We start from the raw sequence: 84,564 nt of genomic DNA on the forward strand, positions 1-84,564 counted from the left end.
TTCACGTTCTTCATTCGTATGAGCTCTATATTTATCAATTAATTTCAAAGTTGTTTCTGTCGCTTCCGTACCAGAGTTTGTAAAAAAGACCTTTCCGTTTTTTAATGAGCAATCCACTAATTTCTTTGCATATTCAATCGCAACTGGATTTAAAAAATGAAACGGCAGATGCAACGATTTTGTAACTTGCTCCATTGTCGTTTGTACAATTTTAGGATGATTGTATCCTAATACATTTACTCCTACGCCAGAAAATAAATCTAAATACTCTTTACCATCTACATCATATAGTTTACATCCTTCTCCTCTTTCCATTGCAACCTTCGTACGACAATACGTAGACATCATATATTCTTTATCTAATTGAAACCAATCCGACATGTTAAATTCCTCCTATTTATTTTCCCTGTTTATTTCTGTTCATTCTCTATAAACTCATGTATAAATTCATTTTTCAGATTAAAATTTTAATAGTAATTTTCTTCACGATATTCATTTTTCCATAATTTCTTCTATTTCAACAGGTCCACTACATACACGTTTTTTTCATCTAGCGGTCTGTTACTACTTTGCATATCATACATAATCAAGATTATAAAATCATATTTAGTAACAATAGACGAAATAAATTTGGAGGCTATATCGATGAATGAAAACTATGATAAACAGGGGCAATCTTTACTAGGGAATCACTTTAATGAAAAAGGCGAACGTAATGAACAAGCTACCCTTCACTCACAAACAGTTGGTTCACGTGGACCTGTTCTAGAGCAAGATAGTGTACTTCACGAGACGTTACAAGAATTTATTCATGAAAAAATTTTAGAAAGACCTGTTCATGTAAAAGGATTTGGTGCGTTCGGTTATTTTCAAACGATATATTCGATGTCTGAACATACTAAATTAAGTTTTTTACAAAATTCTAATGAGAAAGTTCCTGTTATGGTGCGATTTTCGTTAGCTGTTAGTACGAAAGGAACACCGGATACTGCTAGAAATGTACGCGGTTTTTCTACAAAATTTTATACAAAAGAAGGCATTTTTGACCTTTTATGTAATCACATTCCTGTTTTTTCTGTCCGTGATCCGATGCGTTTCCCTGAAACGATTCAAGCATTATTGCCTTCACCTAAAAATAACTTAATAGACCCTAATAGATTTTGGAGTTTTGTCGCTAAAGCACCTGAATCTATTCATTTTGTTGTCCGTTTATACTCTAATAATGGTACGGCCAAAAGTCTTCGCCACATTCCAGGACATAGTGTTAATACATATGTATGGAGAAATGCGGAAGGTAATCGAAAGTATGTAAAGTATCATTGGTACCCGTTTGAAGGTGTACAGTACATTACTAGTAAAGAAGCAATTAAACTAGCTGCCGAAAATCCTGATTATAGCGGGAAAGATTTATATGATGCTATTGAAAATGGTAAACCAGTGGAGTATGGTTTATACGTCCAGCTCATGGATCCGAAAGATGAAGCGCACCTTTCTTATGATCCTTTAGATGACACAAAAGTATGGGATGAACAAACGTATCCTCTCATACCAGTCGGGAAAATGGTATTAAATAAAAATCCTGAAAATTTTATGGAACAAGTAGAAAAAGTCGCATTCTCCCCTTCTAATTTACTGGATGGTGCAGAACTATCAGATGATAAAATGCTGCAAGGGCGCGCTAACATTTACAGTGATTCACAAAGAAGAAGAATTGGTCCCGAATTTCGCAAATTAACGATTAACCAGCAGCAAGATTGGACACCTGCTAATCAAATTACAACCGGTGAAGGAAGGTACGTTGAAGGTAAACTTGAAAGAACTTCTATAACGAAACAGGATAACTTTACGCAGGCTAGTGAATTTTATACGAAGTTACAGCCAATAGAAAAAGAACATCTCGCTGAAAACTTAGCTAGTGATTTGAAAGTTATATCCGATGATATTAGGAAGATCGTTTTGGGGTATTTCAATCGAGTATCCACTGATTTGAAAACAAACATTGAGACAAAAATGAAAGAGCATTAAGAAGATTAAAACATGCTTTACGAATGAGAATTCAAATCTATATTAATTATTTTCTTATCAAAATCCAATGAGATTATTTAATTTAAAAATGTAAAGCCAATATATCCCTGTTCTATAATTAGAACAGGGATATATTGAATTAGTTTAATGTTTAACATTAAATACTTTATTTCGCTAAAAAATGCAATAAGTAGCCTTTCAAAACAAACTATAGTAAACTATTTTACTTGTACCGTATAATTCCCTGTTCCACCACCATACTTATATACACTTAAGTAATATTTCCCTGGCTTTGCATTATAATTTCCAAGCAATTTGTTTCCATCACGTTTTGTTGCATAAGCTACATAATTATTTAAATCTGATTCAGAATATAATACCCAGTTCAATCCAAGATTTTGTTCGTTCGTAACAGAAATTTGTAAATCTTTTTGATCCTTTACATCAATAACAAATTTATCCCCCTGATCTTGATCGCTCAAGGTTCCTCTTAACAAAATATTCAAAGATAGTGGGTTTGCTGTTTCAAATGAATTATTTGGTTCTTTTTCTACAGCCGTACCTTCTTCCGTGTTCACTCCGCTAAACACAACATCATATTCAAATTGCCCAGCATTATTTACACGGTAATTTACAAAATAAGCAGTCAATGTTTTATATCCAGTCCACTCTTTTCCTGAAAGGCGTTTCAACATATCATTTGTTGCTTCATTCATCACTTTCCAGTCCTCAACTTCTCCTTTAGCCGCACTTCCTGTATATGTCCCCTGTAGTGTAAATGTATTAAAGAATTGTGATTTATTCTTTGTTACTTTCACATCTTTTAGTTTCGCTTCATTCGTAATATCTGAAGTAACGTCCGAAAGCGATTTTGGATCATGCTGAGTTAAATACTCATCTGATACTTGTGGAATTGTATACTTATCACGATTATCAATAAGCATTTGCATATAAGATTGATATTCTTCATTTAACTTATTATCTTTGCTTAATGTAGCACGGTATTCATCGTAACTTGAAACATCATTTGCGCGAATTAAATCATGTACTTTATCGAACATTTCTGGGCGCTTATTATACATATATGATTGTAGTGCAAACGAATAATTATAAAAATCCCACGTTCCATATTTCGCATTTAATGTTTGTGATGCTGTATAACGTTTTGTAGGATCATTAGATAACCCACCAATTATACTTTTTCGTGGTACTACACTATCTAATCGCGTTGCACCTGCAAAGAACTCTGCATTCCCTTCTTCAAACCATGTTAAACGTTCATTTTGATACATTTCCCCTTGGCCCCATAATCCCTGAACTTCGTACCTTCCCTGTAAGTAGTGCGTAAATTCATGGCGGAACAATTCTTCCAGACTATATATACTTTGCTCTGGTGTACGTTCATATGTAAAGAAAGTCCCTGTCCCTTCAATATAAATCCCACCATTATTCGTTTCATATCCGTACAGTTGACGATTAAATTGATACTCATCTGGGCTATTATAAATAACCATCGTTAACACATCATCAGCATGTCCACTTTCAAGTGGTTTATCGCTACCAACTGTACGATAAAATTGAGAACGCACCTCTTTTGCCGCCCAGTATAGACGTTTAATTTTCTCTTCGCTAACTTTATCCCCAGCTTTAAAGACAATTGCACCATCATCAAACGTATACGTTTTCGGTAAATATTTCTTTTTACCCTCTTCTCGAATTTGATCTAAATTTACAGTTTTTCCATTCGCATCTATTCCTCCATAATTTGTAGTAATTTGTTCTGCCGCAACAAAGTATTGCTCTCCTAAATATGGATAAATTCGCATTGTATCTGTAACAACTTGTTGTCCTTTTGTCGGCGTGCTATGAAGCTTGCCCAATCGGCCAGCATAGTAAATTCCATTATTAATTAACCATCCGTTTTTATTTGTTACTGTACCAAGTAGTGCAAAACGATTTATTTCATTAATAAAGTTATCGATATTTCGATACCACATCGTATCTTTTGGCTCTTTGCCAGTCGTGTACATATCCGTCTGAATATCAAAGTCAATTCCCTTCATCAACTCATATATAGCATCTCCTTTTGTTCGGTCTTCAATGAAAGTTGCAAGATTATCGTTATATTGTTTAAAAATTTCACCTGCATATAAAACCGTTTCAACATCTGCTGATGCATTTCCAATTAATTTTCCATATGATGCAATTACTTTATTTTGTTCTGATGTACCAAGTTTGAAATTTGGATTTTTTGCAATTGTTTTTAAAGCTGGTAAACATTTATCATGGTAGCTACGCTCATTTAGTTTGCTTAATTCATCATGGTAAAAACCTAAATAAAATGCTGCACGTAGAGCTTCTACTAATGTTTCAATCCCTTTTGAATCATCTTTCGTATAAGCTTGTCCTTGTTCTGCTAGTTTATTAATAATTGCTTGCATTCGGCTATCATCTTGATAGAATTTAAGACTATCACTATTAAACTGAAATAATTCCGGAATTTGATACCATTTAATTGTCACAAGAAGATCAGTTAATTGTTTATTATTTAATTGATTTAACTCAGCCATTGAATACTTTTTTTCTTCAGCTAACGGCTTAATATTATCGGTTGGTGCTAGTGGACGCTGCGATAAATCCGCTAATTTTAACCGTTTTGTAAAAGATGCATTTTCTTGTACTTTTGAAGGGTGCGCCAATTCATTAACAGATTTCTGTATTCCTACCGGCTCCATTTGTAATACGTTCTTCACGTTTTTCTCTTTTGTCTCTGCTTGAATTTGCAAACCATTACATGTTATTGTCACTAATCCAACACCAAGAATCCACTTAGAAATTTTCGAATATTTAACCATACCATTGCCCCCTAATAATTTAAAAGAAAATTCAGAATTCCAAAACCAAAAACCCACTTATTTGTATGTATTTACAGTTCCGCTATAAATACAACTATGATTAATAATGCAATAGTAGCTTGTTTTATACTATTACGAGTACAGATTCCTTACATACAATCTCCCTTCCTTACATGTAATACAAGCAAAAACCGTGCCAATCATATTTCTTATGAATAGCCAACATTCTTTTATAAATACTGTAGAATAAAATATACATAGGTGTTTCGGCAATGTATAAATCATTTGACACAAAATCTAATGTTTATGAAGAACAAATTCATTGAATGTTATAAATTCATTAGGCAGTAAATAATCCCCAATTATTAAATCTCTCAAAAAAAGGTAAATAAACATATTCCATAAAGCTAATATGTTTGTTTACCTTTTTCTATTTCAAATCAACAGCAAAATATCGTTGAATAAAAACAGCATGAATAAGTATTTTGTTATTCATTTCTCTTTTTCATATAATCTTTTTCACATTGCAACGGCTTAAATTTCACTTTTTTCCCTTTCTTCTTTTTCGTTTTTATAACGAGCCATTCCCCTTTTTCAACGTCTAGTTTTAGGCGTTTCATTACATTGATATTATCTTTTTCTTTATAAAGTAAAAATGCTTCTTGCGCCCTCACAAATAGGCTGGGCTGTTCGCTAAATCCACCACTGTCATAAATTTTAGTTAGCGAAGTATAATAAGAATCATTTTCCTTTCCACCATACATCAAATGAGCAGCCTCCAGATCTCTCTTACTTACTTCCCAAAAACTATGTTCATCAATATTTAAATTAAATGTGGATTTAATGTCCTGTATTATATTCTTCACATACTTTTCATCTCTAACTTTTCTTTCTTCGAGACAATCCGAAGATAACTCTGGTGCATCTGATTGGGAATGTACAACGTGTTGTATCGATACACACAGAATAAATACGCTTAAAATGTAAAATATTTTTTTCATATTTACATATCACCTCAAATGATTTAGATACTATATCATTTGAGGCTTACAATATTCTTATGCTAATAATAAGAAAGATCCTATAAAATAAAATTTTTATAGGATCTTTCCTTTTAATATTGCTTTATCAAATTCACGGGCGGGGCAACTACCTTACTACTTTTCACATCATATAATCCTATAGGTGTTACTCGTATAAAAGGCAAGTGCGTCGCAGAAAAGAATAAAATTGTAAATGCTGGATCATCATACGCGTAGCCACGCTCTTGTAGTAATTTCACCATCTGTTTCTCTTCCTGTATTAATTCTCTCATTTTTAAATTAGACATAATCCCGAGCAATGGTAATGCTATTTCGTGTAACACTTCATTGTTTTCTACTATGACCATTCCACCACCGAGCTCTTTTACTCTACGAAAAGCTGTAAGCATATCTTCTTTTCTTTTTCCGATAAGAATGATGTCACCTGTACCAGAATAAGAGCTAGCGAGCCCACCTAGTTCTTTTGCAAAACCTTTGACAGCTATATTCACTTGCCAACTGCCATCACGAGCAATCATCATAAGGAAACATTCATCATGATCTGTGGACAATTCATCACAGTCTATATTGATTTCACTAGTGTATGGTTTTGTAATAACGTTATTTAATAAGTGTATCCCCGTTTTATTAGAGAAAATCATATCCTCTTTTTCTATTGACCAATCTAATGATAATGGAGTTACTTTATGTTTACTCCAGTCTATATGTAATGCCTCATGTGTATTTACACCGTCACGCTTCACCCATTTCCCCTTTGCAAGGACACTAATTGGTACTGGATTTTCTTTACTTTCTAAAATATTGATATTAGCAATTCTACCTGTCGCAATCGAACCATGTACATGTTCCATATTATAATAACGAGCAATATTATAACTTGCCATATCGTATGCATCTATTACTGGCACTCCTTGTTTTATCGCGGTAGAAATCATAACGTTTGTCATTCCATTCTCATAAAACGAAGGATGTGAGCCGTCTGTTGTAAAAAAGAATCTATCAAACTGCTTTACACCTAGTTCCAACAATTCTTTCAGTAAAACTTCTAAATCTGGGCGGATTGAAGAATTTCTTAGGGAAACAGTGTAACCTTGCATAAGACGAGTGAAAGCTTCCTGCCCTGTCATCGCTTCATGATCACAATCTGTACCTAACAGTTTTAACTTCGCTAAAGTCGTTTCAGATGCACCTGGAAAATGTCCTTCTACTTTCTTCTGCAATCGCTTCGTTTCCTGCATCCAAGTTAACATTTCATCATCGCCATGTAATAGTTTTGGCCACGCTGTTAGTTCGCCGCCTTGAAGAACTGCTTTATGCTTAAGCCATTCTATTATTTCTTCACGATTAAATAAAGTTTCCCCGTTTTGCAATTCAGTTTGTCCATCAAAACGACACCACCAATACATACTTGCTGGAATCTTTTCAAATTCATCTAATAAACGAAATGCTTCTTCACGTTGTAATGTGAAAAATAAAGTTAAATTATCATTAATAAAAGTTGTTGTCCCAAACTGCATCGCATGATTCGCTAAAGTTTCAGGATTATATAATTGATATGGATGTGCATGAGGTTCTATGTAACTTGGAACTACATACTTTCCATCACAATCAATGACTTCACATTCATGCAGTTGCACTGGCAGCTTTTCCCCTACATAAACAATCCGGTCATCATAGATCCAAATATTTGCTTGCATCCACTCGCGCATATAGGAATTTAAATAAGTTGCGTTCTTACATAAAATGTGCGGACTTCTTTTACCATCTATTACTTCAACATGCTCTCGTAATTGTTTATTACTCCATTTATAATGATTTTCTCCCATTGTATTCAACTCCAAATCAACTCATAATCATTTTGATTAAAACGAGAAATAATTAACTAACTAAAGTATTTTCCATTCATAACTCCCCTATTGGCGCCCCTATATCCTTTATTATATTTAATAATTTAAAAAATAACAATTTTCAGAACTATATACCTTTTTTATCCAAAATAAAAAGAATGTCATGTAACTGACATCCTTTTTATTTTTATCGTAAGCATTAAGATTGATTTTCACTTTGAAATACACTTGATGCCATATCATAAATGCAACTACTGTCCATAGTTGCGAACTTAAAAAAGCACCTCTTTTAAATATAACTATAACAAAATTCCATTCACTTTCTTTTCATCTATTTATTAAATTCAATTTGCATCATTTTATTAAACTGCGGAACAATATCGACCCCACCTATAGAGTTGAGACTGATAGCCAATGTATGTTTGCCTCCAATTACTCCCCCAGCAAAAGTTGTAAATCCAGGAATTCCTCCTCCATGCCCCCAAACTGAAACACCGTTTGGAAGTTTAGTCTCATAGATTCCAAGACCGTATGCGTCACCAACCCCTTTTCCTTCTATAGGAACTGTAGTAAGCATTTCTTTTAGCTCGCGTTCCTTCAGTAACTTACCACCGAGTAAAGATGAAAAGAACTTATTTAAATCATCGGCATTAGAAATCATATCTCCAGCTGCATTAGCTAAACTTGGATTATAATACGTAATATCTTTCAACTCGCCTGTTCCTTCCATTTTCACATATCCACGAGCATGATTCTTTCCTGGGATGACGGGTGAATTTCCTGGTAAAAACGTATTTGATAGGTCCAAAGGTTCAATAATTCGCTTTTCGATTTCTTCCGCATAACTATTTCCAGTTATTTTTTCAATAAGCATTCCTAGTATTACGTATCCTGTGTTTGAATACAACCAGTCTTTTCCCGGCGAAAAATCTGGAGGCAGCGAAAGACCTATTTTCACTATTTCTTCTGCTGTATACGTTTTTTTCGAATTCATTATGTCCGCGTCTTTTGACTTTAAGTATTCAGCGATACCACTCGTATGATTCAAAAGTTGTCGTATCGTAATTTGATTACCATCATACCCATTTCCTTGCACGAGACCCGGTAGCCACTTTTCAATTGGATCGTCAAGTTGTAAGCGATTTTCTCCTACTAATTGAAGAATAGTCGTGGCGGTAAACGACTTCGTCACACTACCAATCCGAAAGCGATAATCCGAATTCACCGGTTTCTTTGTACTTAAGTCCGCCACGCCAGCAGTAAAACTACTAGTTTTTCCGTTATTAGACGTCTTAGCTAATATTCCTACAGCACCAAGCTGTACTGTTTCCTGCATTACTTGTTTCCAGCCATTACGATTCTTTTGATCATGTACTTGTGACGAACTAGAAATATTTTGAGTTGACTCTGCAGTCACAGTAAAACCAGGTGTAAATAGAGCAGTACCCGCTAATAAAACTGCAAAACTTGCTAACTTAATTGAATTACATTTTTTCATAAGGCTTTCTCTCCTCCATTAATATCGGATTGATTCAAGCTATACTTTCATCCTATATGATAAATCTCTCTTTTTTCTTATCCATTCCTTACGAAATACTTACGTTTAAATTTAAATACGGTAAACTGAGGAAGAGTTATGCATGCAAATAAAAAGAGAACATGTTTTCATTTTTTATGTAAACATGTTCTCTTAAACATTTAAAATTCTATATCAACTTTTCATCCTATTCTTTACACAACTAATTTATATTCCTTTTTACCAGCCCGCACTAGCATTCATACCATTTCCAATAATAGAAAGTAATAGCGGCCATAATACTGGTCCTAGTGTAAGAAATACATTTAGAAGTATGAGCATTCTATATCCAACGGTGAAATTGTGATTTTTACGATTAACAAATACTAAACTGATTAATGATATTATAGTTGTTAAAAATAATACTAACATTAGCAACCAATACCACACCATTAAACTAAGACTCCATGGTGTTAATAGCTCATGTATGATACAAAATGAGATTCCTAATACAGAAAAACTAAAACTAGTCACCGCTGTTTTTATAAGCCATTTATTTATTTTTTTATCGTATGTATTTTTACAATATAAATCTATTAAAGTATATAAAGATAAATATGCCATTAATACACCTATCCAAGACAATAACCAGTCTCCGTCCCCTTTGAATAATACGTACAGTAACCAACACATACCTACTGCTGAAAAAACAAAGGAAATAAGTATGCTTTTTAATACCGATTTCATTACATTTTCACACCCTTAAAAAATCAAAAATTAATTATGATTTATAAAAATTAAGTATAGGTTAACATGTACTGAAGTATAAGTAAATAAAGTTAATTTTATTTACCTATTTGAATACGGTTTCATATAAGAAAATAATTCATGTTAATCAAATTTCCATATAAAAAAGAAAAGGTGAATATTTATGTATCCACCTTCCCATCTCCCTCTACCCACTTCATTATTTCTTCCACATCTAAATCCGTATACGTCTTTTCACCATAACGAACAGACTCATATAACGAGATAATATCCCTTGTTCTACAAATTCTTTTTAACCATTGTTGCATCGTTTCATAGGACCTTCTCTGTTCATGAAATGGTAATGTTCTTCCCCATTCAACTAACGTTTTTCTTATCTTATCTGTCGGTAACGGCTGTTCTAACTGATGAATGACTTTTTCATTCTTTATGCTTCTTACCGCAGTTTGCTTTGTAATCAATTCTTTCTCCTGTACTATTTCTGTTTTCGTCAATTTTTTCCTAATATACTTGTAGATGGCATATATAATTGATATTGCAATTATCACATAAAAAGCTATAGTAATCCATATATTTGAAAGAACAGCAAGCACGTCACTCCATAGACTTTCTCTTTCGAAAGGTTGAAATTTTTTACCCGTTTTCGTTCTTATACCTGTATCTTCTACTTCTTCATATTCATCTTCATCTATTTTGGAATCATCAAAATTTTCACCTATACTAGTAAAGTCATAATTTCTTTCCGATATTGTCTTAGTCTTACTGAAAAAACGCTCTTTTACTATGTCCTGTACATACACAACACCTTGTGATAACGTTATCGCACTAATCGCAAAGAAAATTATGATTAAAGTTCTTACACTCCATAACTTCACTTTCATATGCCGCTTTTTATTCACCATGACATAAGCCCCTTCTTATTCTTTCATTACAATCCATTTATTCGTTCTACTGTATTTCTTTGGTGAAGTACCAATAATTAAAGGAACCGCATCCAGTTCCTTTCGACGAAAGCCTGCTGTGTAAAAGTAAGAAGAAGATATAGGCGTATCTTGGTCTGATATCGAGGCAAGTACCTTTAATACATTTTGCAAATGTTTCCGATTATCCCCATTTTTTATATGTAGCAAACCGTTATCTTTTACACTATTGATCCATACTTCAAACGAACAGTTTTGCATAAGAAGTTGTTTGCATATACCTGCTATTAATTCAATTAGTTCCTCTATATCATTTCGCAAAGAAACACCACTTTTATTTTGCAAGTTGAGATAAATCGCGTATTTATCACATTGTGTTCGCTCATACTTTTTCGCAGTTATCGTCCCTGTTTTCGCTGTTGCACTCCAGTGGATGGAACGAAAATCTTCATTTTCATAAGACTTTACTCCCATTACTTTCGTTTCATCATATAAGGGTGAAGACATCGCTTTTCGAAATCCTCGTGACCATTCTTGTAATTCAGGAACTTGTATTTTCGGAACAGCTGGTAAGACTAAATAAGAGGGCGTATCAACTTGTTTATATGTTATATGGTTCGTTATAAATCCAAAGAGATCAGTAATAACAATTTCAACTTCTTCCCATTTCGCGATGCCTCTTTTTAACGCTACAGCTTGCAAATCAAATGAAACTGACTCCCTTCCTTTTAAATTAAAATTCATATAATAATTTGAACCTGTACTATGATTTTTGTTTATTTCATCATGATTCCAAGTTAGCTTATTTTCACATTTAAATCGAAATACGATATTAAGAATAGGAAATATCGACTTGTTTGAAATTTTCATTTTGCACATATTCGTTTCACCTATAAAAACATTCGAATTCCCTTGACTGTATTCCCATTCAACACGAGATACTTTACGTATATATACATGCATAGCACCTATTAAAATTACATATAAAAATACGAGAGATAAAAACAGTAGATTACTTGAAAATACACTTAAAATAACGGCTACAACTGACATAACCCCCATTACGAAAGGCTCCGCTAAAGGTGTATACACAAGCTGTTGATTCATCGTACATTCTCCACTGGCACACTAATCGTATGAAGAATTTCTTTCATAATTTGTTCTTTCGTCGTTTTCATCTCTCCCTCAATCGTTAACGTTAAACGATGAGCACAAACTGATGCAGCGAGCGTCTTAATATCATCTGGTGTACAGTAATCTCTTTCATTTAATATTGCCCGTGCTTGAATTGCTCTCATAAATGCCAACGTTCCCCGAGGGCTTACACCAATTTCAATTAACTCATGGTTACGAGTTGCTTCAATAATTTCAAGGAGATAATCTTGCACATCATTCCCTACTAACACTTCTCTTGCACGCTTTTGCATCGTAATAATTTCTTCACTTGAAATAATAGAATGTAACGTTTCTAATGGATCATTCATTTGAAACCGATTCATCATTTCCTTTTCAGCTTCTCTCGTAGGATAACCTTGGCGTATTGTGAGTAAAAACCGGTCTAACTGAGCATCTGGTAACAGAAATGTGCCCGCTGATTCGAGTGGATTTTGCGTTGCTATAACTAAAAAAGGTTCTGGTAATGAATGTGTCTGTTTCGCAATTGTAACAGTACGCTCTTCCATAACCTCAAGTAACGAAGATTGTGTTCTCGGTACAGCTCGATTAATTTCATCCACTAATACGATATTTGCAAAAATGGGTCCTAACCTTGTTTTAAAATCCGATTCCTTTACATGAAAATATTCAAGACCAATAACATCTCCAGGCAAAGTATCCGCTGTAAATTGTATTCTTTGAAATTTAGCGTCCACACTTTTAGCCAAACTTTTCGCTAATGTTGTTTTTCCTGTCCCAGGTACATCTTCTAATAAAATGTGCCCTTTTGCTATAAGAGCTATAGCTGCCAGTTCAATCGATTCATCTTTTCCTATAATAACTTTCGAAATATTGTTAGTAATTTTCTTTAATGTACTCATATAGTAATCTACCACCTTTTAATTATCTAAAAATTAAGAATATATTTTTTCCAAATTATAACATGTATTTCAAAGATGAAATAGAGTGAAAATGAATCTTTTATTTTTTCTTCATTGCACGCAAAAAAGCACCTATTGTCGTATATTGACAATGAGGTGCTTAACTCACGTAATTTTCATATTGGGTATTTAACACCTTATATACATTCACTATCTTTCTATTTCACTCCAAATATCAATATCACTTTCATTTAAAATCGATTTAATTTCGTCTTTCTCAAAAACTACTAAATAATTATAAGGTAAAGCTAGTACTTGAATAATTGCAGGTTTCATTTTTAATAATTCGTAGGCGTATATGGTCTCTAATTCTCCTGATACTTCTTCATTGATAGGACCTATATACCAACCCGAATCATCTTCATCACAACCACTAGATCTTTGTAAATAAAACTCTTCTTGTTGCAACACGTCTTTCGCTATCACAATCTTATCATTAAATTTTATTAATTCCCCCTCCATATTTAATCGGCGTAAGCAATGTGATTGCTCAAGTTGTACCCATAATGCAATCGTTAAGTCTTCCGTCTTATCTTTAAAAGGATTTTTAGTATAATCCCGGGTAATAATTTGATAATACTCTTCATACTTATATAAACTATAAACAGACCATCCAATTTGTATTGAAAATCCATCTATTAATTTATCTTCTACTTTAGATAATAAATTAAATAGTGTTTCTACATGAAAAATTAAAGGTTCTTCTACTTTAGCTTTTATATTTTTATTACCTATATTTTTGATTATTGTTTTCAAATAAATGTTCTCCACTTCTATTGAATTTGCTCACTCAATCTACATTCCTCAACTTGCCTTATATAGACTTTCGCTATAAACACCAATAATATTTCTAATATTAAAACTCTTCTCCCCACACTACTGTATTTCCTATTTCTAACTCGACATAATATTCTCGACCTTCAATTGGATTTTCTCCATTCCAACTACCTTTTCTATGTCGTGCCAACTACTACGTTAAAACTTACGAGTTTGTACGAGTTCATTAGTTTAATATATATTCCATGTGTTTATATTCAGCACCCAGTAAAATGTCATCTCGCCAAAGCTCGTACCTCGTTTTCTTATTCTATCATTGCACATAGTACTCCATGATGGTACAACCATCATAGAGTACATACTTTCAAAAACTCTTTCACTTTCTTATCCCACTTAAAGGCTCTCTTTTTCACTCTTGATCATCATAAGCATCTCCAAGTGATTCAAATTCACTCTTTAGCCAATACCAATATTGTCCATTATTCTTAATAAGTTTTTCAAGTAAGTCAGTGAATGAAGTTGCGATAATTTGCGACTCCCCAACTATTCCATGTCGATCAAAGAAACTATCATAACATCTACCTAGTCTTTCTTCACTAAGATCTATTGTTAAATATTCATCCTTACCATCATTGCATATAATATACCAATTTGATGAAATATCTTCTTCACATAACTCTCCTACAATTACGGGATTAGCCAAAATAAACTCCTCTGGGGTAACAATATGAATAGGATATTCCTCATTTTCAAATAAAGTTAGACCACCACAAAGACTATAAAATTCTTTTAAATCACCTGGTAGCATATGCTTATTCTTATCAATTATCGGTAATTCTGTAGGCTCCTGAACTCGACAATTAGGTAATGATTTTACTTTTTTAATCAACTGATTAATATTTTCCATCTAAATTACTCCCTAAAATTATATTGATTAAAGGCCCTATAATACTCTTGTCTAGCTAAACGTGGTACATTCGCAGCATCAAACATTTTTTCCGTCAATTCTTGTATTTCTTTTGGTGAAACAGATTTCCAATCTACTTTACCTCCAACCTTTTTCCCTGTTTTTTCAAAGAGCCATTGTCTATAAACAGCTTTAGTAGCATTGTGTTGCTCTTTAGTTAAAGCTATAGTTGGAGTATTCGCCCCTCTACTAACATAATCAGGGACATTATGTTTAGCCCATACATCCATAACTCCATGATGATTTTCTAATGGTGAATTGCTTGGCCTATACGGTACTATATCGTATGGTTCTGAAGTCTTACCATCTTTAGACTTCGCAAACTTATAATAAGCTTCTATCAATTCACCTTGAGGTATTTTGGTTATGATAGTTCCACCAATACTAGAGAATGCATAGGAAGCCTCTCTCTTAAATGATTGTAACATTTCAAGCGTAGGCTTCAATTCTTTTGCTAGTTTTTCTGCATTAGCAATTGTACTTATTCCACTTGATGTCTTTGCGATATGACCGATTTTATTTAGCGCCTTTAACTTATTTACTTCTCCTACATAATATATATACTCTGAAATACTCTACTTAATTTACAGAACCATTCGTAAACACAAAAATAGTGGCAGTTGGATTCTCCAAACTACCACTATTTTTAACCTCTTAATTCATTAAATTCCTTATAAATTAGTTTTTCAACGTTACTCATGATACACAATGTTTTAATTTGCTTATTATAGAACTTCCTCTACATCGACACTCTCTATCTTCACTTCATACATATTTGTGATATTTACTTCTTTTGGTACCCATGCATAATAATTTTGATCATTCTCTAAAATAAATTGAATTAACTTTGTTTCTGATCCATTCCAGAAATTTTTAAGATTATCAATGTAGTCTTCTAAATCTTCTTTATAGTCCAGTTGTAATATATAATCTCTTACCGTCAGGGCAAACACAATTAAACTTCCTAATAGATTTTTTTGCTCATTTTCTTCTTCATACTCTTGTGATAAGAACCACACTTGACCTATTCCTATCGTTTTTTTGTATTTTTCATAAAAACTACTATCATCCATATTCTCATAGTCATGAATCAATTCATTGACCAATGAATGCCATTTTGGCGGAATAATATTTTCCAATGCAGGATTATGTTCAATTCCTTCTACTATATCCTCGATTTCTTCTGTCTCATCTTCATAGTGATATTCACTTAGGTCTATATGCTTAAATTTCATTTCATTTTTATAATGTGCCAAATCATATGGATAATGATTATTATCTTTTAAACTTGTATCATCAAGTTCGAGTATCTTTACTATTGCAGCTGTCTCAAAGCTCCAATATCCTACATATCCAGGTTCTTTATGCGCATTTTTCCATTCATAATCATAATGGCCTTTAAACCATTCTTTCTCCATGTACGTTTGTAATCTTTTAGATGCTTCTTTTTTATCTATTTGTGCAAGTTCTATAATCTCTCTCGTTTTTGCATATGGATTTTCTTTATAATATCTATTCGTCACTTTTGTGTATCCGATATCACTAGCGCATAAGAGGAAATCAATTACTGCATCGTTCATATTTTCTTTCTCAACTAGCTTAGCTAAACTTACAAGATTCTTTTTCTCCGTCTCTAATAAAATTCCTAGAGATATCATCCAAATTAGATTTAAATATCCAACTTCTCTTTCCCCTATATGCCCCAAATCAATAAGAGCGTTGTCAAAATCTCCTTCTATTGTATGGATAGCTTCTCCTAGGGAATATTTTGCAATAATATCCTCTAACTCATAATTAAAGCTTGATAAGTAGGTTCCTTCTATAATACTATTATTATCCTTAGAATATCTTTGAATTCCCTTTTTCTCATCTTCTTCTAAACTTTTAATATCCTCTTTATTTTCTTGAATAAACTCTTTATTATATTCAATTCCTTCTCTACATTTTTCTTCTATAATTAAATAATCTCTCATTCTATTTGATTCCTCCTAGCTTCTAAATTATGGCCATTCTCCAATAATATTTCCCTTTGCATCTAATCTATATGTTTTTACTTTTCCGGTACTATCGACTTGTGATAGTACTCTTTCTACTTGATTTCTTTCCAGCGCTCTTTTAATCTTATCTGCCAATTTCTTATCTCCATCAACAGCTTTAAATATTCTACTTTTTTTGGTCTTCGCACCATTCAACCAATCATTAGACATTTGTCGTCCATCTTTAGTTTTTCCTAATTGTGAACTGCCAAATTTAGCTTCATCAATAACATATTTGATCTTTGATTCTGCATTTGCATTTTCGTATAATCCATCAATCCCTTTTACTATTTTATCATTTATGCCTGATGGTGTACTTTTTCCGACTGGCTTTAAATCAAATCCAGCTTCTTTTAAACTTTGATTATTCAATAAATTGTCACTAGATTTTATTTCACCATAATTCCCTTTTTGCTTATTGGTAGCTGTTTTTGCATCAAAATTATCTACAGTTGTGTTTTTGTTACTGCTAGGTTTACCCTTACCACCATCTTTAGACTTCGCAAACTTATAATAAGCTTCTATCAATTCACCTTGTGGTATTTTGGTTATGATAGTTCCACCAATACTAGAGAATGCATAGGAAGCCTCTCTCTTAAATGATTGTAACATTTCAAGCGTAGGCTGCAATTCTTTTGCTAGTTTTACTGCGTTAGCAAATGTACTTACTCCACTTGATGCTTTTGCTCCTTTTGTGATATGGCCTACTTTATTTAGTGCCCTATCGCCTAATATTGTGGTAGCTATTTGTGTTAATCCATAGGTAGTCAATTCTGTACGACTCTCTGCATCTCCCTCTATCATATCTCGTTTTATTTTATTTGAAAATGCATGCCACATATTTTTTGCAGTTTCATCCAAATGGAAAAGTGCATAGGTTACATTAATAAAAGTTCCTATGTCCATATTACTTAAAGCTATTGCGGACTCGATTTCATCACCAATAGCTTTCCCCGATCCTCTTTGAATAGCTTCCCACATCTTTTTCGCTGTTTCAAACGTGCCAACTATACTGTCTGTCGCATCGTCCCAAGCATTTCTAACCGGAGATTTCTTCTCAATTATGTTATTTGTTTCTATATCTTTAATTGACTGATCATTTTTTCGAGCTGTTTCTTCTATAATCCCCTGAATCGAACTCACCCAATCCATATTCAACCCTTGTGTACTAAACGTACCACTCACAGGACTAAATCCTTTCCCACTTTGCACTTCAGCGAGTCCGGCTGTGATGCTAGCTGCTAATTGGAGAGCGGTGCTGTAGTTGTTGCTGGATGAATGATTGAATTCATATAAATGCTCTAGTTTTTCTTCCAGTTTTTTTCTCATTGCACCTAATACCGTTACAATTGCACCTACTCCGGGCATTGGTGTAAGTACTTCTATTGCTTCTATACTTGTAATCGATTGATTAATTCCCCTTATTTGTTCTCTTATTTCTTGTTCAATCACATCTGTCGAAGCAACTTTCGCTTGGAACTCATTTGGAAATGCTTCATTTTGGCGAATTAATTCTTCACATAAGCATATGATTCCTTGCGCTAATGGCCGAAATGTTTGGACAAGGTAGGCTTTTGCACTACTGTATGTTTGTCCTTGTAATACTGTGTCTATCGCAAATGCATCAATAGATTGAATGGCTTGTTCCATACTTTGAATCGTAGCATTACATATAGCGTTCATACTTTGAGTTTGACTTTGTACTTCTCCCAAATACATGTTTAAACTCATGTATTGGCCTCCCTTTGTAGTTGCTGCTGTTCATAGGAAAGGTTGTTTTCTTTCTCGCTGAGATGCCGTTTTTCTTTAAGCAACGTCTCTTTTTCGTTTTCTAATTCGAATGTAAGTTTTCTTTCGTACTGCCCGATTTCTTGCCGCATATTCGTAAAAAGGTGAAATGCTTCTTTGTCACCATACCAAGTTTCTAGTATTCGGTTAAATAAACGATTGCTTCTATTTTTCCATTCATGAAAACTAGCCTCAGCTCGTTCTTGATTTTGCAGCGCGATTCGGTTTTCATTTTGTTCTTCAAATATAATTCGTAATTTTTGATTACATTGACTGATTCTCGTTTCAATTTCTTGACTCATCTTTTCTCCCTACCTTTTCCCCTTTACGTAGGTTGTTACATTATTGAAAAGTTTTTTGAAGTCCAGTATCCATTTTCTCAAATTCATTTGCTACGGAATGGATATTATCAATCGTTTGTTGAAAAGTAGCGCAAAATTGTTTCGTGATTTGTAAATTTTGTTGATTTGCTTCTTGTGCTTTGAAGTTCACAGATAGTGTCGTACGCGTTGCCTTATTTATAGAGCGACTAGTAGCACTTTGCATCCTATCTGAAGCATTTCTCATTTTCGTTGCAAGTTGCGTTGCCGTATGCAAATTACTTTGAAATTCTCCCATTACTTACTCCCCTCTACCTTTTATTTACAAGAAAATTATACCACGGAAAAATATCCCAATAAACCGAATGTTCGAATTTAACATACAATTCAGCACTGTTACTGAGGATGCGAGCAACGCTTATCTATCAACATAACTGAGTCCAAAATGGATTCTACTTATACAAAAAAAGATGACTTCAGCCATATGCTAAAGTCATCTTTTTCTACCTTATTATTTTACTAATTCTCCATTATAAGCTTTTATATTAAGCGGAGCAGTTAAAAATTGTGCTGCTTTACTAACGAAAGATGTGAAGTGTTCACTCGTATTATGGCTCGCAACTGCTGCTTCATCTTTCCATACTTCTACCATCGTATAAACACTTTCTTTTTCTGTATCTTTATATAAGTCATAAGATACATTTCCACTTTCTTCTCTTGAACCATGAATGAGTGGCTGAATTTCTTCTAAAAATGATTGTTGTTTTGCTGGGTCTACTTGAAATATTGCGTGAATAATAATCATGGTGTTTCCCCTTTCATATTCCATATATTTCTATGACCTAATTAGATTACTTCCACTCAGCAACTTTGTCAATTGGAAGACGTACTGATTGGTAACCACTGTCAGCAGCTTTCCCGATTGAAATTAGCATTACTGGTACGTAGCGTTCTTTATCTAGTCCAAACGCTTCTGCAATTTGGTCTTTTTCAAATCCACCAATTGGACAAGTGTCATAACCGTGCGCACGAGCTGCTAGCATAAATTGCATCGCTACAAGACCACCGTCAATTAATACTGTATCTTTCATTACTTCTGGTGTAACCATAGAGAAGTAAGCTGAAAGTTTTTTCATTTGATCTTCTTTTACTTCTGCTGGCATAAGTCCACGCTCTACTGCTGTACCATAAATTTCTTCTGCGTTATCAAAGTTGTTTAAGTCACCAAATAAAGCGATCATTGCTGAAGATGTTTCTACTTGAGATTGATTGAATTTTGCAAGTGGCGCAAGTGTTGCTTTCGCTTCGTCACTTGCAATCACTACGAATCTCCATGGTTGCATGTTTACTGAAGATGGTGCAAGTGTTGCTTCTGTAAGAATTTCTGTCATTTCTTCTTTGCTAATTTTCACTGAAGGGTCGTACTTACGAATTGAACGACGTCCTGTTAAAATTTCGTTAAAATCATTTGTTTTTACTGAGTTAGTCATAGTTGTATTCTCCCTTTTTTATAATTCTTTTATATTTTCTTGAATGTGATTTAACATATTTAAAAGATTATCGCGTTCTTCCTCACTTAATCCTTTAAATGCAGATGCTGCAAAACGTTCTTTTTCCTCTTGAAATGCTTGAATTTTATTTCGTCCCTCTTCAGTAAGAGAAACTAACGTAATTCTGTTATCATCTGGATTTTTACGTCTTACAATCATTTTATTGGCCTCAAGCTGCTTTAAATGCCTTGTTATCGCAGCATTATCAATATTCACTTCTTGTTGAAGTGCTTTTTGACTAATTTCACCTACTTCATATAACTGAAGTATAAGCTCTAATCGAGACTGGCTCATACCCGTACACCCTTCAAATTTCGAACTTACTTCTTTATTTAGAAAGTGTAATTTATATAAAATAATCGCTTCTTTTGAGCATGAACTTGTCAAATTAACCCTCCTTTACAATCAAAATAAAAACATTTGATGTATCAATAGTTGATATGTCAATTAATATAATCTATATCGATTTAGAATGCAAGCATTTTGTTTTCATTTTATTTTTTCCAAATTAAGGCGCTTTGTAGCGTTACAAATAATGTTAATTGCACTATAATAATACTAATTTAAAGAACTGGAGAGTGATTGATAATGCGGCAATATACAAATAGAAATGAGGAATTGAAAATGGAAAATGAAATGAGGATATTCACAAATGACAACAATAAATATAGGGATTGTCGCGCACGTAGACGCTGGCAAGACGAGTTTGACTGAGCGTATTCTTTATGAAACGAATGTGATTAAAGAAATTGGCCGAGTAGATAGTGGTAATACACAAACTGACTCAATGGAATTAGAAAGACAACGCGGAATTACGATTAAAGCATCTGTCGTTTCTTTCTTTATTGATGCTGTAAAAGTAAATGTCATTGATACACCTGGACACGCTGATTTTATCGCTGAAGTGGAGCGATCATTCCGCGTTCTAGACGGTGCGATTTTAGTTATCTCTGCCGTTGAAGGTGTGCAAGCACAAACAAAAATTTTAATGCGAACATTACAGAAACTAAACATACCGACTATTTTATTCGTTAATAAAATTGATCGTAGTGGCGCAAACAATGAAAAAGTTATGAAACAAATAAAAGAGGTTCTTTCAAATGAAGCATTCCCCTTCTATTCTGTTCTAAACGAAGGAACGAAAGAAGCCCGGATCATTGAATACAAATCATATGACGATTGTATGGAACTGTTAGCACCATTTAATGAATCATTACTTGAATCATATGTAAATAACGAAATAATACCGGACGCACTATTAAGAGAAAAACTAGAACAGCAAATACAGCAAGCGAATGTGTATCCAATCTTTTTCGGTTCAGCAATGACTGGTATGGGCGTAACAGAACTTCTTGAAAAACTTCCGGCTCTCATTCCAGCTCTTACATCGGCACAAGAGGAACCATTATCCGGTGTTGTTTTTAAAATTGAACGTGAACCTTCTGGAGAAAAGGTTGCTTATATAAGAGTTTTTTCAGGTAGCTTACATGTTAGAAAATATGTTAATATACAGCGCAGTAAGTCTCTATTCCATAAAGAAAAGATAAAAAAAATGTGCCTATTTCATAATGGAGATACCGTTCAAACTTCTACCGTTCCTAGCGGTGAGTTTTGTAAAGTGTGGGGGCTGAATGATATTAAAATTGGTGATATTATCGGTGAACGTACGGATTATATAAAAGATATTCACTTTGCCGAACCACAAATGGAAGCTGCCATTGATGCGGTACCTAAAGAGCAAATTCATAATTTATACGCTGTTCTTATGGAACTATGTGAAGAAGATCCGCTCATTAAAGTTTGGAAAGACGATGTTCATAATGAACTATATATTCGCCTTTTCGGTGAGGTACAAAAAGAAGTAATTGAAACAACACTTTATGAGAAATATAATTTGCAGGTTAATTTTTCAAATACGCGAGTTGTATGTATCGAGAAACCAATTGGCGTAGGCAATTCTGTTGAAGTAATGGGTGAAAAAGAGAATCCATTTTACGCAACAATCGGATTCAAAGTTGAACGTGGTGAACTTAATTGCGGTATAACATATAAATTAGGTGTTGAGCTCGGCTCACTACCTTTAGCATTTCATAAAGCGATTGAAGATACGGTATTTCAAACGTTAAAACAAGGATTATATGGGTGGGAAGTTACAGATATTATCGTCACGTTAACACATACTGGTTATGCTAGTCCTGTTACAACAGCGAGTGACTTTAGAAACTTAACACCGCTCGTTTTAATGGATGCTTTAAAACAAGCTGCAACATATGTATATGAACCAGTTAATGCGTTTGAATTAACTGTACCGGAGCAAGCAATTAGTACCGCAATGTATAAGCTCGCTGCCGTTCCAGCAACTTTTGCAGAGCCTATATTCAATAACAATTCTTATCAGTTAACAGGATCATTACCTGTTGCGAAAACAGAGAGTTTCAAACGAATACTACATTCATTTACAGAAGGAGAAGGCATATTTACAACGAAGCCAGCTGGTTTCACAAAACTTATGGCTCCCTTCCCTACTCGAAAACGTGTTGATTATAATCCGCTGAATCGTAAGGATTATTTACTTCATGTTTTGAAGGCTTATTAAAGTAAAAGAGGTGCAATTCGCACCTCTTTTGCATGTATTAATAGGTTAGTTTGTCCTAACAACTTCTTTAAGTTTTCCTATTATTTTCGCTATAGCCTCAATTGAATTTTCCGTTTCATATCCCCCAACATTTACAGAATGATTTGCATTTTTGACAACTTCAATCTGTAAATTCGTTTTATATAACTGATCAATTTGATCTGCATTGTATTGGTGATCTTTATCCCCAATAACTAAAAACCCTTCGTGTCGACTATGTAAGATAGAATCAAAAATTGTATCAAACGTCAGTAAAGGTGTAAGTAGTATCATTTTTGACTGCGCGAATTCTTCTCTCTTCATTAAATCATTTGCAATCGGAATTGTTCCGAGTGACTTCCCTAAAAACATAGTCTCGTTGTATTGCTCATCTTTTAATACTTCATTTATTACAGGATTAATATCATCCATCATTACTTTCGTTACTTCTTCCATTGGTTTATTCATTAATTGTCCATCATAAGAATAATGAATATGTACAACATCTATTTTATGTTCAAGCATTAACATCGTTGCGTAATAAAATAACGGCTTATCATAATTGTATCCTGAACCTGAAAACATAAAACAAACCGTACTAGAACCTTTTTCGATATGTGTGTAACGAATTACTTTGTCATTTATATGTACCTCTTTTTTAGTCCCCTTCACCGTTTTCTCCTCCGAATACGTTTACTTTTGTAATACGTTTACTTTTGTAATACGATATGTTCTGTGTGAACTGATACATCCTTTACTTTCTCTTTTATAAATGCAGGCTGTAAGTTATATGTATGCAGTTCTTCTACTGGCACCCATCTAAACAAATACGTTCTACCCTCTTCTTCCAAAATATATTGATCCGCTCCACTCGCAGGTAACTCATGTAGCTCTACTTCATAATAAAAACTAATTTCATGAAACTTTCGCTCAGAAAGTGTAAAGAAATTTTCTACTGACCATATTAATCTCTTCCCTTTAATAGGAACACCTAGTTCTTCTGCAAGTTCTCGTTGTAACGCATCCTCACTATTTTCTAGCATTTTCACTCTTCCGCCTGGTACATACCAATAATGTTCCCCTTTGTTTTGAAGAATAAGTATTTTATTATCCAGTTTACAAATTGCTCCGACGCGGTAATTAAAACATGTTTCCTCTACTTTAAACGTAAGATCCAATCTTAACGCCCCCCTTATACAAATATTGAATTATTACAAAACAATTATGTAATTGCTGTACAAATAAGGTTACTAAATTTATTCACTTCATTCAATCATTTCCTAATTTTCTGAACCATTACTTTTCATCATTACAAGTGTATATACATATGTTACAATCATATTGCACACTAGAAAACATTATGGGGGTACGGATGGAAACGTTATTAATCCAGCAAACTGAGAAATCAAATAAGTTTTGGAAAATCGTTGTGAAAGAAAAAGACTATGTTGTGTTTTACGGAAAAATCGGCACAGCTGGCAGTGTGAAAGCGAAAGAGTTTGAAACAGAAGAAGAATGTATGAAAGAAGCTAACAAACTAATTGCTTCCAAACGTAAAAAGGGATATACAGACCCGTTGCCTGGGGAAGATTTCATAAAAGAAAAAACGATAACAGAAGAAGAATTTTGGGAACTACTTAATCGTGCAAAAACGAAAGGTGAAGACCAAGAAGAACAAATAGAATGGCTTACTTCCCACCTTGCTAAACGTACAGTACATGAAATTGTAGCTTTTGATACGCATATGCATCGTCTTTTGAAAGATTCCTATACCTCCCGTTTATGGGCAGCAGCCTATATTATTATGGGTGGTTGTTCAGATGATACTTTCGATTACTTCCGCGGATGGTTATTATATCAAGGAAAAGAGACATACGAAGCTTGTATTGAAGATCCAGAACGATTAATTCCTGTATTAGAAAATTTGAGTGAGTATGACGTCCCAGAAATAGAAGAACTTTCTTTATATTTCGGTTTCACTGTATATGCAGAAAAAACTGGTGACGAAGATGATACTTACTTTACACTTTACCATGTCTTATCTAATGAAGAATTCGACGATGTAGATTTTGAATTTGACTGGAATGAAGACGATGAAGAAGGTTTAAAAAAGATGTTTCCTAAGCTATGGGAGATGTACGGAGAAGAACCGATTGAGTGGTAGATTCATATTAGGACTCTGTTTAAGCAATAAACAAAGTCCTTTTTTCACAAGATTCTTATTTAAACTCTCTTTATTTCATACCACTTATCCAATAACATCTTTTCTCTTTCCCTTGAAATACCTGCTTTTAATTCCCATTCGTCCACACTCTTCATCCACTCATACACATCTGTAACTGTATGTTCTAACCTTCTAAAAGTAAGTCCTTCTTTAACAACACTTTCAATACTAATTGAAAATCCACCTTTCCACGGCTTCGTTTCACCTTCTAATGAAAAAGTTTCTGGAAGCCATAAAGGCATCTCTGTCCAAGGCTGCACTTTATGTTCATTCATAAACGATTCCTCTATCCAAACGAATTCAGCATCACTATTCGTAACTTTTTTACACGTATTTAATAGCTCTTCCATCGTCAAATCATAATTCGGACCTGTTACATTGAATGTACCTGCATTTTTGTTTTCTGCCATGTTTAGTCCCCAGTTTGCGACGTCTTTTATATCAACTATCTGTACTGAACGGTCTTTTCTTCCTGGAACTAACACTTTACCTCCTTTTGCTACACGCCCGATCCAGTATGGAAGTCGATCTGTATAATCGAACATTCCTGAAAGAAGTCCTGCTCTTACGTGTAAAACACGCCCCGACCAATACTTCTCTGCTTCTTTTTCGCATAATACTTTCAGCGCACCATAATGCTCATAAGGAGATATTTCACCATTCTCTACAGCCTTTATTTGCTCTTCCGTCGGTTCAGGTTGTAATATATAGTCTTCTTTTATGTCATGCGGAATCCAATCTTTATATACGGAAAGGCTTGAGATGAATATATAGTGTTCAATATTATCTTTAAGTACTTCTCCAACATTTCTAATGTGATGCGGAGAAAACCCACATGTATCCACAACAACATCCCATTTTCGATTTTCTAAACTTGATACATCACCATTTCTGTCACCGATCAGCTGCTCCACTTCAGGAAAAACTTCTTTGTTTGTTCCGCGGTTAAATAACGTAATTTCATGCCCTCTCTGTAAAGCCTCATCTACAAATGCTCTTCCTAAAAATCGTGTACCGCCTAGAATTAGAATTTTCATGGTTCTCCCCCATTCGTGATTAATAACCCTTCCTAATGTTTAACGATTTTTTATTGCGGAAAGTTACGGGGAGCGTTTAAATTTTTCTACAAGTTCACCATTACTCTTTTAAAAGTATATACTCTTTGATTAATCTCCATCTATCCTTTGTTTCTGGCACAACTTCAGAAGCCATCACCACCACCAATTCCTTCTCTGGAATACAACAAATCATATTCCCACCATCACCCATTGCACAATACGAATAGACACCCTCTTCTTCTCGTAACCACCATAAGTAACCATATTGATTTGAATTCATCGCTATTGATTCTTTTATCCATGATTTTGATAGAACTTGTTTTCCATTATGAATACCTTCATTCAAATACATCTGTCCAAACTTAGCCATATCCCTAACCGTTAACGTTAGTCCCCAGCCGCCCGTCGAAATACCGTTTGGATCGTGAACCCATCCTTTCACATCTTTTCCGAATAAGTCATCGAATCCAAATGCTTTCATATTGTAGTTTGGAATTTCGCTCATGCCGAGTGGTTGAAATAAGTACTCATTCGCAAATTCACGTGCACTTTTCCCTGTTGCATTCGTAATCATTGCTGATAGTACATGCGCTCCTGCAGATGAATATTTAAAAGCTCCAATCTCTCCACCGTTCCCCATTCTATGAAGTGTATACTGTACCCAGTCTGGTTGTGTACATAATTCTTCTAACGGTTCCTGCCAGTCTACAAAAGGGTATGGAGCTGTCATTGTAAGTAGGTGTCGCACTGTTACTTCAGATGACTTTACTTTATATTCAGGGAAAAACTCTATTACTTTTTGATCAACACTTTTTATATAGCCCTTATCTATACATATTCCAATTAGCGCAGAGATTATCGTTTTTGTAACTGACGCTACATGAAATGTATCATTTTGTCCGTAATCGTTATAATATTTTTCAAAAATAACATTACCTTTCCGCACTACTAACATACCATTCATATTTTCATATTCTTCTTTTATAATCTGATCTAACTTTTCAGCAGTTTTCATTATTCTTTCCCCTTTAACCTATGATTAAAAAGGTTCGATAGGTACATATATATCAACTATATGTTTATGCTTTGGATGCTGCTTTGGATTATTTCTATATACTTCAAAAGGATACGAGTCTCTCGGTTTATATCCGCTATTTGGCAGCCATTCACCGTATAAGAAATCCCATGCTCCTTTATATTCATCTTGGAATATTTCAAAATGTCCTACTGCATATTTTCCAGAAGGTATTACCATTATTCCAACGTCGTTCGTTTCTACTGTGGATTCATCTGAAATTGTTACACATAGACTTGTTCTTAAATGATAGTCCTCAGTAAATTCATGATGATCGTGGTAAATGGTTAATACTTTCGTATCCTCAAATACATGATAGTTTTTCTTCGCCGCGTAACGAAATAATTTTTCTATCATTTCTGGAAAAGCTATAGCTAACTCTTCATATGTACCTGTATGTCTTATGTATGCGACGTTTATATCGTCCGCTGTTACAATTTCAACATTTCCTCGAACCTTCTTACATTCATTGTATTGAGGAATTCCCCTTACGTCTTTGCAATTCTTGCTATTATCGTTTCGATATTGAGACGGACTTACACCGTAATGACTTTTAAATGTTCGGGAAAAAACTGCTGAATCTGTGAATCCGAAGTGATACGCAATATCTGTAATCGTCATGTCTGCGCGATATGTAAGTAGATGTGTTGCCCTTTCTAGTTTCAAGCGATTCACATACCGCGATAATGGCTCATCAACTATTCCTTTAAAAATCCGATGAAAATGATACTTCGAAAATCCTGCTATATCAGCTAGCTCTTCAATGGATAATGAACTGTCTATGTTTGATTCTATATAATCTTGAACCTTATGTATGCGTCTTACATACTCATTTCTACTCTGTTTATTCTCCATACTCTTTATCTCCTCACAACAAAAAGAACCATCCTAGAATACTTTTAGGACGGCTTTCTATTCGTAATAGATTCTTCCATATTCTCTTGTTAAATCGATATAATTTCACTATATTTTTTAAATTGATGGTAATGTGGCAGTATCCCGATTTAATTGAAAGAAACAACTATTTTTTTATAGCCCTACGCAAATTAATAATATTATTGGGATTTAGCTCCCATTGTCTCATAAGTTCTTTTTGTCTTGTTTTTAAGTCTTCAAATGGTTCTTCCACTATGTCGATTTTATTAAATTTCCCTTCGAAAACTAAAGCATTTTTTATCTTTTTATATCCACCAAAACCTAAGTCATCATTTAGTAACCAGACTACTCTCTGTATTTTTGCGAATAAAATACCACCTGTACACATTGGACACGGTTCCAACGTGCTATAAATAGTAAACTTCTCATTTTTTATTTTTGCATCAAACATTGCTTCCCCTGCATTGCGAATAGCGTCTATCTCTGCGTGAGCTGTTATGTCTTTTTGTGGATGCACTCTATTTCTTCCTCTTGCAATGACATTATTATTTCCATCAACAATAACTGCTCCTACTGGATATGTGTTTTCTTTTAATGCCTTTTCTGCTTCTTCCAATGCCATCTCCAAAAAATATCTATCTCTTTCAAAATGCATATAAATCCCCTTCTTTTGATGAAATTATTTTACAGAAATTGCTTTTGACATCCCACTCACTTCTATCAAATTAACAAAATAAAAAAAGATATCATTATGTCTGCAACAACAGGGCAAGAATGGTGTTTTGATATAAACTTAATTTAATAGAATTTGTGATACAATCCAATCGCCATTAAGCTAAGAAAAACAAATACCCTAAAACGAGAAATTTTAAGGGATCATAAAATTTTCAAATTTTTAATTCTTGTTTTGACGTTTCTTTTGTATGCTCCCTATAACCCCAAATACAATCGCTACTGCTAAACATACGATTGAGAAAGTTTGTAATACGTTTGTCGAAAAATAGCCTACCCCTAACACTACTGCTAAAACGATTCCTGCTACTAACATTCTCCGTTGCTGCATATCCATGCAATCATTCCCCTTTTATCTACACATTTTTCAAAAATAAAACTCTACTTCCGCCATTCCCATCATAATTTGTATGTACCGATACACCCTCTACCTCATCATCCCCAGCCTCAATTCGAAAACCGATTTCTTGATGAAACTGTATCGACTTTTTATTAGTTGGTGACGTAATTGCTTTTACAACTTTACGATTATTTGCACGAGCGACATCAAAGAAATAAGAATACAATGTCGATGCGATTCCTCTTCTTCTATACTTCGGATTTACACCGATAAAATGAACGTATGCTTCATCTTTATATGTTTGTGAAAAAAATCCGCATAAGAAACCTAACGTTTCGCCCTCTTCTTCAATGATAAAACTCGTTTCTTGAAAGTGAACAAAAAACAGTTTTGGCAACATGGCAACCATGTCTCTCCCGCCCCACCATTCATTTAAAACTGAATGAATCTTTACATAATCTTCCCCTTGGATATTTCTTACTCGCATATGTTTCTCCCTCTCACTCACTTCATTTTTTCATAAATTTTAATGACTGTTTCTACTAATAGGATGAATACCCATATCCCGCAAAATACAAGAACAGACTGGAATATGGATCCAATTATCATAACACCAACTGTACCTGTTATTGAAAAAGATATTCCACCAAGCCCTGGATCTTGTATAAATGCTCCAGCAGAAAAAGCAGTTATAATTGATACTATTAAATAAATAACACTCGTTATTTTTAATATCTTTATAGAAAGATACGAGGTTTTTTCTTGTTCCACTTGTGATAATTCGATTTCTCCGCTCTCAATTCCTTTTTGCAAACAGTCTTCACATAGAAATTCTTCCTTAATTTTTTTACCACCGTGCATCGTACCTGTTATTTCTTTACATCTTGAACATTTTCGATTTATCATGTTGTTATCACTCCAATCTGTTAAGATTATACTTATACAATTCTACGTTTACCTTAATATTCCTTTTATGTATTTTATAGAGAAAGGTCGTGTTTTATGATTTCAAAACTCACATTTGGCTCTAAAAAAATTAACGTTCATTATACATTAAGGCCTAGTTGTTATGCGATTATTTTTCAATCATCTTCTTCAAAGATTGCTGTTATCCAAAAAGGAGACCGTTACTTTTTACCTGGTGGCGGTATGGAAGGTAATGAAACAAAAGAAGAATGTTTGCACCGTGAACTACTAGAGGAATTAGGATGGGCAATTAAAATTGATCAGTATATCGGTAATGCGGCTCGATATTTTTATGCAGAAAAGGAAGATATATATTATTTAAACGATGGATTTTTTTATATTGCGAATATGGTGCAGAAACAAACTGAAAACTGTGAGGAGGATCATGTTCTAAGGTGGATGTCTCCATTGTATGCTATAGAGCTTCTCATACACGATCATCAAAAATGGGCCGTTGAACAAGCGCTTTTATTACAAAAACAAAAAGGATCTCCTTCTATATGAAAGAGATCCTTTTTACTGTTAACTTACTTTTTTCAAATTGAGAGCTGGCTTTTTGATTCCACCTTTTTTTACAACATATAAACCGATGAAGATAATAAGCCCGCCAACTAGTTGCATCATATTAATTTGCTCCCCTATTGTTACTGCCGCAAAGATCACTGCAAACAATGGCACAAGATACATATAAACCATTACTTTCGTTGAGCCTATTTTACTAATACCGACATACCACATTGCAAGTCCGAATATGGTCGCAAAGACGATTGAATATGCTAGTGATCCCCAGCTTGGCATATCTACTGGCCACGTTAGTGTGTTTACATTGAGTAAACAGTATATAACGAGAGGTACAATTCCAATTAAAGTAGACCATGATGTAACTCTCATTGCGGAGTATTTTGTAATGAGTGGTTGCGCTAAAATTGGATACCATCCCCACGCAATTGCTGCGACTAATCCAATTATATTTCCGAGCCACGCATACTCGTAAGTAGCTCCTCCTGTATGTCCTGTTAATAAAACGAATGCTGCACCAATAAAGGCTACGATTGAACCAATTTGTACTTTCATCGAAAAACGTTCTTGTTTGTGCAATACTGCTAATATCCCTGTAAAAATAGGTGACATTGCAATTAATAATGAAGCGTTCGTTGCTGAAGTATATTTCACAGATAGCATAAACATCGTTTGATACATTGTCGTTCCAACGATGCCGACTGCTACTAATCGTAACCAATCTTTTCTTTCAATACGTAATGAGCGTTCCATCATAAAAGTAATAAGTAATAATACCGGTGATGCTACTAAAAATCGTAAACTATTAAATTGAATGGATGACATATATGCCACGCCATACTTTCCTATTGTATAATTTGCTCCCCATACTAATGCAACAGATACTAGGAGCCATTCCATTTGCCATCGTTTCATCCGAATCTCCCCTTCCATATTTAGCATAGTAAAATTGGCTGGATATAACACCGTCCAATTGGCTGTTTTTTTACCCAGCCAATTTGTTATACTGAATGTATATAAGAGATGCGGAGGCGTTTGTATGGAATGGAAGCTAGATAACGACAGTAAAATCCCTATTTATCAGCAAGTTGTTGACTTTATTGAAAAACGTATTACATACGGAGAACTTCCTCCAGGAAGCTTCCTACCTTCCGAACGAAAATTAGCTACACAGTTAAATGTAAACCGAAGTACAGTAACGACTGCTTATAACGAACTACGTGCTATGGGAATTGTAGAAAGTACGACTGGTAAAGGTACACGTGTAAGTACACATATGTGGGGCGTTTCTCCAACATTAACGCCTAACTGGAGAAATTTCGTAGAAGGCGGTACGTTCTTACCAAACTTACCGTTACTTCGCCATATTCGGGCAGAAGTACAACAAAATGAAAATATTATTGATTTCGCAAACGGAGAACTCGGTTGTAATCTCTACCCACACGATCAACTACAAACAATTTTACGAGAACAACCGTTAACGCATTCATTAAGTTATGATCATCCGCAAGGCTATCTCCCGCTAAGACAAGCGGTCGTAAAATATATGAAAGAATATTTAAAAGTTGAGGCGACTGAACAATCCATTATGATTACATCCGGCGCCCAGCAAGCACTTCACCTTATCGTGCAATGTTTATTAAATCCAGGTGATGCCGTCGCTTTCGAAAGTCCATCGCACTGTTATTCCTTACCGCTATTCCAATCAGCAGGTATTCGTATTTTCCCGTTACCTGTTGATGAACATGGTATTAATCCAGACGATGTGCAAGAATTATATAGAAAGCATCGTATTAAAATGATCTTTTTAAATCCAAACTTCCAAAATCCTACGGGAACGATGCTTCATCCAAACCGTAGAAAAAAACTATTATCACTTTGCGCAGATTTACGAATTGCAATTGTTGAGGATGATCCATCCAGCTTGCTGACGCTAGAAAAGAAACAACCTTGCCCTACTTTAAAATCGATTGATGAAAATGGAACAGTTATTTATGTACATTCTTTATCAAAAATGATTGCGCCAGGATTACGAGTCGGCTGGCTCGTCGCTCCGCAATCTGTAGTAGAAAGGTTATCCGACGCAAGGCATCAAATGGAATTAGGAATGAGTATTTTCCCGCAGTGGCTTATGCAGCAGTTTTTCGAAACTGTACCATTTCAGTCGCATATCGTACCGTTACGAAAACAACTAGCAGAAAAAAGAGACGTTATTGTTCGAGCTCTAAACGAGCAACTTCATGATAAAATCTCTTTTTCAAATCCGACCGGTGGAATATACATATGGGGAAAATTAAAAGAACCGATAAACGAAAAACAACTTATTATGCAAAGCTTAAAACAAGAAATTGCTTTTATGCCAGGTAGTATTTTCGGCGCGAAAGATGGTTATATTCGTTTATCTTATGGAAAAGTGGATATTGATCAAATTGAGGAAGGTATTTCTCGTTTGCGGGAGGCTATTTTGGTTTGTGGGAAATAAAATAACTTTTTAATACATTTAAAACTTCTTTATTCATTAACTCCAGATAATAAGTAAGCAAAAAATAATGAAAAGAAGCTTAATTCCAAAATTAAATTATAAGAAAGCTCCTGATGATTGATACAGGGGCTTTCTTTTCGAAATTTTTCATTTTTCTTTATCTTTCTTCCCCACTTCTAAGAATGATTCTTATAAATTGTAACTCATTATGATTAATTCACCTTTCCGCCCCATCCTTCTAACCCCATTATCACAAAAACCACATTTTTTATATAAAGATTGTGCAGCTACATTTTTAACGTTTACTGCTAAAATAATTTCATTTATACCTAAGAAGTTATTTCGGACAAAGTCAGGTAATATCTTTAAAGCTTGTTTTGCATATCCTTTCCCTTGATGGTGAAAATCTGTTGAAAATGCTCTTATTAAAATAGAGTTTTCATTATTTGTATATGGTTTAACCCCGTCATTTTTATGTAAAACAAAAAACGTTACAAGCTCATTATCTTTCATAGCTAAAATTGAATGCCGATTTGAATCCTCACTCGATAGTTTTACAAGCTTTTTAGGTAAACCTGTATAACAAAGCTGCTCTTCTGAAAATGTATATTGATTTATTATATTTCTGAAGTTTTCATTATAAAAATATAACTGCATATAAATATCGCTCTCCTCAATAAATGGTCATTTCTATTTCGTTATCTACAAGTTAAATAATAAAACTCATCCCCTATTTTCTGTAAAATATTCCTCTTTAATATTCTTAACTACATATTTATTATAAATAGAGAAAAGCAACTCTCCATTCTCACAATCTAGCTGTATACTTAATAAATATTATGGGATTTGAAGTTTTTATCTCCACATTCTCACCCTCAAATATATACATTTGTTTATTTTCGATATCAATAAACGCCATAAGTCCATTCTCATTATATGCTTCTGAATATTCACCATCTATTTTTATTCTTTCAAAAGAAGAAAAAGGAGAATGTACTACTTGATATTCGGAAAGCTTCATTATTCGCTTTTCTTCCGGTACGTGCACAATTTTCGGATCATCATCAGATAAATATTCTAGCCCAATTTTATTCGGCGCAACAAAAATTAATAGATGCAATGGTTCTGTTTCATTATTTTTATAGCCATGTATATGGTTCTTCCACCCAAACACTATCTCTCCTTTTGATGCACGAATCATTATTTTATTTGAAATATAATAATCCAAATGACCTGACAACACAACCGCACAATCTTCTCCAAATGGATGGCTATGAGGTGGTATGCCTTCATGCGATTGAAAAATCACTTCATACACCCAATACTTATCATCATTCGTTTTATGAATAAGATCATTTTTTGATATATTAATAGTTGTTTGTGATAAATCGAAACTCCTCATTCGGCCCTCCTGATTAATTTCAGACTTACTTATCTTTTGAAACCATTGCATAGAGCAGTAACATGAAATGATCCTCTAATTTAAAATACATTTTATTTATATATATTCTATTGCTATTTTATCCAAATAAACACTATTAAAAATCAATCCGCAGAATGAAATTCAAATAAAATTTCCTAATACTTTCGTATTAAGAAATTTTCAAATCACTACATATAACCACTTATTAAAATCTATAGTATATTCGTTATTTAGTTCGAAATATTCGTTCATTTTATACAAATACATATGTATTAAATTGCGGAAGATATTACTTGTTTGACAAAACCTAAATCTACCATTATCATCAACACGAACCTAGTTATAGGAGTGATAAAAATGAAAATTTACGTTGATGCAGATGCTTGCCCTGTAAAAGATGTAATTATTTTTGAGGCTACGAATGCAGAAATCCCTGTAACCCTCGTTACTAGCTTTTCTCATTATTCTAATGCTCAGCAACCTAAAGGTGTGGAAACAATATATGTTGATTCCGGAGCAGATGCTGCAGATTACCGAATTATGCAGTTAGCAAAAAAAGAAGATTTAATCGTAACACAAGATTACGGTCTTGCTTCGCTCGCTTTAGCAAAAGGCTGTATCGTTCTACACCATAAAGGCTATAAGTATACGAATGATAACATTGAACAATTGTTACAAACACGATATTTAAGTGCAATGGTTCGAAAAAGTGGTAAACGTACAAAGGGACCGAAACCATTTACAGCAGAAGATAAAGAGAAATTTAGAGAGCTCTTTAAAAGTATGATCGCACTTTAAAAATGAATCGTCTATTTGCAAGGAAAACTTCGCAAAACAAAGAAGAGAATATCGTAATGAACATTCTCTTCTTGAGGTTTACCCTTTAAAATGAAGGTAAATTATCTAAGTTATTTTCTTTTATTCCATCAGGTTCACTACGTATAATATCTCTACCATACTTATGAAATACGTCCACATGAGCTAACTTCCCTGATTTTGCTTCACTAAGAGCAGTCATATAATCTAACTCTCTCCCGCTACTTGTTTTAAAAGCAATCAAATCACCTTCATCATTTTTACGAACAGCAACAATTTGTTCTGCTCCTGAAGTAACTTCCTGAGCTATTTCAAATTGAGCTTGCTCTTCCCCTTGATGTAAATAATCATTATATACTTTTTCAAAGTCTTTTTTGTCCATTAAACTCACCTCCAAAACATTTTATTAGTATGGTTGGGAGGTGTTGGTTTTATGTACTTTTCTGTTAGAAAAACGAATTTTTAATACCTACGCAAACCCTTCAAAGTCTCCAATATATCATCTGTAAAGGCTGTACTACCCTCTGTCTCTAAAGCTCTGAAATAAAAACTTCTTAGGAAAGTTCTAATATTTTGTACTAAAATAGCATGCTGCGGATGTCGGATGTCTTCAACAGTTGCTATACTATGTAACCAGTTGCTCCACTCTTCTTCAGTTAAAAGATTTTGGTTACGTAAAGACATAATTGGCTTTACTAATCTCTCATCTTCAAAGTGTACATATACGTAATCACTTAATCGAACCTTTTGACGAACAGCTGCAAGAATCGCATACGAAAATTCACGATTTTGTATTGTACGTGCTAACGCATCAAGCGCATCTGCTGCATGTGCAGTAGAGTGTGCCCAGCCTTTTCCTTCTACGTAACCTCTTACATCTTCTTCTAAATATACATATTCCAGCACTTGTTCTGCTACACTGTACAGTTGTTCTTCGGATAACAACGGTTCTCTTTCATGAACAGATAAAATAAGTGGTGGAATTAATACGGAGAATGCACGTTTAAATACAGAGTCTGTTCCCTTTTCACCAATTTTATAAAATAAATAATCAGGACTAATTGCTTGTAACATTAATCCTCTTAACTCTTTTTGTCTAAATACATCATTTGTAATCCATGTGTGAAGCGTACTATAAATTAAATCATCACGTAATTCAGCATCAGGTGATCCGATATAATCTAGCATCCACTGCGCATATGGATATGCATCTACGTCTTCTGGTACAGCATAATTATTATTTTTAATTTGTAGTAGTTCTTCTTTTAGTTCTAGTACTTCATTCATTCTATTCCCTGTCCCCTTTTTACGTTTTTTTATTGCCTTATCCCCCGTTTTTTACTTTCTAAAGTTAATTTAATTATACGAGAATTATAACTATAAATAAAAGGCTATACATATAATTTTGATTATGTATTACTTTCGCTCTTGAAATATAACTTCTGGATTTGCTAAATCACTATTCCGAAATACAACATCCGCATAACTTTTTGGGTTATGCTCATTTATATACATCTTACAAGCCGCGTGATACCTGTTTAAAAACATCTTCTCTGCTTCTTCATAACTGCCAAAAGCTTCAGTTTCCCGCTTAGCACCACGTTTTCTCGCAATCTCAAAATTTGTATCTACAAAGATTTTGTAATCAAATAAATGCGCAACGTCTTTTTTCAATAGAAACGTTCCATCTACTATTAATATCATATTTTGCGTGGCCAATAGCGGCTCATTATGTACAGGCATATCCGTTATTAAGTTATGAGAAATCGTTTCATACTGTAAATTTCCGTTAGGTCCTAAAGGCATTAATAATCTTTCTTTGAAAGCTATATAATCGTGTGCATCTTCATAATACCCTCTTGCAGATTCTTTTCCTTTTGCATAGCGAATCACTCTTGGATTATGAAAATCATCAATGCTGGCGCGTGTTACTGGTAATCCTCGTTTTTTTATTTCTTCCGCTAGTTCGTTTGCAAATGTTGTTTTTCCTGAGGCTGTAATACCGCTTACTCCAACTCTTATTGGATGGGTTAAATTTAGCTTTACAATATGATCTGCAATTTCTTTGATTCTTTGTTTTCGGTTCATGATATCTCCCTTTATAATTAGTTGACATAATATAATTATAGATAATAATTCATGTCACTATTTGTCAGTAAATTGATATCCTTTCTCGAATCGCTGATATCTCGAAAAAATCATTGATATATTTTAAGTTATGATAGATATATTTGAAAAATCGTTGATATATTATTAGCTTACTTTGCCTTAAACCCTCGATATAAAGCAGTCCGTAATTCTTGTTTGTATTCTTCAATTTCTGGCATTTCGAGTTCTTCTGCTAGTCTGATAGCTAATTCAATATCATACGGTACTCGTACAAGTTGAATAGAAAAGCTCGCTGCTTCTTTTTCATTGTAAGTCCCTTCAAATATTAAATAGGAAGCTTGCGTTATTTCAAGTGGGTTTCCTACGCTACCGGCATTACATAACGTTTTCCCTCTGAAATTTTGAACGAACGCTTGGTGAACGTCACCGTAACAAACGACATCTGGTTTTCTTTCCCCTTCTATATTTTCCGTCAGATCACTATTTTCGAACATACTAATACGTTCTTCTCTTGAAGCGTGTGGTTGAATTCTTTCATATAAACTTCTCGGTGAAGCGTGAAACATACGAATGAATTTCCCACTCATATAAAACTCGATTGAAAATGGTAAGTTTCTTAAATAGTCATTTTGTTCTTCCGATAATTGTTTTTGATGCCATTTCAATGCTTCAAATTCAGTCGGCTTTGTAATAAAATCATCCCAGTTTCCCATTACGACTACTTCACATTCTTTACGAATGATTTCAATTGCTTCACTGGAATGAGGTCCTTTTCCTACTAAATCTCCAAGGCAAATAATGCGCTCGATTCCTCTTAATTTAATATCATTCAACACGGATTCTAATGCTTGAATATTACCGTGAATATCTGAAATTACTGCTATTTTATCCATATAAATTACTCCTTTATTTATTAAATTCACTTGATTGATACCATTTTGGAATATAAGATGAAAAATGATTATGATCTTCTAAAATTCCATTTAATCTTTCCTTCATATCATCTAATAAATATGGTGTGCTTCGGTTTGTCCATACGATATCAGCCGGGAATATCATTGCTGCATATAATGAGTACAGTTTCCAAAAATGTAGATCAGGTTCTCCTCCGCAATAACCGTGAACTTGTCCAATCGCGAATGGTTTGCTTATATTCGTTGTAAATAGTGCTACTTTATGAAAATCATGAATAGGATCACCAATATCGAATCTAGCAAAATCAATGACAGCCCGAAACTCATTTTGGTCAATCATTATATTAGCCGGATGAAAATCGTCATGTAAAAATACGATGGGACGATTTTTTAATAAATCTTTATGATTTCCTACAAAATCTATCACTGTATTTAAATGAAAAAAGTCTACTTCATATTCTTTCAACGCTTCTAAGTATCTCTCATATTTACTCCATATAGACATTTCCCATGAATTACTTTTATCTTCTTTTTCAACTAAATGAATCTTTTTTAGTACTTCTCCAGCCTTTTTTCCAGCCCTATACTGCTCTTCTGTAGACAACGTTCTTAATATATCTTCACCATCTAATCCATCAATCCATTCAAAAACTTGTACACATTTATTGAATTTAGTAAGACTAATAAAATGAATTAATTTTGGCATAGGAATATGTAAAGAATCTAGCTGCTGCATATATTCATATTCTTCCTGCTTCCGTTCAAAATATGATGAATCGCATACTTTAATAAAATACGAGGCCCCACTCTCTAATTCAATTTTATATTTCTCATCGAATGAAAAGCCTTTTGAAATAACAGTCGCTTTTAACATGCGAGGCCATTCTAGTATTCTCTCTATCTCTCTAAGCATTTCTTCCACAACGTTCACCTCTATCAATATATGTACAAACTCCCTAACACTTCATGCTCTCGTTTATTTCCACCTTTAAACTCTACTGCAAATGGATATTCACCATTCTTATTCAAATGTTCTAACACTAGCCCTTCTCCAATCGGTTCACAAAACTGCACATGAATATCTCCAAATACTACACTTTGACACTCGGCATTCCATTTTTCATTTTTCACAACTGAGCTTGTAGATAGCTCCATTACTTCTTTCCATTTCCGTACTGTTTCTCGAACATTTTTTACTGCGTAATGAATCGTTTCAATTTGTTGCACTTTGTTTTTATGTTCAGTAATCGTCCCACTGTTACGTAAATCGTTTCTTCTTTCTTCGTCCGTTTCATTCCACTGTATAAAGAAAGGTAATTTCGGTCCGTTCTCTTCTTGCTTAACGAATAACATTTTCCATTCTAAAAGTCGGCCATCTTTTCTCATACGTTTCCCTTCAAATGGCCCTATCGTATGTAAGCCGTACTTATTAAAGTTAACTGCTAGCTCCTCAATTGCATCTGTTCGGATCGCGATTTGTAGCATTCCTTCTCCATTTTGTAGTTTCACCACTGTTTCTTGTACTAATGGATTTTCTGCTTCTTTCGCTTTTTCTTCATGTTGAACTGCTAAAAATTCTATATATGATAAATCAAAATAACTTAAACTATTCCAAGTACCCCAATTCGTATGCTCTCCGCCTAATACAGTATGAAATCCAAGTTCCTGCATTTGTTTTGCCGCTTCCTCCGGTGTACCATGAACTGTGTGAACGAGATGATCAAATCGTAACATGTCTTTCTCCCCTTTCTCTCCATCCTTTTATTGTATATTTTATTTTTCTTTCATTCAATTCAAAAACTTTAAAACCTAGTTGATTTATACGATTAATATGTATTATAATGAAACAAATTTAATTATTGCTGATTGGAAAAACCAAAGGCACTTTTCTCATACGGGAAAAGTGTCTTTTTCATTTATTATTACAGGGGGATTATTTATGCAGAAATTAATTGTCTTTGCTATTATTGGATTTTTCGCTCAATTGATCGATGGAGCACTCGGAATGGCGTATGGGGTAACGTCTACTTCACTATTATTAATGTTTGGTATTGCACCGGCTGTAGCTTCCGCATCGGTTCATTTAGCTGAAGTCGTTACAACTGCAGCTTCTGGCGCATCTCATATCAAATTTGGAAACGTTGATAAATATACAGTTTCCAGGCTTACATTACCTGGGGCAATCGGCGCATTTATTGGGGCATGTTTTTTAAGTAATTTGCCTGGAGATGTAATCAAACCGTACATTTCCGTATTTTTATTTACTTTAGGGGTTTATATTTTATTACGATTCATCATTCAAAAACAAATTGTCACTTCAAATAAGCGTATGTCTGCCAAACAACTTGTGCCGCTTGGTTTATTCGCTGGATTCGTTGATTCAACTGGTGGCGGTGGTTGGGGGCCGATTACGACACCCGTTCTTCTAGCAAGAGGAAATGAAGCTAGAAAAGTTATTGGATCTGTAGATACGAGTGAATTTCCTGTTTCACTCGCTGCAACAATTGGCTTCTTCATCTCACTTGGCTGGGAACAAGTAAGCTGGGTTTGGGTATTTGCCTTAATGCTCGGCGGTATTGTCGCAGCTCCAATTGCTGCATGGTTAGTCCGCATCGTTCCGCCCCATTTACTTGGCGTATTAGTTGGTGGTCTTATTATCTTCACAAATATTCGTACACTGCTTACTACATTTAAAGTGGATCCAACTATTATTTCACTTTCTTACGTTGCAGTTGGTCTTGTCGTTATTATTTCTATTTTCATTGCTGTTCGAAATCATTCCAATCGTCCTAACGCATCAACGGCTGAGTATCCAAATGATCAGAAGCAAATGCTACCATAACTATAAAAAAATACCGCTCAATTTAGAGCGGTATTTTTTATTTTTCTATTTTCCAATTAATCATCGTTTCTGTAGCATTTACTCTCTTCATATGTAACTTTTCTAAAACACGCATCGAACTATAGTTATCTAGGAGTGTCTCTGCAATTATTGTTTCTACCTCTCCTGTTTTGAAAGCCCAATCGATTAGTTCTTTTACAGCTTCTGTTGCATAGCCCTGATTCCAATATTTCTCAATAAATCCATAGCCAATTTCTACTGTTTGATCCTCGTTTGGTTTCCCTTTAAATCCAATATCACCTAAAACGCTATCATCTTCTTTCCGAAAAACATACCACGCCCCCCATGGTAATAAAGCCTCATCTTGTTTCACATTCTCTACATGCCCTACAATATGCGGACCGCTATTATATCCTTGCTCGTTAGCGACTTGAATCCTCTCTTCTGTACACGGCACTATATAGAGCCTTTTTGTTTCTAATTTCATTTTGATTTCCCCTTTTTGCTTAAACGTTACTCTAATTATAACAAATAATATGACTTTATTATGAATGTCGAATTATATTTTTCTGAATTTTCTTTTTATTTAGAGGGTTTTTCAATATTTTTTGCGAAACATTTGTATAACAATTTTTTCTTTGCTTATTGCTACATAATAGTAGGTTCGGGTGGAGTTTTGCAAGCGTTTCCTATACAATAACCGATATTTTTTGACTTTTCCTAACAAAATATCTTGCAATATATTCAGAAAGTCATTACAATTGCCATATATTAAAAATCTTAGCAATATATAAATCCTCATCAATCCGATGAGGTAGAGGTTGCGACTTTTAATAGTAAAACGGACGAGACACAGAGAATGTCACCGACTCCGTTTGAAAGGAAAAGTTGCCGAAGTTTATATTTCTTCTCTGGAAATATGAGCTGGGGCTGTCTCCGAAAGGAACAGAACTGTCACGTTTACAAAATTACCGTGTAAACGTGGGGTGCTATCTTAACGGAAGGGTATGATGGGGTGGTTATTTGTGAAACGTTCCGCCAAATTCCTTTGGCGGTTTTTTGTATTTTTCTCCCCCGCTCCTTCCTAACCTACAAGAAAAGGAGTGTTGAACATGAATAGCGCAACAAATCAATCTACCTCTAAAACGCAAACTACACAAGGACAAGGTGAATTAAAACGCGGATTAAAATCGCGTCACCTTACGATGATTTCTCTCGGCGGTACAATTGGTACCGGACTATTTCTTGCCAGCGGTGGTGTCATCCATTCAGCTGGTCCTGGCGGCGCATTAATTGCATACGCCGCAATTGGAATTATGGTTTACTTCTTAATGACAAGCTTAGCTGAACTCGCAGCTTACATGCCTGTTACTGGATCTTTTAGTACGTATGCAACAAAATTTGTTGATCCATCACTTGGCTTTGCACTTGGATGGAACTATTGGTATAACTGGGCCATTACAATCGCTGCTGAACTTGCAGCCGTAACATTAATTATGAAATTTTGGTTCCCAGATACCCCTTCTCTTATTTGGAGTGGATTATGTTTAGCTATTATTTTCCTTTTAAACTACTTATCTGTTAAAGGGTTTGGTGAATCTGAATATTGGTTCGCACTTATTAAAGTAGTTACTATTATTATCTTTTTAATTGTCGGCTTCATGATGATTTTCGGAATTATGGGCGGCGAAACTGTTGGCTTCAAAAACTTCACTGTTGCAGATGCTCCATTTAACGGCGGCATCATGGCAATTATCGGTGTGTTTATGGCAGCTGGTTTCTCCTTCCAAGGTACTGAATTGTTAGGAGTTGCTGCTGGTGAAACATCTGATCCAGAGCGTAATATTCCGAAAGCAATTCGTTCTATCTTTTGGCGTATTCTTTTATTCTATATCCTTGCGATTCTCGTTATCGGTTTATTAATTCCTTATACGACTGAAAGCCTTGCTGCAAGTGATGTAACAGTAAGTCCATTTACACTTATTTTCGAAAAAGCGGGCGTTGCCTTTGCTGCTTCTGTTATGAACGCTGTTATTTTAACTGCTGTACTATCTGCTGGTAACTCTGGTATGTATGCATCAACTCGTATGCTTTGGGATTTAGCTCGCCAAGGAAAAGCACCAAAGTTTCTTGGTAAATTAGATAGCCGCGGGGTACCTGTTAACGCATTAATCGTAACATCGATTGTCGGTAGTATCGCTTTCATTGCTTCTTTATTCGGTGACGGTGTTGTATACATTTGGTTATTAAACGCATCTGGAATGTCTGGCTTTATCGCATGGGTTGGAATAGCAATTAGTCATTACCGTTTCCGTAAAGCATATACCGTACAAGGCAAAGATTTAAAAGACTTACCATATAGAGCAAAATGGTTCCCATTCGGTCCAATCTTCGCATTTACACTTTGTATCATCGTAATTTTAGGACAAAACTACGGCGCATTTATGGGTGAATCAATCGATTGGAACGGCGTACTCGTTTCTTACATCGGTTTACCACTCTTCTTAGTACTATGGTTAGGATATAAATTTACGAAAAAAACAAAAGTGATTCCACTTGATAAATGTGAACTAAAATAAAGTGAAACGAGCAAACAAATTTGTTTGCTCGTTTTTTATTGCAAACCTCTTTGCTTCCCTATTACTCCTGTTTTTGCCATAATAGAAGAAATATAATTAAAGGTTGGGATACAATGAACATTCGCATTACTGATGAAGCAAAAGCAGCTATACATAGATTAGAACGTAAAGACAAAAAGATCATTCGCATTAGAGGGACAATGACAAACTCTTGTAGTATTTTCGTTGATGTCGATTTAATTTGGGATACATATAACGCAGATGATGTTGTATATGAAGATGCAGATCTTATCGTACAAATGGATTCATTCACGAAAGACTACACTGGTGATACGGTGAAACTTGATTATAAGACGACAGGTTTTAGTATTACGACTCCGAGTGAGACTTTAGTTTATGGATTGTCGATTAAAAAATAAAAATTGTTTTCATTTGACCACTGAGGTGAAAAAATGGGTAAATATGTTCCGTTAAAATTTTTATTTAACGAAGAATTAGCAGAAAAAATGGCTGATTCTATTTGTAAACACGATCCTACTTTCTCTAAAAGAAACTTTGTATCTTCTGTAACATGTAAAGTTGAAAATTTAGAGTTAAAGCATCGTATTGAAGTAATTGCAGATGAATTACACAATGCTTTACAAAAAGATTTTAATGCAGCCATACATATATTACTGAAAACATTAGGACCAGAAAATACAACAGAAGTAGGCACATTTACATGTATGAAATAACGAAAAGGAATACTGCTGAATATGCCATTCGGCCTTTTCTTCAAACATACCATGAAGACACACTAGACATATTGCAACAGTGGATTTATGACGAAAACAGCCACATTAGAAGATTAGTTTCTGAAGGTACAAGACCAAGGCTTCCTTGGGCTAAAAAAATTGGAGCTCTAAAAGGTGACTTTAAGAACAATTTACAGCTTCTTGAACCTTTAATGAATGACCCTTCTAAATATGTTCAAAAATCTGTAGCCAATCATATGAACGATATTACGAAAGAAGATAAAGAACTCGTTTTTCAGTGGTTACAGCAATTACGTGATAAACAGCATCCTATTAATCCTTGGATTATAAAACATGGACTAAGAACAGTAATAAAAAGTGGTACTTTACCAAAAAATTTTTCTTTTTAAGTATTTTAAACAAAACCGCTTATGCTTCAAAAATGAAGCATAAGCGGTTTTCCTTTTGAATATAGAAATAACAAACATAAAAAGTACTTTAAATTTCTTCTTTATATCATTATTTTACTAACTCTTCTATGTTATTACTTTCCTTAATTTTTTCGGATGATAGCCAGAGTGAATAACTTGTTCCATCCTTGTTCCTTAAATATATGTTAAATTCCTTATTATATAGTTCTTCTTTAAGAATAGTGACTACCTTTCTCAAATCATCTATTACATATGGATCATTTCTATATTTTATCTCACTGTCATTGAAAACTAATGTCAATTCATACTCTAGACAATTGCCGTCTTTCGGGTGTGGACAAGTAATATCCTCAATTTCAAAACGATCATTTTGAATTTCATTTAACCTTACGCCTACTTTTGTTTCAGTTTGAACCAAATATGTCCAATAACCGCTTACTGTGTTTTTCATTGTTAAAAGCAGTTCTTCTTTCGTTATAGCTTTTTGCACATTTTGAAAAGGCAAGCCTATAGATTCACCATTATAATCCTCAATTTCAAGTGTTGTTATCTTTCTATTACTCTTCTGAATGAATTGGATTAGAGCATATAAACGATCTAATTCTTTTGATTCAAATTGACTGTAATCAATCTTGTCACTCGTTTTTAAAGTTAATAATAACTTATCCGTTGGTTTCTCCTCTATATCATCATCCACTATATATTGAAAAACATTTTTATTTTCAGGTTCCACGTAACCTAATTTTTTAATTTCTTCTAGCATTGGTTTAAATTTCTTATATTCCTCATATGTTTTTTTTCCGTATTGATATTCATCACCTTTTATTCTTGAATATAAGAAGCCATCTACCTCTACTCTAAATTGAATATTTTTGTTATTTTTTGCTTGAACAGTATGATATGTATGCCCCATATTCCCTTCGTTTATAGCACCCCAATGTGTTACAATCACATCAATTCCGTGCTTTTTTTTCACATATTTTTTCACCTGATCGTCATCTTTATAATTACACCCACTTAAACATAAGAAACATAACAATAGTAACATTACATTTTTCATTCTTTTCATATAGCACCTTGCCCTCTTTTCGCATAAACAAAATATTCCATATATATAGAATACTAAATCGCTGAATGTTTTCAAAGAATTAAAATATTTTTACACTCGGTATATATATCTATTTCTTTTATTAATGGCTCTAATAAGTTTTAATATTGATAATCGAATATAATAAAAAGAAACCTAAATTTAAGGTTTCCCATTTTTACCAACAATTTAAATTTTAATAGATATTTTTTAGCCAAGTAATAATTCGTAGTACCTGAAACGACTCAAACCAAGTAATGAAAAACAGGACAACAAAGAAAGAGATAAGTGATATGAATTTTAATCTTCCATCTTCACGTCTAGCAATCGCTATAATACTCAGAACCAATCCAATTAAAAAAGAAATATACCCTAATAGGATAATAGGCTCAGAATAGCTATCTATTATCCTATTTAATCCAAATAATAACATTCCAAAAGTCATCAAGGTTATTGAAAATACACTAAATTTTTTCATAATTCAACCTCCAATATAATTTTACTATTTTATGGAGAGAATAATTTTTTTATGCGTATGAATGAACAATTACACTATAAAAGTAGATAACTCAATTTATTTTTTCATTAAACAACTGCCTTCTTTTATACCCTCAAAGGATTTTCACTCAATTAACCCGAATATATAAATAACAATTCTCACAAGGAGTAACTTTATATGAATCTATTCGAGCACGAAACGTAAAACCGTTCCCCTTTCATAAGAGGTCCTCCTTTTTTCTTTTCTCACCATATCATTTACTTACAAAATAGGAGGATACAATTATGAAACGTGATCCATTATTTGTAACTTTATTAGAAAGTGCAAATACACATTTTAGCGGCTGGGATTTTTCTTTCATTTCAGAAACAGGTCGAATGAAGAGCGAGCCTTTATCGTGGTCATACGGCAGTACTGCTTTTCAGCTTATGCAACGTGCAGAATCAATGCTCGATATGGGTACTGGCGGCGGAGAGTTTTTATCTATGTTACAACCGTTCCCGTCAACTATATTCGCTACTGAGGGCTACGCTCCAAATGTGCCAATTGCTCGAAAGAAATTAGAGCCTTTAGGGGTTACCGTTGTAGAAGTGACCGATGATACCGCTTTGCCATTTCAAGATGGTCAATTTAATTTAATTTAATTATAAATCAACATGAATCGTATGCTGCTTCTGAGGTAAACAGAATTCTTTCTCCAAGTGGCGTTTTTCTTACACAACAAGTTGGCGGTCTTGATTGCGCGGAACTTAATGAGCAGTTTGGCTCACCACTAAATAGCGAATTTGCAAGTTGGTCTCTCGAAACCGCATGCAGTGAGTTAAAGCAAAATGGATTTACTATCTTAGATGCAAAAGAGGAATTCCCTTTCCAACGCTTTTATGACATTGGCGCTATCGTCTATTATTTAAAAGCGATTCCGTGGCAAATTCCTGATTTTACTGTTGAAAGGTATTGTGAGGAATTATATCGTATACATGAAATCATCTTACAAAAAGGTTATTTTGATGTGAAGCAACATCGTTTTATGATTAAGGCGATTTGTAGCTAACAAAAAGAGGTGGCAAAGCCACCTCTTTTTTGCTCCGTTTACATATGTTCTCTACTCTTTCATAATAAGAAAAGTTATATCATGCATATTACAATTATGACCAATGAATTGTATTTCTGAAACATATAATCACCTCGCATATATGATGAGAGCAAAAACGTGATTTTTCACTTTCCTCTTCTATTGAGAAATGAGTTGTTTTTCATATCGCTTGTTCGCATCATCTTCTGTCAAACATGCAGTTGTGTAATGAATAATATTCCGGTTATCATACGTAAACATATGTTCTAACTTATTTTCTTCTGTTAATACTGTCGGTAAGTATTTTGGTAAATTGCTAACTACTCCTCTATTATCACCATCTAATATCCAATCAATTTCTTTCCATTCTAATAGACCTTCAGCCGTACGTAATGGTGTATTCATTTGCATTCCATCTGGCAAATCAGCAACGAACACATACATTCCTTCACTAGCCTGGGGCTCATCTTTACCTTTAAAACCAACAGTCCCTTTATACGTTACACTTGAAAGTTCTATGCCCGTTTCCTCAAATGTTTCTCTAATTATTCCTTCGTATGGCGTTTCATTATCTTCTATTTTTCCTCCAACACCATTCCACATCCCCATATTCGGCTTTTTATTTCTATTTAATAGCAGTATTTTATCGCTTTTTCTAATAAAGCAAATTGTGTATTTGTACATACGATCATTTCCTTTCATTTTCCACATGAGTTATTTGGCTTATTTTCAAGTATCGACGAGTCTAAACATAAATTTTTCATATCATTTAATCCAAAAGGTTTTTTAAAGAAAATAAAGTGAAACTTTAATAAGTGGGGTTTTGCTCCTCTCCCACTTATTCTATCATTTTCATTTTTGAAAAAGGATAATATACAAATTCCACCTTGCCAATTATGTTATCTTCTTCAATATATCCTAAGCCATTTCGACTATCTCTACTTACTTCGCGGTTATCTCCCATTACAAATAACTTATTTGGCGGAATTTTTGTCTTTTGAAAGTTATAAAACACTTGTGTGTTGTTAAATAAATCTTTGTTTGTATATGGTTCTTCTTGCTTTTTATCGTTCACATATACCTTTCCGTTCGTTATGTTAATTACATCACCAGGAAGCCCTATTACACGTTTCACATAATATTTCGATTCATCCGCTTCCTTTATAATGACAATTTCTCCGTGTTGTAAATTAGAAAGACGTACTACTGCTTTATTTACAAATACGTAGTCTTCTTCATATAAAGTCGGCTGCATCGATTCCCCTTCCACCTTACATAAAGTAAAAGAATGGTAGCCTATGACTATCACCAATATAAATAGTATGTACTTTCCCCAGCCTCTCTTAATCTCCTTTTTCATATCCATTCCCACCTTATAAAGCGCTTTTTAACTCAAAAAATATATCACTGCACAATATATTTCCATGCAGTGATACTATTTTTACTGTGCCTTGTTCGGTTGTTCTACTGGAATTGAATTTGCATTTGATCTATTTGTTTTTAACTCAAAATACGCATCCAAAATTTCTTTACCAATCGCAGAATTAATTCCTGATTTATCATCATTCACCCATGGTACAACAACTGAAAAAGCTACTTCCGGATCAGCATCATATGGTGCATAACCGACAAGAGTTAAATTATAACATTTTTTTCGGTTGTTGTTCTCATCTCTTCCAATATCACTTTCTCCACCATATACTGTCTCAGCTGTTCCTGTTTTTCCCGCTGGTTTATATGGTAGACCTTTAAACGTTCCGGTACCTGTTCCGTCAGCTTCTTGAAAAACTCTTCTAAATCCTTCTTTTACATGATTAATGTACGAAGTGTCCATATCCACTCTATTTAATACAACTGGTTCAATCGACCGAACGACTTTTCCTACATCCTCTGGTCTATTCGGTTGCTCTCTAACTTCTTGTACAATTTGTGGCTTCATTCGGTAACCGCCATTTGCAATGGTTGAAATATATTGTGCAAGCTGAAGCGGCGTATATGTATCATACTGTCCAATCGCGTAATCAAGTAAAAATCCGGGTATGTTATCAGTTCTACCTACTTGACCAATTGATTCATTTGGCAGGTCAATACCAGTCGACACACCTAGGCCAAATTGTCTAAAATAGTAGCGCATTTTATTAAATGTTTCTTGTTTAATATCTAATGGATTGTTTGGGACATAATTAATACCTGCCATTTTTAAAGCCGTATTAAACATATAAACGTTCGATGACACTTGCAAAGCTCTTAAATCATCAATATCCCCAAATTCTTTCCACGATTTCTTCGGCTTAGAACTTCCTTTAAAATACATTGGTGCATCAAAGAAATGTGTATACGGCTTAATCGCTTCTGTTTGATATCCAGTTAATAAAGTAGCACCTTTTACAGTTGACCCTAACTCATAAGAACTTGTCATCGTTCCTAATGCATAATCTTCTATTTGCATACCGCCATCTTTATTTACAATTTTCTTTCCTGCCATTGATAAAATTTGACCGTTTTTCGGATTCATCATTACTACGAACGCACGATCCATCATCGGCTCTGCAGCATGAAAGGCTCGTAAATTCTTTTCAAGGCTTCCCTCTACTCTTTTCTGTAAATCCATATCGACTGTTAACATCAAGTTATTTCCACTTTTTCCTTCAGTCACTTTTTCTGTTCGAACAATCTTCCCTGCTTTATCCATAATATTTTTAGACTGTTCTTTCGTTCCATGTAGTGCATCTTCGTATTGTTTTTCAATGTAACTTTTACCAATACGGTCGTTTCGATTATAATCACGAACTAAATAATAATCTAATTGTTCTCTTGGCAACCCTTCATTTTCATTAGAAACGCTACCTAGTATAGAGCGCAGTATTTTATCATTTGGGTATTCACGTTCCCAATCTACTGTCGTATCTACCCCCGGTAAACTTGCCAACCTTTCACTAACGACAGCATATTCATTTTTACTTACATCTTTTTTAACGATTTGCGGCGTCATTTTATATCCCGCATTCATTTTGCTTTTAATGGCTAGTACTTCTAGGTCTTCTTTTGAAAGTTCACTTAATTCTTCTTGTGTAATTCTTTCCCGGCGCAGTTCTTCTACTTTTTTATCTAACTCTTTTCCTTCTATTTCTTGCTTTCTAAATTTACTCTCATCTTCTTTCGTTACTTTCGCCGCTGCCCGCTTTTCATTTAACTGCATCCAAAAATCCTTTTTATCTGTTTCTGTTAACTTGTCTATGTCCTCTTGCGACATTTCAATTAGTTTGGCTAAATCTCTTGCTACTTGTAAAACTTCTTTCGAGTCTACTCCTCTCATTTTCGTATATGTAACGGTTCGCAATGGTTTATTATTTACAATAACGTGACCTTGCCGATCAAACATTTTCCCTCTAGGAACGGGAGTGCTTACCGTTACATCTTCCTTTTTATTTACTTCATTTCTATACGTTTCTCCATCAATGATTTGTACTTTACCTAATTGAATTATAATAGCTGAAAATAAAAGAAAGACAATAAAAAATAGTACATTTAACCGAAATGGAATATGAGTCTTTTTCTTTTTCGATAGTTTTTTCTGTTCCTTTTTCTGTCTCATTTCGCTCCCTCGCTTCATTCTATTAACATTTCTACGCAAAGTCATTATGTATCAAATTTATTTATATGATATATATAGAATTTTATATTAATTATAAAAGAAATAAAAGATTTAATTTTCAGTTTTCTATTTTTATATCCTATTTATTACCATTCCCTGAATGCAAAATAACATGAATATTATTCTAAAAGAAAAATGGGGCAAATTGATTTTTATACCATTAGTTTACATTTCTTTGTATACTAAAGAAATATATTCATAAAAGACATTACTTAAGGAGCGAACGAAAATGACAGATTCATTTACAATACATACTAATGCGTCCCATTGTTTAAACTTTATGATTTACATTCAAAATATGTATCTCAACCAAAAAGAGAAAAAAGGAAATTTACGTTTTCCTTACATAGCAAAAACATTACATTTCTCAAGTGACTTTGAAACAAATTTCAAAGAATTATGGCATTCACTTCGCAAACAAATTGCTAACAACCGATATGATTTACAAATTTTTCATGAAGAAAACCATATCTTCTATGAGAAGCTTTTTAACACCCAATTATGTAATGAAGACTCTTTTAAAGAATTAGTATGTAGTTTTCAAGTATGGTGGACTAGCATAGTAGGTCAACTTTCATTAGAACGTTCTGTAGATGAATATGGGCAACAACTTTTTAACGATTTAGTTTTATACTTAAAGCAAAACGAAATAGAACCTTTACAACAGCTACATATTAGCTTACTTTATGACGATTGTTTATTGGTTAAAGAAAACATTTCTTCCTATTCTGCTATTTTGCCGACTAAAACCTTTTTTATAAATTATAGAGATGTGGTTACTACATTATCGACCTGTTTTCATGTTGCTTAATACAGCGATTACCCAAATAAAAAACTGAGGTAGATACCTCAGTTTTTTCGTTAACTTATTTCATTGAAGATAACCCTTCAACAAACTCACCAATCTTATTTTGAAAAACAAAGTCAAAGTTATATTCTTGTCCTGTTAACTCTTCATTTACTAAAATAGTTGTTGCCCCTACTTCTCTCTTTGCGATTTCCGGGAATGAAGCGACAGGTTGTACTTTTAATGACGTTCCCATAACGAGAAGTACATCTGTTTCATATAAACGTTTCATCGCATTTTGATATTGAGGCAATGTATCTCCGTATAAAACAACGTCTGGATTTAAAATGAAATTACACTTCTCACAGCGCGGCACTTCATGATCAATCATATACTGTAAATCATATCCCGCTTTACACTTCGGACAATGTGCTGTTTGAAGTGTTCCATGTAAATCAATGACATGTTTACTGCCACCTAATTGATGTAAACCGTCAATATTTTGCGTTAAAATCGTAATATCTTTCCCTTGTTCTTCTAGCTCAGCTAAAAAACGATGTCCACGATTTGGTTTATATTGATGGAACGTATTAATTTGAAAGATTTCTTTATAATGCTTCCAAAATTCTTTCGGACTTCGGTTATAGTACCCTCTTGATAAATACATCTCCACATTCGCATCAGCATACAATCCATTTGCTGAACGGAAATCTGGGATACCACTTTCCGTACTTGCACCAGCGCCTGTTAATACTGTAATTTTCTTCGCTTTTTCTAAAATTAAACGTACTTCTTCAAATTGTTGCACAAAAATCACCTCTATGTATTTTCCTATTCTTATTATACCAGTTGTTTACAGGAGGTGTTGTACAATTCATTTTACTTAATGCGTTGCGCCCCCAATCTCTACAATATCTACTTCAACTGTCATCGTTACTTCAATTGCCAATTCTATTCCCTTACTAATAGTAGAAAGTGACATACTCGGTTGCCCTGGATAGTTACTCGCTTGTTCTGGTAAAAACGGAATATGAATGAATCCGCCTTTTATTTTCTTATCATGTTTCTCTAGTTCATGCATAAGTCCATAGAATAAGTGATTACAAACGAATGTGCCTGCCGTCTGTGAAACAGATGACGGTATGCCCTCTTCGCGAAGTTTTTTTACGATTGCTTTCATCGGAAGTGTAGACCAATACGCAATCGCTCCTTCTTCTACAACCGGTACATCTACTGGCTGATTACCTTCATTGTCAGCAATTCTTGCATCATCAATATTAATTGCGACACGTTCTATCGTAATATCTGGTCTGCCCCCAGCTTGTCCGATACATATAGTAATTTCCGGCGCTAGTTCTTCTATATACTCTTTTAATACGCTTATTGATTTATGAAATACAGTTGGTATTTGTTTGCTTATTATCTTGTATTCCCCAATTGTTTTTTCATGCAAACCTTTTGCTACTTCCCAAGCTGGATTGATATTTTCTCCGCCAAACGGATCAAACCCTGTTAATAATACTGTTTTCATAGTTTTATCCTCCTAATTAAAAACGATATACAAGGCCGTACATAATAAACATATTTATGATAAAAATTGAAAGAGCAATTGGTACTTGCGCTTTAATAACCGCATTTTTATCCTTTAGCTCTAAAAGCATCGCAGGTACGATATTAAAGTTTGCTGCCATTGGCGTAAGCAGTGTTCCGCAATATCCAGCAAACATACCGAGTGCTGCCATAATTGCTGGGTTTCCGCCGTGCATTTGAACTATTAAAGGTAAGCCAATTCCGCCAGTAATAACAGCAAACGCTGCGAATGCATTTCCCATTACGACTGTAAATAGCATCATGCCTAAACAGTACGCCATAACAGCAACGAACGGATACTCTGTCGGTAATACTTGACCGACTAAATCAGAAACGACTTGTCCAACGCCAGATTTCGCGAAAATACCGCCAAGTGCTGCTAACATTTGTGGTAAAATGACAGCCCAGCCGACAGCTTGTAATAGTCTGCTTCCTTCTTGAACAGGCGTTGTTATTTTTGATTTTGTAATACGCATCGCCGCGACGAATGCGAGTAATGCACCAAGCGCTAATGCAACTAATGTTACTTTATCTGGATCAACAAGAGAGACATTTCCCCATTTAATTTTCCCTAACGTCAACGTACCGATAATTGTAAAAATAGGAATTAATAGTGCAGGCATAAAAATTTTATTTTTTAATTTCTCAGCATGTTTTACACGTTCTTGTACTGGAACTTCTTTTTCCTCTGATTTTGTCACTTTATTTAGCGAGGCTAAAACGACCATAGCGAGCACGATACAGCCAACGTAAAACGAAGGAATTACATTTCCAAATAAAAATGTAACTGCAAACAATGCCCAAAATAAACTAGAACCGAATCTGTTTGGATGTTCACGATCGAATGCGATACGAACAGCGATAAAAGCAACAATTATCCCTAATACATAATAGATTGTATCCATTGTGATGATGTTCATATTAGATTGCCTCCTTCTCTTCTTTTCCTTCTGCCTTCATTGTTTTCTCTATATATTTATCAAACCTTCTAAATCTAATCCAGCTTACAATAAGTGCAGATATTGCTGTCGGAATGCCCCAAAGTGCCATATCCCATACACCGACATGCATACCTACTGAATCGAAGAATCCTTTCATTAATAAAATAGCACCAGTTGCGATGAAAATATCTTCTCCGAAAAACCAAGCTGTATTTTCCGCAGCAGCTGCGTTTGCTTTAATCTTTTCTCTTAATTTTTCAGGAAGTTTACCGTATTTACCTTGCGCAGCCCCTTCTGCCATCGGTGCAACGAGCGGCCTTACTGTTTGCGCATGCCCACCAATATTAAGCCCTAGTGCTGCTGATGATTCTCTTATCGTAAAATATGACATTAATACTCTTCCAGTTGTTGCTCCTTTTGATTTCGTTATAAGTGCTTCGGCTCTTTCTTTTAAACCGTAACGTTCTAAAATTCCGATTACCGGTAAAGTTAATATAATTGGCATAGACATATATCTATTTTCTATGAAAAATTTACCGAACATGCTGATCACATCATAAAAACTTAATCCTGAAACCATACCAGTAACAATACCTGCAACCATAACTACTAAAAGTGTATTTAATCTAAATAAAAAGCCCACTGCCACTAATAATATCCCGATTAATTTCACCAATTCCAACACTTCCCCTCATTTTTTATTTCGGTGCACATATAGAAATACCATTATGCCCGAATGTTCTGTATATTCTTTCTGCAAATTGCACTGCTTTTTCCCCATCACCGTGTAAACAAATCGTTTGCGCCTGAACTGCTACTTTCTCTCCATTGATCGAATTTACATGGCCTTCTTTCACCATTTGAAGTACTTGCTTTATCGCTTCGTCTTCATCTTTTATAAGCGCATTTTCTTCTGTACGGCTCGTTAATGTACCATCTTGCTTATACGTACGATCCGCAAAAGCCTCTTGTACGAGAGTTACATTGTATTTTTCTGCAGCCTGTATAAACGCCTCGCTATTTGCTAATCCGTAAAGTAATAGACTTGGATTTATATGATAAATTGCCTTTGCGATTGCATCTGCAATTTCCGGATTAGACGCCGCCATATTATATAAGGCACCGTGCGGCTTTACATGATGCATCTTCCCGCCAGCCACTTTTACAAACCCGTCTAATGCGCCGATTTGATATAAAACATAATCGTATACTTCACTTGCTGAAACATTCATGTTTCTTCTACCAAATCCAATTAAATCAGGAAATCCAGGATGCGCCCCTATTGCTACGTTATGCTCCAAAGCTTTTTCAACAGTTTGACGCATAATAGACGGATCACCCGCATGAAAACCGCAAGCAACGTTTATAGAGGAAACGAACGGAAGAATTTCATCATCATTCCCCATTTTATAAGCTCCAAAACTTTCTCCTAAATCACAGTTTAAATCGATTGTAGTCACAATGTATTCCTCCTAATTCCAGCTTCGTAAAGCGATGAATTTCTTTAATAGATTCATATTTACTTCCTGTTCTATGTACAATTGTTCCGCTTCTTCAAGCGTAATTTTCTCAAAAGAAACATAGTCCCCCGGCTTTAGCTGGGCAAGAAGAGGTAAATCTACTGAAATGATATTTCCCATTCTCGGATAGCCACCTGTCGTTTGCCTATCTGCCATTAATATAATCGGCTGTCCGCCATTAGGAACTTGAATGGTTCCAAATGTAACAGGACTCGATAAAATCTCTTTTTCTTCAATCCTATTTAAAACTTCTCCCTCAACCCTATAGCCCATACGGTCAGCATAATTAGATACCTTATACTCTTTCGTAAAAAATGCCTTTCTACTTTCTTCTGTAAATTGATCGTATTCAAAGTCAGCTATGACACGAAGCTTAGGATGTTTCTTATACTTTGGTAGTACGCTGTTGCTAATTACCCATTTCGTTTTTATTCGCTCATCTTTTTGTAAGTCTTGAATGAAACGATTCGCCATTTCTGAGTACGTACCAATTTGAAAACAATCTCCTTTTTTCATCATTCTTCCTTCTATACCACCAATCGCAGCACGTATGTACGTACTTTTGCTTCCCATTGTACCCTCAATATGTATACCACCCGCAAAAGTCACATACGCTCTACAACCACTTTTCACTTTTCCAAAACAAAGCATACTACCTTCTTCCGCTAAAATGGGACGCCATAATGGGATACGTTCTCCATTTAACAACGGTTCCATATCAACCCCACCAATTGCGAGTAAAGTCGTTTTCTTTATTAACAATTTAGGACCTAAAATCGTCATTTCTAATCCTGCTTCATTCTCTTCATTACCGACTAACATATTGATGAGCCTAAGCGCATTTTTATCCATAGCACCCCCAACAGGTACACCAAACTGTTGATAATAAGATCGCCCTAAATCTTGGACTGTTGTAAACATTCCTGCATGCAAAACTTCTACATCCATTCTTTAGCCCCCTCAAGCGATACGTACTCTTCCTTCGTTATCGGGATAAATCGTAAATACATACCACTTTGAATATATGTTGGTATTTCTTCTTTCGGATTAAATAGAGTAATAGGTGTTCGGCCGATAATATTCCATCCACCTGGTGTTTCAAGCGGATAAATACCTGTTTGATTTCCCCCAATACCTACTGAACCAGGAGAGATTTGTAATCGTGGTGTTTCTTTTCTAGGTGTTTCTAATTCTTTTGATAGTCCTCCTAAATACGGGAACCCTGGTGTAAAACCAAGCATATATACAAAATATGTAGTTTCACTATGTATTCGAATCATATCTTCTACTTGTAAACCGTGATAATGCGCGACCTCTTCTAAATCAGGTCCATATTCTCCCCCGTAGCACACTGGTATAGAAATATGTTTCACATCCTGTTTTACTTCTTCTTTATAAGAATCACACAGCTCCTTTATATACTGGCGAACGTAATCATATGACCTTTCACTTCTCTCATTTCTCTTCCATACTTCGTATACATTGTAGTAAACAGCTAATGAAGTAAACGACGGAACACACTCAATCATTCCTGCAAACGGATGTTGCTGCAGTGCTTTAAATAACCGCTGTACTTTCTCATATATACCCATCTTAATTTCTTCACCAAATGTAACAATAATTGCTTGATCCCCTAACGCAGAAAATTTCATCCTACTCCCTCTTTCTATGCCAAAAAGCCGAGTTCTTTCGAAATGCGATGCGCTGTTTCTTTCACCTTCGCAATAAAATATGAAATGTTACTTTCGCTGTACTCAATTGCTAATCCTGAAATACTAATGCCTGCTACAACCGTTCCATCGCTCGCGAAAATGGGTGCTGCTATCGCGGCTGTATGATTTTCTAACTCAGAATAACTAATTGTGTAGCCTTCCTTTTTTGCCATTTGCAACACTTCTAACAATTGTTCCTTATCCACGATTGTTCCATCTGCAAACTGTTTTAAATCCACTTCCTCTATGTATCTCCGTTTCTCTTCCTCAGAGAAATACGATAGTAAAATTCTTGGACATGCACCAGCATAAAGCGGTGCTCTTCTTCCAACCGCCGTATACACGCGTACCGGCTGAATACCCTCCATCTTTTCAACGTAAATTGCGTCATTATCATCTTGAATTATTAAATTAACTGCCTGTCCTAAACTATCTCTAAGTTCTTTCATATAAGGAATTGCTATATTTCTTACTGATAATCGTTGTGAAACAAGTTGACCGAACCGTAAAAATACGACCCCTAAACGATATTTCCCCTTTTCGTTTTTTTGTAAAAACGCCATCTCTTCTAACGAGCCAATTAAACGATAAACAGATGTTTTCGGCATATTTGTAAGCCGAACCATCTCAGTTAAACTTAGCTCTTCATGCTCATAAAACAACTCTAAAATATCCATTGTCTTAACTGCCGTTTTATTTATACTCATTCTATCTCCCTTTCGTTCCAAATTACGGAACTTAAATTCCATTTTTCGAAACAAACATATAATTTAAAATTATAAAATATTCTTTCAATTCAATCAATAGATTTTAAGCAAATAAAAAAGTATGGAAGAATATCTCTCCCATACTTCACCACACTTTATAACGCTCTTACTTGTTCCAACGGCCAGAAAACAGCTTGTCCTTTTCCGACAATTTCATCTTCTGAAATAAAGCCAAACATGCGACCATCCTTAGAAACTTCACGATTATCCCCTAAAACAAATACTTGGCCTTCTGGCACTTTCGTTTTCCCAGTGATTTGTTCTAACGTAAAGTCTGGAGTTAATACACGACCTACTGCTTTTTCTTTAAACTTTTTTAAATATGGTTCTTCCATCGCTTTTCCGTTTACATATAAAACATCATTTTTATACTCAACTGTATCGCCTGGCAAACCAATTACTCGTTTTACTAAATCGTATCCTTCTTTTCCGTGGAAGACGATAATATCAAAGCGATCTAATCCACTTATACTATAACCAATCTTATTCACGAGAACTCGTTCGTTATTTTTTAAAGTGGGCATCATTGATTCACCTTGCACTAAAGAAGGTGTAAATAAAACACCGCGAATAATAGCAATTAATACAAGGGTAAAACCTATCGTTTTAGCCCAAGAGAATAATTCTTTCTTCGTATTTTCCTTCATCGTTTCTCCTCTTTCTTAAGCACTTATTTTATTATTTCAACTAATTCTTGTACTAAATTAGGATCTATTTCAGAAAAACATGATTTTCCTTCTCTTACCGCTGTACCGACATGCGCCTGCGTGATTCCAGTTTCATCTAGCAATCGCTTTATATTTTCTTTCGTCACGCCAGCTCCAGCTACAAGCTGAATTTGACCATCGCTTACCTTTTGCATTTCTGTAAGCACCGGAATATTCTCTACTATATTTCCTTGTCCACCTGAAGTTAAAACGTGAGTCACTTTATGAAACTTCTTTAAAGTTCTCATCGCTTCTACTGGATTTTCTATATCATCTATCGCACGGTGGTACGTTACATTTATTCCATCTACAACAGATAGTAAGTCCGCTAATTTCTCTTCATCCACTTCATTTCGTTCATTTAATACGCCTAATACTACACCAGCTGCTCCTAACTTCTGTGCAACTATAATATCTTCTTTCATCATTTCAATTTCTTCTTCCGTATATGTAAAAGACTTCGCATGCGGACGAATCATAACATGAATTGGTATACTTACCGCTTCTACCGCTTTTTTTATAAAAGCATAACTCGGTGTTAAACCACCTTCTGTATAAGATGAAATTAATTCAATCCGCTTCCCGCCAGCGCTTTCAATTCGTTTTACATCTTCTAAACATGTTGCAATAACCTCTAGCATGAGATGACCTCTTTTCGTGCTTTTTTCTTATTATAACATTAGTAAAAATAAGAAGCCTAGCTTTCTCCTTTAAAACTTAAAAAAGAAGAATGAAAAGAAAGATTTTTTTATTGGCAACAATTATTGGTAACATCCTATTATTCATGTACACTCCTACCATAATGAAAAAACCCGTCATTTTGACGGACTTTTCTAATTTCAAGCTTTTCTTTCCTCAGTTTTCATATCAATGCCTAATTGATCTTCCAATAACTTTACACCTTTCTTTGTAAGATGGACAGCTCGGTTCTTATCCGTTTTTGTAATCCATTCCTGTTCAAAAAACAGTTTTGCTATTGCAGATCCTAACCAACCGGCAATATGGTAGCGTCGTTCACTCCAATCAAGGCAAGGTTTTGCAAATACCCTCCTTTTTGTATCTGCCTCATCAACATTTATTCCAAAATTCAGAAACCATTACTTACCTTGTTCCGTTACAATGTATTCTCCATCCTCTAAAATTATAAATTGCCTATCTAGTAATTTTTCAGTTATCTCTACACCGAGTTTGCCTGCAAGATGATCATAACAAGTTCGAGCATAACGAATTTGTTTTAGTTGGCTTGATTGTTTTAAAGAGCGAACTTGAACTGTTGGTGCAATTGTCCCTAACTTTTCAAGCACTTCTGCAACTTCTTGATTAGCAAGTCGATAGTAACGATGTCTACCATGTTGTTCAACTGTAAGTAAATTCCCTTCTACTAATTTAGAAAGATGCGAACTAATTGTTGGATGTGACACTTTTGCCATATAAGCCAATTCACTAGCAGGTAGTGCCTGATTATTCATTAGACAATCTAATATGATTGCTCTTGTAGGTTCAGCAATTAGTTTAGCTATATATGAGATATTCGGATATACATTCATATTTCGATGATACCCTAACTATTAAATTGATACAATTATTTTAAGTTTAATAGTAAAGGAGAATGTATTATGAATGCAATTGATCTTAGTATATTAAATTTGAAAGAAACGAGAAGGCGCTCAGAAAAATTATGGAATTCTCTTCCTAATAATTTTCTTAATTGGAAGTCTGATCCTGAGGCTATGTCTTTTGGTGAGGTGATTCGTCATGTATGGAGTTCAACTTTTTACTACCATATGATTATAAAAAACAACGGTTCAATAAACGACATACGTATCCCGTATGATGACGAGCCGATTACTTGTGTAAAAAAAGAAATTGAATTGGCACAATCATACTTTACTGACTTCATAGAATATGTTCAATCAATAAGCATAGCCGAGCTAGATTCAAGACTTATTGATAGAAGCGATGTTGGCTATCAACGATATTTAGGCGATATGCTATTACGAATTGCCTATCATGATGCGGTCCATGCAGGTCAATTTTTACAATATTTACGAACGGTAAACTTAGAAAGACCATTAATTTGGGATTAAATACGAAAAATGTTTATACAGCCTCCAAACTGGCATTACAATAAGAATTTTTCAACAAGAAACAATCACAAAACCATGATAATCATTTATATTAAAAACCTACATCTCAACTAAGTACTTCATACACATAAAAAGCACGGGTTTGATTACTAATCAAACCCGTGCTTTCAAAACAACTATAATATCCATAAACAATAAAATGTAAAATTTAAAAACTACGACCGAAACGCCGCATCCGCCAGCATAGACAATGTTGCATCATCCATCGGTGGATTATGCAGTCCTGCTCTGACGTTTAAATAGTAACGATGGAGCGGATTTTTTTCTGATAAACTTTTTGCTCCTACGATGCGCATCGATTTATCCACTATAGATATCGCCGCATTTGTTACAGCATATTTCACGGCTACTAATTCTGCTTGCAGTGATAGTTTATCTTCTGCCTCATCGTACTTTTTCGCAATTTGATATAAAAAGACGCGAGCTTGCATAAGCTCGAGTTCTAATTCTCCAACTAATCTTCTAACATTCGGCAATAAACTAATAGAATGGTTTAAACTGTTTGGCTTGTATGATTCCGCAAATTGAACTGCATAATTTCTTGCTGATTGTGCAATTCCTAAATAACATGCTGGTATATGTAGCACCCAGCCAACACCCTTTTGTTTTACTTTCCCGCCTTTTATATCTGTAAAAAAGCGACTTTCTATCTCTACATTTTGTAAGACAAGGTCGTGGCTAGCAGTCCCTCGCATTGCAACGCTATCCCACGTTTCTTCAATAGATACACCGAGTGTATTTCTTGGAATAACAAACTCACCAACTTCTTCTTGGCCTTCCATACTTGCTGAAATAATAAAATAATCAAGTACTGGTGCCATCGTTGTAAAAGTTTTCCTTCCATTTATAACCCACTTCTCGCCTTGTTGAACCGCTATTGTTTCTGGTTTGCCACCACGCGTCGGACTCCCTGTTTTCGGTTCTGTTGCTGCCCTGTTAAAGAGCGCACCATTACGTACTTCTTCGCAAAACCATTTGAACATCTCATCATTCCAAGAGCGATTTTCCGCTAGCTCTTTCACAATGCCAAGATGCCAGCCAATCGATAATGCAGTAGCTCCGCAGCCTTCCGCGATTTTCTCTTGAAATAAAACAAAGTCATATAAAGAAATCGCACTACCACCAAATTCCTTCGGTAACGTTAATTTCGTATATCCGATATCTTTCAAATCATTTATATTTTCATACGGAAATGATCCTAATTCACTTAGCTGATGCTCCCTTTCCATGAACTTCGGAATCAATTTATTTATTTGTGCAATAATGAAAGATTGTTCTTCTGTTTCAACAAATGAGAGTGCCATACTATAATCTCCTTTATGTTCGATTCATCAACCGCTCACTTTTTCATTATGATTATATGAAGCTACCTCTCTATTGTTTCACTATTCCGATAAAAATACAATGTTTTTGACTAATAAGAAAAGTTCCTATTTAAGGATAGGTTCTTTTCTTATGTTAATCTCCCTTCAATGCCTTTAATGGCAAAGAGGTTACATATCCAATATACGAGAATAATTCTTTAAAGAAGAATGGAATTTCTGTGTCTAACGTTTTATATGCTGATGTCGGCGTTGGTGAAGCATACGCTTCAATATTAATATGTTTTGCAATTCTCATTGCGCGTTTCATATGAAGTGGATCACTTACAATCGTGTATGTGCGTATTCCGTTCTCTATTCCAACTTGCTTCGCATTTTTTAAATTTTCTTCAGTGAAAAGGGATTTAGTTTCAATTAAAATATCTTCCTCTTTTACACCTTGTTTCATTGCATATACTCTTGCAGTACGTGCTTCCTCAAGTTCTGCCTCGAACTTTGTACCACCTGTAAAAATAATCTTTTTAATATTTCCGTTCTTATATAAAGAAATCGCATGATTAATTCTTTCTTTAAATACAGGAGATGGTTTTCCGTTCCACGAAGCTGCTCCTAGTACGATACCAGCATCCGTTTTCACGTCATCATTTGCTTTAAAACGATAACTCCAAATATCGTAAGCTGCATAACTTACATATAAAATAGCAGAACAAATCATTAGTAAAAATACTTGAAAGATTCGTCTTTTCTTACTCTTCTTATTTTCTTTCATTTGTAATTGCCTCCGTACATCATCCATACTTCTATAAAAAACATTTATATCAAATCGTTTTGTTTGAGTTTATTTAAAAGAAGGAACTTTACTTGTTATTTATGTATAAAAGGGTTTTCATTTAAAATTGAGGATTATCAATTCATTTTCATTTGCGGTTTTCATTACATTTTTTAAATTCATAAGTTTATTACCATACAACTACATTGTAACGAATTTTTTCTCAGAAGGGAACGATGAAACAAAAGGAATTAAAATAAAGTAGCATTTTGTAAGAAAAAAGGTATATTTTTCATGTCTCACGAACAATATACCTTTCAAAACACGAATTATAACTTTTCTTTATATAACTCTAATTTTTCTAACAATTGTTCTTTTACGCCTGGCCATTCACTCGAGATAATACTGTACACCACCGCATCTCTCACATAACCATTCGGTAATTTTCTTTCATTTCTAAGCACACCTTCTTTTACTGCGCCTAATCTTTCAATTGCTCGTTGTGCTTTTTCATTTCTTGCATCCGTCTTAATTTGCACTCTCAGCATATGCAGTTTTTCAAAAGCATACTGGAGAAGCATATACTTACACTCTGTATTTATACTCGTACGTTGTACACTCGGATGATACCACGTTTGCCCTAACTCAACTGTCTTATCTTCTACTGAAATATTATATAAACGTGTACTTCCTACAATCTTATTCGACTGTTGATCTACGGTTACGAAAGGTATTTGATTACCTCTTCCGTAGCCCTTTATCGCTTTTTGAACGTATTGTTGCATATCTTGCACACTATCCATTTTAGAGATTAAATACGCCCAAATATCCCGATTTCCTTCTACAATCGAAAACAAAGTTTCGACATCAGTATTATCCATTAACCGCAACTTTGCTCTTTCGTGAATAATTTCCATTTTTAAGCCCCCTTTGCTGTTACTATATCATAAGAATCAAAAACGTATTATAAGAATAAAAAAATATAACGAAAAGAATTCTTTTCAAATATATTCTTCTCGTATAAGGTAGGAAGACCCATCAGTAACCCTTAAAAAAATAATTTTTTGATAATTTCCAATAAATTCTATATAATGATAAACGGGAGGGGATAAAAAATGCTAGATCAAATTACTTGGGGAACGCCAGGCAGCTTATTATGCTTAGGGTTCTTTTTTGCGGGACTAGGAATCTTCTTAAGAAGCGTTACGTCGTATACGAAAAATAAATAAGAATATCCCGCTTTTAAACAAAAAAAGCCCTCTTTTTACAGACGGCTTCTTTTGTTTAACTTTATCTTATTAAAACTTCAAAGCAATAAATAAGCAATCGGCGTAATAATAAGTAACGTTAAAATCGTTCTCTGCACATATAAAATAATAAGTTCAGATACTTTTAATGGAATATCTGTTGATAATATACAAGGAATGGAAGCGGAGAAAAACAAAATAGATGATACGGAAACAACTGCAATAACAAACTTTGTCACAATTGGTGCACTTACTACTAATAATGACGGTAAAAACATTTCTGCAATGCCAACTGATGCGGCTTTAGCGGCTAAGTCTGCTTCTGGTAATTGTAATAGCCATGTAAACGGATAGAAAATATAACTGATCCAATCAAATATTGGCGTAAACTTCGCTAAGACGATACCAATTAATCCTACTGACATAATGGATGGTAAAATTCCCATCGTCATAATAAATCCGTCTTTTAAATTTAATGCAATATTTTTCATAATGCTCGGTGCAGACTTTGATACTTCTAACGCATCTTCCCAAGCACGTTCTAACATTTTTTCTTTATAAACAGGCTCTGGGAACCCTTCTTCTGTTACATATGTATCTGGTTTTCTACTGAGGGGCGGGATTCTTACGGTGATAGCAGTCACGATGAATGTTACAACAAGCGTAGTCCAAAAATAAACATTCCATAAATGCATAATATCTAATGTTTTTGCGATGATGATCATAAATGTAGCGGATACTGTAGAAAATCCTGTAGCGATAATCGCCGCTTCTTTTGTCGTATACTTTCCTTCTTTATACACGCGATTCGTAATAAGGAGAGCAAGCGAATAACTTCCAACGAAGGACGCAACTGCGTCGATTGCCGATCTCCCCGGCGTATTCCATAATGGCCTCATAATCGGACGACAAAATGTACCGATAAATTCAAGCAATCCATATCCGACTAATAACGCTAAAAACGCCGAGCCAATTGGAACGAGCAAACTTACTGATATGACTAGCTTCTCATATAAAAACGGTCCAACATCTGGCGCAAAGAACCAAGCTGGTCCTACTTTTAAACAATATAATATGCCAAATACAACGCCAACTACTTTTAAAATAGAAAAACAAATGTCTACGATAGATGCATTCCATTTCTTCGTATAAAATGGATAAATCGCACCAATTGCCATAACAAATAATGCATAATAAGGTACTATGCCAGGAACCGAAGCCCTAATCCACGATACGATATGATCAATCATAATAGACGATGCACCGTTTATCGTAACAGGAACGAAAAACATAAACACTCCAACGAGACTAGCAAGTATAAACCGAAGAATAATTCCCTTCTCTTGCCCTGTCTTAATTACATTACTCTTTAATTCAATTTCACTCAAAATTCGACACCTCCTATTATCTAAATATTCTGTATAATTATGTTATATTCCTTCTTTCCATTTCTACTATTTCATCATATAAAAAAAGCCTATTTTAAAATAGGCTTTTTCTACTACCTCTCATAATCATCCACAATCACTTGAATGATACGATACGATTCTTCTGCTACTTTTTCATTACTATCCCTATTCGCATCATATGTAATTAACGCCTTCCAAAGTGCCCATCCTCTCGCTCTATTCCACGTTTCTTCATCCATGCGTAATACTTCATTAAATACATTTCTACTATTTTCATCAAAAAACGTCCACGCCATCGCCGCATCACAAGCAGGATCTCCTACACCTAAAATACCAAAATCAATTACAGCACAAAGTTTTCCCTCTTTAACGAGTAAATTCCCCGGTGCTACATCTCCATGAATCCAAACTGGCTTACGGTCCCATGTTGAACTAAGTGCTACATTCCAAAGGTGCTTTAATAATGCCTCGTCAAAAACATCCTTATTATTTTCAATAGCAACTCTCGCCTCTTCATCATATACAGATATAAGTCCGCCTCGGTAAAAATTATGTGTTCCAGCTAAAGGTCCGTTACTCGCATTGATAGATTGCAATTCTACTAAAAAAGATCCTAAGTCCGCCGCAAATTCATTTAAATCCCGAACGTTTTGTTTCGTAACTGTTTCTCCCTCTATCCACTTATTAATAGACCAAGGCAATGGATACGCTTCAGACGGATTTCCTTTCGCAAGTGGGGTAGAAATCGGTAAAGAAAGCCCCTTACTTAATATAGGAAGCCAACTACTTTCTTTCTCTACTTGCGGTGCATATGCCGCATCACTTGGCAATCTTACACTCATCTCATACCCTAAGTGAAACGTCCTATTATCATGCCCACTAAACTTTACAGGTTTCACTTCTAAATGGGCCCATTCGGGAAACTGTTCCTGTATTAACTTTTCAACTAAACTTACGTTAATTGGATGCATTCACATTCTCCTTTTCTTTTGAAACTTACTAAGCCCATCCGTACTTCCAACATATTCAAAACCATTTTTCTTATAAAAATCATTTAACGTACGATTATGCCCCACGCAATCTAACTTCAAATACTCTTTGTCATGTTGCACATTCTCTTCTATCCACTGTAAAATCCATTCTCCAATTCCGTTCCCCTTATATTTTCGTTTCACCGCAAATCTATGAATATATAATGAATTAGAAACTTACTCTTTACCAAAAATATGTTCATCCCATTCATTTTGTTTAGGAGAAACTGTAACCGTACCAACTATTTCATCTTCTTTCAGAACAACATATGTATATTTCTCTCTTATACATTCTAGTATTTCAGCCGTAGCTTCCTCTCCTAAAAGATACTGCCACTGATCCACTTCTTTATATTGTAGCCATTGTGCTACCTCTTTTAATAAAAGGATAATACTATCACTTTCATTTTCAGTAGCAATTCGAATTGCATATTCTTTACGTATATTGCTCTCCATATTGCCTTTCCCCTTTCAAATTGCTACCATACTGACAAACGAGTCCTTCCATCATTTTCATCTGTAATATATTCTACATAAAATCCTTGATTCACTGCGTTTTCATACATCATTTCAATCTCTTCTTGGTTTTTCGCATAAATTTGTATATACTCACCATCCGCTACTAATACGACTACTTCACACTTACTCTCCTTAAATTCTTCAAATGTTGCAATTTCTCCTAGTACCTCTCCTTTTGGACATGCTTTTAGATCTAAAAATAAAAGATAATATATGTTATCTTTTATTAGCTTTTTTAATTCTGATCCTTCCATGATCTCGTTATCTTCTGAAAATAATTCTGGACCTAATTCATTCCCTATTATTATATAAGCTTCCTCCCTTCCCATGACTTGCCAATCAAATACAGTAATATCAATTGGCTTTAATACTTTCCAAAGTAAATTATCATATCCATCTAGAATATCTACTGTAATCCCTCTTTTCATATGCTTGCTCCTAACTTATTCATTTTCGTTTCATACATTATATATCAAATGTAATTACTATATTTTGTCGATACATATGTACATCATAAAAAACCGCTCCACTACTAGCGAAACGGTTTCCTTTTGCTTACATTTAAATATTTCATTCAATTGTTGCACTGCGTTTTAAAATAATTTTTAATATATGCACCACATTAGCCGTTCATTCTTAATGCTCACTTCGACTTTACAAAATAATATAAAAACCATACTGCATGATTTTGTTCATCCGCAGCTATTCTCCGTAACAACTCTTTCAAATGTGCATCTGATGTCTCATCTGAAATTTCCAAATAAAAATCTACTGTTTTTTGTTCATCTTGTATAGCGAACTCTAATCCTTGTAAATACGTATTTGGGCAGTCTTCAGTAATTTGTGGTTTCGGCTGCCTACCAGTTAAGTTCGTATAAATTTGTACAAAGTTGTGGAAATGCTTTATTTCATCATTACGAATTTCAAGAATTTGTTTTTGTTCTACTTGATTTGGAGCCATATTCGCTAATTTTGCATAGCAGCTTATGGCGCTATACTCTCCATTTATAGCTTTTTCAATATCACTAATCAACTTATCATTTTGCCTATAACAATCATAATAATTTGAATTATACATCGTATCCCCCCATACTTTCGCTTACCATTTTATGCATTTAGAAATAGTAGGAGCCTGTGTATTTAACGGGACGGCTTTAGAATGAAAGAAAAGTTTGAGAAAAGGGTCTATTTTGCAAAGGAATTGCTTATGCATAAAATAATACTATTGTATACTGTTGCTATAAACTCTCGCGGGAGTTAGGAAAATAAATTCGCGAATCAACGATTGGTTCAACATGATGCGGTGCGAAGCTATTATGAGTTAAGTGACATAATTAGGAGGTTCCACTATGCCATCTTTATTTAAAACTATGGAGTTCCAGCTAAAAACCGAACGACTTGACCTGAGTATGTGGGAGGAATCCGATTCAGTTTGGATGAGGAATTTAATTGGCGAACGTGGTGTGGACATGCCGACCCTCGACTCCGTTCGTAACCGGCTTATTGAGATGCGTAAGAAGGCAGATGAAAATGGCATTTCCCTTCTCACTATTCGAAGAAGAGACGAAGGCGATTTCATCGGATACTGCGGCTTGATTATCGGTCGTTCCACACTTGAAGAGCCGGAGATTGCATACGAGTTGTTCCGCAGCGCTCATGGTAAAGGTTATGCGACTGAGGCGGCATCTGTTGTACTGGACGCGGCGATTGCTACTGGGCGCCAAAGACTTTGGTCGACTGTAGGTGCTTGGAATATCGCTTCCCTCCGGGTACTAGAAAAGATAGGATTTAAGCGTCATCACAGTACGTGGGATGACGAACGTGGTGAGATTGTCTGGAATGTACGTGACCTTTAGAAATCCCGACTTAATTCTAAACATAACACTTTTCAACAATTAGGTGTTTACATTGAGGAAAAGCCAGAAAAATTAACAAACTTTATTATCAGCAAATATTCATTCTTCAGCTTATAGATTTCATCAAAAAAAGCCGTTTCACTAATTAGTGAAACGGCTTTTTTTTAAGCGTTCAATTCTGTTTTATACCCTTTTACTGCACTACGTTTGAATGCAGTTGCTAATATAGTAACCATACTTACTATACCAATCCAAACGAGTACAGTAACAGGTGTATTCCAGCTTAATCCTTTTCCGAAGAAGAAGATTTCTCTTAAGCCTTCAATCATAAATTTCATTGGTAACCATGAGTAAACCCAGTCTTGATAAAACGGAGACAACATCTCAGGTGCTAACGATAGTAACGGCGCCCCGAAGAATAGTAATAAAGCGAATAAACCGATTCCTTTTAGCCCAACCAATGAAAGTACCGCAGATATCATTAAGAAGAAACTAAAAGAAGTAATGGATAAGAATAGAGCTGTATCCGTGAAGTTCGAAATATTTAACCCTACCATCCCATCCGCAATCCATGTAAGACCAAATCCAATTACAAGTGTCGCAATAGCTCCTGTTACGATTTGGTTTACTTTTAACAGAAAGTTTTCTTTTCTTGAGCTTACTGGCATTTTACTAATCGCAATAAAAATAATCGCTGCACTAGCTAAACTTGCAATCCATAACGGCTGGAACAATGATATTGGTGAGTTACCGTTCGCACTATTTTTGCCGACCTCATTCATATTTTTCACGTTCTTTACAATAGGTGTTACTAATTTCGCAGCTTGATCTGTTGTTAATGTACCTCCTTTTTCCTTATATCCTTCTAATACTTGCGCGCGAACAGTATTGTTCATATTATCAACAATCGCCTGTAATATTTGTCCTGCCATAGTTGATGCAGCCGTATTCATTCCTTGATTAATATATATTTCTATCTCAGGTGAAGATGGCTGTGGTGTTCGTAACGACGCTTGTTTTGCGCTAAATTCTTTCGGGATGACTAATGCCGCGTAATACTCTTTATTGTTTAATCCCTTTTGAACGGCTTCTTTATTTTTTACTTCTACCCACTTCACTGCGGGTTCTTCCTCTGATTTCGCTGTTTTTTTCATGTATCAACGATCGTTTGCCCCATATTCATTTTCGGTTGATTTGGAATTTCTACACCTTGATCCTCATTTACAATTGCAATTGGCAAGTTTTTCGGCTTTGGTTGAACAGTTGGAAATAACGTTAATGAAAAAATAAAAACAACAAGTAGTGCAATAACTGGTGATAACAATAAAAGTTTATTTTTAAACATTTTCTTTTCTCCTCCCTTAATTTGATCTATAATAACCAACAACGTGTTGTTTATTTATATTTTGAATTATATGTTCGAGTTGAACCTTATACAATAATCAAAAATCGTGAATGTGTTGGTTATAAGACACATTTTCTAAATGTGTTGAGTAAAATTAAGGAGGGATATGCTTTGCGCGATAATAATTTAGATTTGCGTGTTGTTCGTACAAAAACTGCCATACGAAATGCATTGGTGGAGCTAATTGAAGAAAAAGGTTTTGACGCCATTACAGTGAAAGATATTACAACGAAAGCAAACATTAATCGCGGTACTTTCTATGCGCACTATCAAGATAAATTTGATTTAATGACAAAATGCCAAGAAGACATTATGTACGAGTTTTCTAACATTGCTAAACAGAAATTCCCAGAAGTTATTGCTGACCTTGGATCAAATCCTTCTCCAACAATACCATTTATACTTATCACTTCTATTCTTGCATTTCTAAATGAAAATAGTGATTTTATGAGAGCTGTACTAAGTCCGAAAGGAGATTTATCTTTCCAAACAAAACTGAAAGACTTTATGTGGAAAACATTATTTGAAGATACGAATGGTCCTCTCATTAATAAGGAGAATTTACTTGTTCCAAGCGAATACTTAACTTCTTATATGGCATCTGCGCATATAGGTGTCATCCAACAATGGTTAAATACTGGACAAAAAGAAACACCTGAGGAGATTGCTCGCTTTTTATCAACAATCGCAGTTCATGGACCTTTTTATGCGGCTGGCTTAAAGAAATAAGTCAGCTATATAATAAAAGAACATCCACTATAATAGCGGATGTTCTTTTATTTCATTACAACACTTCAATATACCCTTCTGTTCCATATACCCGAATTCGTTGTCCGTCTTTTATTAATTTCGTAGCATTCTCTACTCCAACGACTGCCGGTAATCCATATTCACGTGCGATAACTGCTCCATGCGTCATAAGTCCGCCGACTTCAGTAACTAATCCTTTTATAGATACAAATAATGGTGTCCAGCCAGGGTCAGTAAAAGCCGTAACTAATATATCTCCCTCTTCTAAATTCGCATCTTCCATATTTAAAATAACGCGAGCTCTTCCCTCAATTACTCCCGAAGAAACAGGCAAACCTACAATTGCTTCGGCCGGGAGATTTTCTCGTTTATATTTACCTGTAATGATTTCTCCATCAGACGTCATAACTCGCGGCGGCGTTAGTTTTTCATATAATTTGTACTCATTTTTTTGTTGATGAATAAGCTCGTAATCTAGTTTATTTGTGCGGACGACTTCGTGAAGTTCTTCAAAAGTTAGATAGTATATATCTTCTATTTCATCCAGAATATTATTTTTCACAAGTTTCTCTGCTTCTTTCAGTAATGCCTGCTTATATATGAAATAACGATGAATCATGCCGTATTTCGGATATTCACGATAACCGATGAAATTGCGGAGGTTACAAATCATTCTCTTCGTCTCTTCTACTTTTTGTTCCCCACCCGGCAAGTGCTGCAATCGCTCTAACAGCTCTTCTTCTTTTTTCAAAGCTTCCTGCAGCCCTTCTTCAAACTTCCGTTTACTAGCACCATATTCAAAGTCCCTTATATGATTTAAAATCATCGGTATAATTGTAGCTGGCTGTTCACTCCAGCGCGTTTTCGTAATGTCGATTTCTCCGCTGCATCTCATTCCATATTTATTTAGAAAGGCATCGATTGCATCCCGAACTGTTTCCCCGCCTTTAAACTGAATTAATTCATCTAAAAAGCTGTCATCTTCTATATGCTGTAAATACGCAATGACTTCTGGATACGGCCGAATCACATCTGCAACATCTAATAATGCTAAACCCATTTCTGAAGTAATATTATTTTGTACAGATTGTGAAAGTACATCTGCTGCATTCTTTTCCCCTAGCCATTGTTCCATCTTTTCATTAATCCATGATGAAGCATTCATACCTGCCATAATAATAGCTATACTTTGCGAGTTAAATAATACTTTCTTTAATTGCTGAATGTCTTCTAAAATAAAATGGAGTACATCCAGCCCTGATTTCGTTTGTATGTTTCGTTTTAACTCTTCGATTGATGCTTGACTATTCTGTATTAAATTTGTAACGATTGCCGGATCATTTTCAATTTCTGGTTGAGAATTTGCAGGTGGCACACTTTTACCAACACTCTTCCCTTTTTCATCATCTGGTAATAATTTAATAAAATTATCTCGCTCAACTATAGTCGTTAATGCATCTCTTACGAGTGGATCCGATTTTCCTAAAGTGTTTATTAAGTAATCTCTGCTAGCAGGTAAAGCTAATTGTTGCGTAGCATCGACAAATAACCTGCCTCCCGCTTTACGCATAGGGGCACTAGTTGTTAACAAGAAAAAAGATAACCCAAGTGGTTTCATCGCATCGGTCATCATTTGTTGGTGACCAACTGATATATACACGTGATTTTCCCCATCATTTACTTCTGGAATTGGATATAAAGTCGTAATCGGTCTGCTTTGGACTATATAAATTGTATCATCAACTAAGCACCATTCAATATCTTGCGGACAACCAAAATAAGCTTCGATTTGTCTTCCGATCTGTGCTAGTTGTAAAATTTGTTGTTCAGACAATGTTTGAAGTTTTTGCTGAACCGGATCAATCTGTTTCGTCTCTGTTCCGCCCTCTTTTACAGCATAAATAGCTATTTTTTTAGTCGCTATCATCGTTTCTGAAATTTCGCCTTCTTTTACTTTATAATTATCGGCAGAGACCAGACCCGATACTAATGCCTCACCAAGTCCAAAACTGGCATCAATTGATAACACCTTTCGGTTAGAAGTAATTGGATCAGCCGTAAATAAAATGCCCGAAGCCTCAGGGAAAACCATTTTTTGAACGACAACACATATAGAAACTTGATTATGTTCAAAACCATTTTGCATGCGGTACGTAACTGCTCGCTCTGTAAATAAAGACGCCCAGCACTTTCTTACATGCTGTAAAATCGCTTCTTCTCCGATAATATTTAAATACGTATCTTGTTGACCTGCAAATGAAGCATACGGTAAATCTTCAGCCGTCGCACTAGAACGCACGGCATACGCATGTTCATTTCCAAAACGTGAGAGATAATGAGCTACTGCTTCCACTACATCAGTAGGGATTTCTACTGCCATAATGACTTCTCTAATCTTCTTACTCATTTCACCAATTTGAGCACGCTCTTCCATTTTCAACTTTGTTAGCTGCTGCAACAAAGTTTGAAGCTCTTCATTTTGCTCGATAGCCTTTTCATATCCTACCGTTGTAACACAAAAACCTTCGGGTACTTGTAACCCTTGAACGCTTGATAACTCCCCTAAATTCAAACCTTTTCCACCGACGAGCGAAAGCTGCGTGTTTTCTATTTCCTGAAAATCGAGAACGAAAGAACTCATGTAACATCTCTCCTTACTATGCATGTGTTCTTGATTGTAGCAGGAGTCAATACGAATAAACAGTCTATTTCGAACTTGATTTACATGATATAATTAAGTTAGGAAGAGATAACTATTTTTATTTCTCCCCCTCTAATCCACTTCAATTACATCTCCAAACTTAAACATTCTTTGATTATGAAAAGCATCCGTACAAGTAATCGTCTTATTGAATGGATTTATATTAGCTACTGTTATGTAATTTTTATATAGATAGCCATTCTCTAAAATTTTTATAGTGTAATCCACTTTCAATAAAAGTCAAAAAAATATGTTCGTCAATTAAATCTTCACAAATATTTAATGCTTATAAATTAATATTCATCTCATATATAAGTTCTAAGAAATTTAGATAAAAAAGACATTATTTTTGATGATCTAAACTAATTGAAACTTTAATTAAATTATATATCTATAACAACATAGAGCAATGTCATAACGAATTGAAACCGAAAGTTTCTTAAAGTAGAAAATTCGGCTTCTTTTATATCGAAATTTGCTTAGCGTATATTTTCGTTAAAATGCGGGTAGTACCCCATCGCTATTGAGCTAAGCTCATACACCATCAATTATAGTAGAGGCTACGTGTAAAGAATTTAAAGACCCCTCAGGAATCAATGAATTCCTAAGGGGTTGCCTACGTGATATAACATATTTACAATTATGTTACGTTTAAAATACGTATCTTTTTCATTTACCTTATAACCACCCTATTTAAGTTTATAAGAACTATGCTTTTGAGATAAAAGTCATTACTTGTTTTATAAACTCATAACCAAAATAACCACTAAATCCGAATAGGACTATTGCGGCAAATATAGATACTCTTTTAATAAAGGTTGGATTTAGAAAACGTCTAGTAAAATGAACAAAGCTTAATAAGATCATATCATGCATAAAGATACCTAATAAAATACCTACAGCTATTAATATAAATGTAGATGTACTTGCATTACCTAATGAAGAAACGAGAACCGGGCCAAAGACCCCTATCCAAAATACAATATTAGCCGGTGATATAGCAATCATAAAACCAGATAAATAAGCTGATAATAAAGATTTATTAGGATCTTCTCCATCTATGTTAACTTCCGACTTTGCTTCTTTAATGCTTTCTATTCCAATAAACATTAAAAATATAAAACCTAGGAGCCACATAACTGTTTCTACCCATGGATTGGTTAATACACTAGAGAACCCTAGATAAATCAGGACTATTAAAGATAAATCTACAGTCATTCCTCCTATACCTACAAACCAACCATGTACGAAACCATTTCTCATTCCTTGTTTCGTCATTTGGACTGTCATAGCACCTGCGGGTATTGCTAAAGATAAACCTAACAAAATATATGTGAAAAGTGTTATAATCATAAAAATTCTCCTATTATAAGTATTGTAATAATCAAACCCTTTTTCTTTTTCCTCGGGTTCAGCAAATAGAACTAGAGCACGGCGACTTTTCACATTACTTCTAGCAAGCATCAAAAACTCATAAGAAGATAAATGCCTAAAATCCCATAAGATCCTTTACATGTTCAGCATTCTTTTTAGATGTTAATTTTTCAAGTAATAAAAACGCAACATCAAAAGCTGTGCCTGGATTTGATGATGTAATAATATTTCCATCTTGTACTATTAAATCATTTTGTACTATTGCACCGAAATTCTTTAACTGCTCTTTTCGTTTACTCGTTGGATGACTGTATGTGGTAGCTTTTTTACCTACAAGAATTCCACTTTTTCCAAGCGTTAATGATGCAACACAAATACTGGCAATAGGCTTCTGCTTGGCATAAAAATGTTGAATAACATGTAAGAATTCTCTACTGTATGCATCCCGATAAAAACCAGCCTCTTCAAATCCTCCTGGAATAGCTAGTGCATCAAATTCATCTAATTGAATATCATCAACCGTTTTTTCCGGTATGACAGTAAAATTCCAAGTACAAGTTAATTTATTCCGAAGACCAACTGTTACGACCTCGGTTGATCCATCTCCCTCCCATTTATTCCAGCCTAGTACATCTGTAAATACACTAGCTTCTACTGCTTCAAACCCGTCAGCTAATAATAATAAAATCTTTTTCATATCGTAAACCGCCTCCTTCTACCCTTATTTTATAGAAGTATAGAAGGCTGATAAATAAGTTCAATAAGGATATTTGATTGTTTTTCTTTATTTTATAAAGAATTTAGGTTATTCTATTTTATAAAAAAAGGTTGGATAATTTATGGATCAAATTGATAAAAAAATCGTGGGACTATTACAGTCAAATGCAAAAATTTCAATGAAGGATTTAGCGGAAGCGGTTCACTTATCTTCCCCGTCAGTAACTGAGCGAGTACGAAAGTTAGAGGAACAACAAATTATTGAAGGTTACCATGCACATGTTTCTCTAAAAAAAATAAATCGTCCAATTTCTGCACTTATACTGTTTAAATCAACAAATTGTAAATCATTATCTAACTTTTGCTACAATCATCCAGATGTACTTGAGTGTTACAGAGTAGCAGGAGAAATTAGCTATATTGTCAAAATAGCAACACATTCTGTAGAAAGTTTAGAACAATTTATTGATGATTCAATGCAATATGGTACGCCATCAACGAATATTGTGTTATCTTCTTATGAAAAAAAGATAATTACTCCTTTTATTAGTGAAGAATAAAAATACTGGCATAATCAATTAACTATTGCTTATGCAGAAGGATAATTTTTGTATGTTATATTAAAAAATAAAGACGTTATATTTTTTTAAAAGGAGTGTAATTACAATGGATTTTTCTAATAAATCAGTGATCATAACAGGGGCTGGAAATGGAATCGGGAGAGGAATTGCTTTACATTATGCAGAAAAAGGGGCCAATGTTATTTTAGCAGATATAGACGAAAAAGCAGGTGCAAAAACAGTTACTAAGATGAAAGAACAGGGTAAAGAAGCACTTTTCGTACAAACAGATGTAAGGCTGGAAACAGATATTATTCGATTAATGGAAGTAGCTAATCAAATATACGGTCAGATAGATATTTTAATTAATAATGCAGGAAAAGAGTTATTCAAGTCTCCTTACGATATTTCGCTAGAAGAATGGGACGATGTAATAAGCACAAACCTAAGAAGCGTTTTCTTGGGTTCACGTGAAGCAGCAAAGTATATGCGTCATAACAAAGAAGGTGGATCTATCGTGAATATTGCCTCTACAAGGGCGATTATGTCTGAGCCAAATTCAGAATCTTATGCTGCCACAAAAGGTGGGATCGTTGCTATTACACATGCGCTCGCAGCCTCATTTAGCGAAGATAGGATTACCGTGAATGCTATTTCCCCAGGTTGGATTGAAACAGGAGATTATTCAAAATTAAGTAAAATTGATCATGAACAGCACCTATCAAAGCGTGTAGGAACACCAGATGATATTGCACGAGCCTGTCTGTATTTAACAGCCAACGAAAATGATTTTGTTACAGGTATAAACCTTGTCGTAGACGGTGGAATGACGAGGAAAATGATGTATGAGGAATAGGCGGTAATCAATCAAGAAATACAGATTCGCTATCAATAAAGCCTACTTTATCCAAGGTGATTTACCGAATCATCATGTGAATTTGAAATACAATTGAACTGTTTATAAAAAAGATGAACCGGAATTTCCTATCTCTAATAAAGAAGGGATTTCCGTTTTTCTTTCGGATGAAACATGTGAAAATGAATAAAAACCATGAAGTACTCAATGCAAGGACACAAACTACACTAAGAGCGTTAGTTAGATAAAAAATAGAATATATCATATAGCTAGTAAGAGATATTAGTATCACTGAACGGGCTGTTAATAGCTATTGAAAAGCATAATTTAATCAATCTCAATTACATCACAAAACTTAAATATCCTTTGATTATGAAAAGCATCGGTACAAGTAATCGCCTCATTTAATGAATTTCTATTAGAAACTGTTCTGTATTCTTTATAAACCTACGTTAAAATATTCAGATGAACCTTTTATTAACTCATAACCCCTCCTCAAAAAATAGTAAAAACTACACTTGTGAAATCAATATTTTCTGTTTGCACTTTATATAAATCGATATGTCTCCACCTTAATTTTTGTTTTTTGTAATCCCCACTAATTCTTTTCTCAAATCCCCACTAATTCTTTTCTCAAATCCCCCAAAATGGATTTGAGAAATTAGGGAACTATAATGTCGTATTGAAACATATTAAGGGGGACAAAAGGTGAACAAGGAAATGAATTATGGAAGTGATTACAAGTTTATTCCAGCAACTTCAATTGAAAGTGGTCACGGCATCGAAGTATTACCTGATTTATTTTGCTACACGATTCAAATCGTCAACATATGTTTTGTTGGGAATCCGCATACCGATGATTTTGTTTTAGTTGACGCTGGAATGCCTAAATGTGCAAATGAAATTATCTCTGTTACTGAGGAGCGATTTGGTACAAATAGCCGTCCAAAAGCAATTATTTTAACTCATGGGCATTTTGATCATGTTGGAGGAATAATTGAACTCATTAAATATTGGGATGTTCCAGTCTATGCCCATCAAATGGAGATACCGTTTTTGACTGGACAACAAAGCTATCCTGAACCAGATCCAACAGTTGAAGGTGGTATGGTAGCGAAAATGTCTCCCCTGTTCCCTAATGAACCGATTGATTTAGGAAATAGCGTAAAAGCACTACCTATCGATGGAACTGTTCCCCATATGCCAGAGTTTAGATGGATTCATACACCAGGGCATACTCCTGGACATATTTCATTATTCCGAGAGAAAGACCGAACTTTAATTGCTGGGGACGCTTTTGTTACAGTGAAACAGGAGTATCTGTATAAAGTAATAACTCAAGAACAGGAAATAAGCGGTCCTCCTCGTTATTTAACAACAGACTGGAAAGCCGCTAAAGAATCAGTCATTAAATTAGAAGAATTAAAGCCTCTAGTCGCTATTACTGAACATGGGATACCAATGTCAGGTGAATTGCTATCAACGAGCCTCAAAACACTGGTTCAAGAATTTGATAAAATTGCTGTACCTGATTACGGAAAATATATAGATAAAAAGATGCATTAAATGCGGAAATACTTTGTTTATTTTTATATTAATGAATCAAAACACCAACGAATATTAAGTTTAATATGAAAAAACACTGTACTTAGGCAACATCTCTATTATAAGAATGGAACTACCCTTTATGAATAAAGCTCGATATTCCGCAAATACTATCCATAGTATAAGCCTGCTTCTTACCCAGGTTGTACTTCTTACCATTAAGGGGTGATTAAAACGGGTTACGCTATATAAAAGCATAATCCGTTTTTAATGAAATATTGTATTCCATATACGTTTAAACAATGGAGGAAAATGATGAAACATATTGTTGCCTTATTAATTAAATACACAGCGATAACTGCAGTATTGCTAATCATGCTCAGTATCTTTCAAGGCATTTCAATTCCTAGAGTATTACTAATTTCTCTTTTTCTTACGGGAGCTGCCTATTTAATCGGAGACCTCTTCATTTTACCTAAATACGGAAATATGATTGCTACAATGGCAGATTTCGGCTTAAGCTTTTTTGGAACTTGGTTACTAACATCCTTGTTTACTAATTTAGATGCTACTCGTAACATTGGACTTTCTTCATTTATAGCCGCTTTAATTATTGGTGGAACAGAAGTTTTCTTCCATATTTATATGAAGAGGCTAGTGCTACGTAACGACGATGAATTAAAAAATCGCAATCATATTCATCATGATAAATATGCTATGGAAATATCAGATGAATATATAGATTCTTCCACAATAAATAAATCCAAACTTAAGGATACATCTAAAAAATAAAAAAGTGGCCAATGCCACTTTTTTATTTTTGTTTATTAAGCTTGATCAGAATTTCTTACATGTAACGGAGGTGGAACTACCCACCCTTTTTTCTTACTTAAACGTAGCAGAGTTACACCTGCCTGCGCTTTTTTCATATGAAATTGGCCAAATAGCATCCCTACATCTTCTCGAAGACATTTTCCCATCACTTGACTACATGTCACAAGTCCAGCTGCTAATCCTGCAGAAACAGCAGCAGCAATTTCAACATCATTAATACGTGCTCCCGGAGGAATGTCTTCGATAGATGCAACTGGTCGTTCTGGAGGAGCAGGCGGTAAAGCTACGCCATTAATCTTTAAAAGAGCTTTTAATTCTTCTATTTCCGAATTCATATCATTTTCAATTAAGCCTTCTAAAAACTTCTTCAAGTCTTCATCACCTGTATGATTCATAAATACTTGATGGCTTGCAATCGCACCCTGTGCAGCAAGAAGATAGCTCCAAATGTCAAATACTTCACCGTAATGTAACGGTTCATTTTGAGGATTTCCACTTAATATACCCATTTTTAAATTCCTACCTTTCGAAAATATCATAATAAATATTGATTTCAATATTGAAATCAAATTTTTAAGTATGCTTTTTCCTGCAAAAGATTTTCTACTATGCATGGAAAACACCTTTCCAACACCGCGTGTTTATTGTTTAGGAAAGTAGTTTACAAATTAAATACTCAAAGATTATGAAAGAAGATTATCAATAATCTTTGAGTGAGTATCTGTTTAATATAAGTTTTTTTATTTTTATGAATACACAAAAGAAATTGATTTACATATTTGCTATATTTTAAGCCAATTTACTTAGCGGTTAGCTCTACCACCAAGTTGTTGTTCTGCCATTGCTACTAAACGTTTTGTAATTTCGCCACCAACAGATCCGTTTGCACGAGCTGTTGTATCTGCACCAAGTTGTACACCAAACTCTTGTGCAATTTCATATTTCATTTGATCAAGAGCTTGTTCAGCACCTCGAACTAACAATTCATTACGACTTCCACTATTATTGTTTGCCATCTTATTTCACCTCCGATGTTTTTAATATGCTACAAATTATGAAATAATAATTATCCTTTTTATGGAAATTAGATTATGAATAAAAATTGATTTTTTTCTTAAAGTAGGGCAAAACATATAAGAAAGAATAACTGATATAACATACTTTCATAACAACACTATGTATACTTCCTAATTCCCTTCAGTAAATAAAAGAAAGATTTCTATTTCACCAAGAGATTAAATAAAATTATGTTTTGAGACATAATCCAAAAGGAGATATGAGATGAAAGCTGTAACCTATCAAGGACCAAATCAAGTACAAGTTAAACAAGTTGATGATGCAAAGTTAGAGAAAAAAGATGATATTATTGTAAGAATTACTTCAACCGCTATTTGCGGTTCTGATTTACATTTATATCAAGGTAACATGCCCTTACCTCAAGGATACATTATCGGCCATGAACCAATGGGAATCGTTGAAGAAGTCGGGCCAGATGTCACTAAAGTGAAAAAAGGCGATCGTGTTGTCATCCCCTTCAACGTTTCTTGTGGACATTGTTTCTATTGCCAACATGAAATGGAAAGTCAATGTGATAACTCAAACCCTCATTACGATTCTGGTGGATACTTTGGTTATACGGAGAAATTTGGTAATCATCCAGGCGGACAAGCAGAATATTTAAAAGTTCCATTTGGCAATTTTACTCCATTTGTTATACCGGAATCATGCGAGCTTGAAGATGAATCCCTACTATTTTTATCAGATGTTTTACCTACAGCCTATTGGAGTGTAATAAACGCAGGCGTTAAGCCAGGTGATACTGTTATCGTCCTTGGTTGTGGACCTGTTGGATTAATGACACAAAAATTTGCTTGGATGCAAGGTGCTAAACGTGTAATTGCAGTGGATTACTTAGATTATCGGATGAATTATGCAAAAAAGATTAACAATGTTGAGGTATTTGAGTTTACAAAATTCCCCGATATGGGAGAACATTTAAAGGAAATTACACATGGTGGTGCCGATGTAGTTATTGATTGTGTGGGGATGGATGGAAAAAAATCGCCACTAGAATTTCTGGAACAAAAATTGAAATTACAAGGCGGAACTCTCGGCCCTATTCAAATAGCTACGAAAGCCGTAAGAAAATATGGAACGGTTCAAATGACCGGCGTTTATGGTGGCAATTATAATGCATTTCCACTCGGAGCATTTTGGGTTAGAAATATTAATCTTAAAATGGGACAAGCACCTGTCATTCATTTTATGCCGGAACTATTTGAAAAAATAACAAATAAAGAATTTGATCCAAAAGAGATTATTACACACAAAATCCCCCTTGAAGAAGCGAGCTACGGTTATCAAATTTTTAATAATCGTGAAGATGATTGTATAAAAGTCATTCTGAAGCCTTGAAGCTACAATTCATTATTCTTAATGAAAAGATAAGATTACATTTCGTAATCTTATCTTTTTTATTAAATGCTAAGTATCTATCCCCCATTTTCATCTCATATCTAAAATAGTTATTTCCAAAAACTTTGCATTTTGAGGTAGTAATTAATTGGTGAAAACATGAATTAAAGTATGAAGTAACCAAATAGCGAACACGATAACAATGTTAACTAACTTAAAAGAGGTGTACTTCATGGTTTTATTATAAAGAAGAACTGATTAATATTATTAAGCCGGACAAGCCAGATCCAGCTGCCGCAAAAGTTTTACAAGAAATATTAGGTGGGCATTATGGCGAAATGCGTACAATGATGCAATACTTCTTCCAAAGCTCAAATTTTAGAGGGAAAGAGAAGCAATATCGTGATTTACTTCGAGGTGTTTTTTTAGAGGAAATAAGCCATGTAGAACTTGTACAACATACAATTAATCAACTATTAACTGGATCTGGTGAACCTACGCCAGGAAATGCTGGTATTGACACAGCACCACTTGATGAAGCGGTTAAACATGCAAATCCTCACCACTTTATTGTAGGTGCTCAAAGTTCATTGCCTGTTGATGCAGCTGGCAACCCATGGAATGGCTCTTGGGTATATAGTCATGGAAACTTAATTAGCGATTTATTAGATAACGTAGTACTTGAATCTACAGGTGTACTTCAAAAAACTAGAATTTATGAAATGAGTTCCAATCAAACTTTTAGAGAAACACTTGCATTTTTAATTGTACGTGATAATGCACATCAAAATGCTTTCGCAAAAGCTTTAGAGACATTGGGTGTTGAATGGGGGAAACTCTTCCCTGTGCCGAACTATGATATTAATAAATACCCAGAGTGCAGAAAGTATGTAGACATGGGATTCCATAACGCACAATTTAATTTTAGTTTAGATCCAACAAGAATGGGAGAAATATTCCAAGGTGAATCACCAAGTAGAAACAAAGGAACATTAGCAGTAACTGACCCGCCAAAAGGTTTTCCTGTACCAGAACTTCCTGAAATACCAAATGAGCATAGTCCTGGATTAAAAGATATGGGTCTTTAAGATCATTATGGCCAACTATTGATTCATGGCTGGTCATAGTTATTTATAAAGATTCATGTAAACTTGTTGTTAACATGATAGGATATTTTAATAAATCCTCTTTATTTAAAAGTGGTGTTGATCATATTTCTGCTCCTCTTAATTTTGTTTCTATAAACCATTAAACGCCACTGTATACTTACTTATAATCTTCCTATATTGTAAACAAAGAGGAGGGACTTGTCCCCCCTCTTCTTTTAATTTTTCTTTAAAAGAATTGCTCCTGCAATCCCTGGATGTGTCATTTCGAATGGATCTAGAATTAATTCTAAGTCCTCTTGTGACAATACACCATTTTTCACACAAAGTTCTCGAACGGATTGACCTGTTGCAATTGCTTCTTTCGCAACGCGAGCTGCTGCTTCATAACCGATATGAGGGTTCACGGCTGTAATAATTCC

Annotated in this window: 84 protein-coding genes, 8 pseudogenes and 1 riboswitch (1 of these 93 cut by a window edge); of the genes and pseudogenes, 22 read left to right on the forward strand and 70 right to left on the reverse strand. The window is 34.5% G+C overall.

Annotated elements, in window-relative coordinates; genetic code table 11:
* Positions 1-381 carry the 5' portion of an aspartate aminotransferase family protein gene (locus tag HFD78_RS21015; protein ID WP_001286506.1) on the reverse strand. The gene continues 837 nt to the left of window position 1, outside the view, so only the first 381 of its 1,218 coding nucleotides appear in the window; the start codon lies at positions 379-381; the stop codon falls past the left edge of the window.
* Between the two features lie 264 nt (positions 382-645).
* Here HFD78_RS21015 and HFD78_RS21020 point away from each other — a divergent pair, with 264 nt between their 5' ends.
* Positions 646-2,025 carry a catalase gene (locus HFD78_RS21020; RefSeq protein WP_001005113.1) on the forward strand — a complete coding sequence of 460 codons (1,380 nt, stop codon included), beginning with the start codon at positions 646-648 and terminating at the stop codon, positions 2,023-2,025.
* Between the two features lie 218 nt (positions 2,026-2,243).
* On the opposite strand, the gene colA is transcribed toward HFD78_RS21020, so the two are convergent.
* From colA to HFD78_RS21110, 18 genes and pseudogenes are all read right to left on the reverse strand, one after another.
* Entirely contained in the window at positions 2,244-4,880 is a 2,637-nt protein-coding gene (colA, locus tag HFD78_RS21025) for a collagenase ColA (RefSeq protein WP_000241885.1), read from the reverse strand.
* A gap of 488 nt (positions 4,881-5,368) precedes the next feature.
* Entirely contained in the window at positions 5,369-5,881 is a 513-nt protein-coding gene (locus HFD78_RS21030) for a hypothetical protein (RefSeq protein WP_000719378.1), read from the reverse strand.
* Between the two features lie 113 nt (positions 5,882-5,994).
* Complete coding sequence (locus tag HFD78_RS21035) at positions 5,995-7,749, reverse strand: adenine deaminase (RefSeq protein WP_000504393.1); 1,755 nt, start codon at positions 7,747-7,749, stop codon at positions 5,995-5,997.
* Positions 7,750-8,101: 352 nt separating this feature from the next.
* A complete protein-coding gene (locus tag HFD78_RS21040) occupies positions 8,102-9,268 on the reverse strand; it encodes a serine hydrolase domain-containing protein (protein ID WP_000710638.1) in 1,167 nt (388 codons plus the stop codon).
* 258 nt (positions 9,269-9,526) lie between these two features.
* Positions 9,527-10,033: a DUF3902 family protein gene (locus tag HFD78_RS21045; RefSeq protein WP_000843833.1), complete on the reverse strand. Its 507-nt coding sequence runs from the start codon at positions 10,031-10,033 to the stop codon at positions 9,527-9,529.
* A gap of 182 nt (positions 10,034-10,215) precedes the next feature.
* A complete protein-coding gene (locus HFD78_RS21050; RefSeq protein ID WP_191968108.1) occupies positions 10,216-10,956 on the reverse strand; it encodes a signal peptidase II in 741 nt (246 codons plus the stop codon).
* Positions 10,957-10,971: 15 nt separating this feature from the next.
* Positions 10,972-12,081 carry a DUF58 domain-containing protein gene (locus HFD78_RS21055; RefSeq protein ID WP_001075942.1) on the reverse strand — a complete coding sequence of 370 codons (1,110 nt, stop codon included), beginning with the start codon at positions 12,079-12,081 and terminating at the stop codon, positions 10,972-10,974.
* On the reverse strand, positions 12,078-13,010 hold the full coding sequence (locus HFD78_RS21060; protein ID WP_000105652.1) for an AAA family ATPase: 933 nt from the start codon (positions 13,008-13,010) through the stop codon (positions 12,078-12,080). The genes HFD78_RS21055 and HFD78_RS21060 overlap by 4 nt, the downstream gene beginning before the upstream one ends.
* A 210-nt stretch (positions 13,011-13,220) precedes the next feature.
* Positions 13,221-13,826: an immunity protein Imm33 domain-containing protein gene (locus HFD78_RS21065; RefSeq protein ID WP_000848821.1), complete on the reverse strand. Its 606-nt coding sequence runs from the start codon at positions 13,824-13,826 to the stop codon at positions 13,221-13,223.
* Between the two features lie 430 nt (positions 13,827-14,256).
* Positions 14,257-14,754 (reverse strand): SMI1/KNR4 family protein, encoded by a 498-nt coding sequence (locus HFD78_RS21070; RefSeq protein WP_000427919.1) that lies wholly within the window; start codon positions 14,752-14,754, stop codon positions 14,257-14,259.
* A gap of 5 nt (positions 14,755-14,759) precedes the next feature.
* A pseudogene (locus HFD78_RS21075) lies at positions 14,760-15,140 on the reverse strand (sugar-binding protein); the annotation flags it as partial.
* A gap of 399 nt (positions 15,141-15,539) precedes the next feature.
* Positions 15,540-16,787, reverse strand: a complete 1,248-nt coding sequence (locus HFD78_RS21080; protein ID WP_191968109.1) for a PoNi-like cognate immunity protein — start codon at positions 16,785-16,787, stop codon at positions 15,540-15,542.
* 27 nt (positions 16,788-16,814) lie between these two features.
* The gene (locus HFD78_RS21085; RefSeq protein WP_000056114.1) at positions 16,815-18,581 is read right to left on the reverse strand and encodes a T7SS effector LXG polymorphic toxin; all 1,767 of its coding nucleotides are present in this window, start codon (positions 18,579-18,581) and stop codon (positions 16,815-16,817) included.
* Entirely contained in the window at positions 18,578-18,940 is a 363-nt protein-coding gene (locus HFD78_RS21090; RefSeq protein WP_000076592.1) for a DUF3958 family protein, read from the reverse strand. The genes HFD78_RS21085 and HFD78_RS21090 overlap by 4 nt, the downstream gene beginning before the upstream one ends.
* A 40-nt stretch (positions 18,941-18,980) precedes the next feature.
* Positions 18,981-19,256: a TIGR04197 family type VII secretion effector gene (locus tag HFD78_RS21095; protein WP_000503638.1), complete on the reverse strand. Its 276-nt coding sequence runs from the start codon at positions 19,254-19,256 to the stop codon at positions 18,981-18,983.
* Between the two features lie 213 nt (positions 19,257-19,469).
* A complete protein-coding gene (locus HFD78_RS21100) occupies positions 19,470-19,763 on the reverse strand; it encodes a putative quinol monooxygenase (RefSeq protein WP_000583816.1) in 294 nt (97 codons plus the stop codon).
* Between the two features lie 46 nt (positions 19,764-19,809).
* Positions 19,810-20,448 carry a nitroreductase family protein gene (locus tag HFD78_RS21105; RefSeq protein ID WP_000185382.1) on the reverse strand — a complete coding sequence of 213 codons (639 nt, stop codon included), beginning with the start codon at positions 20,446-20,448 and terminating at the stop codon, positions 19,810-19,812.
* 18 nt (positions 20,449-20,466) lie between these two features.
* Entirely contained in the window at positions 20,467-20,895 is a 429-nt protein-coding gene (locus tag HFD78_RS21110) for a MarR family winged helix-turn-helix transcriptional regulator (protein ID WP_000204181.1), read from the reverse strand.
* A 265-nt stretch (positions 20,896-21,160) separates the two neighbouring features.
* On the opposite strand from HFD78_RS21110, the gene HFD78_RS21115 reads away from it, so the two are divergent.
* Positions 21,161-23,104, forward strand: coding sequence for an elongation factor G (locus tag HFD78_RS21115; protein WP_000207794.1), 1,944 nt, complete (start codon positions 21,161-21,163; stop codon positions 23,102-23,104).
* A 45-nt stretch (positions 23,105-23,149) separates the two neighbouring features.
* Here HFD78_RS21115 and HFD78_RS21120 read toward each other — a convergent pair whose 3' ends face one another.
* Positions 23,150-23,794, reverse strand: coding sequence for a hypothetical protein (locus tag HFD78_RS21120; protein WP_000679153.1), 645 nt, complete (start codon positions 23,792-23,794; stop codon positions 23,150-23,152).
* Between the two features lie 38 nt (positions 23,795-23,832).
* The gene (locus tag HFD78_RS21125; RefSeq protein ID WP_000366240.1) at positions 23,833-24,300 is read right to left on the reverse strand and encodes an NUDIX hydrolase; all 468 of its coding nucleotides are present in this window, start codon (positions 24,298-24,300) and stop codon (positions 23,833-23,835) included.
* A 194-nt stretch (positions 24,301-24,494) separates the two neighbouring features.
* Between HFD78_RS21125 and HFD78_RS21130 the strand changes: the two genes are divergently transcribed.
* Entirely contained in the window at positions 24,495-25,286 is a 792-nt protein-coding gene (locus HFD78_RS21130; protein WP_000449109.1) for a DUF4240 domain-containing protein, read from the forward strand.
* Between the two features lie 59 nt (positions 25,287-25,345).
* On the opposite strand, the gene HFD78_RS21135 is transcribed toward HFD78_RS21130, so the two are convergent.
* The 7 genes from HFD78_RS21135 to HFD78_RS21165 form a co-directional block, all read right to left on the reverse strand.
* Complete coding sequence (locus HFD78_RS21135) at positions 25,346-26,383, reverse strand: SDR family oxidoreductase (protein ID WP_000697696.1); 1,038 nt, start codon at positions 26,381-26,383, stop codon at positions 25,346-25,348.
* 100 nt (positions 26,384-26,483) lie between these two features.
* The gene (locus HFD78_RS21140; RefSeq protein WP_000844659.1) at positions 26,484-27,419 is read right to left on the reverse strand and encodes a serine hydrolase domain-containing protein; all 936 of its coding nucleotides are present in this window, start codon (positions 27,417-27,419) and stop codon (positions 26,484-26,486) included.
* Positions 27,420-27,443: 24 nt separating this feature from the next.
* Positions 27,444-28,334 carry an AraC family transcriptional regulator gene (locus HFD78_RS21145; RefSeq protein WP_000428667.1) on the reverse strand — a complete coding sequence of 297 codons (891 nt, stop codon included), beginning with the start codon at positions 28,332-28,334 and terminating at the stop codon, positions 27,444-27,446.
* Between the two features lie 166 nt (positions 28,335-28,500).
* Positions 28,501-29,010, reverse strand: a complete 510-nt coding sequence (locus HFD78_RS21150; RefSeq protein WP_000545359.1) for a nucleoside deaminase — start codon at positions 29,008-29,010, stop codon at positions 28,501-28,503.
* 240 nt (positions 29,011-29,250) lie between these two features.
* Positions 29,251-29,424 carry a hypothetical protein gene (locus tag HFD78_RS21155; RefSeq protein WP_000367555.1) on the reverse strand — a complete coding sequence of 58 codons (174 nt, stop codon included), beginning with the start codon at positions 29,422-29,424 and terminating at the stop codon, positions 29,251-29,253.
* Positions 29,425-29,443: 19 nt separating this feature from the next.
* The gene (locus tag HFD78_RS21160) at positions 29,444-29,914 is read right to left on the reverse strand and encodes a GNAT family N-acetyltransferase (protein ID WP_001266069.1); all 471 of its coding nucleotides are present in this window, start codon (positions 29,912-29,914) and stop codon (positions 29,444-29,446) included.
* Positions 29,915-29,931: 17 nt separating this feature from the next.
* On the reverse strand, positions 29,932-30,333 hold the full coding sequence (locus tag HFD78_RS21165; RefSeq protein ID WP_000610500.1) for a DUF3980 domain-containing protein: 402 nt from the start codon (positions 30,331-30,333) through the stop codon (positions 29,932-29,934).
* A 96-nt stretch (positions 30,334-30,429) separates the two neighbouring features.
* Here HFD78_RS21165 and HFD78_RS21170 point away from each other — a divergent pair, with 96 nt between their 5' ends.
* Positions 30,430-30,897, forward strand: a complete 468-nt coding sequence (locus tag HFD78_RS21170) for an NUDIX hydrolase (RefSeq protein WP_000624001.1) — start codon at positions 30,430-30,432, stop codon at positions 30,895-30,897.
* 18 nt (positions 30,898-30,915) lie between these two features.
* On the opposite strand, the gene HFD78_RS21175 is transcribed toward HFD78_RS21170, so the two are convergent.
* Positions 30,916-31,827: a DMT family transporter gene (locus HFD78_RS21175; RefSeq protein ID WP_000832986.1), complete on the reverse strand. Its 912-nt coding sequence runs from the start codon at positions 31,825-31,827 to the stop codon at positions 30,916-30,918.
* A gap of 124 nt (positions 31,828-31,951) precedes the next feature.
* On the opposite strand from HFD78_RS21175, the gene pdxR reads away from it, so the two are divergent.
* Positions 31,952-33,394, forward strand: a complete 1,443-nt coding sequence (pdxR, locus tag HFD78_RS21180; RefSeq protein WP_000454897.1) for a MocR-like pyridoxine biosynthesis transcription factor PdxR — start codon at positions 31,952-31,954, stop codon at positions 33,392-33,394.
* Between the two features lie 189 nt (positions 33,395-33,583).
* Here pdxR and HFD78_RS21185 read toward each other — a convergent pair whose 3' ends face one another.
* Positions 33,584-34,051, reverse strand: coding sequence for a GNAT family N-acetyltransferase (locus HFD78_RS21185; RefSeq protein ID WP_001177777.1), 468 nt, complete (start codon positions 34,049-34,051; stop codon positions 33,584-33,586).
* Positions 34,052-34,202: 151 nt separating this feature from the next.
* On the reverse strand, positions 34,203-34,796 hold the full coding sequence (locus tag HFD78_RS21190; RefSeq protein WP_001255979.1) for a cupin domain-containing protein: 594 nt from the start codon (positions 34,794-34,796) through the stop codon (positions 34,203-34,205).
* Between the two features lie 378 nt (positions 34,797-35,174).
* Here HFD78_RS21190 and HFD78_RS21195 point away from each other — a divergent pair, with 378 nt between their 5' ends.
* Positions 35,175-35,615 carry a YaiI/YqxD family protein gene (locus HFD78_RS21195; protein WP_000708769.1) on the forward strand — a complete coding sequence of 147 codons (441 nt, stop codon included), beginning with the start codon at positions 35,175-35,177 and terminating at the stop codon, positions 35,613-35,615.
* Between the two features lie 85 nt (positions 35,616-35,700).
* Here the strand turns inward: HFD78_RS21195 and HFD78_RS21200 are convergent, their stop codons facing one another.
* From HFD78_RS21200 to HFD78_RS21225, 6 genes are all read right to left on the reverse strand, one after another.
* Positions 35,701-36,015 carry a DUF3892 domain-containing protein gene (locus tag HFD78_RS21200; protein WP_000358163.1) on the reverse strand — a complete coding sequence of 105 codons (315 nt, stop codon included), beginning with the start codon at positions 36,013-36,015 and terminating at the stop codon, positions 35,701-35,703.
* Between the two features lie 80 nt (positions 36,016-36,095).
* Positions 36,096-36,920, reverse strand: a complete 825-nt coding sequence (locus HFD78_RS21205; RefSeq protein ID WP_001006688.1) for a DUF2785 domain-containing protein — start codon at positions 36,918-36,920, stop codon at positions 36,096-36,098.
* 129 nt (positions 36,921-37,049) lie between these two features.
* Positions 37,050-37,721 (reverse strand): nucleoside/nucleotide kinase family protein, encoded by a 672-nt coding sequence (locus HFD78_RS21210; protein WP_001080549.1) that lies wholly within the window; start codon positions 37,719-37,721, stop codon positions 37,050-37,052.
* Between the two features lie 170 nt (positions 37,722-37,891).
* Positions 37,892-38,635, reverse strand: a complete 744-nt coding sequence (locus HFD78_RS21215) for a metallophosphoesterase family protein (RefSeq protein WP_000357652.1) — start codon at positions 38,633-38,635, stop codon at positions 37,892-37,894.
* 13 nt (positions 38,636-38,648) lie between these two features.
* Positions 38,649-39,578 (reverse strand): aminoglycoside phosphotransferase family protein, encoded by a 930-nt coding sequence (locus HFD78_RS21220; RefSeq protein ID WP_016110239.1) that lies wholly within the window; start codon positions 39,576-39,578, stop codon positions 38,649-38,651.
* Positions 39,579-39,592: 14 nt separating this feature from the next.
* Positions 39,593-40,390, reverse strand: coding sequence for a VOC family protein (locus HFD78_RS21225; RefSeq protein ID WP_000943369.1), 798 nt, complete (start codon positions 40,388-40,390; stop codon positions 39,593-39,595).
* A 205-nt stretch (positions 40,391-40,595) separates the two neighbouring features.
* Between HFD78_RS21225 and HFD78_RS21230 the strand changes: the two genes are divergently transcribed.
* Positions 40,596-41,498 carry a sulfite exporter TauE/SafE family protein gene (locus tag HFD78_RS21230; protein ID WP_001170728.1) on the forward strand — a complete coding sequence of 301 codons (903 nt, stop codon included), beginning with the start codon at positions 40,596-40,598 and terminating at the stop codon, positions 41,496-41,498.
* 37 nt (positions 41,499-41,535) lie between these two features.
* On the opposite strand, the gene HFD78_RS21235 is transcribed toward HFD78_RS21230, so the two are convergent.
* A complete protein-coding gene (locus HFD78_RS21235) occupies positions 41,536-41,985 on the reverse strand; it encodes a GNAT family N-acetyltransferase (protein WP_000764643.1) in 450 nt (149 codons plus the stop codon).
* 320 nt (positions 41,986-42,305) lie between these two features.
* A riboswitch (Lysine riboswitch) is annotated at positions 42,306-42,498 on the forward strand.
* Positions 42,499-42,610: 112 nt separating this feature from the next.
* On the opposite strand from HFD78_RS21235, the gene HFD78_RS21240 reads away from it, so the two are divergent.
* The 3 genes and pseudogenes from HFD78_RS21240 to HFD78_RS21250 all read left to right on the forward strand — a co-directional run bounded on the left by HFD78_RS21240 (position 42,611) and on the right by HFD78_RS21250 (position 45,221).
* Positions 42,611-44,077: an amino acid permease gene (locus tag HFD78_RS21240; RefSeq protein WP_001083389.1), complete on the forward strand. Its 1,467-nt coding sequence runs from the start codon at positions 42,611-42,613 to the stop codon at positions 44,075-44,077.
* A gap of 113 nt (positions 44,078-44,190) precedes the next feature.
* Positions 44,191-44,496 carry an iron-sulfur cluster biosynthesis family protein gene (locus HFD78_RS21245; RefSeq protein WP_001026196.1) on the forward strand — a complete coding sequence of 102 codons (306 nt, stop codon included), beginning with the start codon at positions 44,191-44,193 and terminating at the stop codon, positions 44,494-44,496.
* 33 nt (positions 44,497-44,529) lie between these two features.
* Positions 44,530-45,221, forward strand: a pseudogene (locus tag HFD78_RS21250) (DNA alkylation repair protein).
* A 109-nt stretch (positions 45,222-45,330) separates the two neighbouring features.
* Here HFD78_RS21250 and HFD78_RS21255 read toward each other — a convergent pair.
* Both HFD78_RS21255 and HFD78_RS21260 read right to left on the reverse strand, forming a co-directional pair.
* Positions 45,331-46,311 carry a hypothetical protein gene (locus HFD78_RS21255; protein ID WP_000827147.1) on the reverse strand — a complete coding sequence of 327 codons (981 nt, stop codon included), beginning with the start codon at positions 46,309-46,311 and terminating at the stop codon, positions 45,331-45,333.
* A gap of 214 nt (positions 46,312-46,525) precedes the next feature.
* Positions 46,526-46,807, reverse strand: a complete 282-nt coding sequence (locus HFD78_RS21260; protein WP_000714728.1) for a hypothetical protein — start codon at positions 46,805-46,807, stop codon at positions 46,526-46,528.
* A gap of 305 nt (positions 46,808-47,112) precedes the next feature.
* Here HFD78_RS21260 and HFD78_RS21265 point away from each other — a divergent pair.
* Positions 47,113-47,879 (forward strand): annotated as a pseudogene (locus HFD78_RS21265) (class I SAM-dependent methyltransferase).
* A gap of 180 nt (positions 47,880-48,059) precedes the next feature.
* On the opposite strand, the gene HFD78_RS21270 reads toward HFD78_RS21265, so the two are convergent.
* The gene (locus HFD78_RS21270) at positions 48,060-48,584 is read right to left on the reverse strand and encodes an NUDIX hydrolase (RefSeq protein ID WP_000280182.1); all 525 of its coding nucleotides are present in this window, start codon (positions 48,582-48,584) and stop codon (positions 48,060-48,062) included.
* 51 nt (positions 48,585-48,635) lie between these two features.
* On the opposite strand from HFD78_RS21270, the pseudogene HFD78_RS21275 reads away from it, so the two are divergent.
* A pseudogene (locus HFD78_RS21275) lies at positions 48,636-48,704 on the forward strand (cephalosporin hydroxylase); the annotation flags it as partial.
* A 34-nt stretch (positions 48,705-48,738) separates the two neighbouring features.
* On the opposite strand, the gene lepB (HFD78_RS21280) reads toward HFD78_RS21275, so the two are convergent.
* Both lepB (HFD78_RS21280) and HFD78_RS21285 read right to left on the reverse strand, forming a co-directional pair.
* Positions 48,739-49,260: a signal peptidase I gene (lepB, locus tag HFD78_RS21280; protein WP_033667999.1), complete on the reverse strand. Its 522-nt coding sequence runs from the start codon at positions 49,258-49,260 to the stop codon at positions 48,739-48,741.
* An 81-nt stretch (positions 49,261-49,341) separates the two neighbouring features.
* On the reverse strand, positions 49,342-51,495 hold the full coding sequence (locus HFD78_RS21285; protein WP_001249179.1) for a peptidoglycan D,D-transpeptidase FtsI family protein: 2,154 nt from the start codon (positions 51,493-51,495) through the stop codon (positions 49,342-49,344).
* 289 nt (positions 51,496-51,784) lie between these two features.
* On the opposite strand from HFD78_RS21285, the gene HFD78_RS21290 reads away from it, so the two are divergent.
* Positions 51,785-52,366: a hypothetical protein gene (locus HFD78_RS21290; RefSeq protein ID WP_000132284.1), complete on the forward strand. Its 582-nt coding sequence runs from the start codon at positions 51,785-51,787 to the stop codon at positions 52,364-52,366.
* A gap of 55 nt (positions 52,367-52,421) precedes the next feature.
* Here the strand turns inward: HFD78_RS21290 and HFD78_RS21295 are convergent, their stop codons facing one another.
* From HFD78_RS21295 to HFD78_RS21345, 11 genes and pseudogenes are all read right to left on the reverse strand, one after another.
* Complete coding sequence (locus tag HFD78_RS21295; protein ID WP_001183779.1) at positions 52,422-53,150, reverse strand: NAD-dependent protein deacylase; 729 nt, start codon at positions 53,148-53,150, stop codon at positions 52,422-52,424.
* Between the two features lie 75 nt (positions 53,151-53,225).
* Positions 53,226-53,873 (reverse strand): pyroglutamyl-peptidase I, encoded by a 648-nt coding sequence (gene pcp / locus HFD78_RS21300; RefSeq protein WP_000859706.1) that lies wholly within the window; start codon positions 53,871-53,873, stop codon positions 53,226-53,228.
* A 16-nt stretch (positions 53,874-53,889) separates the two neighbouring features.
* A complete protein-coding gene (locus HFD78_RS21305; RefSeq protein WP_001021658.1) occupies positions 53,890-54,852 on the reverse strand; it encodes a DUF979 domain-containing protein in 963 nt (320 codons plus the stop codon).
* A 1-nt stretch (position 54,853) separates the two neighbouring features.
* The gene (locus HFD78_RS21310) at positions 54,854-55,549 is read right to left on the reverse strand and encodes a DUF969 domain-containing protein (RefSeq protein ID WP_000239809.1); all 696 of its coding nucleotides are present in this window, start codon (positions 55,547-55,549) and stop codon (positions 54,854-54,856) included.
* A gap of 22 nt (positions 55,550-55,571) precedes the next feature.
* Positions 55,572-56,333 (reverse strand): 5-oxoprolinase subunit PxpA, encoded by a 762-nt coding sequence (pxpA, locus tag HFD78_RS21315; protein WP_000207311.1) that lies wholly within the window; start codon positions 56,331-56,333, stop codon positions 55,572-55,574.
* A 12-nt stretch (positions 56,334-56,345) separates the two neighbouring features.
* On the reverse strand, positions 56,346-57,341 hold the full coding sequence (locus HFD78_RS21320; RefSeq protein ID WP_000382255.1) for a 5-oxoprolinase subunit C family protein: 996 nt from the start codon (positions 57,339-57,341) through the stop codon (positions 56,346-56,348).
* Entirely contained in the window at positions 57,332-58,045 is a 714-nt protein-coding gene (gene pxpB, locus HFD78_RS21325; RefSeq protein ID WP_000672275.1) for a 5-oxoprolinase subunit PxpB, read from the reverse strand. The genes HFD78_RS21320 and pxpB overlap by 10 nt, the downstream gene beginning before the upstream one ends.
* Before the next feature lie 14 nt (positions 58,046-58,059).
* A complete protein-coding gene (locus HFD78_RS21330; protein WP_000026389.1) occupies positions 58,060-58,812 on the reverse strand; it encodes an IclR family transcriptional regulator in 753 nt (250 codons plus the stop codon).
* 155 nt (positions 58,813-58,967) lie between these two features.
* A complete protein-coding gene (gene lepB / locus HFD78_RS21335) occupies positions 58,968-59,519 on the reverse strand; it encodes a signal peptidase I (RefSeq protein WP_000662498.1) in 552 nt (183 codons plus the stop codon).
* Positions 59,520-59,542: 23 nt separating this feature from the next.
* Positions 59,543-60,220: a copper homeostasis protein CutC gene (locus HFD78_RS21340; protein ID WP_000895111.1), complete on the reverse strand. Its 678-nt coding sequence runs from the start codon at positions 60,218-60,220 to the stop codon at positions 59,543-59,545.
* A gap of 198 nt (positions 60,221-60,418) precedes the next feature.
* Positions 60,419-61,126, reverse strand: a pseudogene (locus tag HFD78_RS21345) (ArsR/SmtB family transcription factor).
* Between the two features lie 69 nt (positions 61,127-61,195).
* Here HFD78_RS21345 and HFD78_RS21350 point away from each other — a divergent pair.
* Entirely contained in the window at positions 61,196-61,666 is a 471-nt protein-coding gene (locus HFD78_RS21350; RefSeq protein ID WP_000991286.1) for a DinB family protein, read from the forward strand.
* A gap of 215 nt (positions 61,667-61,881) precedes the next feature.
* Here HFD78_RS21350 and HFD78_RS21355 read toward each other — a convergent pair whose 3' ends face one another.
* From HFD78_RS21355 to HFD78_RS21390, 8 genes and pseudogenes are all read right to left on the reverse strand, one after another.
* On the reverse strand, positions 61,882-63,030 hold the full coding sequence (locus HFD78_RS21355) for an acyl-CoA dehydrogenase family protein (RefSeq protein ID WP_001218344.1): 1,149 nt from the start codon (positions 63,028-63,030) through the stop codon (positions 61,882-61,884).
* A gap of 154 nt (positions 63,031-63,184) precedes the next feature.
* On the reverse strand, positions 63,185-63,817 hold the full coding sequence (locus HFD78_RS21360) for a YdcF family protein (RefSeq protein WP_000662216.1): 633 nt from the start codon (positions 63,815-63,817) through the stop codon (positions 63,185-63,187).
* A 329-nt stretch (positions 63,818-64,146) separates the two neighbouring features.
* Entirely contained in the window at positions 64,147-64,734 is a 588-nt protein-coding gene (locus tag HFD78_RS21365; RefSeq protein ID WP_000402584.1) for a GNAT family N-acetyltransferase, read from the reverse strand.
* 389 nt (positions 64,735-65,123) lie between these two features.
* Entirely contained in the window at positions 65,124-66,452 is a 1,329-nt protein-coding gene (locus HFD78_RS21370; RefSeq protein WP_001289412.1) for a YjiH family protein, read from the reverse strand.
* A 113-nt stretch (positions 66,453-66,565) separates the two neighbouring features.
* Positions 66,566-67,444 carry an aminoglycoside phosphotransferase family protein gene (locus HFD78_RS21375; RefSeq protein WP_000553373.1) on the reverse strand — a complete coding sequence of 293 codons (879 nt, stop codon included), beginning with the start codon at positions 67,442-67,444 and terminating at the stop codon, positions 66,566-66,568.
* A pseudogene (locus HFD78_RS21380) lies at positions 67,445-67,960 on the reverse strand (GNAT family N-acetyltransferase).
* A 23-nt stretch (positions 67,961-67,983) separates the two neighbouring features.
* Positions 67,984-68,451 carry a DUF2691 family protein gene (locus tag HFD78_RS21385; RefSeq protein WP_000820197.1) on the reverse strand — a complete coding sequence of 156 codons (468 nt, stop codon included), beginning with the start codon at positions 68,449-68,451 and terminating at the stop codon, positions 67,984-67,986.
* Positions 68,452-68,666: 215 nt separating this feature from the next.
* Entirely contained in the window at positions 68,667-69,101 is a 435-nt protein-coding gene (locus HFD78_RS21390; RefSeq protein WP_000282816.1) for a ferritin-like domain-containing protein, read from the reverse strand.
* Positions 69,102-69,372: 271 nt separating this feature from the next.
* Here HFD78_RS21390 and HFD78_RS21395 point away from each other — a divergent pair, with 271 nt between their 5' ends.
* Entirely contained in the window at positions 69,373-69,879 is a 507-nt protein-coding gene (locus HFD78_RS21395; RefSeq protein ID WP_001139533.1) for a GNAT family N-acetyltransferase, read from the forward strand.
* A 164-nt stretch (positions 69,880-70,043) separates the two neighbouring features.
* On the opposite strand, the pseudogene HFD78_RS21400 reads toward HFD78_RS21395, so the two are convergent.
* A pseudogene (locus tag HFD78_RS21400) lies at positions 70,044-71,224 on the reverse strand (YhgE/Pip domain-containing protein).
* A gap of 171 nt (positions 71,225-71,395) precedes the next feature.
* Here HFD78_RS21400 and HFD78_RS21405 point away from each other — a divergent pair.
* Positions 71,396-72,013, forward strand: coding sequence for a TetR/AcrR family transcriptional regulator (locus tag HFD78_RS21405; protein WP_001205502.1), 618 nt, complete (start codon positions 71,396-71,398; stop codon positions 72,011-72,013).
* 55 nt (positions 72,014-72,068) lie between these two features.
* On the opposite strand, the gene ppsA is transcribed toward HFD78_RS21405, so the two are convergent.
* From ppsA to HFD78_RS21425, 4 genes are all read right to left on the reverse strand, one after another.
* Entirely contained in the window at positions 72,069-74,675 is a 2,607-nt protein-coding gene (gene ppsA / locus HFD78_RS21410; protein ID WP_000094213.1) for a phosphoenolpyruvate synthase, read from the reverse strand.
* A 132-nt stretch (positions 74,676-74,807) separates the two neighbouring features.
* A complete protein-coding gene (locus HFD78_RS21415) occupies positions 74,808-74,969 on the reverse strand; it encodes a YolD-like family protein (RefSeq protein WP_423243258.1) in 162 nt (53 codons plus the stop codon).
* A 474-nt stretch (positions 74,970-75,443) separates the two neighbouring features.
* Positions 75,444-76,088, reverse strand: coding sequence for a LysE family translocator (locus tag HFD78_RS21420; RefSeq protein WP_000587494.1), 645 nt, complete (start codon positions 76,086-76,088; stop codon positions 75,444-75,446).
* Positions 76,089-76,224: 136 nt separating this feature from the next.
* Complete coding sequence (locus HFD78_RS21425; RefSeq protein WP_000722336.1) at positions 76,225-76,806, reverse strand: DJ-1/PfpI family protein; 582 nt, start codon at positions 76,804-76,806, stop codon at positions 76,225-76,227.
* A gap of 142 nt (positions 76,807-76,948) precedes the next feature.
* Here HFD78_RS21425 and HFD78_RS21430 point away from each other — a divergent pair, with 142 nt between their 5' ends.
* From HFD78_RS21430 to HFD78_RS21445, 4 genes are all read left to right on the forward strand, one after another.
* Positions 76,949-77,386 (forward strand): Lrp/AsnC family transcriptional regulator, encoded by a 438-nt coding sequence (locus tag HFD78_RS21430; RefSeq protein WP_000372089.1) that lies wholly within the window; start codon positions 76,949-76,951, stop codon positions 77,384-77,386.
* A 106-nt stretch (positions 77,387-77,492) separates the two neighbouring features.
* Positions 77,493-78,242: a glucose 1-dehydrogenase gene (locus tag HFD78_RS21435; protein WP_000347899.1), complete on the forward strand. Its 750-nt coding sequence runs from the start codon at positions 77,493-77,495 to the stop codon at positions 78,240-78,242.
* A gap of 708 nt (positions 78,243-78,950) precedes the next feature.
* A complete protein-coding gene (locus HFD78_RS21440) occupies positions 78,951-79,808 on the forward strand; it encodes an MBL fold metallo-hydrolase (protein WP_001031190.1) in 858 nt (285 codons plus the stop codon).
* 294 nt (positions 79,809-80,102) lie between these two features.
* A complete protein-coding gene (locus HFD78_RS21445) occupies positions 80,103-80,579 on the forward strand; it encodes a YndM family protein (protein WP_139016301.1) in 477 nt (158 codons plus the stop codon).
* Between the two features lie 35 nt (positions 80,580-80,614).
* Here HFD78_RS21445 and HFD78_RS21450 read toward each other — a convergent pair whose 3' ends face one another.
* Both HFD78_RS21450 and sasP read right to left on the reverse strand, forming a co-directional pair.
* Positions 80,615-81,130 carry a DUF3231 family protein gene (locus tag HFD78_RS21450; protein WP_002101091.1) on the reverse strand — a complete coding sequence of 172 codons (516 nt, stop codon included), beginning with the start codon at positions 81,128-81,130 and terminating at the stop codon, positions 80,615-80,617.
* Between the two features lie 294 nt (positions 81,131-81,424).
* Positions 81,425-81,637: a small acid-soluble spore protein, SasP family gene (gene sasP / locus HFD78_RS21455; RefSeq protein ID WP_000002840.1), complete on the reverse strand. Its 213-nt coding sequence runs from the start codon at positions 81,635-81,637 to the stop codon at positions 81,425-81,427.
* Positions 81,638-81,902: 265 nt separating this feature from the next.
* Between sasP and HFD78_RS21460 the strand changes: the two genes are divergently transcribed.
* Positions 81,903-83,036, forward strand: a complete 1,134-nt coding sequence (locus tag HFD78_RS21460) for a zinc-dependent alcohol dehydrogenase (RefSeq protein ID WP_000649092.1) — start codon at positions 81,903-81,905, stop codon at positions 83,034-83,036.
* 236 nt (positions 83,037-83,272) lie between these two features.
* Positions 83,273-84,124 (forward strand): annotated as a pseudogene (locus tag HFD78_RS21465) (manganese catalase family protein); the annotation flags it as partial.
* Between the two features lie 236 nt (positions 84,125-84,360).
* Here HFD78_RS21465 and HFD78_RS21470 read toward each other — a convergent pair.
* On the reverse strand, positions 84,361-84,564 hold a 204-nt coding region (locus HFD78_RS21470), incomplete at its 5' end, for an aspartate ammonia-lyase (RefSeq protein WP_191968110.1).

Source organism: Bacillus sp. EKM501B, from assembly GCF_011800505.1.
Lineage (GTDB): Bacteria > Bacillota > Bacilli > Bacillales > Bacillaceae_G > Bacillus_A > Bacillus_A cereus.

Bases quoted from the DNA above. Each gene is read 5' to 3' on its own strand.
- HFD78_RS21020 (WP_001005113.1), top strand. From the start codon at position 646: ATGAATGAAAACTATGATAAACAGGGGCAATCTTTACTAGGGAATCAC.
- colA (WP_000241885.1), bottom strand. From the start codon at position 4,880: ATGGTTAAATATTCGAAAATTTCTAAGTGGATTCTTGGTGTTGGATTA.
- HFD78_RS21030 (WP_000719378.1), bottom strand. From the start codon at position 5,881: ATGAAAAAAATATTTTACATTTTAAGCGTATTTATTCTGTGTGTATCG.
- HFD78_RS21035 (WP_000504393.1), bottom strand. From the start codon at position 7,749: ATGGGAGAAAATCATTATAAATGGAGTAATAAACAATTACGAGAGCAT.
- HFD78_RS21040 (WP_000710638.1), bottom strand. From the start codon at position 9,268: ATGAAAAAATGTAATTCAATTAAGTTAGCAAGTTTTGCAGTTTTATTA.
- HFD78_RS21045 (WP_000843833.1), bottom strand. From the start codon at position 10,033: ATGAAATCGGTATTAAAAAGCATACTTATTTCCTTTGTTTTTTCAGCA.
- HFD78_RS21050 (WP_191968108.1), bottom strand. From the start codon at position 10,956: ATGGTGAATAAAAAGCGGCATATGAAAGTGAAGTTATGGAGTGTAAGA.
- HFD78_RS21055 (WP_001075942.1), bottom strand. From the start codon at position 12,081: ATGAATCAACAGCTTGTGTATACACCTTTAGCGGAGCCTTTCGTAATG.
- HFD78_RS21060 (WP_000105652.1), bottom strand. From the start codon at position 13,010: ATGAGTACATTAAAGAAAATTACTAACAATATTTCGAAAGTTATTATA.
- HFD78_RS21070 (WP_000427919.1), bottom strand. From the start codon at position 14,754: ATGGAAAATATTAATCAGTTGATTAAAAAAGTAAAATCATTACCTAAT.
- HFD78_RS21080 (WP_191968109.1), bottom strand. From the start codon at position 16,787: ATGAGAGATTATTTAATTATAGAAGAAAAATGTAGAGAAGGAATTGAA.
- HFD78_RS21085 (WP_000056114.1), bottom strand. From the start codon at position 18,581: ATGAGTTTAAACATGTATTTGGGAGAAGTACAAAGTCAAACTCAAAGT.
- HFD78_RS21090 (WP_000076592.1), bottom strand. From the start codon at position 18,940: ATGAGTCAAGAAATTGAAACGAGAATCAGTCAATGTAATCAAAAATTA.
- HFD78_RS21095 (WP_000503638.1), bottom strand. From the start codon at position 19,256: ATGGGAGAATTTCAAAGTAATTTGCATACGGCAACGCAACTTGCAACG.
- HFD78_RS21100 (WP_000583816.1), bottom strand. From the start codon at position 19,763: ATGATTATTATTCACGCAATATTTCAAGTAGACCCAGCAAAACAACAA.
- HFD78_RS21105 (WP_000185382.1), bottom strand. From the start codon at position 20,448: ATGACTAACTCAGTAAAAACAAATGATTTTAACGAAATTTTAACAGGA.
- HFD78_RS21115 (WP_000207794.1), top strand. From the start codon at position 21,161: ATGACAACAATAAATATAGGGATTGTCGCGCACGTAGACGCTGGCAAG.
- HFD78_RS21130 (WP_000449109.1), top strand. From the start codon at position 24,495: ATGGAAACGTTATTAATCCAGCAAACTGAGAAATCAAATAAGTTTTGG.
- HFD78_RS21135 (WP_000697696.1), bottom strand. From the start codon at position 26,383: ATGAAAATTCTAATTCTAGGCGGTACACGATTTTTAGGAAGAGCATTT.
- HFD78_RS21140 (WP_000844659.1), bottom strand. From the start codon at position 27,419: ATGAAAACTGCTGAAAAGTTAGATCAGATTATAAAAGAAGAATATGAA.
- HFD78_RS21145 (WP_000428667.1), bottom strand. From the start codon at position 28,334: ATGGAGAATAAACAGAGTAGAAATGAGTATGTAAGACGCATACATAAG.
- HFD78_RS21150 (WP_000545359.1), bottom strand. From the start codon at position 29,010: ATGCATTTTGAAAGAGATAGATATTTTTTGGAGATGGCATTGGAAGAA.
- HFD78_RS21155 (WP_000367555.1), bottom strand. From the start codon at position 29,424: ATGGATATGCAGCAACGGAGAATGTTAGTAGCAGGAATCGTTTTAGCA.
- HFD78_RS21160 (WP_001266069.1), bottom strand. From the start codon at position 29,914: ATGCGAGTAAGAAATATCCAAGGGGAAGATTATGTAAAGATTCATTCA.
- HFD78_RS21165 (WP_000610500.1), bottom strand. From the start codon at position 30,333: ATGATAAATCGAAAATGTTCAAGATGTAAAGAAATAACAGGTACGATG.
- HFD78_RS21170 (WP_000624001.1), top strand. From the start codon at position 30,430: ATGATTTCAAAACTCACATTTGGCTCTAAAAAAATTAACGTTCATTAT.
- HFD78_RS21175 (WP_000832986.1), bottom strand. From the start codon at position 31,827: ATGAAACGATGGCAAATGGAATGGCTCCTAGTATCTGTTGCATTAGTA.
- pdxR (WP_000454897.1), top strand. From the start codon at position 31,952: ATGGAATGGAAGCTAGATAACGACAGTAAAATCCCTATTTATCAGCAA.
- HFD78_RS21185 (WP_001177777.1), bottom strand. From the start codon at position 34,051: ATGCAGTTATATTTTTATAATGAAAACTTCAGAAATATAATAAATCAA.
- HFD78_RS21190 (WP_001255979.1), bottom strand. From the start codon at position 34,796: ATGAGGAGTTTCGATTTATCACAAACAACTATTAATATATCAAAAAAT.
- HFD78_RS21195 (WP_000708769.1), top strand. From the start codon at position 35,175: ATGAAAATTTACGTTGATGCAGATGCTTGCCCTGTAAAAGATGTAATT.
- HFD78_RS21200 (WP_000358163.1), bottom strand. From the start codon at position 36,015: ATGGACAAAAAAGACTTTGAAAAAGTATATAATGATTATTTACATCAA.
- HFD78_RS21205 (WP_001006688.1), bottom strand. From the start codon at position 36,920: ATGAATGAAGTACTAGAACTAAAAGAAGAACTACTACAAATTAAAAAT.
- HFD78_RS21210 (WP_001080549.1), bottom strand. From the start codon at position 37,721: ATGAACCGAAAACAAAGAATCAAAGAAATTGCAGATCATATTGTAAAG.
- HFD78_RS21215 (WP_000357652.1), bottom strand. From the start codon at position 38,635: ATGGATAAAATAGCAGTAATTTCAGATATTCACGGTAATATTCAAGCA.
- HFD78_RS21225 (WP_000943369.1), bottom strand. From the start codon at position 40,390: ATGTTACGATTTGATCATCTCGTTCACACAGTTCATGGTACACCGGAG.
- HFD78_RS21230 (WP_001170728.1), top strand. From the start codon at position 40,596: ATGCAGAAATTAATTGTCTTTGCTATTATTGGATTTTTCGCTCAATTG.
- HFD78_RS21235 (WP_000764643.1), bottom strand. From the start codon at position 41,985: ATGAAATTAGAAACAAAAAGGCTCTATATAGTGCCGTGTACAGAAGAG.
- HFD78_RS21240 (WP_001083389.1), top strand. From the start codon at position 42,611: ATGAATAGCGCAACAAATCAATCTACCTCTAAAACGCAAACTACACAA.
- HFD78_RS21245 (WP_001026196.1), top strand. From the start codon at position 44,191: ATGAACATTCGCATTACTGATGAAGCAAAAGCAGCTATACATAGATTA.
- HFD78_RS21255 (WP_000827147.1), bottom strand. From the start codon at position 46,311: ATGAAAAGAATGAAAAATGTAATGTTACTATTGTTATGTTTCTTATGT.
- HFD78_RS21260 (WP_000714728.1), bottom strand. From the start codon at position 46,807: ATGAAAAAATTTAGTGTATTTTCAATAACCTTGATGACTTTTGGAATG.
- HFD78_RS21270 (WP_000280182.1), bottom strand. From the start codon at position 48,584: ATGTACAAATACACAATTTGCTTTATTAGAAAAAGCGATAAAATACTG.
- lepB (WP_033667999.1), bottom strand. From the start codon at position 49,260: ATGAAAAAGGAGATTAAGAGAGGCTGGGGAAAGTACATACTATTTATA.
- HFD78_RS21285 (WP_001249179.1), bottom strand. From the start codon at position 51,495: ATGAGACAGAAAAAGGAACAGAAAAAACTATCGAAAAAGAAAAAGACT.
- HFD78_RS21290 (WP_000132284.1), top strand. From the start codon at position 51,785: ATGACAGATTCATTTACAATACATACTAATGCGTCCCATTGTTTAAAC.
- pcp (WP_000859706.1), bottom strand. From the start codon at position 53,873: ATGAAAACAGTATTATTAACAGGGTTTGATCCGTTTGGCGGAGAAAAT.
- HFD78_RS21305 (WP_001021658.1), bottom strand. From the start codon at position 54,852: ATGAACATCATCACAATGGATACAATCTATTATGTATTAGGGATAATT.
- HFD78_RS21320 (WP_000382255.1), bottom strand. From the start codon at position 57,341: ATGGATGTAGAAGTTTTGCATGCAGGAATGTTTACAACAGTCCAAGAT.
- pxpB (WP_000672275.1), bottom strand. From the start codon at position 58,045: ATGAAATTTTCTGCGTTAGGGGATCAAGCAATTATTGTTACATTTGGT.
- HFD78_RS21330 (WP_000026389.1), bottom strand. From the start codon at position 58,812: ATGAGTATAAATAAAACGGCAGTTAAGACAATGGATATTTTAGAGTTG.
- lepB (WP_000662498.1), bottom strand. From the start codon at position 59,519: ATGAAGGAAAATACGAAGAAAGAATTATTCTCTTGGGCTAAAACGATA.
- HFD78_RS21340 (WP_000895111.1), bottom strand. From the start codon at position 60,220: ATGCTAGAGGTTATTGCAACATGTTTAGAAGATGTAAAACGAATTGAA.
- HFD78_RS21350 (WP_000991286.1), top strand. From the start codon at position 61,196: ATGAATGCAATTGATCTTAGTATATTAAATTTGAAAGAAACGAGAAGG.
- HFD78_RS21355 (WP_001218344.1), bottom strand. From the start codon at position 63,030: ATGGCACTCTCATTTGTTGAAACAGAAGAACAATCTTTCATTATTGCA.
- HFD78_RS21360 (WP_000662216.1), bottom strand. From the start codon at position 63,817: ATGAAAGAAAATAAGAAGAGTAAGAAAAGACGAATCTTTCAAGTATTT.
- HFD78_RS21365 (WP_000402584.1), bottom strand. From the start codon at position 64,734: ATGGAAATTATTCACGAAAGAGCAAAGTTGCGGTTAATGGATAATACT.
- HFD78_RS21375 (WP_000553373.1), bottom strand. From the start codon at position 67,444: ATGCATCCAATTAACGTAAGTTTAGTTGAAAAGTTAATACAGGAACAG.
- HFD78_RS21385 (WP_000820197.1), bottom strand. From the start codon at position 68,451: ATGAAAAGAGGGATTACAGTAGATATTCTAGATGGATATGATAATTTA.
- HFD78_RS21390 (WP_000282816.1), bottom strand. From the start codon at position 69,101: ATGTATAATTCAAATTATTATGATTGTTATAGGCAAAATGATAAGTTG.
- HFD78_RS21395 (WP_001139533.1), top strand. From the start codon at position 69,373: ATGCCATCTTTATTTAAAACTATGGAGTTCCAGCTAAAAACCGAACGA.
- ppsA (WP_000094213.1), bottom strand. From the start codon at position 74,675: ATGAGTTCTTTCGTTCTCGATTTTCAGGAAATAGAAAACACGCAGCTT.
- HFD78_RS21420 (WP_000587494.1), bottom strand. From the start codon at position 76,088: ATGATTATAACACTTTTCACATATATTTTGTTAGGTTTATCTTTAGCA.
- HFD78_RS21425 (WP_000722336.1), bottom strand. From the start codon at position 76,806: ATGAAAAAGATTTTATTATTATTAGCTGACGGGTTTGAAGCAGTAGAA.
- HFD78_RS21430 (WP_000372089.1), top strand. From the start codon at position 76,949: ATGGATCAAATTGATAAAAAAATCGTGGGACTATTACAGTCAAATGCA.
- HFD78_RS21435 (WP_000347899.1), top strand. From the start codon at position 77,493: ATGGATTTTTCTAATAAATCAGTGATCATAACAGGGGCTGGAAATGGA.
- HFD78_RS21445 (WP_139016301.1), top strand. From the start codon at position 80,103: ATGAAACATATTGTTGCCTTATTAATTAAATACACAGCGATAACTGCA.
- HFD78_RS21450 (WP_002101091.1), bottom strand. From the start codon at position 81,130: ATGGGTATATTAAGTGGAAATCCTCAAAATGAACCGTTACATTACGGT.
- sasP (WP_000002840.1), bottom strand. From the start codon at position 81,637: ATGGCAAACAATAATAGTGGAAGTCGTAATGAATTGTTAGTTCGAGGT.
- HFD78_RS21460 (WP_000649092.1), top strand. From the start codon at position 81,903: ATGAAAGCTGTAACCTATCAAGGACCAAATCAAGTACAAGTTAAACAA.